The sequence below is a fragment of the Paenibacillus thiaminolyticus genome (assembly GCF_003591545.1).
GTDB classification, from domain to species: domain Bacteria; phylum Bacillota; class Bacilli; order Paenibacillales; family Paenibacillaceae; genus Paenibacillus_B; species Paenibacillus_B thiaminolyticus_A.
On record NZ_QYZD01000011.1, the window covers coordinates 56,672 to 165,547 of the forward strand.

At 52.5% G+C, this 108,876-nt stretch carries 122 protein-coding genes, 2 tRNA genes and 1 pseudogene; 61 read left to right on the forward strand and 64 right to left on the reverse strand.

From position 1 onward, the window contains the following. Positions 1 to 387 precede the first annotated feature (387 nt). The 12 genes from DQX05_RS13755 to DQX05_RS13785 form a co-directional block, all read right to left on the reverse strand. Complete coding sequence (locus DQX05_RS13755; RefSeq protein WP_119794174.1) at positions 388 to 615, reverse strand: hypothetical protein; 228 nt, start codon at positions 613 to 615, stop codon at positions 388 to 390. A 23-nt stretch (positions 616 to 638) separates the two neighbouring features. Further along, a complete protein-coding gene (locus tag DQX05_RS30745; protein ID WP_182914749.1) occupies positions 639 to 800 on the reverse strand; it encodes a hypothetical protein in 162 nt (53 codons plus the stop codon). 40 nt (positions 801 to 840) lie between these two features. Then, the gene (locus DQX05_RS13760) at positions 841 to 1,158 is read right to left on the reverse strand and encodes a hypothetical protein (RefSeq protein WP_119794175.1); all 318 of its coding nucleotides are present in this window, start codon (positions 1,156 to 1,158) and stop codon (positions 841 to 843) included. Positions 1,159 to 1,537: 379 nt separating this feature from the next. Next, positions 1,538 to 2,824, reverse strand: coding sequence for a hypothetical protein (locus tag DQX05_RS13765; RefSeq protein ID WP_119794176.1), 1,287 nt, complete (start codon positions 2,822 to 2,824; stop codon positions 1,538 to 1,540). 2 nt (positions 2,825 to 2,826) lie between these two features. Then, complete coding sequence (locus tag DQX05_RS13770) at positions 2,827 to 3,036, reverse strand: hypothetical protein (RefSeq protein ID WP_119794177.1); 210 nt, start codon at positions 3,034 to 3,036, stop codon at positions 2,827 to 2,829. A 12-nt stretch (positions 3,037 to 3,048) separates the two neighbouring features. Continuing rightward, on the reverse strand, positions 3,049 to 3,219 hold the full coding sequence (locus tag DQX05_RS30750; RefSeq protein WP_182914742.1) for a hypothetical protein: 171 nt from the start codon (positions 3,217 to 3,219) through the stop codon (positions 3,049 to 3,051). A gap of 211 nt (positions 3,220 to 3,430) precedes the next feature. Next, positions 3,431 to 4,051 (reverse strand): site-specific integrase, encoded by a 621-nt coding sequence (locus DQX05_RS13775; protein WP_119794161.1) that lies wholly within the window; start codon positions 4,049 to 4,051, stop codon positions 3,431 to 3,433. A gap of 4 nt (positions 4,052 to 4,055) precedes the next feature. Next, entirely contained in the window at positions 4,056 to 4,262 is a 207-nt protein-coding gene (locus DQX05_RS13780) for a hypothetical protein (RefSeq protein ID WP_119794162.1), read from the reverse strand. Next, complete coding sequence (locus tag DQX05_RS30755; RefSeq protein ID WP_182914739.1) at positions 4,246 to 4,401, reverse strand: hypothetical protein; 156 nt, start codon at positions 4,399 to 4,401, stop codon at positions 4,246 to 4,248. Before DQX05_RS30755 ends, DQX05_RS13780 begins: the two co-directional genes overlap by 17 nt. Before the next feature lie 5 nt (positions 4,402 to 4,406). Then, the gene (locus DQX05_RS30760) at positions 4,407 to 4,583 is read right to left on the reverse strand and encodes a hypothetical protein (RefSeq protein ID WP_182914740.1); all 177 of its coding nucleotides are present in this window, start codon (positions 4,581 to 4,583) and stop codon (positions 4,407 to 4,409) included. A 133-nt stretch (positions 4,584 to 4,716) separates the two neighbouring features. After that, positions 4,717 to 4,857 carry a hypothetical protein gene (locus DQX05_RS30765; protein ID WP_182914741.1) on the reverse strand — a complete coding sequence of 47 codons (141 nt, stop codon included), beginning with the start codon at positions 4,855 to 4,857 and terminating at the stop codon, positions 4,717 to 4,719. Between the two features lie 447 nt (positions 4,858 to 5,304). Continuing rightward, a complete protein-coding gene (locus tag DQX05_RS13785) occupies positions 5,305 to 5,937 on the reverse strand; it encodes a hypothetical protein (protein ID WP_119794163.1) in 633 nt (210 codons plus the stop codon). Between the two features lie 124 nt (positions 5,938 to 6,061). On the opposite strand from DQX05_RS13785, the gene DQX05_RS13790 reads away from it, so the two are divergent. Beyond that, complete coding sequence (locus DQX05_RS13790; protein WP_119794164.1) at positions 6,062 to 6,262, forward strand: hypothetical protein; 201 nt, start codon at positions 6,062 to 6,064, stop codon at positions 6,260 to 6,262. A gap of 70 nt (positions 6,263 to 6,332) precedes the next feature. Here the strand turns inward: DQX05_RS13790 and DQX05_RS13795 are convergent, their stop codons facing one another. The 15 genes from DQX05_RS13795 to DQX05_RS30775 all read right to left on the reverse strand — a co-directional run bounded on the left by DQX05_RS13795 (position 6,333) and on the right by DQX05_RS30775 (position 16,300). Then, positions 6,333 to 6,875, reverse strand: coding sequence for a hypothetical protein (locus DQX05_RS13795; protein WP_119794165.1), 543 nt, complete (start codon positions 6,873 to 6,875; stop codon positions 6,333 to 6,335). A gap of 73 nt (positions 6,876 to 6,948) precedes the next feature. Next, positions 6,949 to 7,539 carry a hypothetical protein gene (locus DQX05_RS13800; RefSeq protein ID WP_259391979.1) on the reverse strand — a complete coding sequence of 197 codons (591 nt, stop codon included), beginning with the start codon at positions 7,537 to 7,539 and terminating at the stop codon, positions 6,949 to 6,951. 1 nt (position 7,540) lies between these two features. Then, positions 7,541 to 7,894 (reverse strand): hypothetical protein, encoded by a 354-nt coding sequence (locus tag DQX05_RS13805; protein WP_119794166.1) that lies wholly within the window; start codon positions 7,892 to 7,894, stop codon positions 7,541 to 7,543. Positions 7,895 to 7,905: 11 nt separating this feature from the next. Then, complete coding sequence (locus DQX05_RS13810; protein WP_147385184.1) at positions 7,906 to 8,235, reverse strand: hypothetical protein; 330 nt, start codon at positions 8,233 to 8,235, stop codon at positions 7,906 to 7,908. A gap of 373 nt (positions 8,236 to 8,608) precedes the next feature. Then, a complete protein-coding gene (locus tag DQX05_RS13820; protein WP_119794169.1) occupies positions 8,609 to 9,052 on the reverse strand; it encodes a hypothetical protein in 444 nt (147 codons plus the stop codon). Continuing rightward, complete coding sequence (locus tag DQX05_RS32060; RefSeq protein ID WP_259391980.1) at positions 9,049 to 9,183, reverse strand: hypothetical protein; 135 nt, start codon at positions 9,181 to 9,183, stop codon at positions 9,049 to 9,051. Before DQX05_RS32060 ends, DQX05_RS13820 begins: the two co-directional genes overlap by 4 nt. Before the next feature lie 166 nt (positions 9,184 to 9,349). Beyond that, positions 9,350 to 10,960, reverse strand: coding sequence for a fibronectin type III domain-containing protein (locus DQX05_RS13825; protein ID WP_119794170.1), 1,611 nt, complete (start codon positions 10,958 to 10,960; stop codon positions 9,350 to 9,352). Positions 10,961 to 10,974: 14 nt separating this feature from the next. After that, the gene (locus tag DQX05_RS13830; RefSeq protein ID WP_119794171.1) at positions 10,975 to 12,591 is read right to left on the reverse strand and encodes a hypothetical protein; all 1,617 of its coding nucleotides are present in this window, start codon (positions 12,589 to 12,591) and stop codon (positions 10,975 to 10,977) included. After that, positions 12,588 to 12,857 (reverse strand): hypothetical protein, encoded by a 270-nt coding sequence (locus tag DQX05_RS13835; protein WP_119794172.1) that lies wholly within the window; start codon positions 12,855 to 12,857, stop codon positions 12,588 to 12,590. The genes DQX05_RS13830 and DQX05_RS13835 overlap by 4 nt, the downstream gene beginning before the upstream one ends. 611 nt (positions 12,858 to 13,468) lie before the next feature. Beyond that, complete coding sequence (locus tag DQX05_RS13845; protein ID WP_119794174.1) at positions 13,469 to 13,696, reverse strand: hypothetical protein; 228 nt, start codon at positions 13,694 to 13,696, stop codon at positions 13,469 to 13,471. A gap of 23 nt (positions 13,697 to 13,719) precedes the next feature. Beyond that, entirely contained in the window at positions 13,720 to 13,881 is a 162-nt protein-coding gene (locus tag DQX05_RS30770) for a hypothetical protein (protein WP_182914749.1), read from the reverse strand. A gap of 40 nt (positions 13,882 to 13,921) precedes the next feature. Further along, on the reverse strand, positions 13,922 to 14,239 hold the full coding sequence (locus DQX05_RS13850) for a hypothetical protein (RefSeq protein ID WP_119794175.1): 318 nt from the start codon (positions 14,237 to 14,239) through the stop codon (positions 13,922 to 13,924). A gap of 379 nt (positions 14,240 to 14,618) precedes the next feature. Beyond that, complete coding sequence (locus tag DQX05_RS13855; RefSeq protein ID WP_119794176.1) at positions 14,619 to 15,905, reverse strand: hypothetical protein; 1,287 nt, start codon at positions 15,903 to 15,905, stop codon at positions 14,619 to 14,621. A 2-nt stretch (positions 15,906 to 15,907) separates the two neighbouring features. Next, positions 15,908 to 16,117: a hypothetical protein gene (locus tag DQX05_RS13860; RefSeq protein ID WP_119794177.1), complete on the reverse strand. Its 210-nt coding sequence runs from the start codon at positions 16,115 to 16,117 to the stop codon at positions 15,908 to 15,910. 12 nt (positions 16,118 to 16,129) lie between these two features. After that, the gene (locus DQX05_RS30775; RefSeq protein WP_182914742.1) at positions 16,130 to 16,300 is read right to left on the reverse strand and encodes a hypothetical protein; all 171 of its coding nucleotides are present in this window, start codon (positions 16,298 to 16,300) and stop codon (positions 16,130 to 16,132) included. Between the two features lie 252 nt (positions 16,301 to 16,552). Here DQX05_RS30775 and leuB point away from each other — a divergent pair, with 252 nt between their 5' ends. After that, the gene (gene leuB / locus DQX05_RS13865) at positions 16,553 to 17,635 is read left to right on the forward strand and encodes a 3-isopropylmalate dehydrogenase (RefSeq protein ID WP_119794178.1); all 1,083 of its coding nucleotides are present in this window, start codon (positions 16,553 to 16,555) and stop codon (positions 17,633 to 17,635) included. Between the two features lie 68 nt (positions 17,636 to 17,703). Continuing rightward, on the forward strand, positions 17,704 to 18,369 hold the full coding sequence (locus DQX05_RS30300; RefSeq protein WP_147385185.1) for an alkaline phosphatase family protein: 666 nt from the start codon (positions 17,704 to 17,706) through the stop codon (positions 18,367 to 18,369). Positions 18,370 to 18,432: 63 nt separating this feature from the next. Here the strand turns inward: DQX05_RS30300 and DQX05_RS13875 are convergent, their stop codons facing one another. Next, positions 18,433 to 19,545, reverse strand: a complete 1,113-nt coding sequence (locus DQX05_RS13875) for a glycosyltransferase family 4 protein (RefSeq protein WP_119794180.1) — start codon at positions 19,543 to 19,545, stop codon at positions 18,433 to 18,435. A gap of 177 nt (positions 19,546 to 19,722) precedes the next feature. Between DQX05_RS13875 and DQX05_RS13880 the strand changes: the two genes are divergently transcribed. Further along, the gene (locus DQX05_RS13880; RefSeq protein ID WP_119794181.1) at positions 19,723 to 20,886 is read left to right on the forward strand and encodes a glycosyltransferase family 4 protein; all 1,164 of its coding nucleotides are present in this window, start codon (positions 19,723 to 19,725) and stop codon (positions 20,884 to 20,886) included. Positions 20,887 to 20,911: 25 nt separating this feature from the next. Here the strand turns inward: DQX05_RS13880 and DQX05_RS13885 are convergent, their stop codons facing one another. From DQX05_RS13885 to DQX05_RS13905, 5 genes are all read right to left on the reverse strand, one after another. Then, positions 20,912 to 22,609 (reverse strand): DUF4214 domain-containing protein, encoded by a 1,698-nt coding sequence (locus DQX05_RS13885; protein WP_119794182.1) that lies wholly within the window; start codon positions 22,607 to 22,609, stop codon positions 20,912 to 20,914. Positions 22,610 to 22,631: 22 nt separating this feature from the next. Then, positions 22,632 to 23,750 (reverse strand): DegT/DnrJ/EryC1/StrS family aminotransferase, encoded by a 1,119-nt coding sequence (locus tag DQX05_RS13890; protein WP_119794183.1) that lies wholly within the window; start codon positions 23,748 to 23,750, stop codon positions 22,632 to 22,634. Between the two features lie 27 nt (positions 23,751 to 23,777). Beyond that, positions 23,778 to 24,419, reverse strand: coding sequence for an acetyltransferase (locus DQX05_RS13895; protein WP_119794184.1), 642 nt, complete (start codon positions 24,417 to 24,419; stop codon positions 23,778 to 23,780). Between the two features lie 155 nt (positions 24,420 to 24,574). Further along, positions 24,575 to 25,660, reverse strand: coding sequence for a glycosyltransferase family 61 protein (locus DQX05_RS13900; RefSeq protein ID WP_119794185.1), 1,086 nt, complete (start codon positions 25,658 to 25,660; stop codon positions 24,575 to 24,577). Between the two features lie 72 nt (positions 25,661 to 25,732). Next, positions 25,733 to 26,410, reverse strand: a complete 678-nt coding sequence (locus DQX05_RS13905) for a class I SAM-dependent methyltransferase (protein WP_119794186.1) — start codon at positions 26,408 to 26,410, stop codon at positions 25,733 to 25,735. A 345-nt stretch (positions 26,411 to 26,755) separates the two neighbouring features. Between DQX05_RS13905 and DQX05_RS13910 the strand changes: the two genes are divergently transcribed. After that, positions 26,756 to 28,747 carry a S9 family peptidase gene (locus DQX05_RS13910; protein ID WP_119794187.1) on the forward strand — a complete coding sequence of 664 codons (1,992 nt, stop codon included), beginning with the start codon at positions 26,756 to 26,758 and terminating at the stop codon, positions 28,745 to 28,747. A 343-nt stretch (positions 28,748 to 29,090) separates the two neighbouring features. After that, complete coding sequence (locus tag DQX05_RS30780) at positions 29,091 to 29,231, forward strand: hypothetical protein (RefSeq protein ID WP_182914743.1); 141 nt, start codon at positions 29,091 to 29,093, stop codon at positions 29,229 to 29,231. A 438-nt stretch (positions 29,232 to 29,669) separates the two neighbouring features. Here DQX05_RS30780 and DQX05_RS32065 read toward each other — a convergent pair whose 3' ends face one another. Genes DQX05_RS32065 through DQX05_RS32075 form a run of 3 tightly spaced genes read right to left on the reverse strand, consistent with a single transcriptional unit; the run spans position 29,670 to position 31,430 of the window. Continuing rightward, a complete protein-coding gene (locus tag DQX05_RS32065) occupies positions 29,670 to 30,818 on the reverse strand; it encodes an ABC transporter substrate-binding protein (protein WP_259391981.1) in 1,149 nt (382 codons plus the stop codon). A 31-nt stretch (positions 30,819 to 30,849) separates the two neighbouring features. After that, a complete protein-coding gene (locus tag DQX05_RS32070; RefSeq protein ID WP_259391991.1) occupies positions 30,850 to 31,155 on the reverse strand; it encodes a hypothetical protein in 306 nt (101 codons plus the stop codon). Further along, on the reverse strand, positions 31,056 to 31,430 hold the full coding sequence (locus tag DQX05_RS32075) for an SgrR family transcriptional regulator (protein ID WP_259391982.1): 375 nt from the start codon (positions 31,428 to 31,430) through the stop codon (positions 31,056 to 31,058). Before DQX05_RS32075 ends, DQX05_RS32070 begins: the two co-directional genes overlap by 100 nt. A 19-nt stretch (positions 31,431 to 31,449) precedes the next feature. Here DQX05_RS32075 and DQX05_RS13920 point away from each other — a divergent pair, with 19 nt between their 5' ends. Then, on the forward strand, positions 31,450 to 32,028 hold the full coding sequence (locus tag DQX05_RS13920) for a GNAT family N-acetyltransferase (protein ID WP_119794188.1): 579 nt from the start codon (positions 31,450 to 31,452) through the stop codon (positions 32,026 to 32,028). Between the two features lie 121 nt (positions 32,029 to 32,149). On the opposite strand, the gene DQX05_RS13925 is transcribed toward DQX05_RS13920, so the two are convergent. The 5 genes from DQX05_RS13925 to DQX05_RS13945 all read right to left on the reverse strand — a co-directional run bounded on the left by DQX05_RS13925 (position 32,150) and on the right by DQX05_RS13945 (position 40,445). Next, positions 32,150 to 34,141 (reverse strand): glycoside hydrolase family 15 protein, encoded by a 1,992-nt coding sequence (locus DQX05_RS13925; RefSeq protein WP_119794189.1) that lies wholly within the window; start codon positions 34,139 to 34,141, stop codon positions 32,150 to 32,152. Between the two features lie 4 nt (positions 34,142 to 34,145). Further along, positions 34,146 to 36,578: a sugar phosphate nucleotidyltransferase gene (locus DQX05_RS13930; protein WP_119794190.1), complete on the reverse strand. Its 2,433-nt coding sequence runs from the start codon at positions 36,576 to 36,578 to the stop codon at positions 34,146 to 34,148. Then, a complete protein-coding gene (locus DQX05_RS13935) occupies positions 36,578 to 39,496 on the reverse strand; it encodes a 1,4-alpha-glucan branching protein domain-containing protein (RefSeq protein ID WP_119794191.1) in 2,919 nt (972 codons plus the stop codon). Before DQX05_RS13935 ends, DQX05_RS13930 begins: the two co-directional genes overlap by 1 nt. Next, positions 39,493 to 39,969 carry a DUF4912 domain-containing protein gene (locus tag DQX05_RS13940; RefSeq protein WP_119794192.1) on the reverse strand — a complete coding sequence of 159 codons (477 nt, stop codon included), beginning with the start codon at positions 39,967 to 39,969 and terminating at the stop codon, positions 39,493 to 39,495. Before DQX05_RS13940 ends, DQX05_RS13935 begins: the two co-directional genes overlap by 4 nt. Before the next feature lie 221 nt (positions 39,970 to 40,190). Then, on the reverse strand, positions 40,191 to 40,445 hold the full coding sequence (locus DQX05_RS13945; RefSeq protein WP_119794193.1) for a KTSC domain-containing protein: 255 nt from the start codon (positions 40,443 to 40,445) through the stop codon (positions 40,191 to 40,193). Positions 40,446 to 40,655: 210 nt separating this feature from the next. Between DQX05_RS13945 and DQX05_RS13950 the strand changes: the two genes are divergently transcribed. From DQX05_RS13950 to DQX05_RS13960, 3 genes are all read left to right on the forward strand, one after another. After that, entirely contained in the window at positions 40,656 to 41,060 is a 405-nt protein-coding gene (locus DQX05_RS13950; RefSeq protein ID WP_040729985.1) for a hypothetical protein, read from the forward strand. A gap of 298 nt (positions 41,061 to 41,358) precedes the next feature. Next, positions 41,359 to 42,780 carry an ATP-binding protein gene (locus DQX05_RS13955; protein WP_119794194.1) on the forward strand — a complete coding sequence of 474 codons (1,422 nt, stop codon included), beginning with the start codon at positions 41,359 to 41,361 and terminating at the stop codon, positions 42,778 to 42,780. A gap of 132 nt (positions 42,781 to 42,912) precedes the next feature. Next, positions 42,913 to 44,424, forward strand: coding sequence for a leucyl aminopeptidase (locus DQX05_RS13960; RefSeq protein ID WP_119794195.1), 1,512 nt, complete (start codon positions 42,913 to 42,915; stop codon positions 44,422 to 44,424). Positions 44,425 to 45,491: 1,067 nt separating this feature from the next. On the opposite strand, the gene DQX05_RS13965 is transcribed toward DQX05_RS13960, so the two are convergent. Beyond that, positions 45,492 to 46,496, reverse strand: a complete 1,005-nt coding sequence (locus DQX05_RS13965) for a DMT family transporter (protein WP_119794196.1) — start codon at positions 46,494 to 46,496, stop codon at positions 45,492 to 45,494. Positions 46,497 to 46,649: 153 nt separating this feature from the next. Here DQX05_RS13965 and DQX05_RS13970 point away from each other — a divergent pair, with 153 nt between their 5' ends. Continuing rightward, complete coding sequence (locus DQX05_RS13970) at positions 46,650 to 47,540, forward strand: LysR family transcriptional regulator (protein WP_119794197.1); 891 nt, start codon at positions 46,650 to 46,652, stop codon at positions 47,538 to 47,540. A 132-nt stretch (positions 47,541 to 47,672) separates the two neighbouring features. Here the strand turns inward: DQX05_RS13970 and DQX05_RS13975 are convergent, their stop codons facing one another. From DQX05_RS13975 to DQX05_RS13985, 3 genes are read right to left on the reverse strand one after another with little or no spacing between them, the layout of a single operon-like run. Continuing rightward, positions 47,673 to 47,855: a FeoB-associated Cys-rich membrane protein gene (locus DQX05_RS13975; RefSeq protein WP_397335443.1), complete on the reverse strand. Its 183-nt coding sequence runs from the start codon at positions 47,853 to 47,855 to the stop codon at positions 47,673 to 47,675. A 15-nt stretch (positions 47,856 to 47,870) separates the two neighbouring features. Beyond that, positions 47,871 to 49,979: a ferrous iron transport protein B gene (gene feoB / locus DQX05_RS13980; RefSeq protein WP_119794199.1), complete on the reverse strand. Its 2,109-nt coding sequence runs from the start codon at positions 49,977 to 49,979 to the stop codon at positions 47,871 to 47,873. Beyond that, a complete protein-coding gene (locus DQX05_RS13985) occupies positions 49,976 to 50,239 on the reverse strand; it encodes a FeoA family protein (protein ID WP_119794200.1) in 264 nt (87 codons plus the stop codon). The genes feoB and DQX05_RS13985 overlap by 4 nt, the downstream gene beginning before the upstream one ends. A 430-nt stretch (positions 50,240 to 50,669) precedes the next feature. Here DQX05_RS13985 and DQX05_RS13990 point away from each other — a divergent pair, with 430 nt between their 5' ends. Then, entirely contained in the window at positions 50,670 to 51,638 is a 969-nt protein-coding gene (locus DQX05_RS13990) for an aldolase catalytic domain-containing protein (protein ID WP_006675215.1), read from the forward strand. Positions 51,639 to 51,718: 80 nt separating this feature from the next. Here DQX05_RS13990 and DQX05_RS13995 read toward each other — a convergent pair whose 3' ends face one another. After that, a complete protein-coding gene (locus tag DQX05_RS13995; RefSeq protein WP_119794201.1) occupies positions 51,719 to 51,970 on the reverse strand; it encodes an HD family phosphohydrolase in 252 nt (83 codons plus the stop codon). Positions 51,971 to 51,978: 8 nt separating this feature from the next. Next, the gene (locus DQX05_RS14000; protein ID WP_119794202.1) at positions 51,979 to 52,305 is read right to left on the reverse strand and encodes a YbjQ family protein; all 327 of its coding nucleotides are present in this window, start codon (positions 52,303 to 52,305) and stop codon (positions 51,979 to 51,981) included. Positions 52,306 to 52,547: 242 nt separating this feature from the next. Here DQX05_RS14000 and DQX05_RS14005 point away from each other — a divergent pair, with 242 nt between their 5' ends. From DQX05_RS14005 to DQX05_RS14025, 5 genes are all read left to right on the forward strand, one after another. Then, entirely contained in the window at positions 52,548 to 53,549 is a 1,002-nt protein-coding gene (locus DQX05_RS14005; protein ID WP_119794203.1) for a LacI family DNA-binding transcriptional regulator, read from the forward strand. A 175-nt stretch (positions 53,550 to 53,724) separates the two neighbouring features. Further along, a complete protein-coding gene (locus tag DQX05_RS14010) occupies positions 53,725 to 54,576 on the forward strand; it encodes a sensor histidine kinase (protein ID WP_119794204.1) in 852 nt (283 codons plus the stop codon). A 26-nt stretch (positions 54,577 to 54,602) separates the two neighbouring features. Continuing rightward, a complete protein-coding gene (locus DQX05_RS14015; protein WP_119794205.1) occupies positions 54,603 to 55,262 on the forward strand; it encodes a response regulator in 660 nt (219 codons plus the stop codon). A gap of 144 nt (positions 55,263 to 55,406) precedes the next feature. After that, a tRNA-Pro gene (locus tag DQX05_RS14020) sits at positions 55,407 to 55,483 on the forward strand. A gap of 64 nt (positions 55,484 to 55,547) precedes the next feature. After that, positions 55,548 to 55,621 (forward strand) — tRNA-Gly (locus DQX05_RS14025). 423 nt (positions 55,622 to 56,044) lie between these two features. Here the strand turns inward: DQX05_RS14025 and DQX05_RS14030 are convergent. Together DQX05_RS14030 and DQX05_RS32080 are read right to left on the reverse strand one after the other, a co-directional pair. After that, positions 56,045 to 56,239, reverse strand: coding sequence for a site-specific integrase (locus DQX05_RS14030; protein WP_119794206.1), 195 nt, complete (start codon positions 56,237 to 56,239; stop codon positions 56,045 to 56,047). A 103-nt stretch (positions 56,240 to 56,342) separates the two neighbouring features. Continuing rightward, positions 56,343 to 56,489 carry a hypothetical protein gene (locus tag DQX05_RS32080; protein ID WP_259391983.1) on the reverse strand — a complete coding sequence of 49 codons (147 nt, stop codon included), beginning with the start codon at positions 56,487 to 56,489 and terminating at the stop codon, positions 56,343 to 56,345. A 183-nt stretch (positions 56,490 to 56,672) separates the two neighbouring features. Between DQX05_RS32080 and DQX05_RS32085 the strand changes: the two genes are divergently transcribed. Further along, entirely contained in the window at positions 56,673 to 56,849 is a 177-nt protein-coding gene (locus tag DQX05_RS32085; RefSeq protein ID WP_259391984.1) for an S-layer homology domain-containing protein, read from the forward strand. A 475-nt stretch (positions 56,850 to 57,324) separates the two neighbouring features. On the opposite strand, the gene DQX05_RS14040 is transcribed toward DQX05_RS32085, so the two are convergent. From DQX05_RS14040 to DQX05_RS14050, 4 genes are all read right to left on the reverse strand, one after another. Next, the gene (locus DQX05_RS14040; RefSeq protein ID WP_119794208.1) at positions 57,325 to 57,750 is read right to left on the reverse strand and encodes a tRNA wybutosine-synthesizing 3 family protein; all 426 of its coding nucleotides are present in this window, start codon (positions 57,748 to 57,750) and stop codon (positions 57,325 to 57,327) included. 17 nt (positions 57,751 to 57,767) lie between these two features. Further along, complete coding sequence (locus tag DQX05_RS33160) at positions 57,768 to 57,893, reverse strand: HNH endonuclease (protein WP_220483178.1); 126 nt, start codon at positions 57,891 to 57,893, stop codon at positions 57,768 to 57,770. Next, positions 57,869 to 58,651, reverse strand: a complete 783-nt coding sequence (locus DQX05_RS32090) for a polymorphic toxin-type HINT domain-containing protein (RefSeq protein WP_397335449.1) — start codon at positions 58,649 to 58,651, stop codon at positions 57,869 to 57,871. Before DQX05_RS32090 ends, DQX05_RS33160 begins: the two co-directional genes overlap by 25 nt. A gap of 850 nt (positions 58,652 to 59,501) precedes the next feature. Further along, entirely contained in the window at positions 59,502 to 59,855 is a 354-nt protein-coding gene (locus DQX05_RS14050) for a hypothetical protein (protein ID WP_119794209.1), read from the reverse strand. Positions 59,856 to 60,614: 759 nt separating this feature from the next. Here DQX05_RS14050 and DQX05_RS14060 point away from each other — a divergent pair. Further along, positions 60,615 to 61,139: a P-loop nucleotide/nucleoside kinase family protein gene (locus DQX05_RS14060; protein ID WP_119794211.1), complete on the forward strand. Its 525-nt coding sequence runs from the start codon at positions 60,615 to 60,617 to the stop codon at positions 61,137 to 61,139. Between the two features lie 98 nt (positions 61,140 to 61,237). Here DQX05_RS14060 and DQX05_RS14065 read toward each other — a convergent pair whose 3' ends face one another. Next, the gene (locus DQX05_RS14065) at positions 61,238 to 62,101 is read right to left on the reverse strand and encodes an ATP-dependent DNA ligase (protein WP_119794212.1); all 864 of its coding nucleotides are present in this window, start codon (positions 62,099 to 62,101) and stop codon (positions 61,238 to 61,240) included. 86 nt (positions 62,102 to 62,187) lie between these two features. On the opposite strand from DQX05_RS14065, the gene DQX05_RS14070 reads away from it, so the two are divergent. The 3 genes from DQX05_RS14070 (at position 62,188) to DQX05_RS14080 (ending at position 65,149) form a co-directional block, all read left to right on the forward strand. Beyond that, positions 62,188 to 62,475: a YolD-like family protein gene (locus tag DQX05_RS14070; RefSeq protein WP_259391989.1), complete on the forward strand. Its 288-nt coding sequence runs from the start codon at positions 62,188 to 62,190 to the stop codon at positions 62,473 to 62,475. Between the two features lie 563 nt (positions 62,476 to 63,038). After that, positions 63,039 to 63,854, forward strand: a complete 816-nt coding sequence (locus tag DQX05_RS14075; protein ID WP_119794214.1) for a C39 family peptidase — start codon at positions 63,039 to 63,041, stop codon at positions 63,852 to 63,854. A gap of 80 nt (positions 63,855 to 63,934) precedes the next feature. Continuing rightward, positions 63,935 to 65,149: a hypothetical protein gene (locus DQX05_RS14080; protein ID WP_119794215.1), complete on the forward strand. Its 1,215-nt coding sequence runs from the start codon at positions 63,935 to 63,937 to the stop codon at positions 65,147 to 65,149. Between the two features lie 764 nt (positions 65,150 to 65,913). On the opposite strand, the gene DQX05_RS30305 is transcribed toward DQX05_RS14080, so the two are convergent. After that, positions 65,914 to 66,411 carry a hypothetical protein gene (locus DQX05_RS30305; protein ID WP_147385186.1) on the reverse strand — a complete coding sequence of 166 codons (498 nt, stop codon included), beginning with the start codon at positions 66,409 to 66,411 and terminating at the stop codon, positions 65,914 to 65,916. Between the two features lie 304 nt (positions 66,412 to 66,715). Here DQX05_RS30305 and DQX05_RS14085 point away from each other — a divergent pair, with 304 nt between their 5' ends. From DQX05_RS14085 to DQX05_RS14095, 4 genes are all read left to right on the forward strand, one after another. Beyond that, positions 66,716 to 66,922 carry a hypothetical protein gene (locus DQX05_RS14085; RefSeq protein WP_119794216.1) on the forward strand — a complete coding sequence of 69 codons (207 nt, stop codon included), beginning with the start codon at positions 66,716 to 66,718 and terminating at the stop codon, positions 66,920 to 66,922. Then, positions 66,919 to 67,401 carry a hypothetical protein gene (locus tag DQX05_RS14090; protein WP_119794217.1) on the forward strand — a complete coding sequence of 161 codons (483 nt, stop codon included), beginning with the start codon at positions 66,919 to 66,921 and terminating at the stop codon, positions 67,399 to 67,401. Before DQX05_RS14085 ends, DQX05_RS14090 begins: the two co-directional genes overlap by 4 nt. Positions 67,402 to 67,569: 168 nt before the next feature. Beyond that, complete coding sequence (locus DQX05_RS30310; protein WP_147385187.1) at positions 67,570 to 67,752, forward strand: hypothetical protein; 183 nt, start codon at positions 67,570 to 67,572, stop codon at positions 67,750 to 67,752. Between the two features lie 83 nt (positions 67,753 to 67,835). Further along, a complete protein-coding gene (locus tag DQX05_RS14095) occupies positions 67,836 to 68,024 on the forward strand; it encodes a transposase (RefSeq protein WP_119794218.1) in 189 nt (62 codons plus the stop codon). 40 nt (positions 68,025 to 68,064) lie between these two features. Here DQX05_RS14095 and DQX05_RS14100 read toward each other — a convergent pair whose 3' ends face one another. Next, entirely contained in the window at positions 68,065 to 68,352 is a 288-nt protein-coding gene (locus DQX05_RS14100; protein ID WP_119794219.1) for a hypothetical protein, read from the reverse strand. Positions 68,353 to 68,717: 365 nt separating this feature from the next. Between DQX05_RS14100 and DQX05_RS14105 the strand changes: the two are divergent. Then, positions 68,718 to 69,859 (forward strand): annotated as a pseudogene (locus tag DQX05_RS14105) (IS110 family RNA-guided transposase). 185 nt (positions 69,860 to 70,044) lie between these two features. Here the strand turns inward: DQX05_RS14105 and DQX05_RS14110 are convergent. The 3 genes from DQX05_RS14110 to DQX05_RS14120 all read right to left on the reverse strand — a co-directional run bounded on the left by DQX05_RS14110 (position 70,045) and on the right by DQX05_RS14120 (position 72,089). Further along, positions 70,045 to 71,010: a GDP-mannose 4,6-dehydratase gene (locus DQX05_RS14110; RefSeq protein WP_119794220.1), complete on the reverse strand. Its 966-nt coding sequence runs from the start codon at positions 71,008 to 71,010 to the stop codon at positions 70,045 to 70,047. A gap of 152 nt (positions 71,011 to 71,162) precedes the next feature. After that, positions 71,163 to 71,624: an ImmA/IrrE family metallo-endopeptidase gene (locus DQX05_RS14115; protein WP_119794221.1), complete on the reverse strand. Its 462-nt coding sequence runs from the start codon at positions 71,622 to 71,624 to the stop codon at positions 71,163 to 71,165. A gap of 33 nt (positions 71,625 to 71,657) precedes the next feature. Next, the gene (locus DQX05_RS14120; RefSeq protein WP_006675223.1) at positions 71,658 to 72,089 is read right to left on the reverse strand and encodes a helix-turn-helix domain-containing protein; all 432 of its coding nucleotides are present in this window, start codon (positions 72,087 to 72,089) and stop codon (positions 71,658 to 71,660) included. Between the two features lie 289 nt (positions 72,090 to 72,378). Here DQX05_RS14120 and DQX05_RS14125 point away from each other — a divergent pair, with 289 nt between their 5' ends. The 23 genes from DQX05_RS14125 to DQX05_RS14225 all read left to right on the forward strand — a co-directional run bounded on the left by DQX05_RS14125 (position 72,379) and on the right by DQX05_RS14225 (position 91,807). After that, entirely contained in the window at positions 72,379 to 72,801 is a 423-nt protein-coding gene (locus DQX05_RS14125; protein WP_087445039.1) for an ArpU family phage packaging/lysis transcriptional regulator, read from the forward strand. Positions 72,802 to 73,071: 270 nt separating this feature from the next. Continuing rightward, on the forward strand, positions 73,072 to 73,215 hold the full coding sequence (locus tag DQX05_RS30785; protein ID WP_182914744.1) for a hypothetical protein: 144 nt from the start codon (positions 73,072 to 73,074) through the stop codon (positions 73,213 to 73,215). Further along, on the forward strand, positions 73,208 to 74,053 hold the full coding sequence (locus DQX05_RS14130; protein WP_182914745.1) for a 3'-phosphoadenosine 5'-phosphosulfate sulfotransferase: 846 nt from the start codon (positions 73,208 to 73,210) through the stop codon (positions 74,051 to 74,053). The genes DQX05_RS30785 and DQX05_RS14130 overlap by 8 nt, the downstream gene beginning before the upstream one ends. Before the next feature lies 1 nt (position 74,054). After that, the gene (locus DQX05_RS14135; protein WP_119794222.1) at positions 74,055 to 74,255 is read left to right on the forward strand and encodes a YqzN/YkzM domain-containing protein; all 201 of its coding nucleotides are present in this window, start codon (positions 74,055 to 74,057) and stop codon (positions 74,253 to 74,255) included. A gap of 3 nt (positions 74,256 to 74,258) precedes the next feature. Next, a complete protein-coding gene (locus DQX05_RS14140; protein ID WP_119794223.1) occupies positions 74,259 to 75,677 on the forward strand; it encodes a phage tail sheath subtilisin-like domain-containing protein in 1,419 nt (472 codons plus the stop codon). Between the two features lie 18 nt (positions 75,678 to 75,695). Beyond that, positions 75,696 to 76,142, forward strand: coding sequence for an endoglucanase (locus DQX05_RS14145; RefSeq protein ID WP_119794224.1), 447 nt, complete (start codon positions 75,696 to 75,698; stop codon positions 76,140 to 76,142). A 39-nt stretch (positions 76,143 to 76,181) separates the two neighbouring features. After that, positions 76,182 to 76,676: a phage tail assembly chaperone gene (locus tag DQX05_RS14150; protein WP_119794225.1), complete on the forward strand. Its 495-nt coding sequence runs from the start codon at positions 76,182 to 76,184 to the stop codon at positions 76,674 to 76,676. 185 nt (positions 76,677 to 76,861) lie between these two features. Further along, the gene (locus tag DQX05_RS14155) at positions 76,862 to 80,503 is read left to right on the forward strand and encodes a phage tail tape measure protein (protein WP_259391990.1); all 3,642 of its coding nucleotides are present in this window, start codon (positions 76,862 to 76,864) and stop codon (positions 80,501 to 80,503) included. A 108-nt stretch (positions 80,504 to 80,611) separates the two neighbouring features. After that, positions 80,612 to 81,253, forward strand: coding sequence for a LysM peptidoglycan-binding domain-containing protein (locus tag DQX05_RS14160; RefSeq protein WP_119794227.1), 642 nt, complete (start codon positions 80,612 to 80,614; stop codon positions 81,251 to 81,253). A gap of 11 nt (positions 81,254 to 81,264) precedes the next feature. Continuing rightward, the gene (locus DQX05_RS14165; protein ID WP_119794228.1) at positions 81,265 to 82,296 is read left to right on the forward strand and encodes an XkdQ/YqbQ family protein; all 1,032 of its coding nucleotides are present in this window, start codon (positions 81,265 to 81,267) and stop codon (positions 82,294 to 82,296) included. Continuing rightward, the gene (locus DQX05_RS14170; RefSeq protein ID WP_259391986.1) at positions 82,289 to 82,702 is read left to right on the forward strand and encodes a peptide methionine sulfoxide reductase; all 414 of its coding nucleotides are present in this window, start codon (positions 82,289 to 82,291) and stop codon (positions 82,700 to 82,702) included. The genes DQX05_RS14165 and DQX05_RS14170 overlap by 8 nt, the downstream gene beginning before the upstream one ends. Further along, the gene (locus DQX05_RS14175; RefSeq protein ID WP_119794229.1) at positions 82,695 to 83,132 is read left to right on the forward strand and encodes a DUF2634 domain-containing protein; all 438 of its coding nucleotides are present in this window, start codon (positions 82,695 to 82,697) and stop codon (positions 83,130 to 83,132) included. The genes DQX05_RS14170 and DQX05_RS14175 overlap by 8 nt, the downstream gene beginning before the upstream one ends. Beyond that, positions 83,129 to 84,226: a baseplate J/gp47 family protein gene (locus DQX05_RS14180; protein WP_119794230.1), complete on the forward strand. Its 1,098-nt coding sequence runs from the start codon at positions 83,129 to 83,131 to the stop codon at positions 84,224 to 84,226. Before DQX05_RS14175 ends, DQX05_RS14180 begins: the two co-directional genes overlap by 4 nt. Positions 84,227 to 84,257: 31 nt before the next feature. Continuing rightward, positions 84,258 to 85,004: a putative phage tail protein gene (locus DQX05_RS14185; protein WP_182914746.1), complete on the forward strand. Its 747-nt coding sequence runs from the start codon at positions 84,258 to 84,260 to the stop codon at positions 85,002 to 85,004. Positions 85,005 to 85,017: 13 nt separating this feature from the next. Then, the gene (locus DQX05_RS14190; RefSeq protein WP_119794232.1) at positions 85,018 to 85,398 is read left to right on the forward strand and encodes a phage tail-collar fiber domain-containing protein; all 381 of its coding nucleotides are present in this window, start codon (positions 85,018 to 85,020) and stop codon (positions 85,396 to 85,398) included. Between the two features lie 17 nt (positions 85,399 to 85,415). Next, positions 85,416 to 87,977 (forward strand): hypothetical protein, encoded by a 2,562-nt coding sequence (locus DQX05_RS14195; RefSeq protein ID WP_119794233.1) that lies wholly within the window; start codon positions 85,416 to 85,418, stop codon positions 87,975 to 87,977. After that, on the forward strand, positions 87,977 to 88,507 hold the full coding sequence (locus DQX05_RS30790; protein ID WP_259391987.1) for an XkdW family protein: 531 nt from the start codon (positions 87,977 to 87,979) through the stop codon (positions 88,505 to 88,507). Before DQX05_RS14195 ends, DQX05_RS30790 begins: the two co-directional genes overlap by 1 nt. After that, a complete protein-coding gene (locus tag DQX05_RS14205; protein WP_119794234.1) occupies positions 88,504 to 88,644 on the forward strand; it encodes an XkdX family protein in 141 nt (46 codons plus the stop codon). Before DQX05_RS30790 ends, DQX05_RS14205 begins: the two co-directional genes overlap by 4 nt. A gap of 339 nt (positions 88,645 to 88,983) precedes the next feature. Next, positions 88,984 to 89,415 (forward strand): phage tail terminator family protein, encoded by a 432-nt coding sequence (locus DQX05_RS14210; protein WP_119794235.1) that lies wholly within the window; start codon positions 88,984 to 88,986, stop codon positions 89,413 to 89,415. Further along, positions 89,405 to 89,578 (forward strand): hypothetical protein, encoded by a 174-nt coding sequence (locus DQX05_RS30795; RefSeq protein ID WP_182914748.1) that lies wholly within the window; start codon positions 89,405 to 89,407, stop codon positions 89,576 to 89,578. The genes DQX05_RS14210 and DQX05_RS30795 overlap by 11 nt, the downstream gene beginning before the upstream one ends. Next, positions 89,578 to 90,894: a phage tail sheath family protein gene (locus DQX05_RS14215; protein ID WP_119794236.1), complete on the forward strand. Its 1,317-nt coding sequence runs from the start codon at positions 89,578 to 89,580 to the stop codon at positions 90,892 to 90,894. The genes DQX05_RS30795 and DQX05_RS14215 overlap by 1 nt, the downstream gene beginning before the upstream one ends. Position 90,895: 1 nt before the next feature. Continuing rightward, on the forward strand, positions 90,896 to 91,354 hold the full coding sequence (locus tag DQX05_RS14220; protein WP_119794237.1) for a phage tail tube protein: 459 nt from the start codon (positions 90,896 to 90,898) through the stop codon (positions 91,352 to 91,354). Positions 91,355 to 91,384: 30 nt separating this feature from the next. Beyond that, positions 91,385 to 91,807: a phage tail assembly chaperone gene (locus DQX05_RS14225; RefSeq protein WP_119794238.1), complete on the forward strand. Its 423-nt coding sequence runs from the start codon at positions 91,385 to 91,387 to the stop codon at positions 91,805 to 91,807. On the opposite strand, the gene DQX05_RS14230 is transcribed toward DQX05_RS14225, so the two are convergent. Then, positions 91,804 to 92,073: a hypothetical protein gene (locus tag DQX05_RS14230; protein WP_119794239.1), complete on the reverse strand. Its 270-nt coding sequence runs from the start codon at positions 92,071 to 92,073 to the stop codon at positions 91,804 to 91,806. The genes DQX05_RS14225 and DQX05_RS14230 overlap by 4 nt on opposite strands. Between DQX05_RS14230 and DQX05_RS14235 the strand changes: the two genes are divergently transcribed. The 11 genes from DQX05_RS14235 to DQX05_RS14285 are packed head-to-tail and all read left to right on the forward strand — an operon-like array spanning position 92,072 to position 101,654. Continuing rightward, positions 92,072 to 94,102 carry a phage tail family protein gene (locus tag DQX05_RS14235; protein ID WP_119794240.1) on the forward strand — a complete coding sequence of 677 codons (2,031 nt, stop codon included), beginning with the start codon at positions 92,072 to 92,074 and terminating at the stop codon, positions 94,100 to 94,102. The genes DQX05_RS14230 and DQX05_RS14235 overlap by 2 nt on opposite strands. Then, on the forward strand, positions 94,102 to 94,773 hold the full coding sequence (locus tag DQX05_RS14240) for a LysM peptidoglycan-binding domain-containing protein (protein WP_119794241.1): 672 nt from the start codon (positions 94,102 to 94,104) through the stop codon (positions 94,771 to 94,773). Before DQX05_RS14235 ends, DQX05_RS14240 begins: the two co-directional genes overlap by 1 nt. Before the next feature lie 11 nt (positions 94,774 to 94,784). Beyond that, positions 94,785 to 95,753 carry an XkdQ/YqbQ family protein gene (locus DQX05_RS14245; RefSeq protein ID WP_119794242.1) on the forward strand — a complete coding sequence of 323 codons (969 nt, stop codon included), beginning with the start codon at positions 94,785 to 94,787 and terminating at the stop codon, positions 95,751 to 95,753. A 2-nt stretch (positions 95,754 to 95,755) separates the two neighbouring features. Continuing rightward, the gene (locus DQX05_RS14250) at positions 95,756 to 96,055 is read left to right on the forward strand and encodes a DUF2577 domain-containing protein (RefSeq protein WP_119794243.1); all 300 of its coding nucleotides are present in this window, start codon (positions 95,756 to 95,758) and stop codon (positions 96,053 to 96,055) included. Continuing rightward, entirely contained in the window at positions 96,052 to 96,465 is a 414-nt protein-coding gene (locus tag DQX05_RS14255) for a DUF2634 domain-containing protein (RefSeq protein WP_119794244.1), read from the forward strand. Before DQX05_RS14250 ends, DQX05_RS14255 begins: the two co-directional genes overlap by 4 nt. After that, a complete protein-coding gene (locus DQX05_RS14260; protein WP_119794245.1) occupies positions 96,458 to 97,570 on the forward strand; it encodes a baseplate J/gp47 family protein in 1,113 nt (370 codons plus the stop codon). Before DQX05_RS14255 ends, DQX05_RS14260 begins: the two co-directional genes overlap by 8 nt. Beyond that, a complete protein-coding gene (locus DQX05_RS14265) occupies positions 97,560 to 98,147 on the forward strand; it encodes a putative phage tail protein (protein ID WP_119794246.1) in 588 nt (195 codons plus the stop codon). The genes DQX05_RS14260 and DQX05_RS14265 overlap by 11 nt, the downstream gene beginning before the upstream one ends. Next, on the forward strand, positions 98,144 to 98,428 hold the full coding sequence (locus DQX05_RS14270) for a ketopantoate hydroxymethyltransferase (RefSeq protein ID WP_119794247.1): 285 nt from the start codon (positions 98,144 to 98,146) through the stop codon (positions 98,426 to 98,428). Before DQX05_RS14265 ends, DQX05_RS14270 begins: the two co-directional genes overlap by 4 nt. Next, entirely contained in the window at positions 98,429 to 100,948 is a 2,520-nt protein-coding gene (locus DQX05_RS14275; protein WP_119794248.1) for a hypothetical protein, read from the forward strand. It abuts the gene before it with no gap. After that, positions 100,945 to 101,517 carry an XkdW family protein gene (locus tag DQX05_RS14280; RefSeq protein ID WP_119794249.1) on the forward strand — a complete coding sequence of 191 codons (573 nt, stop codon included), beginning with the start codon at positions 100,945 to 100,947 and terminating at the stop codon, positions 101,515 to 101,517. The genes DQX05_RS14275 and DQX05_RS14280 overlap by 4 nt, the downstream gene beginning before the upstream one ends. Next, positions 101,514 to 101,654, forward strand: coding sequence for an XkdX family protein (locus tag DQX05_RS14285; protein ID WP_119794250.1), 141 nt, complete (start codon positions 101,514 to 101,516; stop codon positions 101,652 to 101,654). Before DQX05_RS14280 ends, DQX05_RS14285 begins: the two co-directional genes overlap by 4 nt. Before the next feature lie 208 nt (positions 101,655 to 101,862). Here the strand turns inward: DQX05_RS14285 and DQX05_RS14290 are convergent, their stop codons facing one another. The 4 genes from DQX05_RS14290 to gap form a co-directional block, all read right to left on the reverse strand. After that, the gene (locus DQX05_RS14290; protein WP_259391988.1) at positions 101,863 to 103,194 is read right to left on the reverse strand and encodes an NCS2 family permease; all 1,332 of its coding nucleotides are present in this window, start codon (positions 103,192 to 103,194) and stop codon (positions 101,863 to 101,865) included. Between the two features lie 1,478 nt (positions 103,195 to 104,672). Continuing rightward, positions 104,673 to 107,351, reverse strand: a complete 2,679-nt coding sequence (gene ppdK, locus DQX05_RS14295) for a pyruvate, phosphate dikinase (protein ID WP_119794251.1) — start codon at positions 107,349 to 107,351, stop codon at positions 104,673 to 104,675. Next, positions 107,348 to 107,512, reverse strand: coding sequence for a GapA-binding peptide SR1P (locus DQX05_RS14300; protein ID WP_111152397.1), 165 nt, complete (start codon positions 107,510 to 107,512; stop codon positions 107,348 to 107,350). Before DQX05_RS14300 ends, ppdK begins: the two co-directional genes overlap by 4 nt. Continuing rightward, a complete protein-coding gene (gene gap / locus DQX05_RS14305) occupies positions 107,488 to 108,528 on the reverse strand; it encodes a type I glyceraldehyde-3-phosphate dehydrogenase (RefSeq protein WP_119794252.1) in 1,041 nt (346 codons plus the stop codon). The genes DQX05_RS14300 and gap overlap by 25 nt, the downstream gene beginning before the upstream one ends. Positions 108,529 to 108,876 lie beyond the last annotated feature (348 nt).

The window sequence follows — 108,876 nt, forward strand, 5'->3', positions numbered from 1 at the left end:
GTAGGTTAATCATGATCCTTTCACCTTTCTAATGATTGTAAAAATCACGAAAAGAGCGAATCCGGCTCCGGCGTACAAGTAGACAATCGGGAGGAAGCTCCCGAAAACATTAAAACCATACTGCATGATTTGCGTCATATCTAAGCTAAAGCTCATTTACATTCGCCCCCATCGCTTTAGTATGCCGAGGACGGTCACAACACAGACAACAAACGTAATTCCACTCATTAACATGGCCGCTACATAATCACTACCGAATACAAGCGTCATGCCCTCCTTAATCAGTTCAATCATCGTCTCATCAGCTCCATCCAGCGACTAGCCAGCGCTCCAAGCACGAGGATCAAGAAGGGAATGCTAAGATAAAAATAAGTATCAATCAGATTTTTAATATCGAATCGCCTCCCAAATCCATTTGAATGTAAGAAGCAGTAGCAGTGCCGCTAAAAGGATGCAAATAAGGATCTCCCCGACTGTTAGTGAGTGGAATATCTGGAGGTTACCCTCTATATGGCTCTGATAGTAATCAGTTAGCCCGGTAACAACCGTGTCCTTAATGGCATAAATCAATGCCGAATTGTCGCCGTAAACCTCCTGCGTTACCGTCATATCCATAGATGTAACCTCCTATCAAATCATTAGGCAAACAAACCTTTGACGCGGTGGGCAACAAAAAACGCCAGCGGAATAGCTACAGCAAAGGCCAAAATCAGCCAAAAGCTGGAGAACCAGTTAGACGTGCTGGTTGCGACGTCAGCAAGGTCATATTTTAAATCGACTACAGGAATTGCAGAAGCCAATACGTTCACCCCCTTTCAATGGAGTAAGCTTATGTCAGGCTTAGGCTTTCGCCGTCACCGGAAGCTCGAAAGTAACAGGCTCGATAAAACTGAAATTCGAAACCTTTGCTTTTATATTTTTACTAGACATGCTAAAGGTGACAGTCGCTTCATAAAGTCCGGGAACCGTGCCCAACTCATTAAAAAACGAATATTCCATAGTTTCAGCTTTCGGAATCAAACCTTTTTGATTATTCTCCGTGCTAGCAGCTATCGGAACATAGTGCACCTTACAACCTTCAATTTCTCGGCCACTCTTTTCGTCCTCGAACGCGTAACGGCTGGCACCCAATACGACCACCTTCATTTTTTGTTCCATGTGATATCTCCTTTTTGGGTTTTTAATATATTTGAACGGCTAAAAGCCATCGTTCACAATATTGTCACATTTCAATCCAAGTGAATTTTCAGTGCATAACCATGAGAATATTTATTCATATAAATGCATAAATAACAAATAAAAAAGCGCCCACCAGGTCGGCGAGCGCGCATGTAAATAATACCAGAACAAGCGTTCGGTTACGAAATCATATCTTTCGCGATATAATAACCGTAACGAGACACCTGAGGTGATGTCAGATGTCTCCTAGGGAAGAGTTCTGCACTCGCCAAAGTTATCAGAACTTCTTCCCGAATATGTTTTTTCTATATTATACACCTGCCTTACCTTGATAGCAATGATTTTTGGGGATTTTGGCCTATTTTTGGCCGTTTGGGAGAGATGTGTCCGCATCTCTCTTTTTTATGTCCTTCGGAAGGCCGTAAAGGGTCGATACCTTCTCGATTTCTCCTTTTCTAGCGCGCTTGTGTAAGTCCTCTTCTGTTTCTATCAGTTTGGCCAAGCGTTCGGCCAACTGCTTCTCACAGGCCGGGTCCATCAACTGACGTTTGACGTCTACAACTTCGGCAAACTGTTTGCCTGCTTGCTCATCATACTTATTGATATCCTCCAACAGAGTTTGAAACAAGCTCCCATCTTGCAGATTACCACCCATACGGGCCGCGTAACTAGTCAAATATCCTCGCAAACCTGGAATGATAGATTCCATCGTCGGTAACTCCCGTTGCATCTCACGACTGACTTTTGCATCCGTCTCGCTAAATTTCGAAAGACTTAACCACCATGGATGGATAGTCCAACGAGACCGACGATCGTCATCTGGTATACGATAGCTGATCCATTCGGCTGTAAGGTAGTTCCATAAGACCGCCATATATTCAATAGCATCTTCCGCCGTATCTAATTTACGTTGGCCTACTTTAAATTCCGTGAAAAATTCCCTATCGATTTGAAACTCAATATTCCATACCTTCCGAATATTCATACCATTACGTTCCCAGAGCTTGAAAAACCAAACCTTTTTTTTCGCGCGCGCCTCTAGAAATTTGTTATAGCATCTAAGGTAAAGCTTTTGTGTCATTCGAGATCCAATGTTAATACCAGTCGTGACACGATGCGTTTCTCTTGTATCTGCTGACGTATACCGTCCGACAAACTGCTTTGTGTTAAATCCTTCAGGTACATCATCCGTGTGATAGCACAAATCCATTCTATTAATCTTGCTCCGAATATACTTGCAATTCAACACATCCTCCAGCCATTCAATAACCATCCGATATTTTTCATCTAACATCGTTACGCTATAAATATCAGTCCAAAGAAATTGACTCTTAAAATGCACGTAAACCGGAAAAACTTCTTCCTTCTTGCTTCGAAACTTAGCGAGCCGTATTTCTAGATCGTCATTATGGAGTAAGTAGTAGTAGCTGCGGCTGCCGTGGTTCAGCACCCGGAAATTAAACAATCCTAAATCAATGTATCCGTCGTCCGACTTTTCGCGCTGCTCGTCTAGAGCCGCAAATAAGCGCGCTAGGTGCTTGTTTTGCTCTGGGTCGAACACATCCTTTGCATCGGCTCCAGACGCCGCCTGATAGCCCTTAAAATCGACTGTGAAGCTCAACCAATCACAATTAAAAATTCCCATTGTTAAGACCTCCTAACGGTCACATAGAGTAAGTACGGTGCTATCAGTACAAACAAGGCAATGGCTTTAGTTGCTTGCCACATCATAAATCTAAAATCTCTATCAATGCTGATGAGATACAAAAGCACGAAAAAGCTAATCATGCCAACTCCTACAATCACGGCAAACATCGTCAGGGCGACATAGATCCACACCATCAACAATAGCTCCATAACTAAGACCTCCTAATTCCTGTGCGCAATAATTCTGACAAGCATCATATAAATCAATATTGAAAAAAGAACCAAATAAAAATGTTCAGCCAGCCAAAAAAAGAAATCCGGACCAGCAAAAAGCACTGCAATCATCGCAAACATCGGCAGGGCGTAAATACAAAAAATCAACAATAGCTCCATAACTAAGACCTCCTAATCCAAGTTCCGAGCAATTAATAGGGACATCATATAAATAAATATCACCATCACAATCAGCGGAAAATATTCAAACAACCAAAGCACAAACTCAACAATAAAATGCGTTCTTATGTCATCCATTTGGATCCTCCTTATAGGCGACTCCTATTGTCGCGATAGGTTTTATATACTTCCTTCAACACCGGGGTAAATGTTACATCTTTCGGCCTAAAAAAAAGCCCTTTAGGCTCTCATCAACTAACTCCTGCGTCCACCCAATATAGTCCAGCGTGTCGGATTGCTCCCGGTGGTTAAAAATCATCATCAAGGTAACCACATCTTTATACATGCGGTAATGGTGGTAACCAAAAGTTTTCCGCATGGAATGTGTCCCGACATGGTGGAGGCCGACTGACTCACCAGCTTCCCGGAGGATCCTATAGGCTGCATGCCGGGTGATGGGCAACCGGGGCCAACGGTTGGATGCGAATAGGTAATCATCATGATGCATCCCTTTTATGTACTCATCTATCACCGGGCGTAGATGCTCATTAATAAAAAATCGACGAACTTTTCCGGTTTTCAATTCACGCGTAACCATGTGCTCACCTCTACGGACATCCCGGACGGTGAGCCAAAGCAAATCCGAAATACGAAGACCGGAGTTAATACCAAGCAGGAACATAAACTCATTCCGGGGATTTCGCGCCAAGCGTTCCTGAATCTGCCCCAGCTTCTCTAAGTCGCGAATCGGCTGAATATCATAACCGACGACCGGGCCGTTAGGAGTTTCACGCACCCGGGTCGGTCGCTTACCTTTTTTTGAGTAGTACATGCTATCATCCTTGCAAAATATAATTTTTTAGCTTTTTCTCCACTAAGTCTATTTCTTCTATCTCTTTCTTATATTGCTCTTTTAGTTCCGGGATTTCTAAAAATATCTGAATATATTCACGTCTAGAGCGTAATGCATCCATCAGGATCCTTATATCTGCAGCGTTGAAAACTATTTCTTCGTTTTTCATAGAATTAATATCCGTCAACATCATCTTCCTCCTCAATCTCAAATTGCCCAAACTCAATATGTATCAGCAATTCTTCCACAAAACGAATCACTTCTGGATGAAACTCACCTTCCAAACTATTATCACGTAACCATTGTTCCAATTTTGCTCTTGATATCATGCTATCTACTCCTGTTCTTCTATCAACTTTTTTGATTCCTGAGCGCGTCTTAGCTGCACTTCGTAATAACGGCGAATTGTTTCAGTAGGAGCTTTTGGTATCGAGTCGTAATAAAGAATGTCAATATACTTGTTTAAGGCATCAATCAGAGTGTATTTCATGTCAGACGGCAAACGCAGCATTCTAAAACCTCCTACGTGCTAGGGGATACGTTTTTTGGTTTTTGCACCCCCCCTGTTAGTAGGGTGGGGGGGTCGGCGCTTTCCGCGCCACTTCAACGTTTTTCGCTCTTCTACAACATCAAAACTTTGACCATTACTGACCTTTATTTTCACCAAATAATGACCTTGCCCATTTCATAAAAAGAACCGTAGGACAAATAATCAAAGGCGCCATCAAAAAAGCCACTAATACAAGTAGACTAACCGCGCCAAGAGATGCAATAAAGTCTTCCATTCCAAACTACTCCTTTCGCTTTGCCTCCGGCGGTCAAAGGGGCACCCCCTTTGAAATCCCTCTGCCCTATCCGGGAGTCGGGACAACAACGGGGTTGTTGTCAGGGCTTCTAGGGTTACTCGCTCGGCAGATACGGACAAGGGGCAAGCCTTCGGTCTGGCGACCCCTTGTCCTATACCTGACGCGCATCATATCGCACACGAACAAACGTTCATTTACGCTCCATATATCTATCCTTCCAATACTTTTGACACCGGGAACAATACGATGGATTTCCTTCTTTCGGGACGTCCATATCGCCGCCACACTGCGGACATTTTCCCTCTCTCTTTCTTTCCTGGACAACAATACGGCGATAGTTTGTATACCGACAACGGGAACTGCAATAGATTTGCCTGCGATCTATCGGCTGAAATGGTTTATGACATATTGGACAATCTCTCATATTCACGCCTCTACTACAAAAGTCGTTGGGCCTTCTATGTCACTTTCAGTGCCATAAATCAAAATAATATTTTCATGGAGCCATGCGGGCTTTTTCATATGATACGAATACATCCATTCCAACTTCAGTTGGATAGCACCTTGGCCTAACATCGCCCCTTTGTTATAAGAAACATGTACAGTGATAGGGTAGCGATACGGCACATACTCGGTATCCGCTTTATCAATCATCCTTTTAAAATTTCTTTTAATTGCATCAATCAAATTTTCTCCAACGATAGTAAAACGATTACTAACATGATGACGGCCCCTGATATGTACTTGGTATTCCATTTTATTTCCACCTTTCGCCTCATCCGGCTTGTCCGGCTTGTCGGTCATTTTTTTAACTCTACAATACAACCCGGCTAACAACGGCCAACCTTCAACTGTTTTCGCCGTCAAAATATACTCATAACCAACATGCACATAGGAATCACCTTCACGATACACTTCGACATGGTACGTATCATCCAGGACGACATATGTATTATCTTCAAGGCATACAGATACTTCGCCATCCTCTACAATTAGCGTACCAATCGTAAAACCACCTGCAATGTCGGCTGTTTGTCGAATGCTCGTGAAGATGTCCATGTTTCTCAACTCCTTTCCTTATGTCTTATATAGATTATACCATATTATCTATAGATTATCTATAGAAACATGGTTTATTTTCTATAGATTTTATTGTACACTATATACAAAGGAGAGACGTTAAATGAGAAAACAAATGCAAGTATATAGCTCAGTAAAAAACATTGTTCAAGACCTCAAATCCGAACTGGAACTAAAAAACGAAAGCGAAGTCATTGCCTATCTATATTGCATTTACAAACAGCGTTACAAGTCCATCACCCTGGACGAACACAAGAAGGCGACTGCCGAAATGAAAAATATCATCAATCAGTCAACTTTGTAAGCTTGCCAGAAGGTAAGCTTTTTTTTATCGAACATTATCTCGACTTCCCCGAGGCGACGGCTTCCGGCAGCTACGCTTCCGGCTCGTCCGTCGCCTCTTCTCTCCATCTAACATGATGAAGAAAACGAAAGTAATCCGCATAACTCTTAAATTCTTTCCTTTGAATAAGGTTGTCTATTTCTTCCCAATCATCTGATGGTAAGGTAATGGATACAGGCTTCTTCACACCCAACGAAGGACGGCCAGCACCTACACGCGCACCGCCACGACCTGTATTTTTATTTTTGGTTTTCTTTTTCTTATCGGATTCCAATAAATCATTTTGTTTAAGGTTTTCTTTTTCTTTCTCTTCTTTGATTTCCTTTTTGATTTCCGTTTCTTTTTTCAATGTAGATTCAACCAAATCAAAACGATCAACCACAGCTTGAGCACGTAATTTAAAATTTTCAGGCTTCAAATTACGTACCATTCCTTTTTTTAGCTTCTTAATTTCTGCAATCATAGAATCATATTCCGCATTCAAATCACTGCCGAATTCAGTTTGATTCCAACGCTCGACACAAACTAAGAAAATATCTTGTATCTTCTGCAGCAACACACCATCGTATTTCATACCTATCGAACTCCTTTGATTTAGATTTCCTATTTCTATTGTATCAAAGGTGTTTGATTTAGACAACCTTTTTCTAAGAAACAGAGTAATAATCATCGCTTATTTGTTTAAGCTGGTTAATTACCTTATGATATTCCTCCTTTGTCGACGGGAATTCCATAGGAACGACCATCTTATGGGTATCATATATTTGATGCCCGATCTGGAATGCTTTTTGCTTCTGAATACGCATCGTTCGTAAAAATTTTTCGCTTTGTATGTCATACATGTCGTAATAAAATGATGCTTTTGCCTTCCGAACATGACAATAGACATTCATTATTGACCGCACCCGAAAATCAATATTTGTAATACTCGGGCTCGAAAAAAATAGAGTTGCCCGAATCTTTCGGAGATAAAAAAGCATATGCGTAAGGTACTTAGCCACGTTCGTATTGCCCGATCTGCTATCCAAATCGGTGTGGGCCTCATCAAGACAGATAATACTGCTAGGCTGCTGTGCCACATCCAGAAACTGTTCGAAGTTAGTAAAAAGCTTTGAATGCTTAAGTCCATAATTCGAGTACAACGTGCAGCCTGTCTTTTGCCTATAGTGCTGCGCAAAGAGTGACATGCCAAACGTCTTACCGGATCCTAACGGGCCATCAAATCCCATGAGGTACATACTACTTCACTCCTTTTTCAATGCCCATCGGCACACCTGCCGCATTGGCCGGGTTGGCGTTGGCCTTGAGGAGATTTCCGAGTTTAGCGTTACCCTTGATACGATCCGCAAGGGTAAGCTTGTCAGTCATTTTGAAATACCTTGTATATGGCGTCATTTGCGTCCTCACGCTCTGCACATAAAGCGCGATATCACTCAATCCGGCCTCCTGAAGCATGAACATTCCTAGGGCTTGGTCTTGAGTGACCGGGACGCCATTCTTCCTTAAAAATTCGAGCACCTGAATCATTTCGTTATCGTCATTGCTCTCCAGGAGTTCTTCGATCATAACTTCCTGCGCTGTTAACTGACTCATTACCATTCACCTCACTTAAACAAAATAAGCAATGCAATCAAAATATAGGGCACGTACTTAAAAAAATCCGGCTTATCCTGAACGTTAAATTCAAACATGCGCTTTAGAGCCGTAGATTTCCGAAGTTGCCGAAGCTGCGCAGCTTCTATCCGAGCCGGCATATCGACATTGGCAACATACAATATGTATCCGTTAGCCGTGTCGATGTGCTTGGAAACTCCACTCAAATCATACATACCTCTTTTTGTTAATACTGCTTGGTCACTAATTTCTTCCACCTGCAGCAACTCGCATGTGTGATCGTCATTAAACACGAGCATTTTATCTTTTGTAGCCATCATTAGCACCTCACTACTTGAAGAATTTCTTTTTCAAAAACAGTCCTGGAAGAACGAGCGTGAGCAAAAGCGATATACCAATTGCCGATCCAATCTCAAAAAACGTCTTGAACACGGAAGACATCTATATCACCACCACTTAATCATATCCTTAAATTTCCTAAAAAGGCCGATATTCGACATCACAAAAAATATCAAAAAGTATATAAATCCAAGCGTGCAAACGGTCGTAATAAAGGTGATCCATGCGGGCCCCAGGAATGCAAAATGTCCGAGATACTTCCCAAAATCGAGCGGACGAGCTACCGGAACGGAGAGCGACCGAAGCGAATCGGATATAGACCCTAAAAAAGTGACAACAGGCGAAAATATGGTATCAATCAGATTCCGCATGGGTACCTCCTAGCAATGAGAAGACACGAACAATGAACAGCAGCCACACGATCGCAAGTAATCCATACGGTACAACATCGAGAAAACCAATAGGGCCGAGAACCATATCCTTTACAACGTCTATACCATCCCCTGACGCGCCTGGATAGTTTACAGGCGTCTTGCTCATGTCTATCCACAAAAGGCCCTTAATTGTCCTAAAAAAGCCGAGAAAGAGCGCGCCGATAAACTGAAACAGCGCAATGAATATATCAATCACCAATATAACGACTTGGACAAGACTGGTCAGAAAATACCATATGCCCTCTATAAGAGCTACAAGCCATCCAAGAGGGTAGGACAGAAACTCCAGTAGCTTTTGAATGCCTGATGCTAAGACGTCAAATGCGCCGGACAGGTAGCGCATTAAAGTATCTACAAACGTCATTCAAGAAACAACCGTTTAATGCCCATGGCTATACTCATAGCAATCATGGCCGTAAAGGACATAAATAAAGTATCCGCAAAGCAATCAATCAGCGCTGATAAACCTTGCATCATCAACTGCATACTGTCCATATTTTTCACTCCATTTCAGATCCAGGATCCAAATTCCGAACGTTAATTGTTGAGCTCAACTCATCCGGAATCCAAATTCCGAACAAACATTTATGAGCTCAGCTCACACCCGGCATTAATATCCGAACAATAGGGTAGGGGAGGCCCCGGAAGAAATCCGAAAGCCTCACGCGAGCAAACCTTTGACACGATTGGCGACATAAAAGGCAAGCGGAATCGCTATGACAAACGCTAAAATACGCCATATCGAGGTAAACCATGATGATGTACCAAGAGCGACATCTTGCAACTGATAACCCAAACTGATATCAGGCATAATGCGAGAATCAGGCGTCAATTCCAACACGTTTGAAGGGGACGAATCACCGATCCGATTCACAGCTACAACAGAAAATTTGTACGTTGTACCGTTTTTGAGATCGCGTACACGGAACGACGTCGAATCTGTCTCCGCAATCATTTTACCGTCCTGGATTACCTTATACCTTTCGGCGTACTTACTTGGTGCCCAGGACAAGGTGACCGAGGCAGAAAATGGCTTGCCTGAAATCGTTGGCGGCTCAGGAACAGATGTCAAATCCTTAGTCTTAAAAACTATTTCATCTGACGAATCCGAAAGATTACCAAACTTATCAACACTCACGACATGGGCCTTATATTCCGTCAGGGATTTCAGACCCGTGAACTGATAACGAGGCTCCTTTACAAGTCCGCCAACGCGCGAACCGTTCAAGTAGACAAAGTAACCGTCCAAATCCGGGTTCGCGACTTTATCCCATGTCATCGTCGCATCGTATACATCCGCATCCACTTTTAAACCTTCGGGCACGTCCAGGACTCCATCTGTCTCATCGTCGGTCGTCTTAAACGTCTTTGTTAAGGACTGCACACGTCCGTATTTATCTATGTACTCCAATTTGTACGTGTACTCCGTGTCCATCTGTAATCCAACGTGAGCATATCCGAGACCGTTACCGTCATAAAGCTTGGCATTATCGTGATACAGCCGATATGTGGCTGCTCCAACCTGAGACCATGATAGATTTAATCGATTGTGATAAGCCTTTGATTGTAAATTTGGGGCACTCAACATATCCGCCATAGACGATGCATCGATTTCATCTGAAAACATAACACCGACATTATAGACAGCCGCAATTTTATAGCGGTACATCACATCCGGCTCTCCTCCGGTGTCAATGTACGTCTGTTCTTTAATCGGCTGCGGCGTAATTTTTACATCATTCCGATACACGTCATAGCCGACAAATCTTTCATCCTCCGTCATCGTCCAGCGCAACTCTACCGCTTTTGTCTGAGACTCGGCAGACAAACCAACAGGCCGAGGAGCTTCTACGGTTCCAAAAATATCTAACTCCGCAATCCAAGTACCCCAATTCGACAGCCCTTTCAAGCCGATACTCTTAACTGATTTAACAGTGACATCCTGAAAGCCGTTATTTACAGCACGGATCGATTTCAATAAAGTCCCTGATTCATCGTAAAAATATATATTAGGCGTATTTCCTGAACTGCCACCGGCTACCGAATACACTTTTTCCACGTCCGCCGTACCCGGTAACTCAAAAATAAAAACACGACCATCCAAGCCCATAGTAATCGATGTATTCGTATCATTGTCGGTCAATTGATAAAAAACCTGTCCTGTGTTTATATCTGTCAATGGCTTGCCATCAAGCAAACCACCGGGCGCGGCAGATACAGCACCAGCAAATAGCATGAACATCAACAACGACAAGCAGATTACCTTTTTCAAAGTTTTTCACCTCCTCACGGATATTCTGACGACTTCCAGCGCAGCTTGTATTCCTCATCCTGCATCTGCAAAGGGTTATCTTGCACCATTTCCGGATCGGGCGTCAGAACTTCGTCAAGCTGCATATCCGGTTCCCTTCGCATATCTGGCTCCTTCTTCATGTCCTCATCCCGTTTCATCACCGGATCCGGTGTGATAGGGGAGTCCTGGTGCAGACGCACGCCATCATGTTCCCAGTTCTTCGGCTCCGGGGCCGCGGGCATTGCATCCGGCGTGGCCGCATCGCCAGCATCCCGAAAATAGGTCTGTTGATTTTGGTACGGTCGATCCATGACATCACCCGGATCATAAAGGTCAGGCTTTACGATCGGCTTGGGTAACTGATACTCACGAGTCGGCGTCAGCTGCCGGATGATTTCGCGTAGGCTGCCGTTAGCCTGCTGCAATTGGTCATTTGTAACAAGCAAATCGCCATGAATCAATTGCAAATCGTCATGAATAGGCTGCGTGTTGTCCCGAATCTCTTCCAGGACAGGCTTCAGGTCTTCAATACATTTGCAAATCGCATCGGCTACCGAATCGCCGCCAGTGCCGAGCCATGGCGTATTTACGTCCGATTCGCCAACCGGATTCCCGTCACGGTCACGGCCAATGATGGTATAGCTACCGTCACCCGGTAGGTCATATTCGGTATCTGTTGTGCTGCCAATTTTTTGACCATCCTTGTAAATGTCGTAGCTTTCAGCGCCCGGAACACCTGTCCATGTGACCTTTGGCAGACCGCTGCCGGGTGATGGATCCGTACATGCCGGCATTGTCACTTCTGCCCCCAGGTCATCACGAGGATACGGATCGGGATAGCTCTCGCATGTCGGGCTCTGTATCTGGCCCGTGCTCAAGTCATCCACCGTAGAAATGACGGAGCCGGACGAATCCAGAAACTGAAGCTGATAACGACCATTACACGTCAGGTAAAGCGTGCCACCGACTTCATCTATAGGCCATTCACGATCATACTGCGCGCCTGAACTTGCTGTGAAATGCAATCTGACCTGTTTTGCATTCGTCGGCAACCCCCAAAAATCTAAGCGGTATTGGTCACGCCAATCGGTGTAATAGTATTTGAACTTATCAAACGGCTTGCCGCCCGGGTCAGTACCGGGACCGGGACCAGAACCGGGGCCAGTAGTACCATCGGATCCATCTCCGGGATTGGTAGGCGTACCTTCGAGATAATACCGGGTTTCCATGTGCAACACGTCTCCAGCCCATCTCACGGCGCCATAAGCCTCGACCTCTCCGTCAGTTTCCAATTCGCACCGATACGATTTTTGCTTTGGATCCGCCTTAAGGTGGCCTGTGGCAACGGTGACATTTTTCCATTCACCGCCGACCTCACATCTAACCTTGTAATGGGTCGTGTTATTAGCCTTATAGGCGTTAATACCTTGCGTAGCCTCGGGAAAAGTGATGCTCGTCGCTCCGCTTTTTGTCGTAAAGGGAAACGTCCCAGAAGCTCCGGCCGGGGCATGGGCATAATAATAATCGTCCATATACACATCATTCGCGGCATGGGCCATCGTCAATGGCAAAAAAAACAGCAACGGCAGCAATATCAAGATTCTTTTCATAAATCAAGTTCAAGCACGGCCTGTGCTGTAGACAAAGCATCATTTTTTATTAGCACAATAAAAAAACAGACTAACAAAAAACCAATCGCAAGTATGGCTGCGGCTCGAATACTCCTCTGGAGATTCTTACGTAAATACTCCTCTACAGCTTGTTTATCAGGAAATGAAATAAATTGAGCGATATCATGTCTAATGCACATAATTCGGTTCATCTCTAATCCGATTGCAAGAGCGAGTGCACTACCGATACATAACCAAACCATCATACGATCATCTCCGATCGGGTCAAACTACAGAAAAGAGGGACACTATAATAAGGCCCCTCAAATTCCGCGCACGTGCATATAAACCTTTCGCAAGAGCCATGTTCCAAACAGAGTGCCGAACAAGACGACAAGCACCGTTCCAAGGTGATACCAATTGTTCGCGAGATTCGCAAACAAGTCGGTTACGGGTGGCCCGTCTGGTATCTTCGGCATCTTATCACTGTGTAGGTTAATCATGATCCTTTCACCTTTCTAATGATTGTAAAAATCACGAAAAGAGCGAATCCGGCTCCGGCGTACAAGTAGACAATCGGGAGGAAGCTCCCGAAAACATTAAAACCATACTGCATGATTTGCGTCATATCTAAGCTAAAGCTCATTTACATTCGCCCCCATCGCTTTAGTATGCCGAGGACGGTCACAACACAGACAACAAACGTAATTCCACTCATTAACATGGCCGCTACATAATCACTACCGAATACAAGCGTCATGCCCTCCTTAATCAGTTCAATCATCGTCTCATCAGCTCCATCCAGCGACTAGCCAGCGCTCCAAGCACGAGGATCAAGAAGGGAATGCTAAGATAAAAATAAGTATCAATCAGATTTTTAATATCGAATCGCCTCCCAAATCCATTTGAATGTAAGAAGCAGTAGCAGTGCCGCTAAAAGGATGCAAATAAGGATCTCCCCGACTGTTAGTGAGTGGAATATCTGGAGGTTACCCTCTATATGGCTCTGATAGTAATCAGTTAGCCCGGTAACAACCGTGTCCTTAATGGCATAAATCAATGCCGAATTGTCGCCGTAAACCTCCTGCGTTACCGTCATATCCATAGATGTAACCTCCTATCAAATCATTAGGCAAACAAACCTTTGACGCGGTGGGCAACAAAAAACGCCAGCGGAATAGCTACAGCAAAGGCCAAAATCAGCCAAAAGCTGGAGAACCAGTTAGACGTGCTGGTTGCGACGTCAGCAAGGTCATATTTTAAATCGACTACAGGAATTGCAGAAGCCAATACGTTCACCCCCTTTCAATGGAGTAAGCTTATGTCAGGCTTAGGCTTTCGCCGTCACCGGAAGCTCGAAAGTAACAGGCTCGATAAAACTGAAATTCGAAACCTTTGCTTTTATATTTTTACTAGACATGCTAAAGGTGACAGTCGCTTCATAAAGTCCGGGAACCGTGCCCAACTCATTAAAAAACGAATATTCCATAGTTTCAGCTTTCGGAATCAAACCTTTTTGATTATTCTCCGTGCTAGCAGCTATCGGAACATAGTGCACCTTACAACCTTCAATTTCTCGGCCACTCTTTTCGTCCTCGAACGCGTAACGGCTGGCACCCAATACGACCACCTTCATTTTTTGTTCCATGTGATATCTCCTTTTTGGGTTTTTAATATATTTGAACGGCTAAAAGCCATCGTTCACAATATTGTCACATTTCAATCCAAGTGAATTTTCAGTGCATAACCATGAGAATATTTATTCATATAAATGCATAAATAACAAATAAAAAAGCGCCCACCAGGTCGGCGAGCGCGCATGTAAATAATACCAGAACAAGCGTTCGGTTACGAAATCATATCTTTCGCGATATAATAACCGTAACGAGACACCTGAGGTGATGTCAGATGTCTCCTAGGGAAGAGTTCTGCACTCGCCAAAGTTATCAGAACTTCTTCCCGAATATGTTTTTTCTATATTATACACCTGCCTTACCTTGATAGCAATGATTTTTGGGGATTTTGGCCTATTTTTGGCCGTTTGGGAGAGATGTGTCCGCATCTCTCTTTTTTATGTCCTTCGGAAGGCCGTAAAGGGTCGATACCTTCTCGATTTCTCCTTTTCTAGCGCGCTTGTGTAAGTCCTCTTCTGTTTCTATCAGTTTGGCCAAGCGTTCGGCCAACTGCTTCTCACAGGCCGGGTCCATCAACTGACGTTTGACGTCTACAACTTCGGCAAACTGTTTGCCTGCTTGCTCATCATACTTATTGATATCCTCCAACAGAGTTTGAAACAAGCTCCCATCTTGCAGATTACCACCCATACGGGCCGCGTAACTAGTCAAATATCCTCGCAAACCTGGAATGATAGATTCCATCGTCGGTAACTCCCGTTGCATCTCACGACTGACTTTTGCATCCGTCTCGCTAAATTTCGAAAGACTTAACCACCATGGATGGATAGTCCAACGAGACCGACGATCGTCATCTGGTATACGATAGCTGATCCATTCGGCTGTAAGGTAGTTCCATAAGACCGCCATATATTCAATAGCATCTTCCGCCGTATCTAATTTACGTTGGCCTACTTTAAATTCCGTGAAAAATTCCCTATCGATTTGAAACTCAATATTCCATACCTTCCGAATATTCATACCATTACGTTCCCAGAGCTTGAAAAACCAAACCTTTTTTTTCGCGCGCGCCTCTAGAAATTTGTTATAGCATCTAAGGTAAAGCTTTTGTGTCATTCGAGATCCAATGTTAATACCAGTCGTGACACGATGCGTTTCTCTTGTATCTGCTGACGTATACCGTCCGACAAACTGCTTTGTGTTAAATCCTTCAGGTACATCATCCGTGTGATAGCACAAATCCATTCTATTAATCTTGCTCCGAATATACTTGCAATTCAACACATCCTCCAGCCATTCAATAACCATCCGATATTTTTCATCTAACATCGTTACGCTATAAATATCAGTCCAAAGAAATTGACTCTTAAAATGCACGTAAACCGGAAAAACTTCTTCCTTCTTGCTTCGAAACTTAGCGAGCCGTATTTCTAGATCGTCATTATGGAGTAAGTAGTAGTAGCTGCGGCTGCCGTGGTTCAGCACCCGGAAATTAAACAATCCTAAATCAATGTATCCGTCGTCCGACTTTTCGCGCTGCTCGTCTAGAGCCGCAAATAAGCGCGCTAGGTGCTTGTTTTGCTCTGGGTCGAACACATCCTTTGCATCGGCTCCAGACGCCGCCTGATAGCCCTTAAAATCGACTGTGAAGCTCAACCAATCACAATTAAAAATTCCCATTGTTAAGACCTCCTAACGGTCACATAGAGTAAGTACGGTGCTATCAGTACAAACAAGGCAATGGCTTTAGTTGCTTGCCACATCATAAATCTAAAATCTCTATCAATGCTGATGAGATACAAAAGCACGAAAAAGCTAATCATGCCAACTCCTACAATCACGGCAAACATCGTCAGGGCGACATAGATCCACACCATCAACAATAGCTCCATAACTAAGACCTCCTAATTCCTGTGCGCAATAATTCTGACAAGCATCATATAAATCAATATTGAAAAAAGAACCAAATAAAAATGTTCAGCCAGCCAAAAAAAGAAATCCGGACCAGCAAAAAGCACTGCAATCATCGCAAACATCGGCAGGGCGTAAATACAAAAAATCAACAATAGCTCCATAACTAAGACCTCCTAATCCAAGTTCCGAGCAATTAATAGGGACATCATATAAATAAATATCACCATCACAATCAGCGGAAAATATTCAAACAACCAAAGCACAAACTCAACAATAAAATGCGTTCTTATGTCATCCATTTGGATCCTCCTTATAGGCGACTCCTATTGTCGCGATAGGTTTTATATACTTCCTTCAACACCGGGGTTTATGTTACAACTAAAGAAATGATGATGACACGAGGAGTGACTGGCATGGCGGAAGTGAAGAAAATCGCGGTAATCGCCGGAGACGGCATCGGCCCGGAAGTCGTCCGCGAAGCGGAGAAAGTATTGAAGCGCACGGAGGAGCTGTTCGGCTATGCCTTCGAGACAAGCCACGGCTTGTTCGGCGGCATTGCTATTGACGAGAAGGGAACCCCGCTTCCGGAGGATACGCTTCAGATGTGCCAAGCGGCGGACGCGGTGCTGCTCGGGGCGGTCGGCGGACCGAAATGGGACAGCAATCCGAAGGAGCTCCGTCCGGAGACCGGGTTACTCGGCATTCGCAAGGCGCTTGGCTTGTTCTCGAATATCCGTCCGGCGGTCATCTTCGACTGCTTGAAGGATGCTTCCACCTTGAAGCCGGAAGTGCTGGAGGGAACAGACCTCATCGTTGTGCGCGAGTTGACCGGGGGCATCTATTTCGGCGAGAAGTTGCGCCGCGAGGGCGAGCACGGGCAAGAGGCGGTCGATACCTGCGTCTATAATGTGCAGGAAGTGGAGCGTATCGTGCGCCAGGCGTTCGAGATTGCACAGAAGCGCCGCAAGAAGCTCGCCTCGGTTGACAAGGCGAATGTGCTGGAGACATCACGCCTCTGGCGCGAGACGGTGAATCGTATCGCTCCGGACTATCCGGATGTCGAGCTGGAGCATGTGCTCGTCGACAACTGCGCCATGCAATTACTGCGCCGGCCGTCAAGCTTCGATGTCATCGTGACGGAAAATATGTTCGGAGATATTTTGAGCGATGAAGCCGCCATGCTGACGGGATCCATCGGCATGCTGTCCTCCGCTTCGCTCGGAGAAGGCAGCTTCGGCCTCTACGAGCCGGTTCATGGCTCCGCACCTGACATTGCGGGCCAAGGCGCGGCGAATCCGATCGCGACCATTTTGTCGGTAGCGCTGATGTTCCGCCTCACGTTCGGCTACGAAGATGCCGCGCAATCGATTGAGAACGCGGTCAAGGAAGTGCTGGACGCCGGACACCGCACCGGGGATATCGCGACCGATACATCAAAGGCGATCGGGACGGCGGCGATGGGCGATTTGATTATCGCAGCCATGAAGCGTGCCTGATCGGCATCAGACATGGACAATTCAATGGACAAGTCATAGGAAGGCCTGTCTCCTGACGGGAGGCAAGCATGGAAGCATGCGATTCTTGTATCTGCCGGGTACAAGGGTTGCATGCATTTTTTATTGCTGGTTTTCTTTTAAAAGAAGGATGCGAATTTTTCACTTTTAGGGTTAACCGTCTGCACCGAGAGATTTCCGCTCGACTCGGCGTATCCGTTCTTTTTCCGCTTGCGCGCGAGCGGCACCCGGGGTGGACGTTAGCTTCGTTCACCGCCTGGCCACCGATTAATTACGGCCTGGTGGAAGAGGGGATCGGCGTGCATAAGCATTGCGCTTCGGACTCGGAGCTGACGGATGCGGCCTGTGAATATATCGGGGCGGCGGAGGATGTCCGCCTGCTCTATATCGCCCTGGATGCCCCCGATGCGCTTGGCCACCAGAGCGGGTACGATACGCCTCCGCAGCATCAGGCGATTGCAGTGGCGGAGGAGCGCTTGCTCCGTATTGTGGCCATCGATTGCAGGGGGTGGCTGGAGGACAGTCTCATCCTGTTCGTCACCGATCATGGTGGCGGCGGGGAGAATGCCTATAATCACGGAAGCGATCATCCGATGGATTGGACGATCTTCTGGGCGGCAATCGGACCGTACGTCAACCCGAACGCCAATCTGGAAGGCTTGACCTTCAAGGATACGGCTGCCGTCGTGGCAGCAGCCCTAGGCTATAGACCATAGGCAACGGATAGTTATGGCAAAGACGTGAAAAAACGCTAGATAGACGCTGGCACTTCATGGCGCTTAACGGGTAAATGAACGGCGCGTCAATCCAGACAGCGCCTGAAGGAGCTCCTGTGCCGCATTGTCGGGCGAGAAATGCGCCATTGTATGCTGCTTCGCGATCTGTCCCTTCAGCGTGGCCTCGTCATAGTGCGACAGGACGTGGCGCAGAATGCGCTGCAGTTCGCTGCCCGACGGCTCCGCCCACAGCTGATCGGCTTGATACCCGCTGTAATAATGCTGCGGCTTGACGGGCACCAGATGATAGGGGATGACGTAGCTGTTGTACTCATTTAAGAAATCCATATGGCCGCCCCATCCGGTCGTAATAACCGGGACGCCTCTCATCGCCGCTTCCAGCGCCGGATATCCGACGCCCTCTCCCCGGCTTGACAGGACGAAGGCATGGCTGTTCCGGTATAACGCATCCATTTCCAGCTCGCTGCGAAGCTCCAGATCAATATAGACCGGAGCGGGAACATGGGGAAGCCGCTGTTCCTGCTTCAGCCGCTCGACTTCCTGCAGCACGTCTGCGTTGCCGGCCGATTTGATAATGAGGCATACTTGATCGGCCGCCGTGAACTCGTTCCAGAATGCCTTCAACAGCACGTCGATTCCCTTGCGCTCAATCCAGGAGCAGACGCTGAGGAATCGAAACGGGGGCAAGGCGTGAATATAGGGCGGCGCAGCCTGAGGGGAAGGCGGACGGTACGGCTCCATCAAGCATGGCCGTATGTAAACCAAGGGTACTGTAACGCCTGAATTGCGGAATACGCTGATATTATGCGTGCTGGGTAAAAATACGCCGTTCATTTGATTCGCTTGCCGAACCCAAGAGTCCGGTATTTTTGAGGTTTCCCAATAGGTGAATCCCAAGGAGGGACGAATTCTTCTTCGCCACAGCTCTGGAATGTAGTGATAAATATGAATCCGCGGTCCGACTGTCGGAGGCTTGGCCTTCAGATGCTCCAAGACGTCCCGCTGGTCCCGCGGAAGCTCGGTTGGAGGAAGGGCGGAATGGCTGATGAGCTTCACGTCGGCTCCGCGAGCGTGGAGAGCCATCACATATTGCCTTGTCGCCTTCGCATAACCGGTCGAATCGAATGCATTGCCGTGCCACACAATTTGAGCCATCGAACATTGCCTCCCTTACGTTTCCATTCTTAATCATCAGTAATTTTATTATTGTATACACGCGGCATGGAGGATGACGCTGTCCGTACATTTCCGGGCTATGCCCCGCATATTCATTAAGGATGCTGAGGATGGAATTCTGAACAAGGTTCATATGCAGCGAGGAGGACCGGCGATATGAAGATTGTGATATGGTGCGCAAATCTGATTTCCGTAGGCGGGGGGGCCCGGCTGCTGTCGAATTTGCTGCCTGCCATGGCCAGGCAAGCAGGCATCGAGCGGGTCAGGCTCGTCATCTCCGCCGAGACGCGATTCCGCGAGCGTGTGAACGGCATAAGCTATCCGAATATGGAGATTGCCTATTTCAGTGGAAGCATTCAGTCGGCGGAAGGGCAGGCCCTTCTTCAGGATACGCATGTCGTTTATTTTTTTTGGCCGCATGGGCCCGAATATGTTCCGATTGGGATGCCGACGATCTGCACCTTCCATGATACGACGGTGCTGGATTATGTGCCTCCGTTTTTAAGCGGCTCCGTCGTGACGCATGTCTGGAGGGCCGCCAAGGAATGGTTGGATAACATGACGTCAGTCGTCGTCTCCTCCCATCATGTCAAGGGCAGGCTAATTCAGCATTTCGGCCCTGCATGCGAAGCCGCCACCGTGATCGAGCATGCGATAGTGCCTGCCCCGACATTGGAGGCAGGTGAATTGAGTCCTGGCCTTGCTGCCCGCATCCCGCAGCACTATATTTTGTACCCGAGCAATATTTCTCCGCACAAAAACCATTACAATCTGCTGCTGGCTTACTCCCGGTTTCGCGAAAAGCATCCTATTCCGCTTATTTTGTTCGGGCATAATACGGAGCTGCTGCGAAGCGTGCCGCCGCTCTGGCCGGATCAGCTGTACATTCCGACACTGGTGTCGCTCATCCACCGGACGGGTCTTAGGCTGGACGATCATATTTATCCGCTCGGCTTCGTCCCGGACAACGATGTCATTCCGCTCGTGCGCCAGGCTCAGGCGCTGATTATGCCGAGCCTGTCGGAAGGCGGCGGGAGCTACCCCGTGGAAGAAGCATTGAAGCTGGGCGTGCCAGTGCTGTGCTCCGACATCCCTGTCATGCGCGAGCATCTGTCAAGGCATAGCGCCGAGGTCGTCTGGTTCGACCCGGAATCGCCAGACGCTATCGCAAGGGCGCTTGAACAGCTGTTCGGCAATTACGCGCATTATAAAGCTTCCGCGATGGCTGGCATCCACGATCCTTCCGAGACTTGGGACGATATCGCCCTTAAATACATTCTCGTCTTCCATCGCGCCTACCAGAAATATCACCGTATATAAGGGCGGATGTAAAGGCAGACGCTTCTCAGCCGCCTGCCGCCGCGACGTGCTGGATAAGGGCGTAATATTCGGCGGCGACATCGTTCCAGGAGCGCTGCATCGCCTGGGTTATCGCGGACTGCTGACGCGGCAGCAATTGATTCCGGTGCAGCCACAGCCCGCGGATAGCAGCCTCCATTTCCTCCAGCGAATACGGATTGAAGGCCAGAAATCCTTCCATATCCTGAATCAGTTCTTTCGTAACTTCAAGCTGGCTGACAGCTACCGGAGTTCCCATCGTCAATGATTCCAGTATCGGAAATGGGCAACTGCCCTCGAACAGCGTGGGGACAATGGTGCCGACTGAATACTGATACAAAGAAGGAATATGGGATTTTGGAATGCGGCCGATAAAGCGGACACTGCTCCGGATTTCCTTATTCCGGCACTGCTGAAGAAGCTGCATCACTTCGGCTCGCTTCGGGTTGTTGACCAAGTCGTCCGTGAACACGAGACGCAGGCGAGATACGAATCCGTCTGGCGAATGCCTGTAACGGAGAAAGGCGGCGATGAGGCGCTCGAAGTTTTTGTGAAGACGGAGGACCGTCGGGAATACAATATAAGGCTCGAAGAGCTGATAGGCCGCCCGGAATGCCGCTTCGGGAACAGGCGGGAAGGACTGGTATTCGCTGCTGGGCGGGGCCAGCCGAATGACGTGGGTCTTGGCCAGAGGCGTTCCTCCCAGGGCAACCGCGTGATGCAGCCGGACATATTGAGAGCTCGATACGATGGCCGCAGCCCTCTCCATTACATAATAGGCAGTGCGGTTCACCCGGTCGCAGAACTCCGCGTGATATGTGTAATATAACTCCGAAAATTGGTGATGGACGAGATCATGAAGGCATAGGATGTACGGCTTCTTCAGATGCAGGGCCAGATCGAGCGAGACGATCGGGACGATCCAGATGTCGACGGGAACATGATCGTTGATCCAGCCCATGTTATTGGAGCCGACAATCCGGCAGCGGCCCGGAAAGCGGGCATTCAAGCCATTGAAGGTGTTGCGGGTGTCCGCTTCATTATAATGTGTAGCTGCAATATGGACGACCGTATCGTGCCGTATCGTCAGCAAGCCCTCGATAAGCCGGTACAGAAATCTTCCGATCCCTTCGCCGTCGAGGGCCAGGGGATGGGGGTAGCCCAGGAAGATGCCGATTTGCGTCACGGGGGAGCTTCCTCCCCATCCCGCCGCAGCTGCCGGCTGCGGCTGCAGCGGAAGGTCAGGGAGAACCGGCCCGGACAGAAGCCGCTGGCATTCCTCCGATTTGGCGAAGGCACTCAGCAGGGTCTTGCGCGAGGCGCCGGAAGAGAGAGTGCGCGAATGACCCTCCAACCCGGCTGGATCAGGGGCACGCCCGAGCAGTTCTGCATATAAAGAGTGAAGGAAAAAGAGCGGTTCGGCAATATAAAAGGATTGAACACGGCTAGCGATGGTGCCCTGCTGCTGAGGAATCAGCGAGATGGCCGGGCGGTGATACAGCTGTTCGGCTTCTTCACTGCACAGAACGCTCATCGCGATCCAGGACTTGTCTGTTCGCAGGGATAGAAGACTAACGTAATGATGCAGCTCGGCTTCGCCCGGCTCACGGTGAAGCATCTGAAGGTACATATGTCGGACAAAATCATTCCCTTCCCGTCTCATCAGCTCATATAGATGATGAATGATTCGATAATGACGGCTCAACCTTCTCCCTCCCTTCCCAGCTCTAGGATTCCTTGTCTAACACGCGCTGCAGCTTCCCGCCGATCCAATGAATGTCCTCTTCGGTCAATTCCCCGTGGCTCGGCAAGTTCATCCCTTGCGCAGCGATTCGGTTCGCTACCGGGAACTCCGTATGCGGCTGCAGATGCCGATACGGCGGAAGAATGTGCATCGGGTAGAAGAACGGTCTCGTCTCGATGCCATCCTCCTTCAACCGCTCCATGACCCGGTCGCGGGTCGCTTCCGGGAACCCGTTCAATACGACGCTCATCATCCAATAGACGTTTTTGGACCATACCTTCTGGACCGGAAGCGTGATCCGTTCATCATATTGCAAGCTGTCGTAGTAATGCATTGCAACCCGAATACGCTGCTGTATATGCCAATCGATATTTTCCAGCTGCGCACAGCCGATCGCGGCCTGGATATTGGTCATGCGATAATTGTAGCCAATGACCGTATGCCAATATTTTCGGGACTTATCCATGCCCTGCCCTTTGAACAGGCGAATTTTCTCGGCAATATCGTCATTATCCGTGGTAATGATGCCGCCTTCGCCCGTCGTAATGATTTTATTGCCGAATAAGCTGAAGGCGGCCGTATGGCCGAGAGAGCCCGCTCTTCTTCCTTTGTATTCGGCGCCGATGGCTTCGGCGGCATCCTCGATGACAAATAAATCATGCTCCTGTGCCGCTTGCATAATCGGATCCATATGAGCGGGATGCCCGTATAGATGGACGGCAATAATGCCCTTCGTTCGGGGCGTAATCTTGCGCACGACCGCCTCGGGATCTATGTTCCAGGTCTCCGGCTCCGAGTCGGCGAACACCGGTGTCGCTCCGCAATACACGACGGCATTCGCGGTAGCGGCGAATGTCAGCGTCGGGACAATTACTTCATCCCCCGGCCCGACTCCGTGCGCGATGAGCGCCAGATGGAGCGCGGTCGTACCGTTGCTGCAGGTAATTGCATACTTCGTCTGGCAGAAAGCGGCGAATTGCTGCTCGAACATGCCCAGATACGAACCGTTGGAAGAAATCCACGTCGAATCGAGACAATCGGCTACATATTTTTTTTCATTCCCGTTCAGAACCGGAGCTGCTATAGGATAATATTTCTTCATGTATCTCCCTCCGACATTCAAGACTGCTTAACGATCAAAATATTTGATGACGCGGGCCGGCACCCCTACGGCGAGGCAGTGATCGGGAATATTGCGGACGACAACGGCGCCTGCCCCCAGAACCGACCATGCTCCGACCGCGATGCCGTCAATCACCTGGGTTCCGGTCCCAAGAAAGGAGCCTTCCCCGATCTGCACGTTGCCGGATAAATGGCTTCCCGGAGCGATATGGCATGCTTCTCCGATAACGGATTCGTGATCGACAGATGCGCCGGTGTTGACGATGGCATAATCCTGTATGCAGGCTTCCGCATTGACCACCGCCCCGGGCATAATGGCGATGCCTGACCCAAGGCTTGCCGAGGGGGAAATATAGGCGTATCGGCTGAGTGCGTTGATAAGGGTGTAGCCGATGTCCGCGGCGATGCGGGCCATCTTCCTGCGAATGCGGTTGTCGCCGATGGCCACGAATGCCTGATGGACCCCTTGCGCATACATCTCCGGCAGGATCGAATCATCCCCCAGGACGGGAACTCCGCCCACGCAGCCGCTTCCGGCCACGGAAGTGCAGCCGACAAGGTCGACGGCGGGATCGGCGCGAAGAATGTCAATGATGACTCTGGCATGCCCTCCCGCCCCGATAACGATTGTCCGCTGGCTGTCAGACAAGGCTCATTCCTCCTGTCAATCGGATTGGATATGGTATGTGTATGATTCCAAGCTAGCAGAAGACTAGGCCATCGGTAGTATGAGAGACAAATTAGTTATTTGTCGATAGAGAGAAGGGGACTGGTACGGACAGCATTGATAACGGCATGGGGCAGCTAGATTCCTGCCATATGAAGCACGCGCTTCAGCTTGTCAATGTCTACGATCAGGTTATCGGCCCCGCCAACCGGCTTCGGCGGCTGCTCGATATTACAGAGCACCTCGAAGTAGTTCATCCCGGCATGATTGCTTATTTTCCAGAAGTAACCATCCATAACCGTAACAGGCGTCAGTTCAATCAGGGTAGAGCCTGGATTGCAAAACACGGTATTAATGCTTCCGCTTCCGAACGGAGAGACGATAATGTGAGCGGAAGAATAGATTGCAATTTTATCCGCCGTGGACAGCGGGGTCAGCACAATGCGGACAAAGCCTAACTCGGCCAGCACTTGCATAACTTCCTCTTCATTGATGACGTGACGGACGTGCGCATCCTGCCGGCTGACATAGATTCGTTCATAGCCGGGACGGGGAGGAATGGAATGAGCGTCTTTCAGGCGGGAGCGGATGAACGGATTGGCCCAACGGGGACATCCGCCCAGAACGAACGGGACGGCAGGCACGACCAGCTTGCGCGCGGCCAGATGGAAGTCGTTCCGGTCAACTTGAATTAACTTATCCATTGGAAAACCGAGCATTTGCAGCGATTCATATTGAAAGGGATGAGTCAGTTGCCCAATCAAATATTTGTCGATAGCGATTCCGCTCTGTTCCAGCAGATGAATTCGAGGCAAAATGTCAAAAAACCAATGCCCGAAAATGGCATGTGTATATGCGGAACCGGGAATATTCCAGCCCCACATCAACGTGGCCACGGTTTCGGTTGTATATTGCGGCGGAGGAAGCTCGTTGAACGGGTAGGGATAGGCAAGTTCCACGTCAAGAAGCCGGCGGTGGTCGGGGGTAACAACGTACCCGCACCCCGTCATGACTCTTCCTTCCGGGATGACTGCCACGAAGGCCTCATCGAAGCGGCATAGCGGTGGCCAACGGGGCAAGTCCACCCCTTTGGGCGCAGGCAAGACGGCGGTTTCCTCCGGGTAAATGATTTTGTACCGCTCTTGCAGCGATTGAATATCAAAGGCATACCCGGCAGCCCAGTCTCGCGTCCGGTGATAGTAAAGATTCGGGATTGTATTCATTAATCCAGCCCTCCTTGTGCAGATTGGCTGCTGTCTTGCGGCAGAGGAACGGGTAACGCCCCAGAAGTCCGTCTACAGTTGTCTCGCGGCATAGTTCACCACAAGCGCTTCCTGATTCTCGATCAGCGGCAGCCAATCGGCAGGACATCCTTTGGGGAACAGAACGCCAAGTCCGCATGAATGAGTGAATGTGATATGGGGATGTCCCTGAAGCTCTTCCCACAGCCGGTATACACCGAAATCTCCCATGCGGATGACAATGTCATGGAACAATACGATTCCGTTCCGGGCCAGCTTCGGAAGCCAAGTTATATAGTCATTACGAACCGCTTCGTAGGTATGATACCCGTCAATATGGAGGATGTCGATAAATCCGTCTGCGAAATAATTTGCGGCTCCGTTGAAGTCGCTCCGCACCAAGATGCCGATATGCGGAAATTCGCGGGCCGTAACGGCCTGAACCGCATGAAAGACGCTATCGTTATAGATGCCGACATGCGGATCGCCCCGCCACGAATCGATGGCGAAGCAGTGGGAGTTCAGTTGTCCGTCCTTCACCGCCTGACAGAAGGCGAAGAACGAGGTCCCGTACAAGGTGCCCAATTCCGCGATGATGCGAGGCCGGGTGAAGCGGATCAGATCATACGCGAACCGGCGATGGCCGGTCCAGGCCCCATTCGTCATGAAAAGTTGCGGCAGCTCCGGTGCGGAATCTGACGCGAACACGGGCTGGTGATAGTTCCATTCCATCCTGAAACACCGCCTTTATATTTATAGAATAGTAGAGTCATTGAATAGAGTATGCAGGGGGAGGAAAGGCGGCAAGGGCAGCTAAAAGGGGGGGAGAAGCACAATTCGGACGTGGTTGCCGCGACGGGGAGAGAGCGGAAAGCGGGCAGGAGAAGAGGGGGGCGAATGTCAGCCCGGAAGGGGCCCAAATAACTGGTAGCGAAGGGGAAAGCATCTGGTTGTGAACGAATCGAAGGGGGACATATCGGTCCGGGGCAATCTGCCCGCGGGACTTTGCCCTCTTGGGCTTGTCTTATACAGGGAAGGGGTGCCATACTATGTATATCAATCATGGGAGGTGTTACGATGGATCAGCGTGCCATCACAGCGGAAGATTTATACCGGTTCGTATGGGTAAGCGATCCGGCCGTCAATCCGCAGGACGGAACGATTGCTTATGTATCGAAGCAGGTCAATGAGGAGAAGAGCGGATACCGCTCACGCATACATATCACGGCAGCAGACGGAACCAAGAGCAAGGCATTCACGAACGGAGAGCAGGACAGCGCGCCTGTCTGGTCGCCGGACGGGACGAAGCTGGGCTTCCTGCGCAAGAAGGGGAAGCACCAACAGATTTGGACGATGGCTGCCGATGGCGGCGAAGCGGAAGCGATTACGGACGCGGAGTCCGGCGTCAGCGCATTTGCCTGGTCACCGGACGGTTCCCGCCTGTTATATACATCAAGCATCGATCCGGCTAAGCGCGAAGAGAAGGAGCAGCAGGAAGACGGCCAGAAGAAGCCAGGCAAGCAGGCGCTCGTCGTCGATCGGCTGAAATACAAGGCGGACGGCAAAGGATTGCTGGACGGCAAGCGCACGCATTTATTTGTTTTTCATCCCGAATCGGGCTCGACCGTTCAATTGACTTCCGGAGCTTACGATATCTATGATTTCACCTGGTCGCCGGACGGCGTTCATGCCGCCTTCTCCGCCAAGCGCATAGAGGATGAAGCAGTCGACCCGGATCTCGTCTTCACGCAAGACATCTTCATCGTGAACTGCGAGGACCACTCTTGCCGCCGCGTGACCGAATCCGGTCTTGTCATCGGCAAGCTCGCCTTCTCGCCTGACGGACAGACGATCGCGTTCTTCGGTCATGACCGCCAATATGAGAACGCGACCTTAATCCGCCTCTTTGCCGTACCGGCCGCGGGGGGAGCCACCGTGTGCGTAACCGCCGATCTCGATCTGTATCTCGGCAATGCGGCCGTGACCGACATGAAGGCGGGCGGGTCTTCTGCTCCCGTCTTCACGCCGGACGGTTCCGCCGTCTACTCGCTCGTCTCGGCGGAAGGCAGCGTTCAGGTCGCCCGCTTCCCGCTGAAGGGAGGCTATGAGGTGCTGACCTCCGGCGATCGGGAGATTACCCAATTTACGGTGACGAAGGATGGGCGGCGGCTCGTCTTCATCTCGGCCGATCCGCTGCAGCCGGGAGAGCTGTTCGTGATGGATACGCGTACGGGCGAAGAGCGCCGGCTGGCCGCCCCGAATGAAGACTTCCTGGCGGAGCTGGAGTTGTGCCGGCCGGAATCGTTCTGGATCGAGACCTCCGACGGCTGGAAGGTGCATGCGTGGATGATGAAGCCGCCAGGGGTGTCGGCGGGAGACAAGGTGCCGACGATTGTCGAGATTCACGGCGGTCCGCATACGATGTACGCGAATTCGTTCGTGCATGAATTCCAGCTGCTTGTCGCCCAGGGCTACGCGGTGCTGTATACGAATCCGCGCGGCAGTCACGGCTACGGACAGAAATTCGTCGATGCTTGCCGTGGAGACTATGGAGGGAAGGATTACGAGGACATTATGGAGGCGCTGGATCAGGCCATCGCCCGCCACGATTTCGTGGATGAAGAGCGGCTCGGCGTCACCGGCGGCAGCTACGGCGGCTTCATGACCAACTGGATTGTCGGCCATACGAACCGCTTCAAGGGCGCCGTCACCCAGCGCTCGATCTCGAACTGGTTCTCCTTCTATGGCGTCAGCGATATCGGCTACTACTTCACCGAGTATCAGATCTGCGCCCAGCCGTGGGAGGAGCCGGAGAAGCTGTGGAGGCATTCTCCGCTCGCTTATGTAAATGAGGTGCAGACGCCGCTGCTGATTCTGCACGGAGAGGACGATCTGCGCTGCCCTATCGAGCAGGCCGAGCAGCTGTACGTGGCCTTGAAGCGTCTGGGCAAGACAACCCAACTGGTGCGGTTCCCGGGCGCGAACCACGATCTGTCGCGCAACGGGCATCCCGAGCTGCGCGTAGAGCGCCTGAACCGGATTGCCGGCTGGATGAAGCAATACGTTTAAGGCCGGCCTGCGCCCGCATGGCCGCAGGCCGCGATGGGCCGCATGCGATCGGAGCATGCGGCCTTTTTGCCGTTGTTGCGGTCGGGCGGTGTGTAGGACGCCTTCTCAGACACCGGGATGAAAGTTTGTATCAATTGATTGAGGGACGTTTCAGACACCGGCATGAAATTTCGCATGAATTGCGGGACGTCTCGGACACCGGCATGAAAATTCGTATGAATTGCGGGACGTCTCGGGCTCCGGCATGAAAATTCGTATGAATTGCGGGACGTCCTGGACTCCGGCATGAAAATTCGTATGAATTTCGGGACGTCTCGGACACCGGGATGAAATTTAGTATAAATTGAAGGGAGTCTCGGACACCGAAGCCGATATTTTGCGGGATGATGAGCAGGGAGCGACGGGGCCGACAGAGAAGGCGGAAGGGAAAAATGTGTCGGAAAAACGGAAGCGGGAAAAGCGGCAAAAGATGATGGGCCAGTAAAATCCTGCGCCAATGCAGCAATTTTCGCTATTTGAGGCGTTATTGGATGGAATTCCTGCTAAAATACATTATTTTCATCCATTTTTATCTATTATCCATCAGATATCCCGAAATTGATGCTGTTTTGCAGGAAGTCCTCTAACGGAGCACACGGCACAAGGAAAAACTGCATTTTCGCAGTTTTTTTCGGCCAGTCGAGCTGTGAGGAGTGGGGATGGGGCTGTCTCTTGGAGATAAAAAGGGATAGCCTCATCCTCTATTGGGCCAATCGGAGATTACGAGTTTGCCTTTTTTCATCATTGCCTTAGAGTGGCGGTTCCGCCGGGACCAGAAGCGGCGGGATATGATGCCCGCTCATGCTGCCGGTGCCCGGAACAGCCGTCCGCTACAGCCGTCGCGCTACATCTGTCCGCTACATCTGTCCGCTACATCTGTCTGCTACAGCTGCCGCTTTCCCTCTGCCGTCCACGCCGGGCGCACCCATAACGCCGTTACATCGGGGAAGGCGAAGGGATCGAATTGAATGTGCCGCAGCATCAGATCGAAGCGATGCTGATGCCGCGGATGATACAGAAAGACGAGCAGCATGTTGTCATGAAGATAGCGGATAATATTATCGCCAAGCGCTTCCCCCGCGAGAGGAGCCGCTTGCTTCATCTGTTCCAGCATCCCGTCGATGGGGTCGATATGCTCGTCAGCCATCCATTTTCGCAAAGGAAGCACCGGGTTATGGAAGGCTCCCATCATGGACAGAAGCGGGTCATGCGTCGAGACGTAACCGGACAAGATTAAGTCCATCCGCTCTCCGGCAGAGCTGTCATACAGCTCGTCGAGCGTATACGGATGAAGAACCAGATTGAGCCCGATCCGTGCCGCCCGCCGCTTCAGCCAGAGCCCCTCCTCCCATGCCGCAGGCAGATCTAGCAGGGATAGATGTACTTCTCCGCCCTGATAGCTGCTCTGGGCAAGCCAGTGCCGGGCCTGCCGCAGGCTCCGTGCGAACGGCTTACTCTTTTCCAGAACAAAATGCGAGGCCGGAACGAGCCCGCTTCGGCCCAGATCGCGCCACATCCCTTCCACGTCGCATAGCTCATGAATGGCGTGCCGCAGCGCCCGGTCCTGCATCAGCCTGGCGTGCCTCGTATTGAACAACAGGAAGCGGAAGCCTTGCTCGACCCGCTCCTCCACGGCCGCATGCTCTATCTCCTTGCCTTCATCGCCGGTTCTCATCGCTTCAGATTGGGCGCCGGTCCCGGCCAGGCGGTAGCCGATCTGATGGGCGGCATCCGCCCGCACATGCCAAAATTGGACGGTGTCAATATAAGGCCGCAGCCCAAAATAATCATCGAACGCTTCCAGCACGGCTTTGAGCCGATTGCATTCGGTGAGCATATACGGGCCGGTTCCGATGAAATGCCTGCCATGAACAGGGGCATCCTCCGCCACGATCGTCGTCGGCGCCGCAGCCAGGAAGCGGCCGAACATCGGGTTTGGGCGCTTCAGAACAATCCGGACGATGAGTGGGTTCATGCAGTCGACAGTGCCGATATCCTCGGCCAGCCACTGGTTGGCGCAGTTCGGGTGCATCAACCGTTCCAGGCTGAACTTGACGTCGCCGCTAGTCAGCGGCCGGCGGTGATGGCTTGCGCAGATAGACGGTCCACGTCCGGCAGTCCGCGTCCGTCTCCCAGGCGGCAGCCAGATGAGGGAGCAGCCACTCCTGCTTCGCATCATACCGGAGCAGCGTGTCGCCGATGAGCGAGACGAGCATCAGATCGTAAGTAACGGATGCCTGGGCCGGATCGAGATTCGTCACGGGCAAGGTCACAATCGCCTGCAGCACATCGGTAATTGGGTCCGGTGCCTGAACCCCCAGCAGCTCGTGAATCGGGCGAAGCAGCTGACCGCTCCACTGCTTCGACAAGGAAGCTGGAGAATATGCATCAACAGATCCATATTTTTGGCAAGCAGACTATGGCTGATCGCCGCGTCCAGATCGTCTTGAAAAAGGGAACGGAACCGGATCTCCGAGCAATTGCCCCTGCCCCTGCCGGGAATGTAGGAGCAGCTGCCGTTTTCATCCAGTTTTTTTAATTTGCGCTTCGCTTGCTTGCTGCTGCACTTCCAGACCGCGGCCAGCTCGTCCAGCCGGAACCGGACGCGGCCCTCCAACTCGCGCGGATAGAAATGGGTGCGCATTTCCAGTTAATCGGTGTTCATGTTTCACCTCTATTGTAAAAGGGGACATTTGACTCATGATTATACCCTGTTTGCAACAGAGCGAATCAGGCTCCGCAAAATGACGGAGCAGGACGTCGGCGTGTATCATAAGTGGAGAAATACGCCGGAAGCGATGTATTGGACGAACCCGGCGATGGACGTATATACGGAGGAGGAGACGGCGGGCTTCCTGAAAAATGTCATTCTTGGCTCTCCGGCTTCCAAATCATACGTTATCGTAGATGCGGCGGACGACAAGCCGATCGGCGTCACTTCGCTTATCGCGATCGATGAGAAGAACCGGAACGCCGAGCTGATTATCGATATCGGCGAGCCGGATTACTGGGGGAAGGGGTACGGACGCGAGGCGCTCTCGTTGTTGCTGTGCTACGCCTTCCGCGAGCTGAATCTGCACCGCGTGTCGCTGCGGGTATTCGATTTCAATGCAAGAGCCATCGCCTTGTACGAGAAGATCGGCTTCCGCCGGGAAGGCGTCTCCCGGGAAGCGTTGTTCCGCGACGGAGCGTGGCACCATATTATCCATATGGGCATGCTGCAATCGGAGTTCACGGACTGACCCGGCGCACGGGATCCTCGGACAGATTACGGGAAAAGAAGCATATCTTATTGGCAGAGCAGCCTGACGGGGAGACAAAAATCCGCCGTCAGGCTGCTTGTTCATAGGCGCGAAGATCGGATCAGGAGCAAGCTTGCGAAGCTTGGAGCTGCTCGTACTTAGCCACATATTTGAGCACCGTATCGATATAAGTCGCATGCGACCAAGTAAGCGGCGCGACCGATACGGGGCTGCCGTCATACGGATCGAGCTGTTCCGGCAGCAGACCGCTCGGCAGGCTGTGATCGGCGACCCAGCGCAGCGTGCGGCGCGCCGATACGAGCTGTTCGAGCGAGGTCGCGGTGGCGATGTCGTAACAGGCGAACCAGAGCGTGCAGATGATCCAAGGGTTGCCGGGGGCCACCTCCATGTCGGAGCAGCGCTGGAAATAGTAATCGCCCCAATAGCGCGCGATTCCGCCTGTGGCGCTGCGAACCGACAGCGCCTTTCTCAAGGAGCGCATCGTCGAGGCGACGCGCGGATCGTCCGGCGGCAGCACGCCGAAGGCGAAGATGCCGAAGATGCTGCTCTCGGGCGTCATATCCTGCCGCCATTGGCCGTCGACCCGATGCAGCCCGCGCGCGAACCGGCCGTGTTCCTCGTTCCACAGATGCCGCAGCATCCCGGCCTTGATCTCCTCCGCCCCCCGCGCATAGGCGTCCGAGCGCTCGTCATCGCCGAACAGGGCGGCGAAGCGGGCGGCCGCCGTCAATCCTCCGTACACAGCGGCGGAGGTGAAGGTGAAGATGCCGTACCGCTCTTCCCACAGATCATAGCTCGGGCGGGGGAGGCCAAGGCGGTCATCGGAGTATTCGAGCAGGAAGCGCGCCGCCTTGCGGATGAAGGCCCGGTACAGCGATTGCGGCAATTCGATATCGTCATGGAGCTCATAATCTTGCCAGAGTGCATACAGGACGAGCGCAGTCTCATCCTCCTGAATGGGCAGTTGCTCCTTACCGTCATGCAGATACGGATGCCAGCTGGAGCCGACCGTTCCGTCCGGATTATATTTATGGAGCAAATAACCGTCCTCAGTCAATGCATCCGCGCAGAAGCGGAAGAAGGGAGCGATCATGCCGTGATAGCCCGCGGCGGACATCGCCTGCGCGACCAGCGCGCCGTCTCTCGGCCACATGTAGCTGTAATGATCCCGGTTGAACTGCATGATGTCCGTGTCATTGGCGGCAATAATCGCACCGTTCACGTCCGTCTGGCTACGGACCACCAGCAGGCTCTGCTTGTAAAGCCGCACGAGATCCGGCTCCAGATCGGCGAACGGCTTGTTCCGCTTGTTCGCCCAGCGCTGCCAATAGGTGCGCACCCGATCGATCAGTCTCCCGGGGTGGCTGTCGGCCACATAGCGATCAAGACGCTTCACCTCTTCCAGCCGGCTGCCGGCGCTGAACCAGTAATAGGCTTCCTGCATCCCGCCGCCCGGGACGATCAGGCGCAGGCTGAACGTGCTATCCACCGAGCCCTGCGCGATCGGATTGCCCATCAGATGGCCGTCCTCCGCATCCTTCCACGTTCCCTCGGCCTGATGGAACCGCTTGATCCCGGTCGTATATTCGTATATGCCGGCTGTTGTTCCCTCCGCTTGGTCGGAGAAGCCGTTGAACATGAAGTAGCTGTTTTTTTTGTAGTGGAACAAGGTCCGGTTATCCGGGTAGAAGGCCGCGGTATCTCCCACCTCGGTCTCGTTAATGGCCAGATCCTGATGGAAAAAAATCCGAATCTCCCGCTCCTTATCCGCTTCATTCCGCAATTGAACGCGCCGCAGAAAGATATTTTCCCGCTGGTGAACGGCATCATTGATCCGCAGCGTCAAGCCGAGGCCGTCATGGCAGGCCTCCACCTCGGTAACGAGGGAGTCTTCGGCATAGGCCGGCCTGACGCGCCAGGCGGCGTCCTCCAGCCAGCTGAACCGGCCGTCCACCCATAGGCCGGTGCGGCAGCGGTAGCCGCCGACATGATTGACCTGGCCGATATACGGATAATAGATATCCCGGACAGAGCAACGATCGTCCAGGTTGACAAGGAACTTGCCGTTGCCTACGACAAGCGGTCTCGGCATCGTATCACTTCCTTATGAGAAGCTGTGTCTTCGCCAGACGGTTGGCATACTGCAGGGCCAGGCGGCGCGCGTTATCCATGCTGTCCGCCTGGGCGACGATCTGGAAGCGGGGCTCGTCGGCGTCGGGCAGAATCAGGACCCATCCGTCCTCGGCCTGCAGCCGGATGCCGTCCAGCAATTCGGCCCGGTGCTTCCCCTTCCGCACCCATTCGGTCATCCCCCGCAGCAGCGGCCCGGTCTCCTCCCGGCGGCACAGAAGCTCCTCCTTCGCCATGCACAGCGAAGGGAGCTGCTCCTGCAGCTCGCAGAGCGTCCTTCCTTCGGCGGCGGCGCATTGGATGAGCAGGCCGGCAGCGTACAGCGGATGGGCCCCCGGATGAAGGGGCAGACCGGAGGTGGCTTCCATCTGGGCGTGGAGATCCTCCTTCGTGCGGACGATCTGCAGCAGACTTCCATCTGCCGCTGCTTCTACGGCGGCGGGCGCGCTGACAGGCATGCCGAGGGAAGCCCGGACGCCGCGCAGCGCCAGTGCCCGCACCATCAGCGGAAGCAGCGCTTCCGGCTCATGCAGGCCGCCGTCCGGCGTGATGAAGTGCAGCCGGTCGTCCGCATCCCAGGCGATGCCGAAGTCGGCGCCCAGGCGGCGGACCTGCTCCAGCACCGCAGCAGGGCTGGACGTCTCCGCTCGGAGATGGATTCGGGTCCCGCCGAGCATGGCCGCCCAGGCTTCGATTTCGGGCGCGTGGGCGGCAGGGGCGTGCAGGACGAAGGCGTAGTTCGCCGCCGCGATCAGCTCCAGATCGAGCTCGCGCTGCAGCGCCGCGATATACTCCGACCGGGCGTGGGCATACGATTCGAATCTGCCCAGCCGATCGACGGCGCCCCGCGCATAATCCTCCTGGAAGTAGGCCTGCTCTATTTTGCGCGCGGCGGCGCTGGAGAGGGGCCGCCCCTCGGCATCCATCCAGCAGAGAGCGCCCCGCTCCGGACCGGCCCCTGCGGCCGGCGGGCACAGTCCGATATGCACCGCACCGGCTGCGCCGAGCTTCCGGACCGTGTACCGGGCGCAAGCCGCCGACACTTCGCCGATATCGGTGACATGGACGCCGGCGGAGCGGAGCCCGGCCGCGAACGCCGTCTGGAGCAGCGCATCGAAGTCATGCGGGCCGCGGGCCAGCACGATAGATGCCCCCGCCGGCAGCACCGAGCCGTAGGCGGCAGCCAGTTCTCCCGCGAAGGCGGGCGTCAGATCCGCATTCGGCGTGCCGCAGATGCGGCTGCCGCGGAAGAGGGAGGCCGGCGCGTCCTCGCTCCAGATGAGCGAGGCGTTGACGGTGCGCAGGCGATCGACGCGCTTCCCCGGCCACAGCTTGACCTCCGGGCGGATGACCGACTTGTCGCCGAGCGCGCAGCCGCTCCCGATGACCGCTCCTTCCTGGATGCGGACGTCCTGCCCGACCTGCGTCCGATCCATCAGTAGCGCTTCCTGCAGTTCGGCGCGGCTGCCGATGCTGCAGCCGTTCCAGACGATGCTGCGCTCCAGCGCGCTGTGCGGAAAGATGACATTGCCCGCCCCGAGAATCGTATACGGGCCGATGGAGCAGGAAGGGTGAAGGGTGCAGCCCGCACCGATGTAGGAAGGACCGATCAGCCGGATGCGCGACGGCAGGCGCACCCCTTCCTCCACGAACAGGCCGGGCATCGGTTCGGCTGCCTGAATGCGGACAGCGACTTTGCGATCTAGCATGTCGTATTGCGTCTGGCGGTACTGCTGAAGCGTTCCGATGTCGGACCAGTAGCCTTCCGCCGCATAGCCGTAGAGAGGCAGCCCTTCCTTCAGCAGCTGCGGGAAGAGCTGGAGACTGAAGTCGAAGCTGACGCCGTCCGGTACTCGCTCTAGCAGTTCTGGCTCCATAATATAAATGCCCGTATTGACCGTATCGCTGAATACCTCGCTCCAGCCCGGCTTCTCCAGGAAGCGGGTCACCCGCCCGTCGTCATCGGTCATGACGACGCCGTATTCGAGCGGAGAGGCGACGCGCGCCATCACCATCGTGGCAATCGCCTGCTTCTGCTGATGGAACTCGATCGCGTCGCGCAGATTGAAGTCGGTCAGCGCGTCCCCGCTGATGACCAAGAACGTCTCGTCGAGGAAGGAGGCGGCATGCTTGACGCTGCCGGCGGTCCCGAGCGGGCTCTCCTCCTCGAAGTAGTGGAGCTTCACACCGAAGTCAGACCCGTCGCCGAAATAATTGCGAATGACCTCGGGAAGATACTGCACGGTTACGCCGATCTCGTAAATATCGCAGCTCCGCAGCAGATCCAGCGCATATTCCATGCACGGCCGATTCAACAGCGGAACCATCGGTTTCGGGGTATGCAGCGTGAGCGGGCGCAGCCGGGTACCTTTGCCGCCGGCCATAATTACGGCTTTCATCAGGGACTCACTCCTTCATATACTTCTCTCGTCGAGGCGGCGATGGCGCGCCAGTCGTACTGCCGGCGCACGGTGCGGACGGCTTCCGCGGCCATGCGGGAGGCCCGTTCCGGGTGAAGCAGCAGATCGGTCACATGCCAGGCCAAGGATTCGACATGCCCTGGCAGCGCCTTGTAGCCGTCGATCCCGTGGCGGATGATCTCGGCGAGCCCGCCGGTGTCGGAGACGACGACCGGGGTGCCGAAGCGCATCGCTTCCAGGGCGACGATGCCGAACGGTTCATACAGGCTGGGGAATACGCAGACACGGGCGGCCCGCATGTATGCGTCGCGCGTCTCATCATCCACGAAGCCGAGCAGCCGGACCTGCCCCGCGAGCCCTCGAGCCTCGATCCGGGCGGACAGCTCCTGCTTCATCGGTCCCGTTCCCGCGATGAGGAGCTTCGCGCCGGGCACGGCTTGCCGAATCTGCGGCATAGCATCGATCAGAACATGGATGCCCTTCTCGTAGACGAGCCTGCCGACATAGAACAGCATCGGCCCGTATGCTTCCGGCTCTTGGGCAGAATGTATTGCCGACGTCCGCTTCAACTGTCTAGCCGGAGCTTCGCCGCCCTCCTCTACTATGGCGACTCCGTTCGGAATCATCGAGATGCGGCTGCGCGGCAGATCGAAGATCCGCTGCACCTCGTCCTGCATCGCCGAGCTGCACACGATGACATGATCCGATTCGGCGGCGAGCCGCTGCTCCATGCCGTGAATCCGGCGCTGCAGCCCACTCTCGATCCGACCGTGGTTGCGCCCGTATTCCGTCGCGTGGATCGTGCTGATGAGCAGCCAGCCGTATGTCTCCTTCAGATCGTGTGCCGCCGGATAGACGAGCCAATCATGCGCATGCATATAATCGAAGCGCAAGCCTTCCCGCACGAGCGCATCCGCGCCGTCGCTCAGGGCGGCGTTCATCTGGAAGACCCAATCCATGAAGGCGGGAGGAGTCAGCGGGGCCAGCATCGCTACGCGGTGGACATGGACGCCGTCCATCTGCTCGTACGCCGGAGACCCGGGGACATCGCGGGTCAGGACGTGCACCTCGCAATTCCCGCGCGCGAGATGCCGCGACAGGTCGTAGACGGCGCGCGACAGTCCGCCGACGACGAGCGGCGGGAATTCCCAGGCGAGCATCAGCACCCGGGTAGCTGGTTCTTCCGGGGCGTTCATCGGGACGAAGCGCTGCTCAAAGGCGCTCCCCCCTTCATCTCCGCCGAGCAGCGTCCGGTAATCGAGGGCGGGGAAGCAGGGATATTCCGCTTCCCATTGCCGGAGCAGCTCCTTTTCTTCCTGTCCCGCCATGACGCCGTCCAGCAGAATCCGGCAGCGGCGCAGATGCTCCCGTGTCCGTGCTGCTGCATATTCCACCACGGTGCCGGCATCCATGATGAAAGCCCAGTCGCTGCTCGCGGCAAGCATCCACTCCTTCAGCGCCCGGTTCATCATGCCGTCCAGCACCGGACCCGGGTCGGCCTGCTTGCGCAGTCGTTCCGCTGCCTGGACCAATCGGTCCTCCGCTTCATGCAGCAGCGGGTAGATCCAATCGTTGCGCTCCTGCAGCCAGACTTCGCCGTACCCTCCGCGGCCCCAGCTCCCGAACGGAAGCTCGGCCTCGGGCGACGGCGACAGATCCGCTTCGGCGAGTGCCTCCCCAAGCGTGACGAAGGCGAGGCCGCTTGCCTGGCTCGACTGCCGTTCATGCAGCTCCCGGAAGAGTGCCTCAAGCCAGAGCGGCCCTTCGTACCACCAATGGCCGAACAGCTCCGCATCGTAAGGGCAGACCGCCACGGGGAGGCGGTTCATGTCGGCCCGGACCTCCCGGAGCTGCCGTTCCCGGCAGTCGAGGAAATGCCGGGCATGCTCCCGGGCCTTGGCGAGCGCCTGCTCCGGACAATACGGAGCCTTCGCCGCCTGCGCTCCGGTAATGCGGTAATACTTGAGCCCGGTATTGAGCCGGCTGCCATCCTCCAGCAGATAAGGGCGGATATAGTTCCATTCCGCTTCGTCATGCCAGCCGAGGTCGAAGCCGATATCCCGGTAATATTCCCGGTAGTCGGCATCTCCGGGATAGCCCTCGCGGCTGCTCCATACTTGGCGGGACGACTCCGGATCCCCGGCGAACGCGGCGATGCCTCCCGTCGTCATGACAGGAGCGTACGGCAGGGACGACGGAGCCGGGTGCGCCTTCGCCCAGGTGTCGTACGCAATGGCAATGTAACGGATGCCGCAGGCCTGCAGCTGCGGCGCGAGGGCGGGCGAATAGGCGCACTCGGGCAGCCACAGCCCCGCCGGCCGCCGGCCGAGATGGCGCTCCGCCTCCTGCAGCCCGGCCCCCAGTTGGGCACGCACCAGCTTCTCCTGCTTCACGTAAGGCAGGAAAGCGTGGGTTGCGGCACTGGTGATGCACTCCAGATGGCCACGCTCCAGATAATGGCGGAAGCCGTCGATGAGACGCCCGCCCCAATCCCGGTACAGCGCTTGGTAGCGCCGCCAGCGCTCCAGATACATGGCGGCGGCTTCCCGCAGCGCTCCCTCCGCCGCCAGCCGATCGAGCTCGGCGGATGCGAGGCGGATGGATTGGGCCAGATGCGCTTCGAACCGCTCGTGAAGCCGGCGGTCGTCCATCATGGCGATCAGGGTTGGGGAAAGCGAGATCGTCAACCGGAACGGGATGCCGTCCCGCTCAAGCTGCCGGAACCGATCCAGCAGCGGAAGATACGTTTCCATCACGGCTTCGAAGTACCACCGCTCCTCCAGCGTGCCGCTGCGGTCCGGATGACGCACATAGGGCAGATGGGCATGGAGAAGCAGAGCGATCTGCCCCGTACTTGCGGGGGAGGTACGCTTGCAATGCGGAACTGTTGTTATCATGCGTGGACTCCTTCATCCTTGGAATATAGCGTATATACGGAAAATTGCTCGAATAAAGTGCCGGCCTCGGACTTGGGCGCCATGATTCCGGATGAAGCGGAATGTAGCCGGGCCGAATGGGCATATGCATGTGCGGACATAGGGATGCATACAATGGAAGAACGGACAAGCGGCACGAATTGGGAGTCGTCATCCAGAATGCCGAAATCGGCCGCATGGGCTCCTCCAGGCAGCACAGGACGAAGATATGCCGAAGCCGCTTCATCCCCTTGGACTCTAGAATCGCGGCAATCGTGATAGGGAAGCGGCGTATCTCCGCTCCCGGACTGCAGCCTTCCAGGATGCGGCGCGGCGTACAGACGGATGTTCTTCGTCATCGTGCTCCAGGGGCGGCCGTAATGCCGTTCCGCGGCAGCACGTCTGCGCGGGGAGATATGCCAGTATGCGAACAGGGTGTCCGGGTTCTTCACCATCAGGTGAATAGCGGCGGACGGGCGTTCACGGATGGAATGGAACAGCTCATTGCGGATAGAAATAAGAGGGTCCTCCTTTCAGGTATATAGGGGGGTGCAAACGAACGAAATCGAACTACACCCTAATACTATCCGACTTCAAACCAGAATATTCCAAATTAAAAAGGCGATAAACCAGTGTTTCATTTCCGCGGCGAACAGGTATACATACATGAAGGGCCCTAATTTGAGCTGCTGCCCCTTTCGACAGATACGGCTCCTTGATCACTTAATTCCGGGCGTGAGCGAGCCGTCAACTGAACGACATCGTCATAACGATTCTCAGAATGGAGCAGTTGCTCATACCAATGCGGGGTCACGGAGCAATAGGCATCCGTCCGTCCGGTTGCATAGTGAATATAGAGCTGCCCGCTTGCTTCGTCATACTGGACATAATCGATCTGCTTCGAGCCAATGAACAGCATGTTAGGCTTCATCGACGAACCTCCCTTTGAAGATCGTTAATGTCACATCTATATGCCGGCAGAACGTATGATTAGACGTGACAGGCGTAGGGGGACGTGGGACGTTAGGAGGAACTTCGCTGTTATTGAAGGAATTAACGGCGTCCGTATCGAATAAGCTAACAAGACGACGGAGAGACGGCCGTATGCAGAAGCCTTGTATTCATGCCGAGGAGGGAGAACATGAGTTTCTGTTGTGGAGCAAGCATGATCGGAACGAAGGGCACGCTTCAGCATTACCGCACTCGCATACAAAATGTTCCCCTGTTGCTGTGTCCGGTGTGCCACCGTATCGAGGTGCATTTTCTGGTGGAAAATGAGTACGAAATTTTGGCGGAGTATGCTCAAAGCGATGGGGTAGAGGAGGTGAACTTCAAGGATTACGTCACCACGGACGACAGTCAGCTGTTCGAGAACTGCATTAATCATGAGAATGACGATCCGCTTGAGCTGGTCCGCAACCAAATCGACAATGCGCTCGATCTGCTGGCATTGGCCAAGCAGTGGAAGGATACGCAATGGGAATCACAGCTGAAGCGGCGACTCGCTCTTATGAGCCGGCGCAAGGCGCAGCTCATGAAGCAGTAGAGAGGATAGGAGCCAGTCTAATGGAAGAGTTCGACATAAAGAAAGGCGACACGCGGTCGTATGGGACCGTCGCAGGAACAGCTGCGATGACGGGGCATCGATACATGACTGGGTCGCCTTTTTTTAGTATGGGGCAGCGGTTGTCTATCCTTTAAGTTACTTTTATGGGATACGAGTTTTTTTGTACATTTTCGACATTATCTAGGGTTGACGTTTTTGCCAAAAGTTTACTATGATGGAACTGTTGGAATTGGTCTTGCCGAACGGAACAGGTTGCCGTAGATGAGGTGAGTCCCGCATGAATTTGATAAGCGCACAGGAAGAGTGTAAACGGTCGGAATGGAAGCTTCGATATGTCAAAGGACTCAGGCGTTATATGCTGTACGGCGGAATAAGGGAGTTGAACCTTGCACGCGAGACTGCCCGTGCCGCTCCGCTGAATCCGGAGATTGTATGGAGCTTCCACGAGGAAGCAATGTTTACCGTGCTGTCCCATGTTGAGACGGATGAGGCCATGAAAATGATGCATCGTTCGTTTCTGTATTTCATGGAATGGATTACGGCTAATAAGGCAGAACAGGGAAGCAAGGAGGGGATCACATTGGTACTAGACCCGATTCGCGAACCTTGGTTTCGGTCCGCACAGGCATTGTACTCCACCCAGATGGCGCGCAATAAATATGAAAGTGTGCTTCAGCAAATGGATAGCGGCATTGTATTGTTCGATAGCAGCGGCGTTCTTTCGTTTATCAATGTGGAGGCCGCCAAGCTGCTCGATATTCCCCGCAAGGCGCTCATTGGCTGCAGTCTTCGGGAGTTACTGTTCCATCCTCTGCTCAAAAAGGACAAGCGTAAAAAAATTTTGCGGTTGTACAAAGATACTATTTTGACGAGAAAGCGCTATCATGAGTTCTCTGACCGGAACGACAGGCACTACTTAATTACCGTTACTTACGGGGATCAGATGGACGGCGATTTTTTATTCAGCATCAAGGATGTATCCGATTTCAAGCGGATTGAGCAGACGGCGTACCAGAATGACAAGCTGGCGATACTGGGCAAGATTGCGGCTGCCATCGCCCACGAGATACGGAATCCGCTCACGTCGATTCGAGGATTTATCCAGCTGTTGCGTCCGCATCTGATGCATCTGGGCAAGGAAGAGTATGCACGAATCATCCTCGCGGAGATTGACCGCGCGAATGACATCATTTTTGAATTTCTGAATTCATCCAAACCATCCGCCCCAAAGACCTCAGAGATTCCCATCTCCTCCCTGCTCCGCGAAGTCGTACTCCTTACCGAAAGCGAAGCGTTGATGAAAGGCTGCGAAATCGAGCTGGAAGAGGATCTTCACGGCGATACGCATTGCATCTCGATTGACGTGAAGCAGATTAAGCAGGTCATTTTGAATATTATCCGCAATTCGATTGAAGCGATCGGACATGTGCAGGAAGTGCGCCAGGGCCGGATTCACATCACATCGGAGAAGGAAGGCAGGTATGTCGCCATCCGGATACGGGACAACGGAATCGGCATGGAGAAGAAGACGCTGGAGCATTTATTTGACCCCTTCTTCACGACGAAAGCGGAGGGCACTGGCTTGGGATTGTCGGTCAGTTACCGCATTATTAAAAATCATGGAGGGATCATTGACGTAGACAGCAAGGCGGAAGAATGGACGGAATTCGTCATCAAGCTTCCTTTGGTCACATCGTAATCACCCGAGTCAGATCTGCTGCGGCACCGGTACAATGACCGAAAAGCATCCGTTGCCATGCCCGAATCTCCGAAGATATGATAGTATGGATACGATGGGCACTTCATTATAAGTAAAAGGGATGATACATACGTGAACTTATTGAATGTAGCTTGGCTGGACAAGGTTACCATTCAGACGGCAGCGAAGGCTGCAAGCGACATTGAAGCGGACGGCATCGTCGTCATTGGATCCCGCTCCGAATTGGAGCAAGCTTCCGGGTTCCCGGGAGCGGAAGCTTGTCAGGCAGCGGTGAAGGCCGGGCTGTTCGAGGCAGGCTGCTGCAAGACGTATGTCACGGCGACAGGACAAGAGAAGGCTCCCGTCCTGATCGCGGTCGGCCGCAAGGATGAGGCGCTTGCGACGAAGCAAGTGCGCCTGATGCTCGCGGAGGCTGCGCGCGAAGCGGTCAAGCTGAAGCTGTCCCGCATCGCGGTTATCGTGCCGGACGAGCTGAAGAAGGCAGCCGGCGAAGAGGCGGCTGCGATGGCGCATGTCATGGTGGAAGGCTTCTTGCTCGGAGCATACCAGCGTGTGACGTACAAGAAAGACGCAAAGCCAATTCACTGCGTTGAAGCAGTGACGTTGGCCGGAGAAGGTATCGATGAGAAGGCATGGAACGAAGGCGCTGTTCGCGGACAAGCCTATGCCTTTGGAACGACCTTTGCGCGCGATCTGACGAATCTGCCAGGCAATGTGCTGTACCCAAGCCGTCTCGCGGAGACGGCGATGGAACTGGCGAAGCAGTTCGGCTTCGAGGCGCATGTGCTGGACGAGAAGGAGATCGAGGCGAAGGGCATGGGCGCCCTGCTGGGCGTCGGCAAAGGCTCGTCCAACCCGCCGCGCATGATCGCCTTGAAATACCAGGGCAAGCCGGAATGGACGGATGTGTGCGGTCTCGTCGGCAAAGGTATTACCTTCGACACCGGTGGCATCTCGCTGAAGCGCGCTGGCAATATGGACGAGATGATCTGCGACATGGGCGGCTCCGCGGCCGTATTGGGCGCGATGGCAGCTATCGGCCGTCTGAAGCCGCAGGTGAACGTGGTCTGCGTCGTCGCTTCGGCCGAAAATATGCCGGCAGGCAACGCCTTGAAGCCGGGGGATGTCCTCACTTCCTACAGCGGTCGCACGATTGAAGTGTTGAATACGGATGCGGAGGGCCGCCTCGTGCTGGCGGACGGCATGACCTATGCCAAGGAGCTCGGCGCGAGCAAGATTATCGATGCGGCGACCTTGACGGGGGCCGTAGGCGTGGCGCTCGGCAGCATCTCGACGGGAGTCGTCACGAACGACGCTGCCTTCTTCGCCCGCTTCCAGGAAGCGGCGGCACGCACGAACGAATACGTCTGGCAGCTTCCGTCCCACCAGGAATATTGGGATATGCTGAAGAGCGACGTAGCTGACGTGCGCAACGCCATTCCAGGCGGGGCAGGCACGATTACGGGCGGATTGTTCGTCGGCACGTTCGCGGACGGCCTGCCTTGGATTCACCTCGATATTGCGGGCACCGCCTTCCTGAGCAGCGGCCGCGGGGTCGATCCGAAGGGCGCTACCGGGGTCATGGTCCGCACCATTACCGAATATGTATTGTCGGAGGCTTAAGCGTCTGCCGTTCGACATGACAACACAGAATAGCCGGAGCCGGCGTAGAGTCGGCCTCGGCTATTTTTGTGTTTTCTGAGGGACGATTGCAGGAGCAGGATCGAGTGCAGGGGAGAGGCGGGGCGACTCTTGGCTCTTCGCAGGTCCGGACCAAGCGCGAGGCGATGAGTGTTTGCCCCTGCGGATGCGGTACGGTGCGTGACGAGTAGTTGGCCTCATGGCGGATGCGGTACGGGTGTGGAGTGAGTAGTTGGTCTCGTGGCGGATGCGGGGCGAGTACGGGGAGATAAGATGGAGAGGGGAGTCGGGATTGAGTGCAAGTAGATAACGAGATTGTTGCTTTATAATGCGCTGGTTGCGGGAAATCCTGTAAAAATACAGCTTTTTCCCTGTTTTTAATGTAATTAGATGAAATTGCTGCAAAAGTGCATCTTTTTCGCCTCTATAGCCTCGGATCGAAGTCAAATGGGAAAAATTGATGCACATTTGCAGGAATTCTTTTTTCGGATAGAGTTGGGAGAGCAGATACTGCATTTTTGCAGCATTGGATGAGTACTGAATTGTGATATGCAGCAGTGGATGCGTACTGAATTGTGATTTATAGCATTGGACAAGTACTGAATTGCACTATCAAGCATTGAATAAACGGCGAATTACGTTATATGGCATTAGACGAGTACCAAATACGTTATGCAGCCGAGTACCAAATGCGTTATGCCACGTTGGATGAGAACCGAGTGCATTATGCAACGCTGGACGGTGCCAATGCATTATGCACCGCCGGACGAGTGACGAATTGCATCATGCAGCAGTGGATAATGAGAGCTGAACCGCATTTTCATCTTAGAAAGAGCCGACGTAAAGTGCCAAGCTGTCATGAGGCTAAAACACAGTACGATTACGGGAAATTTAAGTGCCCGGAAAATGCCCGCTGAGTCCCGGCAATCCAGATACGGGGAGGGACAAGCAGCGGGCAAGGAGCCCTGTGCGCTGCATGTGCGAAGAGAAAAGGGAGAGGCGCGCTTGGCGTCTCTCCCTTGTCCAATAGATATGTTGTGAAAAGTGTGTTATCCTGCTGGCACATGTGATTGCTTCTTGGCGGGCCGGAGTGCTGGCGAAGGACGCGAGGCCGCCGGCTTGCGCGCTTCCAGGGCGGATTCCCGCCGCGTAATCAGATTATTGGCGATCAGCGCGCCGACGATAAGGAGCGAGCCGATAATCTCGGCTGCGGAGACCGCATAGCCCTGGATGACCGAGATGATGAAGGTCGTCGCAGGCACGAAGTTAATGAACAGCATGCCGTTCACCGAATTGAGCTGCTGAATGCCCTGTATCCAGCTCAGCAGGGCCATCAGACCCGCTACGACGATCATGAACAGCATTTCCGGGATGATCCGGACCACCTGGGATGCTTCCGGGACATCGAGGATGCCGAGTAGCGTCAGGCCGAGGACGGCGGCCATCGTCGTGGCTCCCCCGTAGATGCAGGTCAGCGTAGAGAAACGAAGCGCCGACCAGCCGGAGAATTGGCCGCTGCCGACGGTGAAGACAACCCATCCGATGACGCCGGCGAATACCGACAGGAGGGGGAGCAGCTTCAGGCCGCCATTCGCGAAGGCCGTGAAATCGCCCTTCGTGACGACGAAGAGCACGCCGATGAAGGCGACGGCCACGCAGCCCAAGGTCCGGATGTTCGGACGCTTGCGGGTCAGCGACCAGACGAGCAGCACGGCGAGCATCGGCATGAACGATTCCATGATGGACGCCAGCAGCACGCCGGATTTGCCCAATTGATGCTGGCCCCAGAAGACGCCAAAGTTATATACCATAAAAGCGAGTGTTCCCAATCCCCACAGCTTCATGCCGTGGCCTTCGGTCCGGAATGCCTGTCTGCCTTCCTTCCAGGCAAGCAGCAGAACGAGCAGCACGGTGACGGCGCTGTAGCGTATGCCGGAGAACCAGAACGGATCGATATGATGCAGCGCACTCTCGGCCACAGGGAACATCGCTCCCCAAGCGATTGCGGAAAACAAACAAAATAAAGCACCTTTCCAAAAACGGGACTTGCTCATGATGTTACTCACTCCTGTATCCACTATCCTAATTAAAGCAACCAACCTACATCATAGTGCGGTTCAGATATCTTGTAAAATAATTGAAAGTGATTTAAGATATCACTGATAATGATACCTAGTTTCAGCGCGGATCGGAGGGACAAGCCAGCGATGGAAGTAAGCGATTTACACATTTTTCTGGCCGTCGTCGAGCATGGGAGCGTCAGCCGGGCGGCGGAGGAGATGGGATACGTCCAGTCCAATGTGACCGCCCGCATTCGCCTGATGGAGCAGGAGATCGGATATCCGCTGTTCCATCGCCACCGGCGGGGCATGACCTTGAATGCGGAGGGGCGGAAGCTGCTCCATTATGCGGAGCGCATGGCCCTGCTGATGGCGGAGATGAAGAAGGCGTTCCAGGATCCCGACGATCCGGCCGGTTCTCTGCTTATCGGCTCGATCGAGACGGTCGTCGGGCTGCCGGATATTCTCAGCCTGTTCTACCGCAACCATCCGAAGGTCGATATCTCTCTCGTGACGGGAGTGACCGAGAAGCTGACCGAAGAGGTGCTTGATTATAATTTGGACGGCGCGTTCGTCTCCGGGCCGGTGAGCGCAGCCAATATTGAGACGATTCCAGTCTTCGAGGAGGAGCTGGTGCTCGTCTGCGGGCCGGACGCATGGGAAGACAAGCCCGGCAAGCCGCTTCCATTCCGGGAGCTGCTGTATCTGCCGCTGCTTGTGTTCCGGCGCGGCTGCGGCTACCGGGCGCAGCTCGAACGATGGCTGCAGCAGGAAGGCATTCAGCCGACGAAGGTGATGGAGTTCGGTACACTGGAGACGATTATCGGCACGGTTGCGGCCGGACTCGGCATTACCGTCGTGCCGCGAGCCGCTGTGAAGAAGCAAGAGGCGGACGGCTCGCTCCGCGTGTTTCCGATTCCGGCCCCGTTCAACAGAGTCTCTGTCGTCTACATCCGCCGGGGAGACTCTTATCTGGGCAGCGTGGAGCGGAGATTCATCGAAGCGATCGGGGCGGTTCGAAGCCGGCGAAGTGCGTGAAGCGAACATGAACAAGCCAAGCAGCGAAGCGGGGACGGAAGTCCCGGCAGTGCGGCGAGAAGCCGGCGAGTAGCGAAGCGGCTTGAGATCGAAGAAGGAGCGGCCCATTGCGGGCGCGCTCCTTCTTCGATTCTATTCGGTTACCTTATGCTCCGGCTGAACCTTCGGCGCGGAAGCGCAGCTTCCGGATGAGCAGGAGCGATTCAGGGCGCATGTGGCGCACGCGCCCTGCTTGCTTTTGCGGATATGCCGGATCAGCGTCCAGCCGGCATAGCCGAAGATAGCGGATACGAGGGCAATCTCGAACCAGGGCATCACCATCATCCTTTCTTACATATAGCCAAGCCAATGTCCGACTGTCGTTACAACCAGTGCCGCGGCATAGGCGAGGACGAGTGAATATCCGATAGAGAACCATGTCCACCGCCATGAAGCCGTCTCCTTGCGCAGGATGCCGACGGTCGCGAGACAGGGGACGTACAGCAGCAGGAACACGCAGAACGTATAAGCGGACAACGGCGTGAAGGCTTGGGCAATCTGTGCCTGCAGCATCGCCGCATCCGGCGCATGATAGATGATGTTCATCGTGGACACGACGATTTCCTTGGCCAGGAACCCGGTCAACAGCGCGGCCCCGGCTTGCCATGTCCCGAAGCCAAGCGGTGCGAGCAGCGGGGCGAGGAAGCCGCCGATCAGCGCCAAATAGCTGTCGTCCATCTCTACTCCGAGCCCGCCGGGGCCGGCGTAGGTGAGGAACCAGATCAGGACCGAGCCGCCCAGAATGAACGTGCCCGCTTTGCGGACGAAGCCTTTGCCCTTCTTCCATGTGCTGCGGAACAGCGTCTGCCATTGCGGCATGCGGTAAGGCGGCAGCTCGACGACGAAGATGCTGTGCTCTTCCTTCATCAAGCGCTTCGTGAACAGCTTGGCCAGCAGCAGCGACAGCACGATGCTGAGCAAGTACAGGCTGAGGACGACGATCGCCTGATGCGCCTGGAAGAATACGCCGGCGAATAATGCATATACCGACAGCCGGGCGGAGCAGGACATGAGTGGGACGAGCAGCGTCGTGACCAGACGCTCCCGCGGCTGTTCGATGGTGCGGGCCGCCATAATGCCCGGCACGTTGCAGCCGAAGCCGATAACGAACGGAATGAACGCCTTGCCGTTCAGGCCGACCGCTTCCATTAGTCGGTCCATCACGACGGTGACCCGGGCCATATAACCGGAATCTTCAATGAACGAGATGAAGAGGAACAGCAAAAATATTTGCGGCACGAACACCAGCACGCCTCCGACCCCGGCGATAATGCCTTCCTCCAGCAGCGCATGCGTGAAAGAGGAGGCTCCTGCCGCATCCAGCAGCGCCGCGACTCCTTCGGTCAACGGGCCGGAGAAGAACTCGTCCAGCGCGTCCGACACCGGCGTGCCGAGCCAGTCGAAGGTGACTTTGAAGATCAGAAACATAATAAGGATAAATATTGGAATGCCGAGCCATCGATTCGTGACGATATTATCGAGGCGCTCTGTCATTGTGCGTGCCTGCCGCTGCTCCGCATGGACGGACGAAGCGATGACCTGACGGATGAATTCCATCCGGATGCTGCGCAGCCGCTGGGGAAGATGAAGCGCGGCTCCGCTGTCCCGCAGGTGCTGCTCGGCCTCTTCGATGATGCGCCCGATCTGGCGGGCCTGTTCGTCGCCTATCCGCCTCTGGACGGATTGGCGGACCGTCTCGTTCTGCTCGATATATTGCAGCGCCGTCCATCGGAGCGGCACCGTGTCATCGCCGGGAAGAAGCGCGGAGATGCGCTCGATCGCCTGCTCCACCTCGCTGCCGTAATTCAGCACGAGCGGGCTGCGGCGTTGGCCTGCATGCCCAAGCGGTGATGCTGAGCCGCCTCCAGATGCGCCCCCGCGAGCAGAGTCCTGTAGGGGTATGCCCTCGGCCTCGGCCGCTTGCGGCTGCAGGCGCTCCAAAATGCTGGCGATGCCCTGCTTCTTGCGGGCATTCACCGGAATGACCGGGACGCCGAGCGCGGCGGACAGCTTCGCCGGATCGATATGAATGCCTCTTCCGGCAGCGACATCCGTCATGTTGAGGGCGACATATACAGGCACGCCATACTCGAGCAGCTGCACAGTCAGCATGAGATTGCGCTCCAATTGGGAGGCGTCCACGACATTGACAATGGCGTTCGGCCGCTCGTCCAGCAAATACTGTACGGCGACGCTCTCATCTCTTGACATCGGATGAAGCGAGTAGATGCCCGGCAGATCGATCAGGGCGCCTGCTTGACGATGCAGCCGCCCCACTTTTTTCTCCACCGTTACGCCTGTCCAGTTGCCAACATATTCGTAAGAGCGGGTAAGGGCATTGAACAAGGAAGTCTTGCCGGTGTTCGGATTGCCGACCAGTGCGGTTGTCTGTGTGCTCATACCGCATTCACCCCGATCCGACGGGCATCGCTGCGGCGTATGCCGAGCAGCTGGCCGTTCGCCTCCAGCGTAAGAGGTCCGCCGAGCAGGCCGGCGTGCATCACCTGCACATGCGTACCTTCCTCGACGCCGAGCTCCATCAAGCGCCGGCATACGGCAGAATTGGCTTCGGACAGATCGCAAATACAGCCTGTCTGGCCAGGCTTGAGTTCACATAATGGGGTGGTTGATAGAGCAGGACGGGGAATATGACGGCCCATCGTGTTCATCCTTCTTTCTCTGTGCGGAATAATAATATCAGTCAACAAATGGTAATGATAATCTTTATCAATTGGTGATCGGATTTTAGCATAGAGAGGTCCGGGCTACAATGACTTTGATCACTTTTATTGCGGGGAGTAACCTCGCATTGAATCTTGCACTCACTCGCGGAAAGTGTAGTTTTCTGATGTATGTTTTCCTGCGGAAACCATTTTCAGCTCTCTTGCAGTCTTGTTTACACTGCGCTGCCGCTTCGAGTTCAAGCAATTTTCCGGTGCTGAATATCGGCCTTTTTGAACACGCACTTAACAAAGGATGGTTTGTAAAAAAGTAGAATCGTTGCGGAGAAAGAAGCTGGATTTCCTTTACTTTCGGAGGTCTTCTCTATTAGAATAGAGAGAAAATTATTTTTGAGAAGGAGATAGCGGGATGAAAACGAATCATTGTAAAATTATCGACTGCACCATTCGCGACGGCGGTCTCGTCAACAACTGGGATTTCAGCGTCGAGTTCGTGCAAAGCTTGTATGCCTCATTGAACGAAGCGGGCGTCGATTATATGGAAATTGGCTACAAAAATTCGCCGAAATTGCTTAAAGGCGCTGATGAAGCAGGTCCTTGGCGTTTTTTGGATGATGATTTCCTGCGTAAAGTCATTCCGCAAAAAGGAACAACCAAGCTGTCGGCGCTCGTTGATATCGGACGGGTGGACGAAAATGATATTTTGCCTCGCTCCGAGAGCATGCTCGATCTGATCCGTGTCGCTTGCTACAGCAAAGATGTTGACAAAGCGCTCGATCTGATTCAGCTTTTCCACGATCGGGGCTATGAGACAACGATTAATATTATGGCGCTCTCCAACGTGATGGAGAACGATCTGATTGAAGCCTTCGCCATGATTAAGGACAGCCCGGTAGACATTGTCTATATTGTCGATTCCTACGGCAGCCTCGATCATAACGATATACATTACTTGGTGCACAAGTTCAAGGAGCATCTGCCCAACAAGCGCCTGGGCGTGCATACACACAATAATATGCAGCTAGCCTTCTCCAATACGCTCGTCGCAGCCGAGCTGGGCGTCGAGATTCTGGATGCCTCCGTCTACGGCATGGGACGCGGCGCAGGGAACTGCCCGACCGAGCTGCTGCTGACGCATCTGAAGAACAGCAGATACCATATGCGTCCGGTGCTGGGCTTCATTCAAAATCATATGCTGAAGACGCGGGAAAAATGGGAGTGGGGTTACCTGATTCCATATCTCGTCACCGGAACGCTCGATGAGCATCCGCGTTCGGCGATGGCGCTGCTCGCATCGGACGAGCGTGATCAATATGTTGAGTTCTACGACCGGATGACGACGCCGGAAGTCAGTTTTTCCCAGAAAAAGCCGGAATAATTAGCTAGAGTAAGACAGCCCGTTCCCATGATAGGGATGCGGGCTGTTTTCTTTTGAAGCCAAATGAACCTCAATCGTCATCAATCCATGCGGATATATTGTCTTTGGCCCGTTTTGGCATTGTAGTATACCTGATATTTATAACCGTCGCGAGGATCGATAAATATTTCTTTGGTCGGGGCATAATCGGCGTTGATGCCGATCACATCGCGAGGATTGTCGACTTGCTTGTAGCGCTTGTCAAAATAGGTTTTGCCGATGATGATGAGGATGATAAGGGCGAGCAAAGGGAGTCCGTATACGACTAACGCCGTACCTATCACGATCCACATAGGCCCGCCTACCTTTGAGCCGGTCTCAGCTTGACGACCGTTCCGTAAGCCACAATCTCGCTCATATTCTGCGCGACATCGCCGCTATCGAAGCGCATCATCGTGATAGCGTCGCCGCCCATCGCGTGCGCGTTCTCGATCATCCGATCCATCGCCTGACGCCGGGCGTCCTCGATCATCTGCGTATATTGCTTGACTTCGCCGCCGACCAGCCCTTTCAAGGAAGCCATAATGTCTCCGCCGATGCCGCGTGCGCGCACGACGACGCCAAAAGCGGTGCCAAGCACTTCAGTCACTTCATAGTTGGGGATATTCTCGGTTGTTGCTACGATCATTCTTACCATCTCCTTCGTGGGGCAAATGTATGCATCCACCCTATATATAGCTAATACGCCGTAACTTGAATTGTGTTTCAAGGCGGCGATTGGCGCAAGCCCACTCTAATTCATAGTATACTCAAAATGAATAGCTGATTGCTGCAGATTTTATTGGAATGCAGCGCTAAATTGGTTATTATGGATACTAGATGACAACAATGTGGCTGGCAGGATGACGATGACAATGAGGAGAGAAGGATATGAAAGTCAGTATTTTTGATGTGGCCAAAAAAGCTGGCTTGTCTGTCGTAACGGTATCCCGTGTCTTGAACAATGCTCAGACTGTTCGAGAAAAGAATCGCCAGAAGGTTCTGCAGGCGATGAAAGAACTGGACTATCACCCGAATGCGGCGGCACGAAGCTTGGCGAAAGGCAAAACTGGAGTCATCGGCATGATTGTCACGACGCTGCAGGATTCGTTCCTGGACAGCATCGTGCAGACGGTGTCTTCCCTCTTGAAGGATCACGGATATTATCTTGCTTTGTCAGTCGCGAATTATCCCCAAGAGGAAGGCGTTGGAAGGGATTTTATTGAGGAGGATCGGGTGGACGGATTGCTACTCCTGTCGCCGATTCATGAATTATCCTACTTGACGGAGCTGCGGAACCGGAATATTCCGTTCGTGCTTATCGATCATCAGACCGTTCAGCCGGATGTGCATGGCGTTACCGTTGATAATTATAGCGGAGGCTATGAAGCGACCCGCCATCTCGTGGAACTGGGGCATCGCTCCATCGCTCATATCCAGGGTCCGGGCTTCTTCCTTAGCTCGATCGAGCGGGAGCGCGGATTCAGGCAAGCGTTGGAGGAAGCGAGCTTGGAGCCGTTCGCGGTGGAGCAGGGCGAGTTCTCGATTGAATCCGGATATCAGGCGGTTCGCAAATGGCTCGACCAAGGGCAGCTTCCGACCGCCCTGTTCGCAGCGGACGATTTCACGGCGCTGGGCGCCATCAATGCGTTGACAGAAGCGGGCCTGCGGGTGCCGGAGCATATGTCGATCGTCGGCTATGACGATCAGGTGCTTGCCTCCGAGCTGCGGCCGCGCTTGACGACGATGCGGCAGCCGGCCGAGCAGATCGGGAAGGCGGCGGTGGACATGCTCGTCAAGCAGATGAACGGCGTCTCGCTTACGAACCGGACCGTCCGTCTCAATTCGGAGATTATCGTCCGGGAATCAACGGCAGCGCCGCAATCGCAATGAGAACAGTCAGGGCCATCGTCTCATCGTCTGCAGGAAGGCGGCATGAGTTCCCGTGCGGGATCTCATGCTTTTTTGCTGGAAAGCGCACCCGGGAAAAGGGCGGCAGAAAGGAACGGGATGATCATCGTCCGGCTGCAAGGGGCTGGGCGGCAGATTGAGCGGGGAGGATGCACGAATGAGCGACAAGATGATTAAGCGGTTGATCTTATGGATTCCGACATTGACGATTGGGCTGTGGGAATATGTCAGACATTCCTTTTTGCTTCCTTATTTGTCGATGGATATGGGCAATATATTGGCCCCGATCATCGTGTTCATCGTCTCGGCGACGCTGCTGACGCGGCTGTTCAAGAAGCTGGACGATACGCAGGCGACGCTCCGGCGGGAGCAGCGGATGACGGCGGCGCTGGAGGAGCGGGAGAGGCTGGCGCAGGAGCTGCATGACGGCATCTCGCAGTCGTTGTTCATGCTGTCGGTCAAAATCGATCGCCTCGAGTCATGCCCTTCGGAGGAGAAGCAGGGTCAATTGGATAAGCTCCGCCAGACGGTGAGGCATGTGTATGACGATGTGCGGCAAGCGATTGCGAACCTGCGGACCGTGCCGCAGGAGAAGGATTTTACCTGGTCCCATCCGTTCATGCAAATGATCGAGGACATTCACAAAGATACGGAGTGGGAGATGGATGTCGCATGGGCCATCCCGGAAGAATCACTGACCATCAAGGAGAAGATCGCCTTGTTCTCCTGCGTACGGGAAGCATTGACCAATGTGAGGAAGCATGCGGATGCGAAGCGTGTGCGGGTTATCGGCCGGTTGAATGGGGACGGCTTCGAATGCGAGGTGCGGGATGACGGAATGGGGTTCGCGGGCGATCCGTGTGCCGCTGCCGGGAAGTACGGATTGAAAATGCTTCGGGATCGGGCCAGGACGCTGGGCTGGCAATTCGAGATGAGGCGGGAGGCCGGGCAGACGATTATGCGCGTCTCGAAGCGGGGAGCAGCCGAGCGGCTGGCCGAGGCGCGATAGGCACGACTCGAGAGGAGAGGGGTACGATGAGAATGGCTGGACAACCGGTATTTCGTGTGTTGATTGCTGACGATCATGAGCATGCGCGAGAAGGGATGCGGGATATTTTGGCGATCGATCCCTCCTTCGCCATCGTAGGGGAAGCGGTGAATGGCCAAGAAGCGATCGCGATGACCGAGACGGTCATGCCGGATATGATCCTGATGGATATCTCGATGCCGGTGATGGACGGGCTGGAAGCGACGAAGCATATTAAGGAGCGGTTCCCTTATGTCAAAATCGTCATGGTAACCGTATCCGACGATATTACTCATTTGTTCGAAGCACTGAAAAAAGGGGCCCAAGGCTATCTGCTGAAAAACTTGCAGCCATCGGCATGGCATGAATATTTGCGGGCAATCGCCATCGACGAGGCGCCCATGTCGAAGGAGCTGGCTTTCCGTATTTTGCAGGAATTTTCCACCAAGAACAGCAAGGTGCCGGCGCATTCCCCGTTGACGATGCGGGAGCGCGAAATATTGGAGCGGGTTGCCCGGGGCGAGTCGAACAAGGAGATTGCCGCGCAATTTTCTTTATCCGAGCATACGGTCAAAAATCACCTGAAAAATATTTTGCAGAAGCTTCATTTGGAAAATCGCGTGCAGCTGACGCGATACGCATTGGAGAACGGCCTCGTCGACTCGTGAAGGAGCGAGGGGCCGTTTCTTTTAGAGGTCGTGACCAGTTACGTACTGGATATGGGTGATTTTACTGGTTCATTTTTTCGTAAATTGCCTTGCATGAGACTCAGCGATATGGTATATTAATTCTTGTGAAAAGTTACTTTGCTTCGGGACGTAGCTCAGCTTGGTAGAGCACCTGGTTTGGGACCAGGGGGTCGCATGTTCAAATCGTGTCGTCCCGACCATCTGTTGTTGATTGGACACACTCGGTCAGTTTTTATGGGATCAGGGTGTGTTTTTTGGCCTCTCGCGGGTGTAGTTCAATGGTAGAACGCTGGCTTCCCAAGCCAGCAGCGTGGGTTCGATTCCCATCACCCGCTCCAATTTTTTCTTCATAACCTTTTACTACTTTTGCCTTGGTCGGTCCGACCGGGGCCTTTTTTGGTTTTTGGGCAAATGTTACATATCGTGTAACTTATTGATTTGAAGTTACCCATTGGGGTGAAATTGGGGTGAACCCGACGTGCCGGTTCTCTTTTTACTTGGGTCGAACGAGTCGAAACTTTTTATTACGTGTTGGCTCATTTTTTTAGTTACGTGAGTATACGTATCTTAATAATTCAATTAATAAAGAAGCACTTGTGTGTCGCAGATCATGCAATCTCACATGACGTAGGTTGTTCCTCTTCAGAAATTTGGACCATGTTCCTGTCGGGGTCGTAAAGTGATACGGTTTGCCAACGCCTGAATGGAAGACGAATTGCCGTTTTTCACCCAACCACTTATCACCAAGTGCATCTTTTGATTCAAGCCATTTGAAATGGTGTTTTTGAAGTTCCTTCATATACCATGTGCCATGCTGGCATTGCTACAATTCCATTTGAAGCATCCGTTTTGGTGTCATCTATAATAGGCTGTCCGTTTTCAGTAAGTACAAGTGCTTGATTGATGTCTATATAGTTCTCGGGAAAATTTACTTGTGGCCATTCAAGCCCCGTCAATTCTCCCCTCCGAAAACCACCAAGAATGCAACCTATAAAGTACAGTCTCCATGTGTCATTCAATGTACTTAAATGTTAGATTACGTCTTTTGCTTCATCCGTATCATAAAAAGGCATAGTTCGGCAACCATTCTTCGAGAGCGAATTTTTTAAATATGATTTTTCCAGGGGTAACGTATTCTCCGGAATATACCTCAGCAGCAAAGATTGCCCATATTTTTTCGGCTTCGGTTTTATTCTTCGCTTTCACGGTCTTCCGTTCCCTGCCGCGTATGCCATTCTCATCAGGCGGGAGGGTTGCTGGTGCAAGCGGCACGGCTTGAGCATTGATAAGGTAGTCCCGCACAAGCACTGGAGCGGCAAGGCTTGTCCAAGCCGGATACTGCCGCGATGGTCCGAGTTTGTGAAAATGATTGAGAAGGAGCTGGGGGCAATGGAAAAACCGAAGCAGCAGGATTATGAAGGACATTGGGCGGAGGCGTCGATCCGACGTGTGATGGACGCAGGGATCATGAATGGCCGTAATACGGGATTCGTACCGAACGAATCGATCACGCGGGCCGAAATTGCTGTTATCGTGGATAGCATGTTGAAGTCTTCGGGTAAATAGATTATATTGAAAATGTATCGGTTAATCGGTACGGGTTGAACTGCTTCAAAGCGCTGTTCCCTAGTTGTATAAGGAAAGCCCATGAACCAGGCTGGGTATAAACCGATTCATGGGCCTAGGTGCTACGCTAGGTGTTACGCAAATTGTTGAAGCAGTTCAACCAGCTTAGGAATGGATTCACCTATAAATTGCAAAACAGCGATAAAAATAGACATATTAGTCACCTCCTTGATGTAATGAAAGAAACTGTAATGTTCCTTACACTAAATATATCGGTATGGAAACCCAGTTTTTGTAGGGGTTTTATTATGTAAAACAAAAAAATATGATTTTTTTGCATGATAGTAGTTCAACAAAGAATAACGTGCCGTGGGATCATTCCTGCGGCTCTTACTTAGCGCGAAATGAGAGCGTGTATCCATTACCACAATAAAAAGAAACCTTGAAAGGAATGAAGCCAATCAAGGTAAGGTTGTTAGTCACCCTTAGTCTCCAGACTTTTCGCCGACTTATAAAAGTCACTTTTTACCTTATACAAAAAATCTGCTAGTTGATTAGGGTCTTGCTTGTTATATCCCTCAATAACCCATGCCAAAGTCTGTGACGGTGCGTTAAGCCAAGGGGGACTTGATTTCGGCATAAAAAACACCGTCAGGTCCTCATCGTATTCATGATTTATAGCCCAAGCTAAAAACTCAATTGTGTGCCATCCCTCCAGGGATTGTTCAACATCAAACTTTACATACCAAGTTCCTTCTTCCCACTGACTGGGTAAAGGGTTAGGATGTCCGCCACAACTACCTATAGTCTGAATAGCATCAAATGAATTTAATACATTTACTAATTCTTTTATATTAACATCCAGTTCATCCTGCGGTGCTTTAGTTAAGTAGTCAGCCATCTATGTCCTCCATTTTCTCATTTACCTTTCTTCCTACCCTTATATTTGTCAGCAGCTGTCCATTGGTCAGGGTAATTCTTAGCCCCTTTACTTGTATTACAACTTCTGCAAGCTGTATTTAAGTTCGAAGGGTCATTTGCCATTTAACCCTTTCTTCTTTAGTCGTGTTTTTTCCGCCATTTTGGTAATGTGACTTAAGAGATGGGTTATGGTCTGCCTGGGGGTGATCCTTGCTACCACAATACTGACAGGTATAGTTATCTCTCTTTAAAGTTTCATTTCTTGCTTTTTTTGAAGGGGTGTTGCCGTAATGTTTAGTACGATTATACGCTTCTCCCGTCGTCCCATTCAACGTATTATTGGCTTTTTCAAATAAACTTTTAGAACCGAATTCCGCAGGTGGTTTTATCTGCTGAACACTAGATTTAACTACAGTACCTGTGCCCTTAGACGCCTTGCTTGAGCCTCCGCCCCCTCCTGAAGGTGCCCTCATCGGGATATTTCTCATTCCCCCGGCCCCACAATTATGCGTCCATATTTCCAGTTCCGTTACGAAATAATTATGTACTCCTTCGACACGGAAGTTATACACGGTGGTGATTCCGTTCTTTATCTCGATACGGTTGATCGGATAAAGTTTGCCTTCTGGATTTTGAAGCAGGTCACCTACCTTAAGATGTCTTGCCTCTATCCAGCCCCGGCCAGGAACCCAGAACGGATGCTCTTCCGTCGTCGTTATCGTTATTCCTTTGACCGTAATTTTATACGTTTCGTTTGTTTGTCTCTGGAACAATTCAATAACCGTATTATATCCTGTTTTTCCCGTTGTTTCATCTTTCGTCTGAACGAGATCTCCAACGCGAATTTGTTCAATCGGTTTAAATCCCGCCTCGGTTCGCACTGGCGTACCAGCAGAGAAACAATGTAAATTGCAATTAGCAATGGATTGAGCAGAAGCAAAAGGTATGCTTGTGAATATTGGATGCATTCACGATCGGTTAAGGAATGCTGGCGTCCATACATTTCATGTTCACGCTTCGGTTGATATTAAGCAATGTCTTCCCCCTTATCTCGTCACACAGCTAAATTGTCTATATATGGTGCTGGATGACGTTATTCCTTGTCAAAAAATAACGTTTCCGAGTTTACCAAAAAATGCCGTCTTGTGCCCTTGTTTTTGAAAATACTTTAAAGATTTATAATAAATTCCGAAATGATGGGTTCGAAGCAACGACAAGAAGGTTGCTGAGGGAAACCTGAATGGATTGATTCTCGGGCCGGTCGGAGCGGTAGGGAAAGGATGGAGAGTGGGGGGAACCAGCAGACCACGGCATCAATCAATAGCGTGCCTGTACCGGGAGAGTTGATCAGGGGCAGCGCATACGCCCATGTCCGGGCGGTTGCGGAGGCGGGCGGGGCCAGTGTACGATGGATTGGCGAGGTTCAGAAGGTCGTCCTTTCAACGGATAAAGCCTAAATATTTGTATGTGGGATATAGGCATTTAACAACGGAAGTAACTTCAATATTATGTTGTCATGGGAGGGACAGAAACAAGAAATGCAAGAGTAGGAGAAGCATACAGCACAACAAAAATATTATAGGGCTAGGTCATAAAATATGTACCCAGCCCTTTGTAGTTAAAACGTATCTTTTAACAACGTCTATCAAAGATGGTGGTTTGATTTATTTGATATTTGCTTGTGTAACAAAATATCCTTTGAGGGTGACGTAAAAACTTGAAGGATCATCGTTAATAATTTTCACATAGTATTTGTCTAATTTTATCACTCGAAGTAATAATGGTGTTTAAATTGTATGATTTCACACGTGAATCCCTTGAAAATATGCCGCCCTTTTTCCAAATTTCAAAAGTAATATTCGTACCCATATCTTTATTACGTTCATAATATGCGCTTTCAATGTTTAGCTCAATATAATCTGCACCAACTTGAAGCGTTTCGCTTGTAATTACATCTTTTTTTGTCATAGTGGTATCGAACTTGTATGGTACATATATTGCTGATGCCGCAAAAGCACTTGATACAAATAACACCAATGCGACAAACATCATAATTGTACTACTACCTAAAACCTTTTTCTTCAAGATAAAACCTCCTAAGTAGAAAATTATAATCAATCTAACTTATATCAAGGAGGTTCAATTTAGAACTAAGATTAACATGGTTGTATCCAATTTGCGCTCATCGTTCACTTTCATCGCATACCTCGCCTTTTCAGCAGGGCTATTTTATTTGGTATAATGTATACAAATCCGGAGGAACCGGTGAAAAGGAGCTCTGCTGGCGTTATGCTGGCGGTGCTCTTTTTTCTGCAAATCGAACATATACGGGAAAAGCCCCGGAATTATTCCGAGGCTTTTTTCTTGCGGTTAGACACGGAGTGGAGCGAGGTTCGACGCTTCATAAAATGAGTAATTAGGTTAGCGTCTTCTACGGCGTCTGCACTCTACCAATACTTTTTGGCCTCGGTGAAGAATAACAGTGATTGTTCTACGACGGCTCATTCAAGCCACCTCCTTTCCTAATATTACAATATGAGAGAGTGCTTTAAATGCTTGTACTAAAGCAGGAGGGAAACTAACACGAAAGTTTCGCCGCGGTGAAAAGGAGCTCTGCTGGCATTGTGCTGGTGGGGCTCTTTTTTTGCTGCAAAAAAACATATACGGGAAAAGATCCGGATTGTTCCGTGACCTTTTTTAATCTATTGTCTGCCCACACTATTATCCACATAATAGCTGTGGGGGACGGATTGGGTCAGACTCAACGCCAGCACATAATTATTTGTATGATTATGTGATATGCTATTTGTACTTCAATAATTGGCTTAGGAAGGATGTTCACCATTGTCAAATGAAAACAAAAAAAATGTAATTTATCTCGTTTCAGGTCCAGTCGGGGTTGGAAAATCTACAACATCAAAAAAACTTGCTCAAATGGTGAAGAAATGTGTTCTTCTTGAAGGTGATTCTATCCTGCATATGTTTGAATACGGATCAGAAACATCTTGGGAGGAGCGCCTAAGTCTAACGTGGGAGAATATTCTTACTTTGACCAGGAATTTTATTCAAAATGACTTCAATGTCGTCATTGACTTTGTAGTAGAAGATGAGCTTGACTGGTTCTGTAAACATATATCCGATTTGCAAGTAACATTGAAATATATCGTATTGAGAGCAGGTAAAGAAAAACTAATCGAACGTATACGTATGAGGGGGGATATTGATTCAACAGAACGCTCTTTGTTTTTGTTAAACAAACTAGAATCAACCCCCTCGAATCAACAATTTCTGTTTGACACCACTCTAAGAAATTCAACAGAAATAGTAGAGGCAATAATTAATGACACTGGATTTATTGTTAAAATTTAATCCAGTATTCAGTTGTACGATTTGAACGGCGCGAAGTGGTCGGCGATGCAATAAACCCGTATACGGATAAGCAAAAGCCCCGGATTTCTCCCGGGCTTTTATGATGTCAAGAATTTGACGAATACCGGGTCGCGTAGCATGCTCACCTTCGTCCAATTCCGCGTTTTCACCTTCGCCCTTATCGCCGGTTGCAGATAGACATTATTCTTATCCTCACCGATCACCAAAGGCTTCGCAACGCCGTAAAACGCCCGCTTATGATCCTGATTCGCTCCCAGTTCTATAACTCCAGCCGGCCGCAATCTCCTGTCCCCGTCTTCCACAGCAACAAGCCATCCGAACTCTTCTTTCCGATACCCGCTGATCCACACGTCTACATAAGTCCAGTTGATGACCTTTTGCCAAGCTGGAGAGCGCCTGCTGACGTATCTGCTATTCTTTCGCTTGCAGACAATTCCTTCCATGCTACGGGCGCAGATATCGTCGTAGAGAGCTTCCCCGGCGGCCTCGATAAACGGGCAAACGGTTATGTGTCCGTTGGTCGGGAGCGAGGCTGTCGCAAGTATTTCCTTGCGCTGCATTAAAGGAAGTCTTCGTAAATCCTCGCCGTGGTACATCAAGATATCGAACACCACAAAAGTGGCCGGTAGCTGCGAACTCAGCCTCTGGATACTGTCAGAGCGGCGCGCCTGGAACCGCGTCATTACGGCCTCGAAATCAACGGCGCCCGCGGGAGCGATACATACGAGCTCTCCGTCAAGGATCATATCCTCCTCGAATGGTACCGCAAGCAGCTCCGGGTATTGTCTGGTGCATTCGTTGTTATGGCGAGTGTAGATCCTTGTTTGGCCCCTGATACACGAAAGGATCGCCCTATGGCCGTCAAATTTAGGTTCGTATATATATTGTGGGTCGCTGAATGGCTCCTGGGCCGTCTCCAGCAACATAGGAGGTATAAACATAGTCATCACCTCCGGTAATTGTACCAATAGATCATATGTGTCGTAGGTAGTAAGTTTTGACTATTGATACATGCGAACGTCGTATGATGCTTTCGCAGCATAAAGAGGCGTTGTTGAAACCTCAGCGGGCTCAGAATCGCAGGGAACGGCCTCTTCTGGACGAACAGGCATGGGAAGATATCAGCAGCCGTTTACAGTGGTCTATGGAAAACAAGGAGCCAATTGTACTGGAGCTCTATGACCCGTTCGAACGAGGCGAAGTGTCCGGTATCGTAGTTGACATTGACATGATTGGGCAGCGGATACGGCTGCAGCAAGACGAGGAGCGGCGCTGTATACGTGTAGAGGATATATTAGGAGTGAGGGACAAGTGAAGGACTGGAGAGAGGGCTACAGCGTACATAGCTAGATGTCAAAAAGCCGAGAGAGTCGGCCCTAAACCAGTGTAAATTATGTATAATTTCTCGTACACGAAGTAAGGTTTACTTTTGCGAAAACCTTTTCAAAAAAACTTGAAAACCAAAAAAAGTTTGATTTATAATAGAACATGAGAATATATTCACATACTATTATAAGATTTTTTAATGTATCTTTTACTGAAATCATCTGATTAGTGTAATAGTATGCGAAAGATTATTCTCAACTAAAAATCTTATTTTAGAAAGGATTGGTGTGATGAAAAAGTTACAAAAGAGATTGGTCACACTAGGGTGACAAATCTTTAAAAGAAACAAAAAGTATAGAAGATTGGATTTATCCTATACGTGATGTGGTTTGAGAAGAATTCGCACATGGTTTTTTAATAAAATAGCCAACTGCTACATTTCATCTCTAACGAACAACTTGCCCATTGAAACAGTTTCCTTAAAATGTTAGCGATACCTTTCGGAGTAAAGTGATTAAATTGTGCCGTATATTTGGCAGAAAGGGTGATTTTATGAAACGTAAATTATTTTCAGTATTGCTGTCAGCCTGTATTCTAATAGGCACTTTTGCCACAACAGCGTTTGCTGAAGGAGCTGGACAAGGAGACAACTATCTTGAAGTGGAAAATGGTGGTGCAAGGGCTGAATTATCGAGAGCCGCCGCTACAGTTAATACAGGTTTGTTGGACGAAACCGAAGAAACTGTTGAAGAACAGGTAGCAGCTATAGAAGCTAGCGATCTCACTGATGAGAACAAAGCTGTTGCAATCGAAAAGCTACTGGCCGAAGGCGACGATAACGAAATTACAACAAGAGCGACAACATGGAAATATCTTGACGGGTTCCTTGTTTGGAAACAGTCCGAAAGGTATTACTGTGTTCCAGCTTCCTGTAAAGCCGCCGTACATTATCTTACTGGTAGTTCTGATAGTCAAGCTACTATTGCTAAAGCATTGGGAACAACCTCAAGTGGTACTCCTTTTAGCGAAGCCAAAACTTATCTTAACAATAAACAGAGTGCTAATACCTATGTTAGCAAGGCTTCAAGTACAACACTATCCACCATGCAAAGCAATTTCTATTCAGCAATCCATACCTACGATGCACCCCCACTGATTAGTGTTAAACTTTCAACATCAAGTGGATGGGCCTACAACACAAGCGGACACACAATGCTGATTACTGGTGCAAGAAGTGATAAAGAACAGTTCAGAATTGCCGACCCATACATTCAATGGGCAGACAGTAGCGCAAACATGTACTATTCAAAAACTGCTAGTGCAATTCAGACAGCTATCTCTAACAGGGGTAACGGATACATCTATTAAAATTGCATTGCTAAGGGGAAAGGTCTGTAACCTTTCCCTTTTCGTGTTATTATCTATACTCTATAGATTGGAGGTTAAAGATGAAAAGTAAACGCATTTACATTCTTATTTTAAGCCTTATGCTTATGCTTAGTGCTGTTGCCTGTACTGCTCAGGTACAACAAGATTTTATCGTTGTTGACAATAGTATCTTTTTGCAAGAACATGACGAGGATACAGGACAAGATTTTTCTTATCTAAAGCTAGAAATTAATGAGGATGTAGACAATATAGTTGCTCTGGTACAGAATAGCATTATATATTACAGTTATGGTGAAGATGGTCATTCAATCTCATATTACAAATTTGATTTGGATGCCAATACCACTTATGAATTAGGAAAAATTGATAATCCCTATATTCACACTGGTAGTATAGCACAGATTGAAGATAAATTATATTTCTACATGAATGAAGTAGTAATTGATAATGACAATCCAGACGGGAAGTTAGAAACCACTCTTTATGAAATCGACATTACCAACAATTCAATGGACAGTGTATTTTCTGAAACCGTTGACCAGACTTTAATCTATGTAAATGTCTTGAATGAGGATATAATATCTTTTAAAGGCAAGGTAGACGGAGCCGCAGGAACAACTTACATTGACGCTGTAAACGTCAGTGATGATAATTCTGATGAAACGGATCACAGCGTTATTCTTTCTGTTGATTTTGATAATGACAAGGGTTCTGGAGAAGTTATATATAATTTCACTCAATCTAATGGCTATCTGTACACCCTTAATGTTGAAGCCGAGGGCATGGACAATAGAGAGTATCTCATAAAGAAATTTGATAGTGAGGGAAATCGTGTAAAAGATATTAGACTGGAAAAGGTTATTGAAGATTTGCTTGCTAATGAACGCATATCTACATTCACTGTTATAGGTGATTATGCTTTTATCCGTACATTTAGTAGTTCAGGGGTTCTCTGTAACATATCCGATGATATAGCCAAAGCAAAACTCATAGGGGTTGAAGAATTAGATATGGCTTATGGTGCCGCAAACAGTTTGGAAACACAACACGCTCTAATATATAATAGAAATACAGGTATAACATGGGTTTTAGACGTTGAAAAAGATACCCTTAGTGAAATAGATATGGATTATGAATATATCGAATACATTGCCGTAGATAACCAAAGTAATGCGCTTATATCCGCCAGTGATATGATCTATGTTGATTTTATGGACTTACCGATTAAGGGTAATCATCAACTTACGGAATTAACAAATCCTCTCGTTTATTAACACAAATGACTTAGCTTGCAGAGAAACGCCGTATAGGGTTTTAAATGCCCAGTACGGCGTTTAGGATTTATATATGGGGGAATTATCCCACCTTGCCCCACAAAAACGCTTACAGGGCAACTAAACGGTAGGTTTCGGCCGGTCTCCCTCCGGCCATCATCAGGCGGGTAATACTTTGGTAATATGAGAAACATGTGAGCGTGCGCCGTTGTCCAGTGCGAAGTAACCACCATACCATTCCGTGATTATCCCGGCTGTTCCATCGTTGAGCTCCACTTTTGTTACTCCCCTTGTGACTTGCCATCCATAAAGATTTTGTCGCTCCATTCCCACCGTATCAGCGATAAAATGATCCCTGTTTTCGATTACCCTCCCGCAACCCTCACGCGTTTTTTTCAAATATAAATATGGGGGGAAAAGTGGGGGGAGATTAAAACGTACCCCCCAGTTTTAGAACATATTATATCATTGTCAGTACCCGAAAGATGCTATTAAACAAGGCTATATCCCACTGAATAATAACAAAACATAGTGGGTTCGATTCCCATCACCCACTCCAATTTTTTCTTCATAACCTTTACTACTTTTGCCTTGGTTGGTCCGCCCGGGGCCTTTTTTGGTTTTCGGGCAAATGTTACATATCGTATAACTTATGGTTATAAAATTAGCTCCAACTGCTAACAAACCAACTTCATTTGATGAGGCAATAAATAAAGAGCCGGGAGAATTCCACGGCTCTTGTTTTTTATGAAAATATCAACAGTTTATTCTACAGTAAACGTAGCCGGAGTTTCGGAACTTGCAACATATGTTCCATTTCTAGTGGTAATTGTTCCCCCCAAGGTAGCACGGTAAAATCCCGAAGTTAATATACCAATGGAAGCTTGATCCTCGATCACAGATTTTGCTCGATTCACAGGATAATTAAACGTTTGTTTAGATACGTACTCCCAAGTAAATGTTGCACGGTTCAATTTTTCAAACGTTACTGTCACATTAGAGTAATTTATCTTCTTAAGACCAGCAGCTATCCGCCAATCACATATTGCTCCTCCAGCGGATGTGGGCACACAATCGATTCTCCCCATTGGGTTTGCGAATGTGCTAGTATTCTCGGAGGATGTTGCTTGTTGTTCTTGTTGAGGTACAAAAATAGTTTCTCCTGCACGAATCTCAACCTCAGAAGCGGCTGAGACAATCGATACTGAAAAAATTGTCACCAATAATAAGAGTGCGGAAGCAAGTGAGAAAATTCTTTTCATTTGATTCAGCCCTTTCTATTTGTGTGATAGTTGGCCAACCATCCGTTCCATAAAGGGACATGTTCCTTAAAGTCATATTACCACTAAAATATACAAAATAATGTAGATAATTGTAAAACCCAAGGTACTATTTTGATATGAACTGTGGGACTAAATTCCTGTGAATAGATTAAATAGGGCTTGCTGAACGAAAAAAAGACCAGTAGAAAGAAGGAGTTGACGCCTTATTTGTTGAAATCAAGTGCAAGGAAAATGTGGGCTGACAAAACTCGCATGAGATAACCGTTGGGTGTTCCTCGCTTAGATGATTCCATGGTGGAGACTCGAAGAAAAGTATGCGAAGAACTTCAAGAAGAGTCTCAAAGCTCAAAAAGCCTTAACCATCCGCGTCGCGCTCGGTGCGCTCATTATCCAGGAACGGCTGGGCACCGACGATGGGGAGACACTTCGTCAGATTCTGGAGAACCCCATTTTCGCAAGCGGCTGGGCGGCGAAACTCTTGATGAAGTGAACGAGTGGATCGCCCGTGAAAAAGCGAGCAAGTCCAGTGAAGCGAGGACTCATCGGACGACGACAACGATGAACCGGGCAGCCGAATTGCTGCCGCGTCCGATAAAGCGGCCAGAGTGGCAGCCACGGCAGATGGTACTGACGAACGAGGGCGAACTGCTGCTCGACGCGACCTGCCGCGCCAGCGGATATCGCCTACCCGATGGATCTGTCGCTGCTGAATCAGGCCCGGGAAAAATTTGGAGCGTATCTTCGATGTCCTGCATGAGCCGGAGCGAGGAAAATCCCGTAAGCCTAGAACGTACCGGGAAGAGCGCCCGCAAAGCGTATCTGGCGGTGGCCAAACAGCGGCGGGTGAAGCCGCGTACGATGCGCAAAGCGATCGGCAAGCAACTGCGATTCGTTGCTCGTAATCTGCGTATTATCGCCAAACTTGCCGAAACGGGCAATGGCCTGACTTCTGCCGTGCCGCGTGTATAAGGAACCTGCTGGTCATTCAGGAGTTGGTCGCCAGCAGCATGCGATGTACGAGAAACGAACGCATAGTGTGCTGGTTCGCATCGTGAGTACCAGCCGCATGTCAGACCGATCGCACGCGGCAAAGCCCGGGCGAACGTCGAGTTCGGCGCGAAGCTGGCGATCAGCGTCGTGAACGGATACGCAATCCGGGAGCATCTGTCCTGGGACAACTACAACGAAAGTCAGACGCTGCAGTCCGTAGTGGAACGCTACCGTGCTCGATTCGGCTATTATCCCAAAGCGGTGCTGGCTGACCCGATATACGCAAACGCGACAACTTGTGCTTCTGGAAGGAGAAGGGAAATCGGCTAAGTGAGCTGCCGTTCGGACGGCCGTCAGCCGATCGGCAAGAGTAAAAGAAAACCGCCAAGGCAGATGCAGCCGCGCGTACTGCGGTGGAAGGAAAATTCGGTGAAGGCAAGCGCAGCCACGGGCTTGGCCGTATTCGAGCGCGCCTTCAGACGACGAGCGAAACCGTGATCGGGCTGCAACTGCTGGTGATGAACCTCGAGAAGAGACTCCGGGTTCTCTTTTTGCCGCTTTTGCGATGGCTGTGGTCGAATCTTGCATTCCACCTGTCGTAATATTTGACTCGTTCAGCAAGCCCTAAATAATGTTGAGGAATTAGACAAAAAAGTCATCAGGTTCAGAAATATTATTCTCAATAATTGAAAGAACTTCTCCCTTAATTCTTGAGAGAATAAATTGCTCATCAATTCCGTGTTTTTTAAAGTGACATACATCATCAAAGTTTCCAACTTTAATCATCGTATTTTCACGTAAATTAAAGGTAAGAGTAGCGATCAATTTTTCTTCGAAAATTATATTGGTGGTTATTTGTTGCGCTTCTAAATCTACATCTGTGAACACTGCTTTCAAATTTAATGGCACAAACTCTGTGTATCCTGTCATTGCAAATCATTCCCTTCCCTTATAATTTCCAATTAATCTATTGTTCAATAATTACATAAACTCATCTAAAAAAGCAATCCTATTACATAAGCATTAGTAAACGAACATGATTTTTTCGCCTACAAACATAGCATGTAAATCAGCGGGTTTATCGACTCTCTCACGCTCCAATATTGCAAATACATGCTGATACAGTACGTTCTTTTTTATGGTGGTTGAACCCCGTTAAATAAACTGTAAGGGTTGGCACTGTGTACAAACCGTTGCAGCTTTGACCGCCCAGATCAGAGGACTGCGAACAGAAAAATGCTAACGATCGAGCCAATCCGTCACCACGATATTTCTTTTGTTAGAGGTTGTTTGCTATGGAAGTCTTAAATCCAAACTGTGCCGGTATGGATGTTCATCAAGAGAAAATTGTTGTTTGTGTGTTAAATACGGATACAGAAGGCAACGTCCCCAGCGAGGTGCGAACGTTCTGAACGTTGGTTTGAGCTGCAAAGTTGGCTGGAGTCCAAGTCTATTACTCATGTCGCCATGGAAAGCACGGGTCTCTACTGGGAACCGGTCTACAACATTTTGGAAGGTTACTTTACTAAAACATTCGCTAACGCTCAGCGTATCAAGAACGTTCCGGGCCGCAAGACAAATATCAGCGATGCCGAGTGGATTGCCAAACTCTTGCGCGTAGGATTGATCGAGGCCAGTTTCATTCCTCACGAAGATCTCCGGGAGATGCGTGACTTATGCCGATAGCGCAAAAAGCGTGTTGGTAATCTTACGGCAGAGAAAAATCGATTCAGAAATACTTGGAATCTTGCAACGTCAAGCTTGGTACCGTTATTTCGGATGTATTCGGTGTATCCGGACGAAACTTGCTTGACCGCCTGATCACACAAGGTTACGTCGATGCTGACGATGTAGATGCATGCGTAAGAGGCTCGATAAACAACAAAAAAACAACAAGTGACCGATTCCTTATTCGGGACGATCACTCCTCACCAGATGGAGCTGATTCGGGACTGCTGGCACAATATTGAGTTTCTTCAACAATCCATTGCAAGTCTGGAGGAGAAGATCGACAAGCATCTGCAGCCGTATCAAGATGAATATGAGCTGCTGCAAACCATACCTGGTATCAGCGAAACAACAGCCGCGGCACTGATTGCGGAGATTGGCGAAAGATGGATCAGCTTCCTTCCGCCGAACATTTATCCTCTTGGGCTGGCGTAGCACCCGGCAACCACGAGAGTGCCGGCAAAAAAGTACAAAAAGCGTAATAGGCAATCCTCATGCCAAAGTAGCCTTATGCGAAGCGGCTTGGTAAATCGCTCGCTCCCGAAACACAGAGTTGTCAACGAAGTTCTGGAAAATCGCATCCAGACGCGGCAAGAAAAAAGCTTGTATTGCCATTGCACGGAAGCTAATCGTTATCAGCTATCATATGCTAAAAAACAAGCAAGCTTACATTGAAGGCGGACCAAAGCAAGTTCATCAAGCAAGTTGACGTAATAGTATTTCCAAATAACGCTTCGTGCATACGTGAGGCCCTGAAAATAAAGGGACCGGGCATCGAAACCCATCTGATATGCTCCCCTTAAACAGGTGAAATAACAATAACCTTTTGCTATAAGGGGAGCATATCAAGGAATCCTACGGCTCTTTTTCATTAGCTTCCGGTCCCTCTGCTTCTTACAATGCTTGCTTGCCTGCACGTTCGCGCCAATAGTTCAGCAAATCCTCCAGCGTCCGTTCCAACGGGATCTCGGGCTTCCAGCCAGTCTGCCGGGAGAATTTGCTGTTATCACCCAGCAAAATCTCGACATCCGACGGCCGCATCCGGCTCGGATCCGGCACGATATCGATGTTGACGTTGCTGAAGGAGAGCAGCATGCTCAGCATTTCGCGAATCGTGACGCAGGAGCCGGAGGCGATGTTGTAGCATTCGCCGGGCTCGCCTTTTTCCAGAGCAAGCCAATAGGCCCGCACGACATCCCGCACATCCGTAAAATCCCGCTTCGCGTTCAGGTTGCCGACATGAACGACCGGCGGCCGAATTCCCTTCTCGATCTCGGCAATCTGCTTGGCGAAGTTGGACGTCACGAACTGCTCGCCCCGGCGAGGGCCCGTATGATTAAAGGTACGGGTGCGGAGCACATGCAGACCGTAGCTTTTGAAGTATTGGTATCCTAGATAATCTTGTGCTGCCTTGCTCACAGCGTACGGACTGAGCGGCCGAAGCGGATTGTCCTCGGTAATCGGCGTCTCATGAGGCTCGACATGCCCGTATTCTTCACTGGAGCAAGCGAGCTGGATCTTGCAGTCCAGATCGTGACGGCGGACCGCCTCGAAAATATTCAGTTGCCCCGCCACATTGTTCGTAATCGTATCGACGGGAGAATTCCAGGAGGTCGGGACGAAGCTCTGCGCCGCCAGATGGAAAATCAAATCCGGCTTCTCCTGCGTCAGCAGCGTCTCGACGGAGAAAGGATCGCGCAGCTCGCACTCGGCCAGATGAATCTTCGATTCGATATGGCGGATATGCTCCATCCGGCTCCGGTTGCGAATCGTTCCGACTACCTCGACGCCCCGATCAAGCAAATATTCTGCCATATGGCTTCCGACAAACCCGGAGACACCGGTAACCAGCGCTTTCATGTAAGGGAATCACCTCTCTCATATAGTTGCGGCATGGGGGCGGAGACTACGGGCTCCGCGCACCCGGCACAGACCTACTCATCAGATGCCACATCTTATGGGATTCACCTATAAAAGGCCACGGCATTCGTACCGGTTTCTGATTTTATTGCCTATGGAACTGCATCAAGCTCCCGTTGAATATCATGCGAATCTCCGTAAGGAAGGAACTTGGCGACATCAGGCGGAATGCCATGCCGCATGCAGTAGGTCTCCTTCGTGTCGCCAGGGAGCGCCACGGTGCTGTCCAGGAGCAGCCGGAGCGCGAACTCGTTCGCCTGCCGCTCGTACTTGCCGACGGAGAACAGCGTGTTCCGCTCGATGAAGAAATGGCCGGTTCCCGTATGCAGCCGGTCATGCGCCAGCTCATGCGCGCAGACGAAGCGCTGCCACTCGAACGGCAGATCGGTATTGATCACGATATAGCGGCGGCGCAGCTTGCGGTAATAGAAGCCGCGCGTCGAATTGCCGAGCCGCGCCTGCTTGACGATAATGTTCAACCGCTGCGCCAGTTGAAAAGGACAGTTCGTTTTGTATTTTCGAATCAGCTTGCTTACGATGTTCTCAACATCCATGCCATGCACCCCGCGGTTTCAAGGTTCGAATGCTCATTCCGTTCGCTTCGGCTTCCGTTTGTTCCTCTTCTTCGCATCCCAGAACAAGGCTTCCAGCACTTGAATGACCCGTTCGCGGTCGTCTTCGTCCATCGGCACGCCATCGAACATTACTTCCGGATCTTCCTCCAGCATTTTGCGGAAATCACGCTTGTCCTTGGCAGTGGCCCATTCCGGAATCGTCCCCGCCGCATGCAGCGCGAGCGGGTTGTCTGTCCGCCCGAGCAGATAGTCGGCAGAGGTGTGCAGCATATCGGCCAGACGACCGATAATATCGCTCGGCGGCGTCGTTCGTCCCGCTTCATAGTTGGCCACATTTGCCCGCTTCATATCCAGCGCATGCGCGACGTCATCCTGGGAGAGGCCGTGCTTCAAGCGGAGCTGCTTGATGCGTGAACCCATCACTTCTCTGTTCTTGCCAGTCATCGTTATCACCCTCGTCCTTTAATATATGAACATCAATTCATCATTGACGCTCAATTCGGCGGTATGGTATGCTTGCAGTATAACATTACGAACATTTGTTCTCAATAGCTTTGCTGTACGTTGCTAGAAATAAATTTCTTACAGTATAAATCGTTATTGTAAATAACGGAAGAGTTACAATGCTTATTTATGCAGGCGGCATGACCTATCATTATTTTCTCGATGTTGTTTTTAATAACTTTCTATATTTATTTTATATTATAAATAACGTATTGGGGAGTGGTTCACGATGTTGGCAACCATTAATCGGACAGAGACGCGCAAGCAGGTAGAATCGGTGTTGGCTGTGGCGAAGCTGTACCGCAAAGCCGGAGCGGTTCGGCGGGAGATGCGGACGACGCTGGCTTATATTCCCCGTTATCATGGCGCGACGCACAAGGTTGGGAAGCCGGTCGAGGAGACCGCGGTCCACAATGTTGAGAGGGAGCAATATATGAAGACCGTTCATGACAATGTGACTAAGGCGATTGCGCATCTCGGCGAGGCGGAGCGGGGCGTGATCGAGCGTTGCTATCTCAGCCCGCAGAACAGCACGCCGGATTATTTGCTCTGCCATGAGATGAATGTTAGCGAGCGCACCTTCCGCCGCATTAAGGCGCGCGGCGTCATGGAGCTGGCCTTCCTGCTCGGGCTGGAAGTGTACGCGGAGTAGCGCTGGCATGGGCCGGAGGGGAGCCGCGTGGCGCAGGCTGTTCCGCCGCTGGCCTGCCCTGTGTCCGCTCGTTGGCCGGATGCTGGCACACGGAAGGTCGGCATCGGGTGATAAGATGATAGTGTGAAGTGGTGTGCCGCTGGACCTGCTGTCAAGGTGGGCGAGTGGCAGACCGTTAGGAGAGACCATTCGGATGATGATGCCGGGTGGTCTTTTATTATTGGCTCGCTTCACGGGAACGTACGCCGGAGCTGCAGGGGGGGAGAAGAAATGTACAATGCCGAGGTGAGTCATGCGTACCCGGAGCATACGCTGCGCTTCCGGGTACAGTATGCGCTTGCGCTGCTGCGGGAGCGGGAGCCGGTCAGCAAGATGGAAGCTATAGCGCAGGAGGAGCGGATTCGGGATGGATAAGCATCTGGAGGGGGCTTCGTTGCGCAATGTTATCCGCCAGCGCTTGATCGATCGGATTCCGGCTGTCAACGGCAAGGTCTTGGACACAGGCGCTGCGGAGGCGGGCGAAGCGAAGCCCTACCTTGTTCTCACCATAGGTTCCGAGACGGTAGAGAACGACTGGGCCGGCTCCAGCTGCAAGATCGAGGTGACGCCGTATGCGGCGCCTGCGGAGCTACCGCATGTGGACAGCCTGGCCGGCGCCGTCATCTCTGCGCTGGATCGTCAACGATTGACGGACGCCATCAGCGGCCAGTCCATCCTCTGCCGGTACACAGGCACAGGCGCGGACACGGTGGATGAGAAGCTCAAGGCGGTCACCCGAAGTGTCCAGTTTGAAGTGTTTTCCCTTGGGTGGATGTCACATGCGCCGCTGGATCCGGATCCGGTCGCGGCGATGGCCGTATGGACTCGCGATCGCTTCCCGGCGATAGAGACCGATCCCGCAGTCTGGAACCCATCGGAGGATACTCCCGCTTTATATTGGCGTGTGGCCGCCATCCGCAGCATCCAGACGGTGAGTCAGGGGGCCTGGATTGATGCGACGCTGCGCGGGCATATGCTGGTTCCGCATGCGGAAGCGCGCAGCCGCTGGCTGGATCTGACGGTGCGGCAATTGGCGCTCGACGGGCAGGTGCGCATGCTGGATCAATCCCCGATGCTGATCCAGAGCGTATCGGCTGACGGAACCCAGGACGCTTGCCGCAGCGGACAGATCTCGTTTGATGTCCGGTTCGGCATCCTGCAGACGGCGGCGTCATCGCCGCTGCTCGACCATATTCATATCGGAGGTGCGTAACATGGCGGAAGCCATAGAGTCCAAACCAAGAAAGCGGCAGCCGGAAGCCTCTTATACGAAGGCAGAAATTATGGCTGCCCCAGCTCAATTCGGTGTCTCGGCCGATGCGATGGCGGGAGCCTTGCGCCGGGTCCCGACAGACAGCTTGACCCGAGCGGAAGCGGAAAAGGCAGTTCAACAATTTCAGAAAAGGCAGGTGTAGCCCATGTCAGGGGCAACGTTTATTTTAGGTGAACAGAAGATTCGGCCGGACGTCTATGTCCGTTGGCATAATGCCGGCGGCGCCCGTGTCGTCACAGGAACCGTCGGCGTGGCTGCGGCCGTGATCCAATCCAACTGGGGACCGCTTGCGCAAGTCGTAACGGTAGAAGCACCTGGTGAATTGGCCGGGAAGCTTGGCGACGGCCAGGGCCCGGATTGCATCCGGGAAATTTTTGCGGGCGGAGCCAGCACGGTGTTGGCCGTTCGCGCCGGCACAGGGGGAACCCAGGCAACGCTTGAATTGAACGACAACGCGGATCCGGCGGCCAAAGTGGTCCGGCTGCTCACCAAGTATCCAACGACGCGGCAGATGACGGTCACGATCCGCGACTCCCTGGAGGATGTGAGCATGCGGGAGTTCGTGCTGCATGAAAATACACGCCAGCTGGAACGGCTGCTGTTCGCCAAAGGGAGCGAGCCGGAGCATCTAGCCGCGGTCATCAATGAACAGAGCCAGTACTTGACGGCGGCCAAAATAGCGGACGGAGCCGGGGAACTCGATGCGCTGCTGGATGCCCCGCTTACGGGCGGTGCAGACCCAATCGTTACCGGTGCAGACTACGCGAATGCGTTTGAACGTCTCGAACGCAAATTTTTCGATACCGTAATTGTGGATTCGGAGGACGCCTCCGTTCATGCCTCCCTCCATTCCTTCGTGAAGCGAATGCTGGCCGAAGGCGGCGGGCGAATCATCGGCGTGGTCGGCGAACCGTCCAGTGTTCCGTTTGCGACGCGCAAGACGAATGCCATAGCATTCAATGATTTTGCCATCGTCTATGTCGGCAACGGATTTCGGAGCGCCAACGGTTCCGTGGAAGGTGCAAGAGCGGCTGCCCGGGTTGCCGGCGTCATTGCTTCGAGCGCGTACAATGCCAGCTTGACGCATGTTCCTATGACCGGCTCCATCGACCTGGTCGGGGAACTGACGAATGCGCAGTACAAAGAGGCGATTCAATCCGGGATGCTTACCTTCTCGCTCAACCCGGACGGCATGGCGCAAATTGATTACGGCATCAACACGAAAGTGACGCTTCTGGCCGACGAAGACGAAGGCTGGAAGAAAATTCGCCGCACCCGCACGCGCTATGAGCTGATCGATCGGATCGTGTACACGCTGCACCCATACCTCGGCAAATGGAACAACAACGCGGATGGCCGCGCCTTTGTGGTGACGATTGCGAACGGCATCATCCAGACGATGATCCGCGAGGGCGGGCTCGAAAGCGGTCAACTGATTGTGGACCCTAATTACCCGCCGCAAGGCGATTCGGCCTGGTTCCGCTTCTCGGATCTGGTCGACCTGGACAGCATCGAAAAAATATACCTGGATTTCGGCTTCCAATTCTCGCCGCAATCTGCGTAACCGTAAGGAGGAACAACGATGGCACAAGACGCACGTTATATTTTCCGCGACTGCGTTCCTGATGGAAGCATCGACATCGCCAATGTGCAGGTAGGCGAGATTATTAACCGTTCATGGAGCTTCCGGGTCAATAGCCCGCCGGACATTCAGCAGATGGTGGATCGCGGCGCCTTCGATTTCCGGAATGTGTCCAGAGGATACAATGGTGAATTATACGATGGCGAGGGCACCTTCCTTGCCGAAGTCAACACTTGGCAGGCCCAGCTCAACGTGACGAACAGCGATTACCAGCCGGCAGGTCAGAAGCATACCTGGGCATTAATGCAGAGCTACAGCATGACGCTGACCTTTACCGAGACGGTGGTCCGCGATGCGGTACTGTTCAAGCGCCTGGTCGACAGCTTGCGCTCGCAAGCGCCGGATGCCGTATTTAATTTCACCGGCGTGATCCGTGCAAGCCGCTAATCTCGAGAGGGCAACCCACTTAATGGAGGATAGATATTCATGAAAAAAGACAATGAACCGATCCAGTCCGAAACGCTTTTGGCCAACGAAACGGATATCCTGCGCGGTCTTCTGGATGCGGCGGCGAGCACGGAAGGAGAACGGCAAGCCATCGAAATCGCCCGCAAAGGAAAGGTGTTCTTCCGCTTCAGCATTCGCCCGTTGGCGGAGGCGGAATATAACGCGTGCCGGGACAAGGCGACCAAGTATAAGAAAAACCGCCGCCTGGGCGGCATCAAAATGCCGGACGACACCGACACGGCGAGATACCGCTCGTATCTGATCTATGAGGCGACGGTGCCCGAAGATCAGCAAAAAGTATGGAACAACAAGGCGGCCTGGGATCAGCTCAATGTCATCAGCGGCGTACAGCTTATTGACAAGGTTCTGCTCCCTGGCGAAAAGGATGCGATCATCGAGCAGATCGACCGTCTGTCGGGCTATGATTTGGATGATGACGAGAGCAGCGAGGCGGAGGAAGTCATAAAAAACTAATAGAAGCGGGAGGGGTTGCCACCCTCCTGCATCATATTTTCCAGCGCCAGGGGAAATTCCCTAGCGAGGTGATGAAGCTGCCCGAAGGAGAGCGGCTTTTTTGTCTTGTCAGCACCAAGCTGGCGCTGGAAACCGAGATAGAGGAACGGAAGCGAACTGCATCGCTGGGAAGAGGGTGATTGCGGGTGGCGAAAGAAGCCTATCGCATAGATATATCCGTGGCCGTCGACGATCGTTCCGAACCCGCTCTTTCGAAAATAGAAGGTAAAGTGAGCAAGCTGGACAAAAGCGTAGAACGCACGCGCAAGCAGCTCGAACGGATGAACCGGACCCGGTGGCAGATGGCGGTCCATGTAGCAGATCGGGCATCTGACGCGCTGGTCGCGATTAATGCTCGAGTGCAGTCCATATCAGGGAAAACGTTCCGGTTTACAGTTCGCATCCTTGATTACGCTACCCGGCCATTGCGCATGCTTGGCCGGCTGGTCAGCGGCGGCATGGCCTTGCTCGGTCCGGCGCTTGGAGCCGCTGCATCCGGGCTGGCGGGTCTGTTCCGGACCGCCGCGAAGTTCGAGCAGAGCATGGCGAATGTTCGTGCGGTCACCAATGCCAATGAGCAAGACTTTGCCGCGCTCAATCAGCGTGCCCGTGAGTTGGGCACATCGATGCCTTTTACGGCCACTGAGGTTGCCGATGCCATGGGATCTCTCGCTGGCGCCGGCTTCACCGCCAAGCAAGTACTCAACGGGATCGGCCCGACCTTGCTGCTTGCCTCTGCCGGCCAAATGGATCTGGCGGAAGCGGCGAACCTGGCATCGGGCGTGCTGTTCGGCATGCGCATGCCCGCGGCGCAGCTGGAGCGGGTCGTAGATGTCATGGCCAAAACGGCCGCGACGGCGAACACGAGCATCTCGCAGTTGGGCAGCGCGTTCTCCCTTGCGGCTCCGGCTGCGGCAGACGCGAACGTCGCTATCGAGCAAATGTCTGCCGCTATCGGGGTGCTGTCCAGTCATGGCATTCAGGGCGAACGCGCAGGTAAGGCCATGAGCCTGACGCTCTCGCAGCTTAACGACACATCGAGTCCTGCGGCGAAGAAGCTGAAGGAGATGGGGCTGAACCTGTGGGACGCGCAGCACGCGTTCAAGGGATTGACTCCATTCATGGCGGAAGTCGAACGCAAGGGATTGCGGCTTGCCGATGTGGCCCATGCGTTCGGCACGGAAACAGCCGATGCTGCTGGCATACTGCTGAACATGGGATCGGAAAGCTTCGCAGCCTATATCAAGCAACTGGAGCAGGCGCAAGGCGCCGCCAAGAAGATGTCCAAAATTCAGGAGGATACCTTGCTCGGTTCCATCCGGCGGCTGTCAGGGGCATGGGAAGGCATCGCGATCTCGATTGGAATGCAAGCCGTGCCTGCCTTGAGAGCCTGGATCGACCGGATTGCCGAAGCGTTTACGCAAAGCAATGGGCTGGCGGACATGATCGGCGGGAAAATCAACCATGTCTTTACGAAGCTGCTCGACATTATGGATTCGGATGCCTGGAACAACGCCGGCGTGTTCGGGAAAATCCGGTTGCTGTGGGATGAAATTGTGGTCGCTCCCTTCAACGAGTGGTGGAGCGGCGGCGGACGCGAACGAGTGATTGAAGCCGCGCACAAGATCGGGGCAGCCCTGGGCGGAGCGCTTGGCGGCTACCTGATGGGGGTGCTCGGCATGGCATCCAAAGACGCGGATGTTGATGCTTCACCATTCGTCCAAGCCGGTTCCACAGCCGGACGGGCCTTCCTCGAGGCATTCCTTGAAGCATTCGATGCGGGGAAAATCGTGGGCAAGGCTCTTGAGGCGTTCAAAAATGTGCAGCCAACCTGGCTCGGCGGCGACACAAGCAGTCCGCTGGGTCAGACATTGGCGCTGATGATGGATGCTTGGATCTTATCCAAGACTGTCCAAGTCCTGGGTAAGGGGAAACAGTTCTATAAAAATGCGAAAAAATGGATTGGAGGAGGATCATCCTCCACCATGGCCGAGACGACAGCAACTGCCGCTACGCGAACCGCCCGCGCTGGCACCGCTAAGCGTTCGCCATGGTACCGCCGCTGGCTTGGCGGCACCACGGCAGCGGACGCGATGCCGGGCCCGGCGGCACAGTTCCCGCCGGATTACCGTCCCGCCGGGAAGCGGTACTGGCGCAGCATCCCGCTGGATCGCACATATCGCCGGGACGAAGTCGTGCGCATGGCCAACGCCGGGCAGCTCGGGCGGTATAGTGAGCTGGAGAGAGCGTTTGGCGGCCAGCCGGGTCCGGCGGCGCAATTCCCGCGGAATTATCGTCCCGCCGGGAAGCGGTACTGGCGCAGCATTCCGCTGGATCGCACGTATAGCCGGGACGACGTCGTGCATATGGCCAACGCCGGGCAGCTTGGCCGGTATAATGAGCTGGGAAAAGCGGTCCACGGCTCGGTTCCAACTCCGAAGGCAAACTGGATGCCCAGATGGTTCCAAGGTGGGAATGGCAAGGGAATGGGCTTCCTTTCTCGAACTGTCGGTAAAGTGAAGCTCCCTTTTTCAATTCTTTTTGATGCAGTCAATATCGCTGCTGCCGAACCAGGAGAAGAACGAAATCAGGCTATCGGCGGAGCGATCGGAGGTTGGGGCGGATTTGCGGCTGGATCTGCTGCCGGTGCTGCTATTGGTTCCGTGATTCCTGGAGTCGGAACGGTTATCGGTGGTACGGTGGGTGGTATTATCGGCTCGTTGGGCGGTGGCGCACTTGGTGAATGGGTTGGGAAAGAGTGGGGAAACCTCGTATCCTGGTTTGATTCATCCGTGTGGTCGCCACTCAAGGAAGGCGCCGCTGCGGCAGGACAGTGGTTAACTGACCAATGGGGCGAAGCCAAAACTTGGATAACGAATCAATGGAATGGCATCAGCGACTGGTTCGGCTCGAACGTCTGGACGCCACTCAAAGACGTAGGCATTAACACGATTAACTTTACCGTCGGCTTGTGGGACATGGGAAAAGAAACGGTGAAATCCATTTGGGATCCGTTTGCTTCCTGGTTTGACGAGACGGTCTGGCTACCGATCAAGGAAGGCGCGGCGATTGCAGGTCAATGGTTTTCCACCCGTTGGGGCGAAACGAAAGAAGAGCTGAAAAATACATGGTCGGATGTGTCTGGCTGGTTCGGAACGAACATATGGGACCCGATCAAAACAGGGGCGGAAAATGCTTCTGGCTGGATTCAGGACAGGTTCGGAGAAGCGAAAAATTGGGTGCAAAATGTGTGGTCTGATCTAACGAGCTGGTTCGACCAAAACGTGGCCCAGCCCGTGTCAGACTGGGTTGGTGACGTGAGGGACCGGGGTTCGGAAATTACCGGTCTTCACACAAGCGACCACCATGGGGTTAAAGCTTACGCCCACGGCGGATTCATAACCCGCCCCCACATCGGGCTGGTTGGCGAGGCGGGGCCGGAAATGATCGTGCCTCTCTCTCCAGGCAAGCGAGCGCGGGGGCTGTCGCTGTGGCAGCAAGCGGGTTATATGCTTGGCGTGCAGCCTTATGCCATGGACGGCTTGGCTGGCGGACCGCAATTGAACCTCAGCGCCCCGGCGTTGACGGAAGAGGCCGGGTTATCAACCGCCAGCTCCTCCAAGAGCCTGGGCGGCATCCATCTTGGCGGCGTGACGCTGAACTTCACGCTGGACGGCAGCAGCGATAATCTGCTTGAATCTCTCCGCCGGAACGGCGAAGAAATCGCGGACTATATTGGCGGCGTGATTGCGCAGAAGATCGAAGACGCAGCGCAAAACCGTATATAAAAGACCGGGGGAATCGACTCATCGCCAAACGCTTCAGGTTCAAGCCACCTTCTTGGTGCTGAGCACCGGCCTTCTTCTATTTTTCACCACGCGATAAAGGAGACGCATATGGATTTCTACTTGTCGGATGGTTCAAGAAGACTGCTGTTTCCGTTGAACCCGCAGCAGGTCACGGCTGCCACGGCGGCGCGTATGGTCACGTATCAGAGCATTGCGCTGGGCGAGTTCACGATGCCGCGCGGCACGGTGCCGACACGGTTCAATTGGGAGGGGATCTTCCCCGGAGAAACGCGGAAGGACAGCGTGACCGTCAAGTCCTGGCAGTCCCCACAAGCGATTGCGGGGCTATTGTCCGGCTGGCGCGATAAAGGTCAAAAACTGAAGCTGCTGATTACAGAGACACCGATCAATCACGATGTGTATATCCAGACATTTGACCATACGTGGCTGGGTGGGCATGGTGACGCTCAATATTCGATTGAGCTGGTGCAAGCCAAGATGATCATGGTTCCGGAAAAAGGCCAGAAGGCGAAGTCAAGCGGATCAGCCGCGTCTGCCGGACGCGCCGCGCCGCCTCCTCCGGCAACCTACACCGTGAAGCCGGGTGATACGCTGTGGGGCATCGCCAAGCGGTTTCTTGGAAATGGCGCACGCCACGGCGACATCTACCGCATCCCTGAAAATAAAAAGCAGATCGGCCCGGATCCGAATCAAATCAAGCCGGGCCAGGTCCTGCGGCTGCCAGTGTAGGAGGTGCCGCCATGATCAATATCGCTGACGTGAAATACGACCTATCTGTTCTCCTGCCTGCAGGGGAACAGATATCACTCACCACGCTGGCCAGCGGCTTAAGCTGGGAAGAACAGCCTAATGAACTGGCTGTCCGCTTGTCTTTTTCGATACGGAACCAGAAATGGAATGGGAAATGGCTGCATCAGCAGCTGCAGCTTGGCGCCCGGACGATTTTAAAAGCGGATTGGGGCCAAGGATGGAAGGAAATCCATCAGGGCATCATTTTCGACTGGGATTATACGCAGGATGGCAACGGCGTCTTGAAAATTAAATCGTATGATATGCTGATCTACCTATTGCGGAGCAAGGACGATCGCTGGTACAAGAACGGCACGCAAGCCTCCGTCATTATCAGAGATATTGCGAAAGCCTGGAATATTCCGCTCGGCCAGATGGATCTGCCCGCTGTTGCCTTAGCTGCACAGCCGTTCCGCAGCCAGACCTTGGCTTCGATGATGACATCCGTCATCGATCAGGTGCGCAGCCGCGGCAAGGGCCAGTATATTATCCGTGCCAGCAACGGCAACATGCATGTCGTCAAAGCCGGGCAAAACAAGCCGATTTATCAATTCGACGCAGACGTTGTGAGCAGTGCCAGCGATCAACAGGATATTGAAAATCTGGTGACTCGCGTCAAAATCGTTAGCAAGCAAGCCGGAGAAGTGGAACATGAGGGGCCGGGACAGGGGATGAAAAAAACTCGGCTCAAAATCGATGATACCGTGGATGGTCAGACGAAATACGGCATTTTGCAAGAGATCATCTATTCCCAGCAATATGACACGGTCGCGGCTGTGCGGGAGGCTGCGCAGGAAGTGCTGAAGGAGCGCGGCAAGCCGCGCAGGCGGCGGAGCGTAACGGTTCCTGATCTTCCTTTTCTGCGGCGCGGGGACAAGGTCTATTTTGCAGCCGGCACGCTGCTTGGCTATTACACCATAGACGGGATTCAGCATGATGCTGACAACCGCAGCATGACGATGGAGGTGGTCGACCATGAGTAAAAGAGAGTGGGCCGGGCGCTTGCTGTCCGCCATGGACGGGGTGTCCCGCTGCGTGGATACGTTCAACGTCATTGACTTGGGCACGATCCAGGACGACGGCAGCCTGCTGCTTGATCAGTTCTCCGTTCCGATTCCGGCGGAAGGGTATTTGTTGGCCGATTGGGATTTCACTGTCCCCGTATATTCCCGAGTGGCCCGCCTGGCTTCGCCTGTTGTCGAGACAGGGGAGGATACGGCAGAGACGACCTATTCCGCATTGACCCGGTTTGATTTTGTCACTGGAGAGGATGGAAGCCGGCTCGCCGATGTCAGTCCCCGCTTCGTAACCGGAGACCGGGTCCTGGTGCTGTGGGTGTCCGGAGAGCCTATCATTATGAGCAAGGTGGTGAGCGGCGATCATGCCTGATTTATTTCCTGCGTTCTCCATGCCGTCTCTGGTCGAGAATGAGAGCTCGAATGATGTTCAATATCCCGAGAGTCCGCTGTTCGATTTCGCAACCGGTGATTTTGTCATCGATGGAGCCGGGCGCTTCGTGATGGCCGATGGCCATACAGCGTGGGCGCAATGGTGCCAGAAGGCCGTCTTGACCGAACGCTTCGCCTGTCTCGCATACTCAAGCGACTACGGAAGCGAGATCCAGACTGCGATTCGGCAGCCGACCCGGGCCGCCGCTCGTTCCGAACTGGAACGCACCATCACCGAGACGCTTCTTGCTGATCCCCGGACGCAGATGGTTACCGATTTTGAGTATGAATTTGAAGGTGATTCGGTCACGGTATCCTTTACGGCCGTGCCGGTCATTGGACAAGAGCAACGAATGGAGGTGAGCGTATGAGGGAATTGCCTCCTCTTTTACAGGAAGACACGGAAGAGGTCATCCGAGACCGCATGCTGTCGCGGTTGCCGGTCAGCCTGGATCGTTCGGAAGGATCGTTTCCGTGGGATGTGCTGGAACCGGCGGCGATCGAATTGACCCAGGCAGCCGACTGGGCCAAGGAGGTATTGCGGCGCGCATTTGCTTCGACGACGTTCGGCCCCTATCTTGAAGAACGCTGCGCGGAGCACGGAGTGACACGGCGGCCTGCCGCCACAGCCCGTTCAACGGACAAAACAATCCGCTTTACAGGCAAGCCCGGCGCGGCCGTCCCGGGCGGGTACGTGATCGCGACCGAGAGCACGGAGTCAACGCCCGCTCTGCTGTACCGGGTGCTCCATGGCATTTCGCTTGCGGAGGACGGCGAAGGCTTTACCGATGTGGAGGCTTTCGATGCAGGCCGATCCGGCAACGTGCCCGCGGGAGCGATACACCATTTGAGCGAGCCTGTGCCAGGCATTACAGCGGTGACGAATCTGACGGCACTGGAAGGCGGAACCGATGAAGAGAGCGACGATTCGCTGCGGGAACGGTTTCTGCTGAAAGTCCGCACTCCGACCGGAAGCGGGAACAAATCAGATTATGAGCAATGGGCACTCTCGATTCCCGGCGTGGGCGGTGTAAAAGTTATTCCGTTATGGGCAGGTCCGGGTACGGTTAAAGTGGTACTTATCAATGAAGAGAAAACAGCCCCTGCTCCATCAGTCGTGGAAGCCGTTGAGGCTTTCATCCAAAATGGGTGCCCTATCGGTGCGATTGTAACCGTTGTTGGAGCAACCGAGGTTCCGATTCATGTTTCCGTCACCGTGACGCTCAGCAGTGAAGGCTCTTCTAACGAGGTACGAGAAATGATTCAGGACGGTGTCCGCGCATATTTAAAGACGTTGGCATTTGCCGATCCGCTTGTTCGCTATACTCGGATTGCAAATATCATTTTGGATATCCCTCCTGTTATTGATTACGGAGCCCTCAAAGTCAATGGAAATGAAACCAATATTGAAATTGCACAAGATGCGGTTGCGATTCTTGGGACGGTGACGATTAATGTCAGTTAATTCGCCGTTCAAAAGCAACCGGGGTCCAATTATGTTGGGCTATTTGCGGAAAAAACAATATGAATTATCCCCGTTCATGCTCTCGATACTGGATACACAGGGGACTGAGTTGGATGGTCTATGGCAAACCTTCGACTCAATACTGGATCAGTGTTATCTTGAACGTGCCACTTGGGGGCTCGACATTTGGGAAGAGGAATGGGATTTACCCACAAATTACGAGGAAAGCTACGAGACTCGCCGTTCCCGAATCAAGGCCAAAATTATCGGAAGCGGTACCTTTACGGAACAAACGGCCCGTGACTTGGCGAATGCGTATAGCCAAACAAGGAACGCACTGTTCCTGCCATTGCATGAATCGTATGCTTTCAAGACGATCTATGATATTGATGACCTAACCAGTTATACCGGTCTTAAATTTGCATTCGAGGAAGCGAAACCGGCTCATTTGCTCCATATCGTAGAACTGATGATCGACTTATTCAACTCTTTTCACATAGAGGCTTCAGCCAAGGTGAAAAGCCGTATAAAGCTCGATTACGCCCCGAAGATCATCGGTGGGTCTAAATTAAGAGGCTCATACTTGTACCTTGGATTTAGCCGATATGAAGTTGATGATGTTGACGAGCTTGTTTTTAATGGGGCGTGGAAGTTTGATGGCAAGCAATCATTTAGCGGGATGAATCCGTTCGGGCTCGATTTTTATCTGGATAGTGCGGATCAGTGCAGCTTGCGCCACATTCGCGCAGGTCAGGTTATTGATGAGGAAGTCTTTTGAAGGGGGCGAAGATATGGCAACCGCAAGAACGAAAGTATATCGCGAGAAGCTGGCTCGTGCTGCGTCCGGAATTGATCCTATGGTGAAAATCACACATATCGCCATCGGCACCGGCGGCGTAGATGCGTCCGGCGTTCCAAAGTCGTTGACCGGAGACGAAACCGGTCTGTTCAATGAAGTTTTTCGCAAAGAAGTAAGGACAACTATGCCCGAACCGACTACGGTACGTTATTCTTTATCCGTCCAGGCCAAAAATGACGGTTTAGCTGGTACGGGAATCAACGAAGTGGCCGTATTTGATGCTGACGGGGCACTGGCCGCAATCAAAACCACGACGACCAAAAACCTGGAAGCAAATGACGAGCTTGAATTTGACTTCGATGCACTTTTTTAATAAGGAGTTGAATCACCGTGAGCATTAAAGGTGACGTTTTGCCAGGGGGAATAAACCAAGAAATTCAAGGCGTGACGACGCAAACAAGGGCACATCCTGATGACTTTAACCCGAATGTCCTAAAACCGTTGCTTGATAACGATGTCACAATGAGTAAGCAGTTAGAGACTCTTCCTTCTGAAGCTCTTACCTTCAGGCCCGGTTATCAAATTGTTGAATCCGAACAAGATACGCCGTTCCGGCTAGGGGAGATTAAGGGGCGGACGTTGGTGAATTTGTTGGGGCGGGCGGGGGCGTGTGATAACCTGTCCCTGATTGGCGGTTACAGAGGCACAAACGCGATTGAAAATGGGCGACTAAAGCTGACCATAGGCAATGATACTGGTGCAGTTGCCTTCATCGGCATTAGCGGAGTCATCAAAGCAGGCAAGTATTATTTACTGGCCGGCGTAGCCCGGAACGGTAGTTCCAATGTGGCTGCCTTGGCATTTGGCGGTTCTGAAGGCGGAGGGCCGTCGAAAAACACAACAAGAAAAACTGAAGATCTGCTCTATATGACCAAGCATGCCGACCGAGATCTAAATGATGTTAATATCGATATAGTTGTCTACGGCACTGAAGGCCAGTACGGATATTTTGACGACATTCGGTTGTACGAAATTACGGAGGCCGAGGCCAAGGTGATTGACTCCATGACACCGGAGCAGGTTGCCGAGAAATATCCATACGTAGACAGCATGACCAACGTCAAGAACCCATACGCCATCGTAACGGGAGGCAATCTGCTGCCACCGTTTTATGAGTGGAGAGTCCATAGTGTTGCGGCTGTTGTTGAGCCGTATACATTGCTTTCAAGACCCACTATGAGTGCACAGGCAACAGAAATATTTTTGCCTGTAATTAAGGGAGCGGTGTATACACTCTCCTATGAAACAAATGATGCGAATACTGGTTACATGAACTGGGCCTGGGTTGATAGCTCGGGAGCAACCCTCTCGTGGACACCACCACACAAGCTAGTTCACACGGAAAAGGCACCCCCAAATGCTGTGCGGTTAAGAGTAATTGCCACGAGTATTAATGCAGGAACATTTACATTTCGTAGTCCAGTGCTCACAATCGGCACCGATCCCAAGCCCTTCGCCCCACAGCAACGCAGCTTGCTCGCCTTTGAGACGGAATTCGCCGCTCATCCGATAGACGGCAGCAATCCCGATACGCTATTTTTTGGAGATGATGGGCTGCCGTATGTGTTGGAACAATGGGGAGTCTTTTCATTTGAAAAGGGAAAATCGTATGGTTTCTACAAGAGTTCAACTGGATTCAAGTGTCTCCTTATTGGAGGGGGGCTCCCCGATGACAGAAATAAAGATGTGTACCCTTATGTTTGTAAATATGACGGTACTCTATTAAAGGCAGGCGCACCTTCGTTAGAGCCGGAGGAGTTTTCCATTATCAATTGGACCGCTGGTAATGATGGAAAATTAGGTATATCCGTCATCAATACAGACAGTGGATGGGGGCCGGATTACACTCCGACGGGGGACGAGATAAAGGCGTATTTCTTGGGATGGCGGCTGAGTGTGCTTGGGCAACCTAGAGAGACTATTTACAATGGGGCAGGGGAAAAAGTCTGGATTAGATTGGATAGAATGGATAAAAACAAGCATCCGACTTTAACATCTGGTGTGGACTACTTTACCACTGTTCCCAACTTCCAAATCCGAGTATCCGAAGAATGGCAGCCATATCGCCTCCAATACCTAAAGGCGAAGCCAACTGTCGAACCCGTCCGGAATTACGAACTGGGCGCGACGTTAACTGCAGGCTCGAACATGGTCGAGGTCGGTAGCGGTATTGTGATTCGGGAGAAGGCGAATCCTGTGTACTATTCTCCCAACGGAAACTACTATATCAACAACACTGGAGTAAGTGGTAGTTTATTAAAGAACAAGGTATCACTCATATCGCGGGTTTACCGTAACGACCAGGTTGATAGTTTTGCAAAGAGTGAAAATGATGCTAACGCGTACGGCAAACAGCACATCAGGTTTTTATCATCAGATTTCGACCCAACCGCAGTCTACCGCGTCACCTATACGATGCTCGATCCAACGCTTCCGGCTCCAATCAGCGGCACCGTGGCGGCGAACCTGCGCGGGACTGTAACGGAATTGGTGCAGGATGTGGGCGATGTAGAGCGGCGGCTGTCGGTGGTCGAGAATCATAAGACAGATACAATTGAGGACACGGGGTGGATCCCGGTTACGCCACTCAATGGGTGGACACACTATCCGAACAAGAATTTGCACTTCAGGGTATTGGGCAACAGGCTTTATTTGAGAGGTATGATTCAGGATGGACAGGGGGCAGTAAAAACAATAATGTTCTACCTGCCAGTAAAAACCCACTATGGAGTTTGGGAGAAGGTTGCAACATGGAGTGACAGCACAAATGTAAAAATCATGCAGGTTAATTTCACCCCTTCCGGTAACATGGTAATAAACTCTGGCTCCGCTTTAAAATACGTTAGCTTTGATGGTTTAGTATTTGAGTTTGATAGATTGGAGTTGGTATGATGACTGCTTTTATTGTTGATGTTGGTGGGAAGTTAGTTCGGCCAACCATGTTTGGGGATGACGCCCCTGTCTCCGAACGCTTTGAAACTCCTGAAATTGAGGACGACGGCCAAGAGGACGAATCGAAAACGCTACTCGTAGGCTACACAATCGCCATACCGATGCCGGATGGACTCTATCAACCTATATTCGATGTCGAAGGTTACCGGGAGGCCGAGGCAGACTACAATGCCAGATACGCCGACTACCTAGCCACCGCGACCGAATCTAACCCAGAGAGCGACGAGCCGCAACCAGAGCCACCTCAGCCCGTGGACGGACCAAGCTTCTGGCGAAACGGCCTCACGGACAAGGAAATAGAAGCACTCAACCCGCCGCCGGAACCATCACAAACCGATGTGCTGGGTCAAGAACTGACCCAAATGAAAATCAAAAATATTCAACAGCAGAGCGTCTTCGACAGCCTTGGGGCGGAGTTGGCAAAGGCTAAACTCGAAATTATAAAGCTTAAGGGAGGCCAGTCCGCATGACTTTCTGGAAGCTTGCATATGAATGCAAATGGATCGACGCGGAGGGGCTGCGCGCAGCCGTGAAAACAGACTCCAACCCTTTCGGAGAAATTAGACCGGAAGAGTACAAAGAGATCACAGGAATTGATTTTAACTAGAGGGACTTTCCCCGGATCAAGGTGCACGTTGTAATGAAACTCCTTGAGCTTGAAGTGAACGATTGTATGGGAATCTCCCCACATGCCGTGGCACCCTAATCCGTCTCTGGCCTTCGGCCTGTCCGACATTTGGCCGGATGGTGGCACGCAGACGGGCGGTTTCCGGTGATAAGATAATAGCGTGAAGTGGTGTGTCACCGGGCCCGTAGCTAAGACGGGACGGGGGCAAGCCATAAATAGAGACCATTCGGTTCAGATTGCCGGATGGTCTTTGTTATTGGCGAGGATGCAGTGACCGCTTCACGGATTCTTACGCCGGATTGCAGAGGGGGAGAAAACGTGCACAGTGCCGAGATTCGGCAAGGCGTGATGCGGCGGCTTGGGGAGATCTTCCCGGATATGGCGGTCTTGGATGCCGAGGCGGCAGCGGACGCGACGGCGCCGTATTGCGCCGTCCGCATTCGAAGCGGAAGCAGGCAGCGTACGGGGGAGCGACGCTATGCGGCAACATGGCAAGTGGAGGTCGACTACGTGCCGGGAGAGGCCGGGAATCGGCCGCATCCCGATGAGGTCGCCGATGCGCTGTATGATGCGCTGGAGCTCGTCGACTTCGGGACGATGCGCTGCCGCGGCGTCGAGATGAGCCACGAGTACCCGGATCATATGCTGCGCTTCCGGGTGCAGTATGCGCTCACGCTGCTGCGGGAGCGGGAGCCAGGCAGCAAGATGGAAGCAATGAAGCAGGAGGAGCGGATTCGAGATGAGCATTGATGGGCACGAGACGGCTTACACGAAGGCGCAATGGCTGGAAGCGAAGGCGGACAGCGGACGGGAGCGGGACATGCTGCATGCGCTGCTCCGTGAGGACGGCATGTATACGAAGGCGCAGGTTGCTGCGCTGCTACACCAATTTATGATTCAGGAGGTATTGTGATGGCTGGAGGAACATGGATGACGCAGAACAAAGTAAGACCGGGCGTATATGTCCGCTTCGATTCGGAAGCGGGCCCGATGGGTACGATGGGAGAACGCGGGGTTGTGGCCCTGCCGCTGAAGCTGAGCTGGGGGCCTGCTCGCCAGGTGCTGGAACTGCCGGCTGGAGAAGCGACTTTCGAGCTTCTCGGCTATGAGGTGACGGACAAGGCGCTGCTGTTGGTGCGTGAAGCATTCAAACGGGCCAAGACGGTGCTGTTGTACCGGCTGAACGAAGGTACCAAGGCGCAGGCCACGCACAAGGAATGGAAGGCGAGTGCCCGCTGCGGCGGCGTTCGCGGGAACGACATCGTACTCGTCGTTCGTCCGAACGTCCTCGACGATACGAAGATGGATGTTATCACAAAGGTTGCCGGGCGCGAGGTTGATCTTCAGACCGTCGCCCAGGCAGAGGAGCTGAAGGCGAACGCTTGGGTGCAATTCGAAGGCAGCGGTGAGCTGGAAGCGATCGCGGGCTTGCCGCTGACTGGCGGCGAGGACGGCACGGCGACGAATGAAGACCATATGAACTTCCTTGATGCGCTAGCGGTACAGGATTTCCATACGGTGGCCTTGCCGTCGGAGGAGAAGACGCTTGCTTCCGTCTATACAGCCTTCATCAAGCGGATGCGCGAGGAGGAAGGGAAAAAGGTACAGGCGGTGCTGCCGAACTATCCGCTGGCGGACAGCGAAGGCGTGATCAGCGTGAAAAACGGGGTCAAGCTGGCGGACGGCACTGTGCTGGACGCGGCAGAGGCGTGCGTGTGGGTGGCAGCGGCTACGGCTGCGGCGGCGATGAATGAGTCGCTGACCTATACCACTTATGAGGATGCGATCGACGCGGATGTGCGGTTAACGAACCGCCAGGTCGAAGCCGCGCTGGAGGCGGGCGAATTCGTATTCGTTCATCAGCGGGGCCGTGCGGTCGTCGAACAGGACATCAACAGCTTTACGTCTCATTCCCCGGATAAGGGCCGTGTTTTCTCCAAAAACCGGGTTGTTCGGGTGCTTGACGGGATTGCTAACGATATGAAGCAGTTGTTCGAGACGTCCTATGTTGGCAAGGTGAACAACAATGGCGACGGTCGCCAGTTGTTCCGCGGCGAATGTATCGCTTACCTTGATCAACTCGTGCGCTTGTCCGCGATTCAGCCATTTGATGCGCAGACCGATGTACAGGTTACGCCTGGCGATACGAGCGACAGCATCGTCATTCAACTGGCGGTGCAGCCGGTTGACGCCGTAGAGAAAATTTATATGAAAGTGAAGGTGAAGTAACATGGCATTGTTGCAGGCGAAGGATACCATTTCGGGCCGTGAAGGCCGGGCATTTGCCCAAATTGACGGTCAAAACGAGGAAATGTTCTATGTGAAGACGCTGGAGGCAAAGATCGAAAAGCAGAAAGCGGAAGTCAAGGTGCTTGGCAGCCGCAGCGTGCAGCATAAGGCAGCGGGCTGGACGGGAACCGGCAGCATGACGATCTACTATATGACGCCGCTGTTCCGCAATATGATGCTTGATTATATCAAGAATGGCAAGGACACAAACTTCATTATCCAGATTACGAATGAAGATCCGATGTCCTCGATTGGGACACAGACGGTCTGCTTGAAGAACGTCAACCTGAACAGCGTCGTCATGGCGAAGCTGGATACGGAGAGCGACGTGCTGGAAGAGGAAGTCGAGTTTACATTTGACGATGTCGATATTTTAAATAACTTCAATAGCATTTCATAATTATAAATAACATGCGAGGTGAAAGCAGCAATGAGTTCATTGCGATATTTTTTGGCCCAAAATGCGGAGGCGAATACGGAGACGGCTTTTGTCGTCTCTACCCGCTTCAAGGATGAACAGGGAGAGCCGGTGCCGTGGCAGCTTCGCAGTATCAGCGAGGTCGAGAACGAGCAGTGCCGGAAGGCCGCGACCAAACAGAAGAAGGGCAAGGGAGGCGCTGTGACGCCGGAGATTGATTTCAATGAATATACGGCCAAGCTAATCGTAGCGAGCGTCGTCTTTCCGGATCTGAAAAACTCGGAGCTGCAGCAATCGTATGGCGTCATGGGCGCGGAGGCGCTGCTTCGCAAGATGCTCCTGCCTGGAGAGTATGCAGCCCTGCTGCAAGAGGTTCAGGAGCTGAATGGCTTCAATCAGGACATGAACGAACTCATTGATGAAGTAAAAAACTAATTCGGGAGGGCGACGGTGAAGCGAACTATGCCTATTACGCCCTCCACAAGCTTCGCATTCTGCCGCATGAGCTGCTCGACCTGCCCGAGCGCGAGCGGGCAGCCATCTATGCGATGATCGACATCCGCGTGGAAGAAGAACGCCGCGCGCAGCGCAAGATGAAGAAGCGGTAGAACATTCGCAGATTGCAGAGCCTTCTCTCTCTTATCGAATGAGACAGTAGATGGGAAGGCTTGGCGTCTGCCGGGGAAAGGAGGAGAGTTCATGAACGAGAAGCAGCTTATCATTTTCAAGCCGCCACAGCCGCCGGCTCCTATCGTGCTCCCCCAGCGTGTCAACCGGATGCAAAACGATTGGAGCTTCGAATTCAACCCGATGCTGAAAATGATGGGGATGACGCATCTGAGAATCATGGCTTCGATTGATGAAGTCGTTAAGAAGTCATTTCATTCGATGACAGAGTCATGGAAGCAGCTTGCTGCGCACGCGGGTAAGGAATGGAGCGATGCGGCCCACAGCTTCACTAAAGCGGTTGAAGCATCAGGCGCCTCCGCAGTGGAAGCAGGAGGGTCCATAGAAGAGAAAGGCAAGGAACAGCAAAAGAAGAAGGGCAAGGATAAAGAAAAGATAACGGTTGGGCAGAAAATGAAAAACGTGGCCCTTCCCTTATTGAACGCGCTCCAGACGATGGGCGCCCAAGCGATTCAGAATGCGGCTGCGGCGGAAGATTTCCGTTCCCGCTACCAGGCGCAATATGGCAATGCGCAGCAGGGAGCGGCTGTGTTCGAGACGATGAGGTCCCAAGCGCTCAAGTCGGGGCGTGATGTGAACCAGTCATTGGAGTCCGGGCTTGTACTGACTTCGATATCGAAAAATGCCAATGATGTCACCAAGATGAATGAAATGGTCCAGCGCTTGGCCGCCTTCCGGCCGAATGAAAATGCCGCCGGACTCGCTGTCTCGATGAAGGAGGCTTACTTCGGGAAGGCGGACGGTCTGCTTGGGCAGTTGAATCTTCCGATCAATGAGGATCTGCAGAAAAAAATGGAGTCCTTCGGCCAGACCGGGAATCTGGACGGCTTCCTGGAAGCCTTCGATGAACTGATGACCAAGGCCGGGATGAGTCAGGAATCTCTTGCCCTCTTGATGGAAAGTCCGGTGAAGCAATGGGAGCTTGCCGTCAATCGCTTCCAAGGCATGCTGGCCTTAATGGGCGAGACGGCCATGACGGCGTTCGGCCCCGTACTGCAATTATTGAATCAGGCATTTGAGGAAGGACGGTTCAATGGATTTTTCGAAGCGATTCATGGCGGATTAAGCTTGCTTGGATCCATCACAGAAACGGTCGTGGGCTTCCTGCTGGAGAATTGGAGTCTGGTCGAAAATGCTCTTGTTGCCATCGGAATCATTGTGGCCACGGTCGCTGCGATCTGGCTCGTTCAGTGGCTGATTGCGGCTTCGCCGATTTTTGCGATAATAGCGGCGATTGTGCTGATTATGGAAGCGTTGAATAGTTTGGGCGTATCGACCGGAACCGTGGTCGGTTATATTGTTGGCGCATTTTTTGCTGTTGGTGCGGCAATTATGAGCGTGGCTGCGGTTATTTGGAACGCCATCTTGTCTTTAGTGGAAACTTGTTTCAATCAATTTAATAATTTAGGAGAGGGCATCGAAAGAGTTTTCTGGGAGATATTGAAGAACGTACAAGATCTAGTTTCCAATATTGCAAACGGAATTATTAGAGGAGTCAACAAGGTGATAACGGCCATAAACAATTTGACCGGCTCCACCATGGATACCTTTGATGAGTGGCATCCCGAGTGGGTGGATGAAAGTAAACTTCAGTCCGACGGAAACAAACTGGTCGACTTATCCAAATACCGTATGGAACAGACGGATGTTACAGCCGCGTTCAAGAAAGGTCAGGACTTCACCAAAAATAATAATCTTCTCTCGGGCGATCTGTTCAAAAAGGTAACCGATCCCGGCCCAACAGGAACGGACCAGTTCAAGCCCATCGCTACGGGCATGAATGCGCCGCAAATCTCGAAGGTAGGAGAAGTCGGCAAAATTGGCAAGGTCGAAGGCGAGGTTGACATTTCCGATGAGAAGCTGATGATGATGCGGGAGCTGGCGGAGATGGACAGCATTCAGAACTTCGTGACGCTGACCCCGACGGTGCAGGTATCCACGGGCGACATCCACCAAGGCTTTGACTTCGATACGCTCATCAACCGCATCGAACAGAAGCTGGAGGAAGAGTTCGTCTCGACGGCGGAAGGGGTGTACGGCTGATGAATGAATACCGCATCTTTCTAAGCATCAACAATCAGGAGCAGGTGATGGAGCTGCCCGTCAATCCTCCGCAGCTGCAGGTAAGCGAATCCGGGAATCTGTCCTCCTTCGACATTATCGGATTGGGCGAGGTGAACGCGATTCAGCCGATGAAGCTTGCTGAGCTGCAATTCAGCAGCCTGTTCCCCGCAGGACCGGCCCCGTATGTTCATGTTCCCCCTGAGCGGCTGCTCCAGCCGAAGGACTATGTCGAGATGCTGCGCAGCTGGATGAAGCGCCAGCGTCCGATCCGCTTCGTGCTGACCTCGCCTTCCATGCGGATCAATCTGGCGATGGTTATCGAGAAGTTCACCTGGTCGGAGTCGTCCGGCAGCGTAGGGGATATCGATTATGAACTCGGTTTGAAGGAATATCGCTTTTTCCATGCGCACAAAATGACGAAGTCCGCGAACACGGACAGCACCGTCACGATCCAGAAGGCCCCTCCGGAGCGGCCGGATGAGCGCATGATTCCTTCCACCTATACCCTTGGCCCGGGCGAATCGCTATGGGCGGTAGCCAAACGGTTTTTCAATGATGAGAGCAAGGCTGTTGAGATTCAGCGCCTGAACGGCCTTCGGAGCGATGAAGTCAAGGATCTGGAGCAAGGCCGGAAGCTGCGGCTGCGGTAGGAGGTGCAGGCATGATCGAAGTCATTATTGATAACCGCAATAAGACGATGTGGGATATTTCCGAACTGATTACCGATATGACCTGGTCGACGTCCCGTTCAGGAAAGCCGGCTAAGATGTCCTTGACTTATGTATCCGGAGCGCTGTTCCAGAGCCGTAAATTCACCGTCAACAATGGCGATGTCGTGCGGGTGAAGGTCGACGGCAAGCCTGTATTTTACGGATATGTGTTCACCATCGAGACCAGTGAGGACGATAAGGTGAAGCTGACCGCCTATGACCAGATCCGGTACTTGCTAATGAACGATACGTATGTGCTCGAAAATGTGACGGCCACGGATCTCATCAAGCGGATAGCGAAGGACCGCGAACTAAAGATCGGCGAACTGTCCGACACGAAGCATGTCATTCCTCTCGTGATGGAGGATAACAAGAAGCTGCTCGATATTATCTGCCGCGCGCTGGACAAGACGCTGATTGCGACGCGCAATATTTTCATATTTTATGACGACTTCGGCAAGCTGACGCTGCGGGATGCGAAAACGTGGACAACCGATATCATTTTCGGCGAAGAGAGCCAGATGCGGGGGTTCTCGCACAAGCGGTCGATTGACGATGAGACCTACAACCGCGTGAAGCTGTTCCGGGACAACAAGGCGTCGGGCAAGCGTGAGACGTTCATTATACAAGACAGCGCGAACATCGCGAGATGGGGAAGACTGCAGTTGTCCGACAAACTCGAAGAGGGCATAAATGACGCCCAAATCAAGGAGCTTCTCGCATCCTATATGAAGCTTCACAACCGCGAGAAAAAAACATTAAAAGTAGACGCCGTAGGGGATGTGCGCATTCGGGCCGGAATGTACATCCCTCTTTATTTGCCCGAACAACAGATTCAGCAATATATGCTCATCAATGAATGCTCCCACAGCTGGGACGGTTCGGGACATAAGATGTCACTAACATTGAAGGTGATCTAGATATGGGGATGCTGGATATTATCAAAAAAGCCGGAGTGGGCGCCGTCGAGGCTTCCAGTCCGGTCTCGCTGCTGTTCGGTGAGGTGCTGAGCAGGGCGCCGCTGCGCATTCAGGTCGATCAGCGGTTCACTCTTCCTGCCAGTGCCATAGCCTTAACCGAGCGGCTGACCGAGTATAAGGTACGGATCGGCACGGAGGAGGTCGTCATCCGGCACGGCTTGAAAGCCGGTGACAAGGTGCTGCTTGCCCGCGCGCAGGGCGGCCAGATGTATATTGCCATCGACAGGGTGGTGGGCATGTGATTCCACAAGTGCTGATGGATATGGAAGATACTTTTGAAGTTGCCGAGGCCAGCCAGCCGACAAGGACCTACCGAATTGACCGCAGAACGGGCAGGGTTGCAGGCATAACCGATGGTCTGGATGCGATGAAGCAGGCGATCGACAAGCTGCTGCAGACGGAACGGTATGAGCATCTCATCTATAGTCCGAATTACGGAACCGAGCTGAGAGCAAATCTCGGATATGGCGCGGGCTTCGTTCAATCTGAATTGGAACGGGCGATTACCGAAGCGCTGATGCAGGATGATCGGGTGCGGAGCGTGACGTCATTTGAATTCCATTCGGCAGAGGATGCCATGCTGGTCAGCTTCACGGTGGAGACGACGGAAGGGACGGTACAGACGATGAAGGAGGTGACCGTCAATGGATAATGGAATTGGAGGACTAGAGCGATTGCAGGAGACGCCGCGATATGAGGATATTTTGGCGCGCATGCTGGAGCGGGTTCCCAATGCGGTGGACAAGCGGGAAGGCAGCATCATCTACGATGCGCTCGCGCCGGTCGCGGCTGAAATGGCGCAATGGTACCAAGAGATGAGCCTGAACCGCGAGCTATCCTATGCCGATACGGCCACAGGCGCTTATCTGGAGCGCCGCACGGCCGAGTTCGGCGTGCGGCGGCTGCCTGCCGTCGCCGCCAAGCGGCGAGGGAGGTTCTATGCTGCGGATGGCTCGCCAAAGAGCGTTCCGGTCGGTAGCCGCTTTGCGATTGAAGATCTAACGTGGCGGGTAACGGCAGCGATATCCCCTGGGGAAAGCGAGCTTACCTGCGAGACGGAGGGTGCGGAAGGCAATCGACTCTATGGAGAACTGACACCGATCGACTATGTCGCCGGTCTGGCACAGGCGGAGTTGGGGGACATACTCGTTCCTGGGGAGGACACGGAATCCGATGACGCGCTGCGCGCTCGCTATCTTGAAGCAATTAACGAGCAGCCGTTCGGGGGCAATGTGTCCGACTATCGAACGAAGCTCACCGTGATGCCGGGCGTAGGCGGAGTAAAGGTGTTTCCGGCCTGGCAAGGGGGCGGAACGGTGAAGTGCACGCTCATCTCATCGGATTATCAAGTTCCGTCGGCGGAGTTGATTGCCGAAGTTCAGGAGCAGACCGATCCGAAGGCGGCGGCCGGCATGGGCGGGGGCTTCGCTCCCATCGGGCATCAGGTGACGATTGCGGCGGTACGTCCTGTCGAATTGCAGGTCGCGACGACGCTTCAACTGGACAAAGGAATGACGCTCGGGCAGGTGCAGAGCGATGTCGAACAGGTGCTGCAGCAATATATGCAGCTGCTGCGGGAGTCGTGGAAGGAACAGGAGAAGCTGATCGTCCGCATCAGCCAGATGGAAGCCCGCATACTCAGCGTGCCGGGGGTTGCGGATGTAAGCGGCACGACGCTGAATGATGACGCGGCCAATCTGGAGCTGGGCGAGGAGGAAGTGCCTGTACTGCGGGAGGTGAAGATCAATGGAACGTAATTATTGCTCCTATTTGCCTCCCTATTATGAGGGCATTCGCGAGTTCGAATGGCTGGGAGAGACCGTCGATGCGGAACTTAAGGGCGTCGCGGCCGGGGCCGACAAATGGCTGAACGACCAATTCGTGCTCACGGCCAGCGAGGCCTCGTTGAAGCGTAGGGAAGAACAGCTCGGCATCCAGGCCGACCCGACACAGGAATCGTTGGATTTCCGGAAAAAGCGAGTCATGAACCGTTACTCCACCAAGCCGCCGTTCACGGTGCGGTACTTGCAGGAGCGGCTCGACTTCTTGCTGGGCGCCGATCGGGCCAAGGTTGATCTCGACGTCGCCCGCTTCGAATTGACCGTCCGGGCGAAGCTGACCGATGCGGCGATTTTCAAGGAAGTGGAGCACACGGTGCGCTTCATGAAGCCCGCCAACCTGCTGTACCGGCAGGCAACGTCCTTGTCGGATCGGATTGAGGTTCAGGAGCAATTGAGCCGGACCCCGCTTAACCGCCGGACGAAGCTGTCGACGGGCTGGAGGCTGGGACGGGCGCCGTTTGCCGAACGGGGACAGGAGGTCGTATTGAAATGATTAGTTCTATTTTATTGCAGGAACTGGCTCAGCACGTCAACCTGAGAATTGCCAAGGTTGTGCTGAACCAATCCGTGGAAATTACGGATTTTCAGATTAAGGATGTATCGGAGCAGGAAGTGCTGATGGAATACATCATCCCTGCGGGCGCGGCGGAGACTGTGACGCTGATTGAATTGCAGGATGAAGCCGGAACGGTCCTGACCTCGAATCCGGTATTCATTCCGCTTACAACCGATACGCTCATCAAGCATCCGATTACAATCAAGGAGGTGGCCTAGATGCCATACGAGGCAAAGACCGACTGGAAATACGACGACCTCGTCACCGAGAAGGACATGAACCGCATCGAGCAGGGCCTGAAGGACGCCCATGTCCCTGCCTACCAGCCGCTGACGCTGAACCCCGGCCTCCAGGTGGTAGAGATCGAGAATGATACGCCGTTCCGCATGGGGGAGGTGAAGGGGCGGACGTTGGTGAATTTGTTGGGGCAAGCTAATAAAGAGAATGCTTGGTCTAAAACACCTACAGCAACAATTGAATTTCAAAATGGGATATTTAAGGTGACTCCGTTAAATACAAACGATGTTTATGTTGGATTAAGGAAGATCTCTGTAAAAGCTAACTCCTATTATGTATCAGTTGCGGATGCAAAAGTAGGGAAAGGTTCGGTAGGATTACGAACTGTCTTTTTTAATTCAGATAACGAAGCAGTCGCTGAAGAACTGGGAGATTTCTATACTTCCGGTGGGTTTTCCCCAATATTCCTCCGATTTAAAACGGCCAGTACAACAAAAAAAATAATGCCTAGATTTCAGTTGGCGAGTGTAGATGGGAATATGGGAGTTGTGCCACCTGATACAGTTGGGTACTTCAGAAATTATCGCGTTTATGAAATCACTCAATCTGAATACGACGCCATCGGCAAGATGACACCGGAGCAGGTAGCCGCGAACTACACATACGTAGACGGCATGACCAATGCCAAGAACCCATATGCCATCGTAACGGGAGGCAATCTGCTGCCGCCGTTTTATGAGTGGGAATATCTGAACTCCTTACTGTCATCAATTGTTGTAAGAGACAAATATGAGGTAATGGTAAGCAACAGTGACGCAGGAAGTGGCGCGGGGGTTAGATACTACGCAAAGGTAAAGGGAGGACTCGCATACACGCTGAGCGCAGACCCGATTGAAGGCGACGTGTCAGGCGGAGAAATATACGCATATGGATGCGACTCGGCTAAAAGCAGGCTAACCGGAAAGTTAACAGGCACGTTTAATGTCGACTCGAATGTTGATTACCTTGAAGTCGTATGTAACTCTACAAAGAATGGTAGTGCTGTAGTAGGTACGTTCGTTTTTCGGAATCCTATGCTTGTACCCGGCACCGAACCGAAGCCCTTCGTTCCACAGCAACGCGGCATGATCGCCATCGAAACGGAACTGTCTGCTCATCCGGTAGATGGAAGCAATCCCGATACGCTCTTTATGGGAGACGATGGGCTACCGTATGTGTTGGAGAATTGGGGAAAGGTTACGTTGGATGGCGGTTTAGAGTATAGATACGACTCGGGCACTACAGGCTACAAGATTGTAACCCTAGCTAATGATATGCTGCCCCTCGCAAAGTCAATCCCCTATGCTACTAAGTATGATGGTACTACTTTGAAGGGATGGCACGCAACTGAAATCACAGGCGATCATTTTTGGTTTCAAGGCAATAACCGAAATTTTTACCTTACCATTTTCAACACAGACAGCGGATGGGGGCTGGATTACACTCCGACGCAGGATGAGATTACGTTCTATTTTATGGGCTGGAGAATGGCTGAGAATATTACAGGCTTCCCTCCCTACAACGGGACGGGAACTAAGTGCTGGTATAAAATAAACACCAACTCAGCGCCACAGACGGCACAACCTACGGAATCATATCCAGAATGGACGCCATACCGCCTCCAATACCTAAAGGCGAAGCCAACCGTCGAACCCGTCCGGAATTACGAGTTGGGCGCGACACTCTCTGAAGGATCGAACATGGTCGAGGTCGGCAGCGGTATTGTGATTCGGGAACGTGCGAACCCGGTATATAACGGGGTAAGCAACTGGTTTATTAACCGAGACGACTCCGGATTTACTGCCTCGCGATTGAATCACAAAGCGTCAAAAATCAGTAACGTGTATAGGGATGGGCAGACAGATAGCGCATGGGCATGGACTGCTAACGTAACGTCATACGGCAAGGATGTGCGCTTTCTGGCAGATGGGCATTATGATAAAACAGCAGTCTACCACGTCACCTATACGATGCTCGATACAACGCTTGCGGCTCCAATCAGCGGCGCCGTGGCGACGAATCTACGCGGGACTGTATCGGATTTGGGGCAAGATGTGGGCAATATCGGGCGGCGGCTGTCGGTTGTCGAGAATGGGAAAGTGGACGCTGAAGAGGACACAGGATGGATTAAGATAACGCCGTTAAATGGGTGGCAACATTATCGATACTCGACTTGTTATTTTAAGGTGAAGGGAAAGAAGTTGATACTTAGGGGTGTACTTGAAGGCGGCGCAACAGAGAAAGGGACTACTCTATTTGCGTTGCCGATAAAAACAGCAGATGGATCTGGTATTTGGTTTTCACTACCAACATGGTCAGGCAGCCAAAACTCTGCTGTTCTAGGCGTCTCGATTACGCCCAGCACAGGAGAAATTTACGTTAACGTTGGTACTCCTATGTACCACATAGGCTTAGATGGAACGATTTTAGAAAGCAATGGGTGGGAGGTGAAAAAATCATGAAATATGCGTGTATCACCGACCTATCCGGTCGCTACATCGAACCAACGCTCGTTGCGGACTCCGTGACGGGCGTTTTTGATCGGCGGGAACCGATTGAACCGGACGAAACCGGCGCGCTCCCGCAGCCGGAACCGAAGTTGCGCGACGAACAGCCGGACGAAGCGGAAACGCTACTCGTGGGCTATCTCGTAGCCGTCCAGATGCCGGATGGCCTGTATCAGCCTATATTCGATGTCGAGGGCTACTGGAAGGCCGAGGCGGACTACGAGGCCACATACGCCGAATACATGGCTGCCCTGGCCGAGCATGACCCGGAGAGTGACGATCCACAGCCAAAGCCGCCACAGCACATAGACGGGCCGAGCTACTGGCGGAATGGTCTCACAGACGAGGAAATTGAGTCCCTGAACCCGCCGACGCAGCCTTTACAGACCGATGTCCTCGGGCAGGAATTGACGCAAATGAAAATCAAGAATATCCAGCAGCAGAGCGTCATTGACAGTCTGGGCGCGGAACTGACCAAGGCCAAGCTTGAAATCTTACAGCTCAAAGGAGGTCAATCAGCATGAATTTTTGGAAGCTTGCATTTGAATGCCGTTGGATCGACGCGAAGGGGCTATGCGCCGCTGTGAAGACGACTGCCAATCCTTTCGGAGAAATCACACCGGAAGAGTACAAGGAAATCACAGGAATTGACTTCAAATAACGCCCCGATAACAGTACAACAGTAAGGTGAATAACCCGCAGGGTCATGGACGAGAACGGCACTCGTGTTAGCCAGGGGAGTCCGGCTTGAACATGAAAATCTCGCCCCAATCCCGCTTCCGGTAAAGACGACACAAAACCCGCCCCGACGCCGAAACGTCCGAGGCGGGTTTCTTCGTAGCTAACCCCGCAATTCGCGGCAACCTCGCTTATATCGTCTGCAGCACAAAATGCATGACGAACAGGAGCGAAATGATATAGAACAGGGGCTTGACTTGGCGCCCTTTGCCCACCGCGAGGTGGAACAGCGCATAGCTGATGAAGCCAATCGCGATCCCGTCCACGATGCTGTGCATCAGCGGAATGAACGCGATGATGAAGAAGGCGGGAAGGCCTTCCTCCAGCCGTTCGAAGGAAATATTTCGGACGGCGGGCATCATCAAGCCGCCAATGAAGATCAGGATCGGCGCTACAGCCGGATCCGGAACGAGCGTGATGACTGGCATCGCAATGAACGTCAACAGGAACAGTACTCCCGTTACGATCGAGGTCCAGCCCGTTCTTCCTCCGGACGAGATGCCGGCTGCCGCTTCCACGGTCGAGACCGTCGGACTTGTACCAAGGATGCCGCTCAGGAAGACGGTGGCCGCATTGGCCTGCACGACGCGCTGGAAGCGCTCCTGTCTGCCGCTCATGTTCAACTGCGCATTAATCAGCCCGACGCTCTCGAACACGATGACAAGCGTCAGCGAGAAGACAGCGACAATCAATGTCATGACAGGTAAGCCCTTCACAGTCAACTGCCCGAACACATCCCCATAGGTGGACCAGGAAAAGCCTCCGCCCCCGGCCGCCGCATTCGTCTGCACGGCTCCGAACAGGTAAGCGAGCACCGTTCCTCCGATAATCGCCAGCAGCAGATTTCCCGGAACCTTGCGCATGTACAGTATGCATGTCAACGCCAAGGTCAACAGCGTAACCAGCACGCTCGGATCGGCAAACGATTGCACGGCAATAATAGAGGAGCGATCCGACACGATGACCCCGCCCTTTTGCAATCCGATGAGGACGAGCATGAGACCGATTCCGACCGAGATCGCTTCCTGTAATGAAGCGGGAATGGCCGTTCTCAGCTTCTCGACGAGCGACGTCATGCTAATGGCAATGAAGCAAATGCCGGATATCGCGGTGACGGCCAACGCCTGCTGCCACGTCAACCCCATGCCCTGAACGAGCGTGTAGGTGAACATGGCGTTGATTCCCATTCCCGGAGCGATGATCAGGGGCGCCTTGCCCCACCAGCCCATAATGAAGCAGCCGATCGCGGATGCGAGCACAGTAGCGATAATACCGGCTTCCTGCGGAATCCCGGCATCCGCCAATATCGATGAATTGACAATAATAATATAGACAATCGCAAAAAAAGATACGGTTCCCGCTAACAGCTCCCGCCGCCAATCGCTTGGCTTCAGGCGGACAGCTGGATTAGATGAAGCATTCTCCTTTGCATGCGACGGTCTCTTTCTTTCCTGGTGGACCAATCGAATACCTGCTTTCCATCGTAGCCCCTCACCCAACCCTTTCAATAATATGAAAGATAGACGGCATGAAGCCGCTATTGCGCTTATTGTATCACATCCTGGAAGGAAATAAACAAGAGGAATTTCACTACCTGATAAAAGGATAGTCTGCGGCCAATTGTTGCTGCTGTTTTTTGAGAAGGGAGATCGGTTTTTCCTGTGAAAAAGGGAGAATGCCTATTCTATAAACTCCTTACTAGCACTCTCCCATACGGTCAGAAGGGGATGCCCATGGCAATGGAGTCATCTACATCAGCTAAAGGCGGAACCGTTCGCATGAAGGAGTACTTTCGCTGCATGAGAACTACTGCGTCTTCTATTAATCTGCCAGATTCATAGGAAACATTGGGGCAATCTCTCGTCTACAACTTACGCCTATGTGGTTCCACCCTCAACGGCAGCTTGTATGGCGGCTGCGAATTGTATGCGGGACATTCAATTACAACTTCGTTAGAACTTCAGCGGTTCCGTAAAAAACGCCCGCGCAAGCGGGCGCTTCAGATTGTTCCCGCGTAATACTGCAGTTGCGGGAGTTCTTTACGTTTTTTATCCATACTTACAAATACGAAAGAGAACTTAGGAGAGGTGCGACCGGTCTTCCAGAGCCTGGTCGCTATTTTTACAGATTGCCGGGTTCGAGCGATACATTTTATAACCATCACGGTTCGTTGTTTCGTAAGACAGTACCGCATTTGCTGGACATAGGGAACAGTTATAGTGCTCATCGTACACGTATTCATGCTTTTTAAAGAAGCCTCTTTCGTTTGAGGACGGGTATAGGGCAGATTAGGATGAATCTCTCGTTCTTACAGCGTTTTGCAAATAGCTGACGTCTTGCAGCCTGCATCCGTTGCTACCGCTTGTGTAGCCGGAACTAGACGAGCAGCCTTTTCGAGAACATCTTCGAAGACTTGGCTGTGATGAAACTTTCCAGGTGTTACTTTAACCCCGAGTACAAACCCGTTTCGACAGAGGCAGAAGCTGCAATAATCCCTTCGCTCTAGTCATCCCACTCCACTAAGGCTGCAGTATCTCCCGTCCCTGTAGTCATCTGCTCCGCCAATACTGCAAGAATGCAGCAATTTCACTGACACGAGGTTGCGAAAATAAGATTGCTGCCAAAATACAGCAATTACCCTACGGCAAGGCATAAATAGCGTTCAAAATGGAGAAATAATGTAATTTTGCAGGATTTGCTCAGAATTTAGCCTCTTGAGGTTAAAAATGCTGCGCCTGTGCAGCAATTTCATACGGGTGACTAGCTTGCTTCATGCGCGGACCATCTATTCACGCAGGGACCAGCTTGCGCCCTAACCTAACCTGTCCTGCCTCCCCCGGCCCCGCCCTTCCTGAGAAAAAAGACTGTCGACAGGACTTAATCGACAGGACTTAATCGACAGTCTGAAACGCCCGCGCAAGCGGGCACTTCTCTCTATGGGTTACACAGATATCGAATGCACGGAAGCCTTGTTCCGGCTTCCGAGCAGCAGCTTCGCCTGAGCGGCAGCGATGCGGGCGAGCGGGACGCGGAACGTCGAGCAGCTTACATAATCGAGCCCCGTCGCATGGCAGAACAGGATGGAATCCCGCTCGCCGCCATGCTCGCCGCAGATGCCGGTCTTGAGCTGCGGATTGACGGCGAGGCCGCGCTGCACCGCCAGCTCAATTAACTGGCCGACGCCGGACGTGTCGAGCACCTGGAACGGGTTCGCCGTCAGCACGCGGCGGTCGACGTAGTGGGCCAGGAACTTGCCCTCCGCGTCGTCGCGGCTGCAGCCGAACGTCATCTGCGTCAGATCGTTCGTGCCGAACGAGAAGAAGTCGGCATGCTCCGCAATCTGGCCCGCCGTCAGCGCCGCGCGCGGCACCTCGATCATCGTGCCGATGCGGTACGCGCAGCCGCGGCGCTCGGCGCCGAGCACCCGCTCTGCCGTGCGCTCGATGAGCTCGCGCAGCAGCTTCAACTCGGCGGCGTGGCCGATCAGCGGCACCATGATGTCCGGTTGCACGCGCACGCCTTTGCGCAGCATGCGGGAAGCGGCGAGGAACAGCGCCTCCGCCTGCATCTCATAAATCTCCGGGAACAGAATGCCGAGCCGGCAGCCGCGCTGGCCGAGCATCGGATTCAGCTCATGCAGGGCGCGCACCTTGGTGATCAGGCGCTCGAGATCGTTCCGTTCGCGCTCTGTTCCGGTGCCGGTCGCTTTCCACTCGGTCTGCCGGACGACAAGCTCCTCCAGATTCGGCAGGAACTCATGAAGCGGCGGATCCAACAGCCGAATCGTGACCGTATAACCGTCCATCGCCTCGAAAATGCCCTCAAAGTCCTCCTGCTGCAGCGGCAGCAGCAGTGCGAGCGCCCTCCGGCGCTCTGCCTCCGATTCGGCCAGAATCATGTCCCGAACGATGCAAAGCCGTTCCGGAGACATGAACATATGCTCCGTCCGGCACAGTCCGATGCCTTCGGCCCCAAGGGCCCGCGCCTTCACGGCGTCCGCGGGCGTATCCGCGTTCGCGTAGACGCCCAGCTCGCGTTCGCGGTCGGCCCATTCCAGCAGCTGCTGGAATTCATCCGACATCTCCGCGGCGACGAGCGGTACGGCTCCGGCGATGATGCGTCCCGTCGCGCCGTCGATCGACAGCAGGTCGCCTTCGCAGAACGTGCGCGCGCCGATTGTGATGCAATTGCGAGTGAAGTCGAAGCTGACGTCCTCGCAGCCCGAGACACACGGCTTCCCCATGCTGCGGGCGACGACGGCCGCGTGGCTCGTCATGCCGCCCCGGCTCGTCAGCACGCCTTCCGCCACGAGCACGCCGTGAATATCCTCGGGCGTCGTCTCCGGCCGGACGAGAATGACGCGCTCGCCGGCGGCGGCCATTCGCTCCGCCTCGTCGGCATCAAGCACGATGCGGCCGGAGGCGGCTCCCGGCGAGGCGGGCAGGCCGGTCGCCACGGTGTCGATCGCGGCATCGGGCGCAATGGACGGGTGCAGCAGATGCTCCAACTGCGCGACGTCTAATCGCAGCAGCGCTTCCTGGGCCGTGATTAGCCCTTCATGCACGAGCGCGACCGCGATGGCGACGACGGCTTGCGCCGTCCGCTTGCCGGCCCGCGTCTGCAGGATGAAGAGCTTGCCGCGTTCGACCGTGAACTCGATATCCTGCATGTCGCGGTAATGCCGCTCCAGTTGATCGGCGGCTTCCGTCAGCTGCCGGTACAGATCCGGCATTTCCTCCGCCATCTTGGCGATCGGCTGCGGCGTCCGGGTTCCGGCAACGACGTCCTCTCCCTGGGCATTGGTCAAATACTCGCCGAACAGAATCTTCTCGCCTGTCGACGGATGACGGGTGAAGAGCACGCCCGTCCCGCTGTCCGCGCCGCGGTTGCCGAACACCATCGACTGGATGTTGACGGCCGTGCCCTCGTCATCGGAGAGCTGATGCAGCTTGCGGTACACCTGCGCGCGGTGATTGTTCCAGCTGCGGAATACGGCCTCGATGGCCAACTGCAGCTGGACATGGACGTCTTGCGGGAACGGGGCGCCGGCTTTTTCCTCCAAATATTGCTTATAACACCGGACAACCTCCCGCAAGCCATCGGCGGAGAGGGACTGGTCCGTCTGTGCGCCGCAATGCGCCTTGACTTCGGCGAAGATGCGCTCGAATTCACCTGATTCGACGCCGGACACGACATTGCCGAACATATGGATGAGGCGGCGGTAGCAATCATAAGCGAAGCGCTCGTCGCCCGTGGCAGAGGAGAGGCCTTGAACGGTCTCATCATTCAGTCCGAGATTGAGAATCGTATCCATCATGCCGGGCATGGAATGCACAGAACCGGAGCGGACGGAGACGAGAAGCGGATCATGGGCGTCCCCGAATCGCTGGCCGCGTATCAGCTCGACGGCCTGCAGAGCGGAACGTACCTCGTCCATCAGGCCGTCGGGCAGACGGTTCAGCGCGTAGTAGGATCGGCACGCTTCCGTCGTAATGGTGAAGCCGGGCGGCACGGGCAGCCCGATGCGCGTCATTTCCGCGAGATTGGCTCCCTTTCCGCCCAGCAGTGCTTTCATGCCGGCATTGCCATGCCGGAAGTGACAGATCCAAGTCGGCTTCATTCTGATTCGCCCCCGATTTTATCGAATTTGGAACAGACGGCGCAGTCGTCGCACCGATGATAGTACACGATCACTTTCTCGGTATCGATTTCCTCCAAAAGGGTTCCGCAGCGTTCGCACAGAATGGCGCCCAGCATTACCGGGCAGCTGCCGTTTTGCATGAGCCTCTCACTCCCTCCAGTGCAACGTGGCGGGCCAAGTCGACGACCCGGGCCGCATACCCCCATTCGTTGTCATACCAGGCGAGAAGCTTAATGTGATGATCATGGGCGATAAGCGACATCCCGTCGACGACGGCGGATTTGTCGTTGCCGATGAAATCGGTGGAGACGAGCGGCTCGTCGCACCATTCGAGATAACGTTCATGCCCGTCGCGGATCGCATGCAGGAAGGCGAGCCGGACATCATCTGCGGTTACGGATGTTTTCACTTCAGCCGTCAAGTCGACGAGCGAGACGTCCGGCGTCGGCACACGCACCGAGATGCCCTGAACCGAGGTCGCCAGATGCGGCAGAATGCCGGCCAGCGCCTTGCCTACGCCGGTGGTCGTCGGGACGATGGACTGCGTGCATGCCCGCGCGCGGCGCAAATCTTTATGCGGATTATCGAGATGCTTCTGATCATTGGTGTAGGAATGAATGGTTGTCATCCAGCCGGAGGCGATGCCGAACGAGCGATCAAGCAGATGAAGCAGCGGCGCGAGGCAGTTCGTGGTGCAGGATGCGGCCGAGACGAGGTGATGGTTCTCATCGTCGTACATATGCTCGTTGACGCCCATCACGATCGTCAAGTCGAGATCCTTGCCTGGAGCGGTGATGATGACTTTTTCCGCGCCGGCTTCGATATGTTTGGAAGCGCCAGGGCGATCCGTGAATTTGCCGGTTGCATCGATGACGGTATGAATGCCGAGCGACTGCCAGGGCAGCCGGGCCGGATCGGCTTCTGCCACTACCTGTACGGGCGTATCATTAATAAGGAGCGTATTGCCTTCAGCGGCGATGCTCGCGTTCCATTTTCCGTGAATGGAGTCGTACTTGAGCAGATGCGCGATGGTGGCGGCGGGATAAAGAGTGTTCACGGCCCGGATGGCGAAAGGCGAATGCGCTTCATCCATAGCGCGGCGCAGCACGAGACGGCCGATGCGGCCCATGCCGTTGATGGCAACAGGTAATGCCATAGTCGAATTCCTCCTTCAGAGTGGATCCATAATTGGTTTCTTTTTCACGATACAGTATATCATAATAAATAAATGATGTGTATTATATAATCGCATATTTTTAATATAATACATCATAATAAAAATAGGGCGTTCTTTTTCTATAGATAGCAGGTAAAAATGGCGTTATGAAAAAAATGGAAGCCTGACGGCAGGGGAGAGCGGGGAGAAGAGGGGAAAATAGCTGAGATGTCCTGTTTTTGGACCGTCAGGAATCAAGCATGCATCGGCCGCGATCAACTCCGCGAATTAGACTGTCAATCGTCTGTGAAAATGTCACTTTAACTGTGCTATGAAAATGTCACTTGT

Coding starts and splice junctions, on each gene's coding strand:
- DQX05_RS13820 (WP_119794169.1), bottom strand. CDS start 9,052: ATGACGTTTGTAGATACTTTAATGCGCTACCTGTCCGGCGCATTTGAC.
- DQX05_RS30755 (WP_182914739.1), bottom strand. CDS start 4,401: ATGATATCAAGAGCAAAATTGGAACAATGGTTACGTGATAATAGTTTG.
- DQX05_RS32065 (WP_259391981.1), bottom strand. CDS start 30,818: ATGCACCCGAACTGCGCCAACCAGTGGCTGGCCGAGGATATCGGCACT.
- DQX05_RS14235 (WP_119794240.1), top strand. CDS start 92,072: ATGAACGAGAAGCAGCTTATCATTTTCAAGCCGCCACAGCCGCCGGCT.
- DQX05_RS13855 (WP_119794176.1), bottom strand. CDS start 15,905: ATGGGAATTTTTAATTGTGATTGGTTGAGCTTCACAGTCGATTTTAAG.
- DQX05_RS13755 (WP_119794174.1), bottom strand. CDS start 615: ATGGATATGACGGTAACGCAGGAGGTTTACGGCGACAATTCGGCATTG.
- feoB (WP_119794199.1), bottom strand. CDS start 49,979: ATGAGCACACAGACAACCGCACTGGTCGGCAATCCGAACACCGGCAAG.
- DQX05_RS14005 (WP_119794203.1), top strand. CDS start 52,548: ATGAAAGTCAGTATTTTTGATGTGGCCAAAAAAGCTGGCTTGTCTGTC.
- DQX05_RS30775 (WP_182914742.1), bottom strand. CDS start 16,300: ATGGAGCTATTGTTGATTTTTTGTATTTACGCCCTGCCGATGTTTGCG.
- DQX05_RS13780 (WP_119794162.1), bottom strand. CDS start 4,262: ATGTTGACGGATATTAATTCTATGAAAAACGAAGAAATAGTTTTCAAC.
- DQX05_RS14085 (WP_119794216.1), top strand. CDS start 66,716: ATGATTCCATGGTGGAGACTCGAAGAAAAGTATGCGAAGAACTTCAAG.
- DQX05_RS14110 (WP_119794220.1), bottom strand. CDS start 71,010: ATGAAAGCGCTGGTTACCGGTGTCTCCGGGTTTGTCGGAAGCCATATG.
- DQX05_RS14125 (WP_087445039.1), top strand. CDS start 72,379: ATGTTGGCAACCATTAATCGGACAGAGACGCGCAAGCAGGTAGAATCG.
- DQX05_RS14175 (WP_119794229.1), top strand. CDS start 82,695: ATGCCTGATTTATTTCCTGCGTTCTCCATGCCGTCTCTGGTCGAGAAT.
- DQX05_RS13765 (WP_119794176.1), bottom strand. CDS start 2,824: ATGGGAATTTTTAATTGTGATTGGTTGAGCTTCACAGTCGATTTTAAG.
- DQX05_RS30760 (WP_182914740.1), bottom strand. CDS start 4,583: ATGCTGCGTTTGCCGTCTGACATGAAATACACTCTGATTGATGCCTTA.
- DQX05_RS30785 (WP_182914744.1), top strand. CDS start 73,072: ATGTACAATGCCGAGGTGAGTCATGCGTACCCGGAGCATACGCTGCGC.
- DQX05_RS13985 (WP_119794200.1), bottom strand. CDS start 50,239: ATGGGCCGTCATATTCCCCGTCCTGCTCTATCAACCACCCCATTATGT.
- DQX05_RS14000 (WP_119794202.1), bottom strand. CDS start 52,305: ATGATCGTAGCAACAACCGAGAATATCCCCAACTATGAAGTGACTGAA.
- DQX05_RS13905 (WP_119794186.1), bottom strand. CDS start 26,410: ATGGAATGGAACTATCACCAGCCCGTGTTCGCGTCAGATTCCGCACCG.
- DQX05_RS14190 (WP_119794232.1), top strand. CDS start 85,018: ATGGCAACCGCAAGAACGAAAGTATATCGCGAGAAGCTGGCTCGTGCT.
- DQX05_RS13995 (WP_119794201.1), bottom strand. CDS start 51,970: ATGTGGATCGTGATAGGTACGGCGTTAGTCGTATACGGACTCCCTTTG.
- DQX05_RS14205 (WP_119794234.1), top strand. CDS start 88,504: ATGACTTTCTGGAAGCTTGCATATGAATGCAAATGGATCGACGCGGAG.
- DQX05_RS32075 (WP_259391982.1), bottom strand. CDS start 31,430: ATGCGCACCCATTTCTATCCGCGCGAGTTGGAGGGCCGCGTCCGGTTC.
- DQX05_RS14285 (WP_119794250.1), top strand. CDS start 101,514: ATGAATTTTTGGAAGCTTGCATTTGAATGCCGTTGGATCGACGCGAAG.
- DQX05_RS14145 (WP_119794224.1), top strand. CDS start 75,696: ATGGCACAAGACGCACGTTATATTTTCCGCGACTGCGTTCCTGATGGA.
- DQX05_RS30305 (WP_147385186.1), bottom strand. CDS start 66,411: ATGAAAAGAATTTTCTCACTTGCTTCCGCACTCTTATTATTGGTGACA.
- DQX05_RS14250 (WP_119794243.1), top strand. CDS start 95,756: ATGGGGATGCTGGATATTATCAAAAAAGCCGGAGTGGGCGCCGTCGAG.
- DQX05_RS14270 (WP_119794247.1), top strand. CDS start 98,144: ATGATTAGTTCTATTTTATTGCAGGAACTGGCTCAGCACGTCAACCTG.
- DQX05_RS14080 (WP_119794215.1), top strand. CDS start 63,935: ATGAAAAGTAAACGCATTTACATTCTTATTTTAAGCCTTATGCTTATG.
- DQX05_RS13935 (WP_119794191.1), bottom strand. CDS start 39,496: ATGATAACAACAGTTCCGCATTGCAAGCGTACCTCCCCCGCAAGTACG.
- DQX05_RS14100 (WP_119794219.1), bottom strand. CDS start 68,352: ATGACAGGATACACAGAGTTTGTGCCATTAAATTTGAAAGCAGTGTTC.
- DQX05_RS30300 (WP_147385185.1), top strand. CDS start 17,704: ATGGAAGCATGCGATTCTTGTATCTGCCGGGTACAAGGGTTGCATGCA.
- DQX05_RS14280 (WP_119794249.1), top strand. CDS start 100,945: ATGAAATATGCGTGTATCACCGACCTATCCGGTCGCTACATCGAACCA.
- DQX05_RS14225 (WP_119794238.1), top strand. CDS start 91,385: ATGAGTTCATTGCGATATTTTTTGGCCCAAAATGCGGAGGCGAATACG.
- DQX05_RS13920 (WP_119794188.1), top strand. CDS start 31,450: ATGTTTCACCTCTATTGTAAAAGGGGACATTTGACTCATGATTATACC.
- DQX05_RS14140 (WP_119794223.1), top strand. CDS start 74,259: ATGTCAGGGGCAACGTTTATTTTAGGTGAACAGAAGATTCGGCCGGAC.
- DQX05_RS14300 (WP_111152397.1), bottom strand. CDS start 107,512: ATGCAAAACGGCAGCTGCCCGGTAATGCTGGGCGCCATTCTGTGCGAA.
- DQX05_RS14135 (WP_119794222.1), top strand. CDS start 74,055: ATGGCGGAAGCCATAGAGTCCAAACCAAGAAAGCGGCAGCCGGAAGCC.
- DQX05_RS13875 (WP_119794180.1), bottom strand. CDS start 19,545: ATGGCTCAAATTGTGTGGCACGGCAATGCATTCGATTCGACCGGTTAT.
- DQX05_RS30795 (WP_182914748.1), top strand. CDS start 89,405: ATGAGCATTGATGGGCACGAGACGGCTTACACGAAGGCGCAATGGCTG.
- leuB (WP_119794178.1), top strand. CDS start 16,553: ATGGCGGAAGTGAAGAAAATCGCGGTAATCGCCGGAGACGGCATCGGC.
- DQX05_RS30765 (WP_182914741.1), bottom strand. CDS start 4,857: ATGGAAGACTTTATTGCATCTCTTGGCGCGGTTAGTCTACTTGTATTA.
- ppdK (WP_119794251.1), bottom strand. CDS start 107,351: ATGAAGCCGACTTGGATCTGTCACTTCCGGCATGGCAATGCCGGCATG.
- DQX05_RS13835 (WP_119794172.1), bottom strand. CDS start 12,857: ATGATGGTTTGGTTATGTATCGGTAGTGCACTCGCTCTTGCAATCGGA.
- DQX05_RS14120 (WP_006675223.1), bottom strand. CDS start 72,089: ATGACTGGCAAGAACAGAGAAGTGATGGGTTCACGCATCAAGCAGCTC.
- DQX05_RS13770 (WP_119794177.1), bottom strand. CDS start 3,036: ATGGAGCTATTGTTGATGGTGTGGATCTATGTCGCCCTGACGATGTTT.
- DQX05_RS14260 (WP_119794245.1), top strand. CDS start 96,458: ATGGATAATGGAATTGGAGGACTAGAGCGATTGCAGGAGACGCCGCGA.
- DQX05_RS14130 (WP_182914745.1), top strand. CDS start 73,208: ATGGATAAGCATCTGGAGGGGGCTTCGTTGCGCAATGTTATCCGCCAG.
- DQX05_RS13930 (WP_119794190.1), bottom strand. CDS start 36,578: ATGAAAGCCGTAATTATGGCCGGCGGCAAAGGTACCCGGCTGCGCCCG.
- DQX05_RS13785 (WP_119794163.1), bottom strand. CDS start 5,937: ATGGACATCTTCACGAGCATTCGACAAACAGCCGACATTGCAGGTGGT.
- DQX05_RS13850 (WP_119794175.1), bottom strand. CDS start 14,239: ATGGAACAAAAAATGAAGGTGGTCGTATTGGGTGCCAGCCGTTACGCG.
- DQX05_RS14220 (WP_119794237.1), top strand. CDS start 90,896: ATGGCATTGTTGCAGGCGAAGGATACCATTTCGGGCCGTGAAGGCCGG.
- DQX05_RS14230 (WP_119794239.1), bottom strand. CDS start 92,073: ATGAACTCTCCTCCTTTCCCCGGCAGACGCCAAGCCTTCCCATCTACT.
- DQX05_RS14015 (WP_119794205.1), top strand. CDS start 54,603: ATGAGAATGGCTGGACAACCGGTATTTCGTGTGTTGATTGCTGACGAT.
- DQX05_RS14075 (WP_119794214.1), top strand. CDS start 63,039: ATGAAACGTAAATTATTTTCAGTATTGCTGTCAGCCTGTATTCTAATA.
- DQX05_RS13945 (WP_119794193.1), bottom strand. CDS start 40,445: ATGAAGCCTAACATGCTGTTCATTGGCTCGAAGCAGATCGATTATGTC.
- DQX05_RS13990 (WP_006675215.1), top strand. CDS start 50,670: ATGAAAACGAATCATTGTAAAATTATCGACTGCACCATTCGCGACGGC.
- DQX05_RS13775 (WP_119794161.1), bottom strand. CDS start 4,051: ATGTACTACTCAAAAAAAGGTAAGCGACCGACCCGGGTGCGTGAAACT.
- DQX05_RS13910 (WP_119794187.1), top strand. CDS start 26,756: ATGGATCAGCGTGCCATCACAGCGGAAGATTTATACCGGTTCGTATGG.
- DQX05_RS13900 (WP_119794185.1), bottom strand. CDS start 25,660: ATGAATACAATCCCGAATCTTTACTATCACCGGACGCGAGACTGGGCT.
- DQX05_RS13810 (WP_147385184.1), bottom strand. CDS start 8,235: ATGATGGCTACAAAAGATAAAATGCTCGTGTTTAATGACGATCACACA.
- DQX05_RS13800 (WP_259391979.1), bottom strand. CDS start 7,539: ATGTACCTCATGGGATTTGATGGCCCGTTAGGATCCGGTAAGACGTTT.
- DQX05_RS14185 (WP_182914746.1), top strand. CDS start 84,258: ATGTTGGGCTATTTGCGGAAAAAACAATATGAATTATCCCCGTTCATG.
- DQX05_RS13760 (WP_119794175.1), bottom strand. CDS start 1,158: ATGGAACAAAAAATGAAGGTGGTCGTATTGGGTGCCAGCCGTTACGCG.
- DQX05_RS13950 (WP_040729985.1), top strand. CDS start 40,656: ATGAGTTTCTGTTGTGGAGCAAGCATGATCGGAACGAAGGGCACGCTT.
- DQX05_RS13890 (WP_119794183.1), bottom strand. CDS start 23,750: ATGAAGAAATATTATCCTATAGCAGCTCCGGTTCTGAACGGGAATGAA.
- DQX05_RS14170 (WP_259391986.1), top strand. CDS start 82,289: ATGAGTAAAAGAGAGTGGGCCGGGCGCTTGCTGTCCGCCATGGACGGG.
- DQX05_RS14065 (WP_119794212.1), bottom strand. CDS start 62,101: ATGTTTATACCTCCTATGTTGCTGGAGACGGCCCAGGAGCCATTCAGC.
- DQX05_RS13970 (WP_119794197.1), top strand. CDS start 46,650: ATGGAAGTAAGCGATTTACACATTTTTCTGGCCGTCGTCGAGCATGGG.
- DQX05_RS13795 (WP_119794165.1), bottom strand. CDS start 6,875: ATGAAATACGATGGTGTGTTGCTGCAGAAGATACAAGATATTTTCTTA.
- DQX05_RS14070 (WP_259391989.1), top strand. CDS start 62,188: ATGCTTTCGCAGCATAAAGAGGCGTTGTTGAAACCTCAGCGGGCTCAG.
- DQX05_RS13845 (WP_119794174.1), bottom strand. CDS start 13,696: ATGGATATGACGGTAACGCAGGAGGTTTACGGCGACAATTCGGCATTG.
- gap (WP_119794252.1), bottom strand. CDS start 108,528: ATGGCATTACCTGTTGCCATCAACGGCATGGGCCGCATCGGCCGTCTC.
- DQX05_RS14040 (WP_119794208.1), bottom strand. CDS start 57,750: ATGGCTGACTACTTAACTAAAGCACCGCAGGATGAACTGGATGTTAAT.
- DQX05_RS14180 (WP_119794230.1), top strand. CDS start 83,129: ATGAGGGAATTGCCTCCTCTTTTACAGGAAGACACGGAAGAGGTCATC.
- DQX05_RS14265 (WP_119794246.1), top strand. CDS start 97,560: ATGGAACGTAATTATTGCTCCTATTTGCCTCCCTATTATGAGGGCATT.
- DQX05_RS14245 (WP_119794242.1), top strand. CDS start 94,785: ATGATCGAAGTCATTATTGATAACCGCAATAAGACGATGTGGGATATT.
- DQX05_RS13805 (WP_119794166.1), bottom strand. CDS start 7,894: ATGAGTCAGTTAACAGCGCAGGAAGTTATGATCGAAGAACTCCTGGAG.
- DQX05_RS13975 (WP_397335443.1), bottom strand. CDS start 47,855: ATGCCCTGGTTCGAGATTGCCCTCGTATCCGCTATCTTCGGCTATGCC.
- DQX05_RS14240 (WP_119794241.1), top strand. CDS start 94,102: ATGAATGAATACCGCATCTTTCTAAGCATCAACAATCAGGAGCAGGTG.
- DQX05_RS13880 (WP_119794181.1), top strand. CDS start 19,723: ATGAAGATTGTGATATGGTGCGCAAATCTGATTTCCGTAGGCGGGGGG.
- DQX05_RS14275 (WP_119794248.1), top strand. CDS start 98,429: ATGCCATACGAGGCAAAGACCGACTGGAAATACGACGACCTCGTCACC.
- DQX05_RS13940 (WP_119794192.1), bottom strand. CDS start 39,969: ATGGTGAAGAACCCGGACACCCTGTTCGCATACTGGCATATCTCCCCG.
- DQX05_RS32085 (WP_259391984.1), top strand. CDS start 56,673: ATGGAAAAACCGAAGCAGCAGGATTATGAAGGACATTGGGCGGAGGCG.
- DQX05_RS13830 (WP_119794171.1), bottom strand. CDS start 12,591: ATGAAAAGAATCTTGATATTGCTGCCGTTGCTGTTTTTTTTGCCATTG.
- DQX05_RS14165 (WP_119794228.1), top strand. CDS start 81,265: ATGATCAATATCGCTGACGTGAAATACGACCTATCTGTTCTCCTGCCT.
- DQX05_RS30790 (WP_259391987.1), top strand. CDS start 87,977: ATGACTGCTTTTATTGTTGATGTTGGTGGGAAGTTAGTTCGGCCAACC.
- DQX05_RS13965 (WP_119794196.1), bottom strand. CDS start 46,496: ATGAGCAAGTCCCGTTTTTGGAAAGGTGCTTTATTTTGTTTGTTTTCC.
- DQX05_RS33160 (WP_220483178.1), bottom strand. CDS start 57,893: ATGGCAAATGACCCTTCGAACTTAAATACAGCTTGCAGAAGTTGTAAT.
- DQX05_RS14150 (WP_119794225.1), top strand. CDS start 76,182: ATGAAAAAAGACAATGAACCGATCCAGTCCGAAACGCTTTTGGCCAAC.
- DQX05_RS13790 (WP_119794164.1), top strand. CDS start 6,062: ATGAGAAAACAAATGCAAGTATATAGCTCAGTAAAAAACATTGTTCAA.
- DQX05_RS14115 (WP_119794221.1), bottom strand. CDS start 71,624: ATGGATGTTGAGAACATCGTAAGCAAGCTGATTCGAAAATACAAAACG.
- DQX05_RS32060 (WP_259391980.1), bottom strand. CDS start 9,183: ATGGACAGTATGCAGTTGATGATGCAAGGTTTATCAGCGCTGATTGAT.
- DQX05_RS13955 (WP_119794194.1), top strand. CDS start 41,359: ATGAATTTGATAAGCGCACAGGAAGAGTGTAAACGGTCGGAATGGAAG.
- DQX05_RS14010 (WP_119794204.1), top strand. CDS start 53,725: ATGAGCGACAAGATGATTAAGCGGTTGATCTTATGGATTCCGACATTG.
- DQX05_RS14160 (WP_119794227.1), top strand. CDS start 80,612: ATGGATTTCTACTTGTCGGATGGTTCAAGAAGACTGCTGTTTCCGTTG.
- DQX05_RS30750 (WP_182914742.1), bottom strand. CDS start 3,219: ATGGAGCTATTGTTGATTTTTTGTATTTACGCCCTGCCGATGTTTGCG.
- DQX05_RS14215 (WP_119794236.1), top strand. CDS start 89,578: ATGGCTGGAGGAACATGGATGACGCAGAACAAAGTAAGACCGGGCGTA.
- DQX05_RS13925 (WP_119794189.1), bottom strand. CDS start 34,141: ATGCCGAGACCGCTTGTCGTAGGCAACGGCAAGTTCCTTGTCAACCTG.
- DQX05_RS13860 (WP_119794177.1), bottom strand. CDS start 16,117: ATGGAGCTATTGTTGATGGTGTGGATCTATGTCGCCCTGACGATGTTT.